Consider the following 88900-nt stretch of genomic DNA (forward strand, 5'->3'; position numbering starts at 1 on the left):
CAGCTCTGGTATTTCCGCGCGCAAGATGCCTTCGTGGTGCGTGACAAGGTGACGGCGCCGGCGGCCCACGTCTTCGAGTGGAACCTGCACGCGCCAGTGCCGATCACCGTCAATGCCGCCACGGGCGAGGCGCAGGTCGTCAACGTCGACCAGTCCGTTTGCGTGCGGCCGATTCCGAACAATTCCGGCCAGACCTATGCGGCGGTGACCGGGCCGGCCCCGCAGCCGGGGACGACGGAATATCATGGCGTATACAAAAAGACGAGTTCCCAGTTGTCGGCCGAGTTCCTGATGTTGCTCGACGTGGGTTGCAAGCATCCGACCGTGACGGTGGTCAATACGGCCTCGGGCCGCAGCCTGACCGTGGGGGGAGTGACCATCAGCCTGCCGCAGTAAGCGCCCCGCGCACCAGTACGTCAGCCGGATTTGGTTGACGGATGTACAATAAAGGAAGCGACCGTGGTCGCTTCCTTTTTTTTTCGCTAGCGAGGCATGCATTGAATTCTTCTTCCCCGTTGCGGCTGCTGCAGTTTGTTCCGGAGCCGTTACCCACCTTTCGCGCCGATGTGGCCGTGTTGTTCGGTAAATATTTGCCGCGGCTGGGCGTGGCGTGCCACCTGGTGGGGCCATCCAATGGCAAGGACGCGGCGTCGGCCGCGGACGGCCAGGTCACCCGTTCTCCCTATCACGGCAGCCGCCTGCGGCGCGAACTGGCCTATCTGGCCCTGTGCGTGCGCCTGCTGTGGCGGGCCGACAAACATAACTGCGACGTGATCCAGGTGCGCGACATGGCCGCCATCGGCTTGCTGGCGATGTTGTGGGCCCGCCTGAAAGGCATCCCTTTCGTCTATTGGATGTCGTTCCTGATGTGCGACGGGCGCATCGGGAATGCCCGCGCCCAGCTCCAGAATGGTGGCGGCGTGCGCGCCTATCTGGTGTTGTGGAAGGGGCTGGCCGAGCGCTGGCTGCTGAACCGGGTGGTATTGCCGGGCGCCAGCCATGTGTTCGTGCAAAGCGCGGCCATGCTGGAGTTGATGGCCGCGCAGGGTATCGCGCGCGACAAGCTGAGTGCTGTGCCCATGGGCGTCGATACCGAGGTGCTTGGTCCGCACGGTGTCGTGGCCCGGCGCCTGCCTGGCTGGGATGGTCTCCCCGTGATCGCCTACCTGGGCACGCTGGACCGGCCCCGTTGCCCGCATGTGTTGATCGATGCGCTGCTGCGCGTCCAACGCCTCCATCCTGCTGCCCGCCTGTTGCTGATCGGCGACGCCAGCAACCGGGGCGATCTCGATGCGCTGCTGGCCTATGCGGCTGCGGCCGGCGTTGGTGCGTCGGTGCATGTGACCGGTTGGATGGCCGCGCGCGAAGCGTGGCCGCTGCTGGCCGGCGCCGACCTGGCCGTATCCTATGTACCGCGCGGCGCTTTGCTCGATATCAGTTCACCCACCAAGATCCTGGAATACTTGGCGCTGGCCTTGCCTTGCGTGGGCAATGACAATCCGGATCAGATGGCGGTGCTGGATGCCAGTCAGGCGGGTTGGTTGACGGCCAGCGCGGTGCCGGACTTGGCCGACGGCATGTTGCGCATTCTGGCCGACGGCGCGGCCGCCCGCGCCCGTGCCGCGCTGGGGCCGGCCTACATCGAGCAACACCGCAGTTACCGGGTGATCGCGCAGCAGGTGGCCAGCCGATATAGCCAGCTGGTGCGCGGCACGGTACCGGCTGTGCCGGCCGAGCGCGCATCGTGAAGGGGCGGCCATGATACAGCTGTTTCGCTTGTATGCGTACTTGCACCGGCTGGGCGTGCCGGTCTTGCCACGCTGCCTGTATGTACTCAACCGTATTCTGTTTGCCGTGGTGCTGCCGCCTTCGGTGCGGGTCGGGGCGCGTGTCACGTTCGCCTATCAGGGCTTGGGCGTCGTGGTGCATGAGCGCGCCGTGCTGGGCTCGGACATCTATGTGGGGGCGCAAGTGGTGATCGGCGGGCGCGGCGGCCGGCATGAGGTGCCCGTCATTCATGATGGCGCGTTCCTGGGGGTGGGAGCGAAAATCCTGGGCCCGGTCACCATCGGCGCCGGCGCCAAGGTGGCCGCCGGCGCCGTGGTGCTGAACGACGTGGCGCCTGGCGTGACGGTGGCGGGGGTGCCGGCCCGGCCCGTCCCGGCCAGGGCGGTGGACGCCGCGCCCCGGGAAATGGAATAAATGATTACAAAATGCTATCGTGTGGCCGCCACTACTTGATAGAATGATAGCGTTGCGGGCCGGTGCGCGCCCGGCGACGGCCACGCGCACCGGCGCGTGGCCCGTAAATTGAGAGTATATGAAGAAAATCATCATGGTCGGAACGCGTTTCGACACCATGGGCGGGATTTCCGCCGTGGTCAATGTGTACCGCGCGGCAGGTCTGTTCCAGCGTTATCCCATTATCTACCTTGCCACCCATTGCGATGGTGGCGCCTTGGCCAAGCTGGCCATCCTGGCCCGGGCGCTGTTGCGCTATGCGGGCCTGTTGCTGACGGGCCAGGTGGGCCTGGTGCACGTGCACGTGTCGCGCCGCGCCAGTTTCTGGCGCAAGGCGCTGTTTTTCCTGCCGGCCTTCCTGTTCCGGGTGCCGGCCGTGCTGCATTTGCACAGCGGCGCTTTTCACCAGTTTTACGAACAGGACTGCGGCCCGCTGCGGCAACGGCTGGTGCGTTATATTTTCGACCATGCGGCCCACATCGTCGTGCTCTCGCGCAGCTGGCAAGCGTGGGTGGGCGGCATGAGCGCCAACGGGCGTATCAGCGCCATCTACAACCCGGTGCAGTTGCCGCAACAGGCCACCGGCTGGGAGCGCCGCACGGCGGGGCAAACCTTGTGCTTTGGCCGCCTGGGCCATAACAAGGGCACGTACGACTTGTTGCAGGCCGCCCGCGGCCTGGCGGCGCCATGGCGTTTGCGGCTCGGTGGCGACGGCGAAATCGAGCAGGTCCGGGCCCGGGCCAGTGAACTGGGGCTGGCCGAGCATGTCGAGTTGCTGGGATGGGTCAGCGGTCAGGCCAAACAGGATTGCCTGGACAGCGCCACCTTGTATGTCCTGCCATCGTATAACGAAGGGTTGCCGATGAGCGTGCTGGAAGCGATGGCGGCCGGCTTGCCGGTACTGACCACGCCGGTGGGCGGCATCCCGGAAGCGGTGACCGATGGGGTGGAAGGCTTTCTGGTGACGCCGGGGGATGTGGACAGCCTGGCGGAACGCTGGGCCCGCTTGCTGGCCGAGCCTGAACTGGCGCGCCAGATGGGCGCGGCCGCCCGCCGCAAGGTGGAAACCACGTTTTCCACGCAGGCCGTGCTGCCGCAGCTGGAAGCCATTTACCACGCCTGGGGGTTCGCGCAGAAATGACGTCACTGGTCTGGAAATACAACCGCCTGAAACTGATGGGCGTGGCGGAGATCGCATGGCGCGTGCGGCAACTGTTGCAAAAGAAGGCCAGCAAGTTCGGCCTGGGCCTGGTCGCCACCGTGCCGGCGCCGGCCGCGGTCGCGGCGGCCCCATCGTTCCTGCCCGGCGACGTGGTCTGCGCCGACCCGGCCGCCCTGTGCGCGGCAGCTGACGCCATCCTGGCCGGCCGCTGGAACGTGTTCGCGCTGCGCGGCGCGGCGCTGGGCTTTCCGCCGCGCTGGAACCGCGACCCCAAGACGGGCACGGAGGCGCCCATGGGCTTGGGCAAGGCCATCGATTACCGCAGCGAGCGGGTGGTGGGCGACATCAAGTATTTGTGGGAACCGAGCCGGCACCTGGAACTGGTGACGCTGGCCCAGGCGTGGAAAGTGACGGGCGAAGCCCGCTACGCCGAGGGCGCGCGCTTGCTGCTGACCTCATGGTTCGAGCAGTGCCCCTATCCGCAGGGCGTGCATTGGACCAGCGCGCTGGAGCTGGCGGTGCGCCTGCTGAACTGGGCGTTCGCCTGGGAGTTGCTGGGCGGCTTGGCCTCGCCCCTGTTCGAGGGCGAGGCCGGCCAGCGCTTCCTGCGCCAGTGGCAGGACAGCGTGTACCAGCACTGCCACTTCATCGCCGGCTATTTTTCGCGCCACTCGTCGGCCAACAACCACCTGTTCGGTGAATACATGGGGCTGTTCGTGGCCAGCCTGGTGTGGCCGTGCTGGCCCGCCAGCGCGCGCTGGCGCACGCTGGCCCAGCGCGGCCTGGAGCGGGAAGCGCTGCGCCAGAATACGGCCGACGGCGTGAACCGCGAGCAAGCCGTGTATTACCAGCACGAAGTGATGGACATGATGCTGCTGTGCCTGCTGATCGGCCAGGCCCACGGTGTCGCGTTCTCGCCCGCCTACCGCGACCGGCTGGAACGGTTGGCCGAATTTATCGCCGCCTTGCAGGACGTGGGCGGCAATATGCCCATGACGGGCGACGCCGACGACGCGCAAATGGTGCGCCTGGCGCATGAGGCCGGCTGGTCGCCGTACCGTTCGCTGCTGGCCAGTTGCGCCGTGCTGTACGGGCGCGCCGACTTCAAGCGCAAGGCCGGCCACTTCGACGACAAGAACGCCTGGCTGTTCGGCGCGCAAGGGCGGCGGCGCTGGGATGCGCTGGCCGTGGCCGGCCCCGAGCAACCGGTGCGGGCTTTCCCCGAAGGCGGCTACTACCTGCTGGGCACGGATTTCGGCACGCCGCGCGAAGTGCGCCTGGTGGCCGATTGCGCGCCGCTCGGCTACCTGTCGATCGCGGCCCACGGTCATGCGGACGCGCTGGCGTTTACCCTGTCGCTGGGGGGCGAGGAGTTGCTGATCGACCCCGGCACCTACGCCTATCACACCCAGCAATTGTGGCGTGATTATTTCCGCAGTACGGCCGCCCACAACACGGTGGCCGTGGATGGCCAGGACCAGTCCGAGATCGGCGGCAATTTCATGTGGCTGCGCAAGGCGCAAGCCCGCTTGCTGCGCCATGCGCCCGATGGGGCCGTGCAAGTGTTCGCCGGCGAACATGACGGCTATACCCGGCTGGCTGACCCCGTGCGCCACCGGCGCGAGGTCGCGTACGATACGACGCGTCACCGTATTGTTATTAAAGATATATTACAATGCCGACGTGAGCACCAAGTGGCCTTGCACTGGCACTTCGCCGAACGCTGCCAGGTGAGCGCCGACGGCCCGGCGCTGCTGGCGCAGGGCGCGCGTCATGGCCTGGCGATGCGCTGCGCGTTCGGCGCCGGCGTGCGCCTGTTGCGCGCCAGCGAGGCGCCGCCGGCCGGCTGGATTTCCCGCACGTTCGACAGCAAGACCCCGATTACCACCGCCGTGTGGCAAGGCGCCATTCATGGCACGACAGAAATTATGACCGAGATTGACTTGCGCTTGGCGCCGGCATCGACCACTTATTGAGGAGTATATTTTGAAAATCAGCATTTTTGGCCTGGGGTATGTGGGCGCGGTATCGGCCGGTTGCCTGGCCACGGACGGTCATGAGGTGATCGGCGTCGATCCCAACCGTACCAAGGTGGACTTGATCAACCAGGGCGTCACGCCCATCATCGAAAAGGACATCGGCGACATGATCGCCGCCACCGTCAAGGCCGGCCGGCTGCGCGCCACGGTCGATGTGCGCGACGCCGTGCTGGGCAGCGACATGTCCTTGATCTGCGTCGGCACACCGTCCCAGCTCAACGGCAACCTGGACTTGAGCCACGTGCGCAAGGTGTGCGAGCAGATCGGCGCCGCCATCAAGGACAAGGCCGGCTTCCACGTGGTGGTGGCGCGCAGCACCATGCTGCCCGGTTCCATGAGCAGCGTGGTGATCCCCACCCTGGAGGCGGCTTCGGGCAAGAAAGCCGGGCTCGACTTCGGCGTCTGCAACAACCCGGAATTCCTGCGCGAAGGCACGGCCGTCTACGATTACTACCACCCGCCCAAGACCGTGATCGGCGAGAGCGACGCCAAGGCCGGCGCCATGCTGGTGCAGCTGTACGAGAAGATGGACGCGCCGCTAGTGCGCACCACGGTGGAAACGGCGGAAATGGTCAAGTACACGGACAACACCTGGCATGCCGTCAAGGTGGCGTTCGCCAACGAGATCGGCAACATCTGCAAGGCGGTCGGCATCGACGGCCATCAGGTGATGGAGATCTTCTGCCAGGACACCAAGCTCAACCTGTCGTCGTATTACATGAAGCCCGGCTTTGCCTTCGGCGGCTCCTGCCTGCCCAAGGACGTGCGCGCGCTGACCTACAAGGCGCGCAGCCTGGACCTGGAACTGCCGCTGCTCAATGCCATCCTGCCATCGAACCAGAAACAAGTCGACAAGGGCTTGAAGATGATCATGGACAAGGGCGCGCGCAAGGTCGGCATCCTCGGTTTCTCGTTCAAGGCCGGCACCGACGATTTGCGCGAATCGCCGCTGGTGGATGTGATCGAGCACTTGCTGGGCAAGGGCTACGAGCTCAAGCTGTACGACAAGAACGTCAACCTGGCCGCGCTGACGGGCGCCAACCAGGACTACATCCTGAACCACATCCCGCACATTTCCAAGCTGATGGTCAATTCCATGGAGGAAGTGCTGGCCTTCGCCGAGACCATCGTGATCGGCAACGGCGCGGCCGAGTTCAAGACCGTGCCGGGCCAGCTCAAGGCCGGCCAGAGCATCGTCGACCTGGTACGTATCAGCAAGGAACAAAGCGGGGGGCAGTACGATGGCATCTGCTGGTAAAGGTAAGCGCAGGGTCCTGATCCTGGTCGAGAACCTGCCGTCGCCGTTCGACCGGCGCGTGTGGCAGGAGGCGACCACCTTGCACGCGCACGGCTACGAAGTGTCCATCATCTGCCCCACGGGCAAGGGCTATGAAGCGCGCTACGAGCAGATCGACGGCATCCACATCCACCGCTACCGGCTGCCGCTGGAGGCGGAGGGCGCCAAGGGCTACCTGGTGGAATACTCGCTAGCGCTGTTCCACACCTTCCGCCTGGCGTGGAAGGTGCAGTTCGCGCGCGGCTTCGACGTGATCCACGCCTGCAATCCGCCCGACCTGCTGTTCCTGATCGGCGGCTTCTTCAAGCTGTTGATGGGCAAGAAGTTCCTGTTCGACCACCACGACATCAACCCGGAGCTGTACGAGGCCAAGTTCGGCCGGCGCGACTTCTTCTACAAGCTGATGGTGCTGTTCGAGCGCTGGTCGTTCAAGACGGCCGACGTGTCGATCGCCACCAACGCGTCGTACAAGAAGATCGCCATCGAACGCGGCGGCATGGACCCGGACAAGTGCTACGTGGTGCGCAGCGGTCCCAAGCTGGACCGCTTGAAAGTGCTGCCGCCGGTGCCTGAACTCAAGCGTGGCAGGGCCTACCTGGTGGGCTACGTGGGCGTGATGGGGGCGCAGGAAGGCATAGACCTGTTGCTGCAATCGGCCCAATACCTGATCCGGACCCTGGGCCGCACCGACGTGCAGTTCGGCCTGGTGGGGGGCGGCACCTCGCTGGAGCAGATGCAACAGATGGCGGCCGCGATGGGCATCGCCGACTATGTGACCTTCACGGGCCGCGTGCCCGACCAGCAACTGCTGGAGATGCTCAACACGGCCGACGTGTGCGTCAACCCGGACGTGGCCAACGACATGAACGACAAGTCGACCATGAACAAGATCATGGAATACATGGCGCTGGGCAAGCCGATCGTCCAGTTCGACCTGGTCGAAGGCAAGGTGTCGGCCCAGGAAGCGTCGCTGTACGCGCGCAAGAACGACCCGGTCGACATGGCGCACAAGATCGTCGAGCTGCTGGACGATCCGGCCCGCCGCGAGCGCATGGGCGCCTATGGCCGCAACCGCGTGATCAATGAACTGGAATGGGAATATGAGGCGCCCAAGCTGCTGGCCGCCTACGAACGCCTGTACTCGGCCAACGCGCCGCGGCCGGACGCCGTGCCGCCTTTCCAACGAAAAGAGAGCAAATGAAGATACTTGTCACCGGCGGCATGGGCTATATCGGCTCCCATACCGTCGTCGAACTGCTGGCCACCGGCCACGAGGTGGTGGTGCTCGACAACCTGTCGAACGCCAAGGCGTCCGTCTATGACCGCGTGTGCGCCATCGCCGGCCGGCCCTTCACCTTCGTCGAAACGGACGTGCGCGACCGGGCCGGCGTGGAGGCCGTGTTCGCGGCCCACGCCATCGACGCCGTGATCCACTTCGCCGGCCTGAAGGCGGTGGGCGAATCGGTCGAGCAGCCGCTGCGCTACTACGACAACAACCTGTCGGGCAGCATCGTGCTGTTCGAGACGATGGCCAAGTTCGGCGTCAAGCGGCTGGTGTTCAGCTCCTCGGCCACCGTGTATGGCGATCCGGCCTCGGTGCCCATCTACGAACACTTCCCGCTGTCGGCCACCAATCCGTATGGCCGCAGCAAGCTGATCGTGGAAGACATGCTGCGCGACCTGTACCGCGCAGATCACAGCTGGCAGATCGCGCTGCTGCGCTACTTCAACCCGGTGGGAGCCCATGAGAGCGGCCTGATCGGCGAGGAACCGAACGGCATCCCCAACAACCTGCTGCCCTACATCGCCCAGGTGGCCGATGGCCGGCGCGCGTTCCTGTCCGTCTACGGCGGCGACTACCCGACCCCGGACGGCACCGGCATGCGCGACTACATCCACGTGGTCGACCTGGCGCTGGGCCATTTGAAGACGCTCGATAAACTGGCGGCCGGTCCCGGCATCGTCACCTACAACCTGGGCACGGGCCGCGGCAACAGCGTGCTGGAGATGGTGCGCGCGTTCGAGCAGGCCAGTGGCCGGCCCGTGCCGTACCAGATCGTGGCCCGCCGCGCCGGCGACATCGCGTCCTGTTACGCGGACGCCGGACTGGCCGAGCGCGAACTGGGCTGGAAGGCCGAGCGCGGTATCGCCCAGATGTGCGTGGACGCATGGCGCTGGCAGTCCAGCCCCAAATAACAAGAGAGACAGCATGAAAGCGATGATATTGGCGGCAGGTAAAGGTACGCGGGTCCGTCCGCTGACCTATGACTTGCCCAAGCCCATGATCCCCATCCTGGGCAAGCCCGTGATGGCCTACCTGATCGAGCACTTGCACCGCTATGGCGTGACGGAGATCATGGTCAACGTCAGCTATCTGCACGAGAAGATCGAGGAGTATTTCGGCGAAGGCCACCAGTTCGACGTGCAGATCGGTTATTCCTTTGAAGGCTACACCAACGACGAGGGCGAGGTGGTGCCCGAGCCGCTCGGTTCGGCCGGCGGCATGAAGAAAATCCAGGAGTTCGGCGGCTTCTTCGACGACACCACCATCGTGCTGTGCGGCGACGCGCTGATCGACCTGGACTTGAAGTCGGCCCTGTTCGAGCACCGCCGCAAGGGTGCGCTGGCCACCGTGATCACCACCGAGGTGCCGTGGGACAAGGTGGAAAGCTATGGCGTGGTGGTCACCGACGCGGCGGGCCGCATCACCCAGTTCCAGGAAAAGCCGCGCCAGCATGAGGCACTGTCGAACCGGGTCAGCACCGGCATCTATATCTTCGAACCGGAAGTGATCGACCTGATCCCTTCCGACCGGCCGTTCGATATCGGCTCAGACCTGTTCCCGCTGCTGGCCGAACGGGGCTTGCCGTTCTATGCCCAGACGCGCCGCTTCAACTGGATCGACATCGGCAGCGTGCGCGACTATTGGGAAGTGTGCCAGAGCGTGTTGATGGGGGAGGTGGCCAACCTGCACATGCCCGGCATCCAGATCAACGACGGCCTGTGGGTCGGCCAGAACACCAGCATCGACTGGCAGGACACGCGCATTGAGGGGCCGGTCTACATCGGCTCGGGCACCCGCATCGAGGCCGGCGTGACCATCGTCGGCCCCACCTGGATCGGCCACGGCAGCCATGTGTGCCGTGGCGCCAACGTGGTGCGCAGTGTGTTGTTCGAATATACTCGTGTGTTAGAAAATGTTTCTTTGAACGAAATGATCGTGTTCAAGGACTATAGTGTCAACCGTGCCGGGGAGATGAAACACGCCTCTGATTACGATTCCGAGGCCTGGGCCAATGCGCGCGACCGGCGCCGTGGGCGGCGTCCGGAACCGAACACTGAATTAATGGAAAAGAGAAATAGAGCATGAAGATTTATCCAGTCATCCTGTCCGGCGGTTCGGGCACCCGTTTGTGGCCGCTGTCGCGCGCCGTGCTGCCCAAGCAGTTGCTGCCGCTGGTGACCGAGCACACCATGTTGCAGGAGACGGCGCTGCGCCTGGCCGGCCGGCCGCAGCTGATGCAGCCGCTGATCGTGTGCGGCAATGAGCACCGCTTCCTGGTGGCCGAACAGATGCGCGAGATCGGCATGGCGCCGCTGGGCATCCTGCTGGAACCGGTGGGCCGCAACACGGCGCCGGCCGTGGCCGCCGCCGCCCACTACCTGCAGGCGATCGATCCGGAGGCCGTGATGCTGGTGCTGCCGGCCGACCACGTGATCGCCGACGTGGACGCGTTCTACGCGGCCATCGAACAGGCGTGCGTGCCGGTGGCCGAGGGTGCGCTGGCCACCTTCGGCATCGTGCCGACGGCGCCGGAAACGGGCTATGGCTACATCCAGAGCGGCGCCGCGGCAGGCGCCCCCCAATGCTACAAGGTCGACCGTTTCGTCGAAAAGCCCAACCTGGAAACGGCCCAGGGCTTTGTGGCGGCCGGTAATTATTACTGGAACAGCGGCATGTTCCTGTTCCGCGCCACCAGCTATCTCGATGAGCTGCGCCAGTTCGCGCCGGCCATCGCCGACGCCTGCGCGGCGGCCGTGGCCCAGGGTTACCGCGACCTCGATTTCTGCCGCCTGGACGAAGCGGCGTTCACGGCCTGCCCGTCGGACTCGATCGACTACGCCGTGATGGAACACACCCGCCACGCCGTGGTGGTGCCGGCCGCGATCGGCTGGAGCGACGTCGGTTCCTGGTCGGCCCTGTGGGAAGTGCAGCAGGGCGACGAGAATGGCAACGTGGTGCGCGGCGACGTCTACCTGGACGACGTGTCCGGTTCGCTGGTGCGGGCCGAGAGCCGCATCGTGGCCGTGGTCGGGGTCAAGGACCTGGTGGTGGTGGAGACGGCCGACGCCGTGCTGGTGACACACAAGGACCAGGTGCAGCGCGTCAAGCAGATCGTCGACCATTTGAAGGCCGAGGGCCGCACCGAGCACCTGCACCACACCAAGGTGTACCGTCCGTGGGGGTGCTACGAGGGCATCGACATGGGCGAGCGCTTCCAGGTCAAGCGCATCACCGTCAATCCGGGCGGCAAGCTGTCGCTGCAGATGCACCACCACCGCGCCGAGCACTGGGTGGTGGTCAGCGGCACGGCCCGCGTCACCTGCGGCGACAAGGTCAGCCTGCTGACGGAAAACGAATCGACCTACATCCCGATCGGCATGAACCACCGGCTGGAAAATCCCGGCAAGGTGCCGCTGCACCTGATCGAAGTGCAGTCGGGCAGCTATCTGGGCGAGGATGACATCGTGCGTTTCGAGGACGTCTACCAGCGCGCCTGAGGCCGCTGGACGGGAACGGGGAAGGCGCTATAATCCGGACGGCGGCATGTGCCGCCGCCCACTTATTCCAAAGGCTCCGTTCTTGCGCGCGTTCCTGACTCTTTGCGGCAGCCTGTGCTGCCTGCCCGCCTTGGCCGGGCCGCCGCCGGCCACGGGCCTGCAATCGTCGCAACTGGCCGTGGTCATCAACGACGATGAACCGAACAGCGTGGCCATCGGCGAATACTACCGCCAGGCGCGCAACATCCCGGCCTGCAATGTGGTGCACGTCAACATTCCCGGCAAACCCCGCAAGCTCACGGCCGACCAGTTCCGCCACCTGCGCAATGTGATCGAGTTGCAGCTGCCGCCCGGCATCCAGGCCGTGCTGATGGTGTGGACGGCGCCGTATGCCGTCGAATGCAATGCCATCACGGCCGCCTTTACGCTCGGTTTCGATGCCGGCCTGTGCGAGAAACCGTGTGAAGCGAGCAAGCCCAGTCCCTATTTCAACGCCGCCTCCAGCCGGCCGTATCCCGATTTTGGCTTGCGGCTGTCGATGCTGATGCCCACCGAGTCGGTGGAGGAGGCCAAGGCCCTGATCATGCGCGGCAAGGCCAGCGGGTTTCGCGTGCAGCCGGCCACGGCCTATTACCTGGCCACCAGCGAGACGGCGCGCAACAGCCGGTCCGTGTACTTTCCCCGCTCCATGGTACTGCCCCAGCAGCAGTTGACCATCCGCACGCTGCGCGCCGACAGCATCGCCGACGTCAAGGACATCATGGTGTACCAGACCGGCAAGGCCAAGGTGGAACAGCTGGAGACGCTGCAATTCCTGCCGGGCGCGCTGGCCGACCACCTGACCTCGTTCGGTGGCGACTTGTTGGGCGAGAGCCAGATGAGCAGCTTGCGCTGGCTGGAGGCGGGCGCCACGGCCAGCTACGGTTCCGTATCCGAGCCTTGCAACTACTGGCAGAAATTCCCCCATCCCACCGTGCTGCTCAAGCATTACCTGGGCGGCGCCACGGCCATCGAAGCCTATTGGCGCAGCGTGGCCTGGCCGGCCCAGGGCCTGTTCATCGGCGAGCCGCTGGCCGCGCCGTACCGCCCGCATTAGGCCACTGACCCCGCCCATTCTTCAGGCCGGTCGGGCCAGGCGGATGTCATCAAGTTGTCATGCCCTGTCATTAATATGTAATTAGCAAGATTGCATATTCAACAGACAGGAAAGACCATGACTTTTTACGTTCCCTCTCACGCCGCGCGCACGGTGGCCACGCTGGGCCGCCGCACCGTGCTGGCCGCGCTGCTGGCCAGCCTGGGCTTGCCGGCGCTCGCTGCCGACGTCGTCATCAGCCAGGTTTATGGCGGCGGCGGCAATTCCGGCGCCACCTACAAAAACGATTTCATCGAGCTGTTCAACCGCGGCGCCAGCCCCGTCAGCCTGAACGGCTGGAGCGTGCAGTACGCCAGCGCCGCCAGCGCGGCCGGCGCAGCCTGGCAAGTGACGCCGCTGCCCAATGTGACGCTGCAACCGGGCCAGTACCTGCTGGTGCAGGAAGCCATGGGCGCCGGCGGCACCACGGCCCTGCCCACGCCGCAGGCCACCGGCACCATCGCCATGAGCGGCACGGCCGGCAAGGTGGCGCTGGCGGCCAGCACCACCGCCTTCAACGTCAGCAATCCCACCGGCGGCGCACTGCGCGACCTGCTTGGCTACGGCAACACGGCCAACGGCTACGAGGGCGCACCCGGCCCCGGCCTGTCCAATACCACGGCCGCCGTGCGCGGTGACTATGGCTGCGCCGACACGGACAGCAACGCGGCCGACTTCAGCACGGCCGCGCCCGCGCCGCGCAACAGCGCCTCGGACCTGCGCGTGTGCGGCGCGCCCGTGGTGCTGCCCATCGTGGCCACCTGTCCGGCCACGCTGGCGCTGGCGGCCGGCAGCGGCGGTGGCGCCATGCTGTCGGCCACGGACGTCGATGGCGTGGTCAACCGCGCCACCATCACATCGGCGGCCGTGCCCGGCATCAGCCTGCTTAACTTCAGCGCCGCCGGCGCGGCGGGCGAGAACGCCAGCGTCAGCCTGAACGTGGGCGGCGCCGTGCCGGTGGGCAGTTACCCGGTGGCCATCAGCTTCGGCAACGACCAGGGCCAGAGCGTCAGCTGCGCCGTCACCGTGAACGTGACGCCACTGGCCGGCATCACCCACAGCATTCCCCAGATCCAGGGCCCGGGCGCCACCAGCCCTTACGCCGGCACCGTGCAAACGACGGAAGGCGTGCTCACGCTCAAAGTGGGGACCGGCTTCTTCATGCAGGACGCGGCGGGCGACGGCGACCCCACCACGTCGGACGGTATCTTCGTCTACACGGGCAGCACCAGCAACAGCGCCCAGCCGGGCGACCAGGTGCGGGTGACGGGCACGGTCTACGAATATACGCCCACCGGCGCCAGCCATTCCGTGACGGAGCTCAAGGACGTGACGGCCGTCGTCACCCAAAGCGGCGGCCACAGCGTCATGCCCACCAATATCGACCTGCCCAACGTCAATCTGGGCCAGGTGGAAGGCATGCTGGTGCGCTTCGTCCGCCCGCTGACCGTGTCGCAATCGGAGTTCCTCGGCACCCGCGGCGAATTGAGCCTGTCATCGGGCCGGCTGGAAGTGCCCACCAACCGCTACCCGCCGCGCACGCCCGAGGCGCTGGCGCTGGCGGCAGCCAACACGCAAAACCTGATCGTGCTCGACGACGGCCTGTTCGTCACCCCACCCACCATTCCCTACCTGGGCCAGGATGGCACCGTCCGCGCCGGCGACACGGTGGCCGACCTGACGGGCGTGATCGACTTTGGCGCCAAGGGCGGTGGCGGGGCGGCCTACAAGCTGCAGCCGACCGTGGCGCCGCAATTTTCGCGCGACAATCCACGTACCACGGCGCCCGCCATCGCGGCCGGCAACGTGCGGGTGGCCAGCGCCAACGTGCTCAATTTCTTCACCACCTTCACCAACGGCGGTAACGTGGAAGGGGCCAGCAACCAGGGCTGTTCGCTGGGGGGCAGCGTGTCCAGGGCCAACTGCCGTGGCGCCGACAACATGACGGAATTCGTGCGCCAGCGCGACAAGATCGTGGGTGAGCTGAAAGCCATCGACGCCGACGTCTACGGCCTGATGGAAATCCAGAACAACGGCGAGACCACGGTCAGCTACCTGGTCAACGCGCTCAACGCGGCCATCGGCGTGCCCACCTACGCGGTGGTGCCCAGGCCGGCCGATACGGGCACGGATGCGATCCGGGTGGCCATGATCTACAAGCCGGCCAAGCTGGCGCTGGTGGGCGGCGCGCTGTCCGATGGCGACAGCATCAACAACCGGCCGCCGATGGCGCAGACCTTCCGCGCCGCCAACGGCGAGAAGTTCTCGCTGGTGGTCAACCACCTCAAGTCCAAGGGCGGCTGCCCCACCGGCACCGGCCCCGACACGGACCGTGGCGACAGCCAGGGTTGCTGGAACGCCACCCGCATCCAGCAGGCCAACCGTCTGCTGGGCAGCTTCGTGCCGCAAGTGGTGGCCGCCGCCGGTGATCCGGACGTGCTGTTGATCGGCGACTTCAATGCGCACGGTTTCGAAGATCCCATCAACGTCATCACGGCCAGCGGCTACGTGAACCAGCTGGAACGCTATGTGCGCCCGAACGGCATGCCGTACTCGTTCATCTTCGACAGCCAGAGCGGCTACCTGGACCACGCACTGGCCAGCGCAACAATGAGCGGCCAGGTGGCCGGCGCCGCGGAATGGCACATCAACGCCGACGAGCCGAGCGTGATCGACTACAACCTGGACGGCAAGCAGCAAGACCTGTACACGGCCCAGCCTTACCGCGCCTCCGACCATGATCCGGTCGTGATCAGCCTGAATCTGCAACCGGCCTACGTGGACGTGAGCGCCAGCGTGCGCGCCGTGGGCAGCGGCCTGGTGTACAACCGCGCCACCGGCAAGTACGGCAGCACGTTCACCGTCACCAACACGGGGGCGGCGGCGCTGAACGGCCCGATCCAGGTCGCATTCGACGGCTTGCCGGCCGGCGTGACCCTGGTCAACGCCACCGGCAGCCACAACGGCGCGCCTTACATCACGGTCGACGCCGCGTCGCTGGCGGCCGGCGCCAGCGTGTCGTTCCCGCTCAGCTTCAGCAAGACGGGCAGCGCCAATATCGGCTACACGGCCAAAGTCTACAGCGGCACTTTTTAAGGAATACCCATGAAATCGTCTTACGTCTTCCCGGCGCTGCGGCGCTGCGCGCTGGCCCTGGCCCTGACGGCCGCCGCCGGCCTGGCCTCGGCCCAATCCATGCATGTGGTGCTCGATACCAGCGGCTGGGGCAGCAGCAGCGGCTGGCTGGACCTGCAATTCAATCCGGCCAGCGTACCGGCCGTGGCGGCCAGTGCGCTGGTCGACCACCTGAGCGGCTTTGACGGCACCAGCGCGCCGCAGCTGAACGGCGACGTGCAGGCGCAGGCGGGCGGCTTCCGGTTCGCCAACAGCACGGACTGGAACGACCTGTTCCACGCGGTCCATCTGGGCGGCAAGCTCAGTTTCGACGTCAGCTTCAACGGCTTGCCCGACCCGTCGCCGGCCGCCATCCCATCGCTGTTCTCGGTCTCGCTGTATGGCGCCGACGGCGTCAGCCAGCTCGGCCATCCGGACGCCGACGGCAGCCTGCTGTCGCTGAGCTGGAACCCGGCCGCCGGCGGCGCCGGCCAGGTCGGTGTGTCGGTGGTCGATGCCGGCGTGGCCAGCGTCAGCCCGGTGCCGGAACCGTCGGCCTGGCTGATGCTGGGCGCCGGCCTGGCGCTGCTGGGCGTGGCCAAGCGCCGCCGCGCCTGACGCGGCTGGACCCGCGCCGCCCCCACGCGCGGCGCGACGCCGACACATGCGATGCCGCCGGCGTCCATGTGTCTTTTTCTTTGGCGGCGGGCAGGGCGTGTGGCGGCACGCGGCCGCTGGATTTATCGCGCCAGTGCCATGCAAGGCCGCCGGGTTGCCAGCCGATGTGGTCAACCGTATAATTAAAATGATCAATTTTTTAATATTTTCTCATGGCCTTGATCGAGTCGAATGACTGTGAGGGAAAAACGACAATGTTGAGAAATGTCAAACAAACGACGGCGGCTGAGGTAAGCTGCCGGTGCCCGCTTGCAGGGCGCTATTAAAAGATTGTCGTAACCTTAAGCCGCGTGGTAGCCTCTGGACTCTGGGCAGGCGCGGGTTGTCGAATTGAGGAGTCGTGTTGATGGATGTGGCAAAGAATCAGGCGGTCACCGGATCGCGCAAGGCCGGCGGCTTCACCTTGCTGGAACTGCTGGTGGTGATCGTCATCATCGGCTTGCTGGCCGCTTACGTGGGACCGAAATATTTCGCCCAGTTGGGCAAGTCGGAAGTGACCATCGCCAAGGCCCAGATCGAAGCGTTTGAAAAGTCGCTCGACACCTACCGGCTCGACGTGGGCCGTTATCCCACCACGGATGAAGGCCTGGCCGCGCTGCTGACGGCGCCCGCCACCGCCGGCGCCAAATGGAACGGTCCCTACCTGAAAAAGGGCGTGCCGGCCGACCCATGGGGCCACCCTTATCAATACCGCGCACCCGGCACCAAGGGCGAATTCGAGATCGTCTCGCTGGGTCGCGATGGCCAGCCGGGCGGCTCGGGCGAAGACGCCGACATCAGCTCGCAATAAACCCGCCCGCACCCGCCGTTCGCCGCCATGCAGTTCGACGTCCGCACCTTGTCGGCCGATATGGTCATCGCCCATCTGCTGATCGATGGCCGCGATGAAGCCGACGCGCGCCGCCAGGTGGAGGCGCGCGGCCTGTTCGTGAGCGCCATCGCGCCCGTGCGGGGCACGCTGCGCACCCGGCGCGGCAAGGGCTTATCCCTGGTACTGTTCAGCCAGGAGTTGCTGGCCCTGCTGACGGCGGGGCTGGGCATCGTCGAAGCGCTGGAAGCGCTGCTGGAAAAGGAAGCCAGCCCCGCCACGCGCGGCGTGCTGGAACGCTTGCTGGCCGGGTTGCGTGAAGGCCAGCGCTTTTCCGCCGTGCTGGCCGACCAGCCGGAACTGTTTCCACCCCTGTACGTGGGCATCGTCAAGGCGGCCGAAGGCACCTCCGACCTGCCGCGCGCCTTGTCCCGTTTTATCGACTACCAGCAGCGCATCGACCTGGTGCGCGGCAAGCTGGTGTCGGCCGCCATTTATCCCTGCATTTTGCTGCTGGTGGGCGGCGGCGTGAGCCTGTTCCTGATCGGTTATGTGGTGCCCCGTTTCGCCGAGGTGTACCAGGGCGCCGGCCGCAACCTGCCGTGGCTGTCGCAGCAGATGCTCAACTGGGGCCAGTTCGCGGGCCAGCACACGGCGCTGCTGCTGGGCGGGATCGCCGCCGTGCTGGCCGGCGTGGGGCTGCTGCTGCGGCGCCTGGCCGGCAGCGGCGGCATGGCCAGCCTGCTGGCGCGTGTGCCCGGCATCGGCGAGCGGGTCCGCATCTACGAGTTGTCGCGCCTGTACCTGACCTTGGGCATGCTGAGCGAAGGCGGCATCACCATCGTGCATGCGATCGAGACGGTGCAGGGCATGGTGTCGCCGTCCGTGCGCGCCGGGCTGCAAGGCGCGCGGGCCGACATCGAGGCCGGCTTGCCGCTGTCGACCGCGTTCGAGCGCAACGCGCTGACCACGCCGATTTCGCTGCGCATGCTGCGGGTGGGTGAACGCACCGGCGACATGGGCCCCATGCTGACCCAGTCGGCCGCTTTCTACGACGGCGAAATCAGCCGCTGGATCGACCGCTTCACGCGTACTTTCGAACCGCTGCTGATGGCCGCCATCGGCCTGGTGGTGGGTGCCATCGTGGTGCTGCTGTATATGCCGATCTTCGATCTGGCGGGGGATATGTCGTGAGCGCGCTGCACTTGCCGGCCATCGACGCGGCCATGCTCACGCGCGCCCGCGCGCTGGCGCTGCAATCGAAACGCACCCTGGTCGAGGAACTGGAAGCCCTGTCCGGCATGGAACCGCGCCTGGTGGTGCAGGCGCTGGCCCAGCCCTTCGGCCTGGAGGTGCTGGAGACGGCCGACATGCTGGCCCAGCAGCCGGCGTTCGATTTGCTGCCGCTGTCGCAGGCGCTGGCGCGCCGCTGCGCGCTGCTGCGCGGGGCCGATGGCGCGCTCACGGGCGTGATTGACGATCCGTTCGATCTCGACCTGCAAACCTGGCTGGGCACGCAGGCACGCGCCACGCCCCACGCGCCGCTGGCCGTGCGGCTGGCGCTGCGGGCCGACATCTCGGCCTATTTGTCCAAGCAGGAGGAATCGGCGCGCGCCACCGACTCGCTGCTGCCGGGCGCCAGCGAAGGCCGGCGCGACGGCAAGACGGCGGCTGTGCTGTCGTTCGCCTCCGTGTCGGAAGCGGCCAGTCCCGCTGTGCGGCTGGTCAATTCCACCTTGTACGATGCGCTCAAGGCGGGCGCCTCCGACATCCACCTGGAGAGCACGGCCGGCGGGTTGGCCGTCAAGTACCGGGTCGATGGCGTGCTCGATCACGCCACTTCCGTCAACGGCATCGAGGTGGCCGAGCAGATCATCTCGCGCCTGAAAGTGCTGGCCGAACTCGATATCGCGGAACGCCGCGTGCCGCAGGACGGCAGCTTCCGGGTCGAGGCGGGCGGGCGCGAGATCGATCTGCGCGTCTCCATCATGCCCAGCATACACGGCGAGGACGCCGTGATCCGTATCCTCGACAAGCGTGCCATGATCGAAGCCTACGGCGCGCTGACGCTGGAGGCGCTCGGCTTCGACGCGCCTTCGCTGGCCACGCTGCGGGTGCTGGCACAGGAAGCCTACGGCATGCTGCTGGTGACGGGACCCACCGGTTCCGGCAAGACCACCACGCTGTATGCGGCGCTGACGGAAATCCACAACGGGCGCGAGAAGATCATCACCATCGAAGACCCGGTCGAATACCAGTTGCCCGGCATCCTGCAGATCCCCGTCAACGAGAAAAAGGGCCTGACCTTCGCCAAGGGCTTGCGCTCGATCTTGCGGCACGACCCGGACAAGATCATGGTGGGTGAGATCCGCGACCGCGAGACGGCCGAAATCGCCGTGCAGTCGGCGCTCACGGGCCACCTGGTGCTGACCACGGTGCACGCTAATAACGTGTTCGACGTGTTCGGCCGCTTCACCCACATGGGCATCGATCCCTACGCCTTCGTGTCGGCACTGAACGGCATCTGGGCCCAGCGCCTGGTGCGCATCAACTGCCCCCATTGCGCCGCGCCGTACACGCCGGACGAGCAGGAACTGGCCAGCGTGGGCCTGGGCCGGGCCGATGCGCAGGACTACCTGTTCATGCAGGGCAAAGGCTGTGGCGATTGCCGCGGCACCGGCTACAAGGGGCGCCGCTCGATCGCTGAAATCCTGACCTTGAACGACGAGATCCGCGAACTGATCGTCGACAAGCGCCCGATCCGCCAGATCAAGCAGGCGGCCCACGCCAACGGCACGCGCAGCCTGCGCCAGGCGGCGCTGGAACTGGTGCGGCGCGGCGGCACCACGCTGGCCGAAATCAAACGGGTGACCCTGCATGCGTAGATTACCGGGACAAGCGTTGCGCATCGGCGTATCCGCCAGCGCCGTCAGCCTGCTGCGCACCAGCCGCTGGCGCGCGGCCGGCCCGGCGCTGACCGTGCTGGCCGAACACGCGTTCTCGCCGGCCGGCGAGCATCCGTTCGACGCCATCGGCAACGCGCTGCGCGCGCTGCTGGGTGAACAGGGGCTGGCAGGCTGGCCGGTCAGCATCGTGCTGGACGACGAATTGACACGCCTGTGGCAAGTCACGCCGCCCGCCGGCGCGGCGCGCCTGGCCGACATCGAAGCGGCGGCCGGGCTGCGCTTTCACACGCTGTACGGCGAGCCGCCGGCTGCCTGGCATATCGCGGCCGATTGGGATGCCAGCCATGCCTTCTTCGCCGCGGCCGTGCCGCGCACGCTGTTGCAGGTGCTGGAGCAGGTGGCGCGGGAACACAAGCTGGCTATCGTTGAAGTCCTCCCTCACTTCATCGCCGCCTGGAACCGCTGGCGGCGCGCGCTCACGCCCGGTGCCTGGTTCGGTGTGATGCACGACGGCCTGCTGACGGTGGCGGCAGTGGAGGGCAAGCGTCTGCGCGCCGTACGCGCGCTGCCGGTGCCGTCCGGCGCCGACCATTACTGGCTGACCCAGGCCTTGACGCGCGAAGCGCTGCTGCATCATGTGGAACCGCCGTCGCGGCTGCAATTGTGCGGCCCGGCGCCAGCCTTGTGGACTGGTCCGGTGAGCAATCCGGCCCATATCCCTTGCGCCGCGCTCGACCTGGCGCAGCGCGCCGGCGAGGCGGCGTGGAGCAGCGCGGCCATGCTGGCCCGTCGCGGGAGCATGGTATGAAACCGTTGCGCATCGATTTCGCACCGCGCGGCTGGCGCCGTACCTTGCACCACCTGCATCCGGCCGTGCTGGCGGCGGGTGTGGCGGGGGCGCTGCTGTGTGCCAGCGCGGCGTTGGGCGGCTGGCATGTGGTGGAATTGCGCCGTGCGCGCGAGCAAGCCTTGCGCCAGCTGGAACAACGTCAGGCGGCGCAGCGCGCCGTGCCGGTGGCGGTGGCCGCCGCGACGATCCCTGAAGCGCAGGCCACGTTCGTCAATGGCGCCGTGATGCAGCTCAATTTGCCGTGGCGCGATTTGCAGGATGCGGTGGCTGGCGCCACGCCGCCCACGGTGGCGCTGCTGGCGCTGGAGCCCGATCCGCGCAAACGGGTGCTCAAGCTCACGGCTGAAACCAAAAGCAGCGACGACATGATCGCCTATGTGGAACAGCTCAAGGAGCAGGAATTGTTCAGCGGAGTACTGCTGACCCGTCACGAGATCAACGAGCAGGACAGCAACCATCCGTTGCGCTTCCAGCTCGAAGCCCATTGGGTGGCGCGGTGAACGGCGTGCAGTTGTCGGCCTTCGCGTTGCGCGCGCGCCTGGCGCTGGCGCGCGTGGGTGCACCCGCCTGCGTGGCGGTGCTGCTGTGCGCGGCCGGTGCGGCCGGGTGGGCCTGGCTGTTGTCGCAGCGGGCCGCGCAGGTGGCGCTGAGCGCGCAACCGTTATCCACCTCCACGCCGGAGACGCTGGTGAGCGCGCCGCCGCCACCCACGGCCGACCAGAACCTGGCCGCGTTCTATGACGTGCTGGGTGAGCAGCGTTACGCGGAACAGCAGGTCAAGCTGCTGTTCCGCCTGGCCGCCAAGGCCAACCTCACGCTCAGCCAGGGCGAATACAAATCCGCCTACGATAAGGCCAGCCGCGTGTCCACCTACCAGATCGTGCTGCCTGTGAAGGGCCCGTACGCGGCCGTCTGGCAGTTCACCTTGCAGGCACTGCGCGCCATGCCGTTCGCGGCGCTCGATGAAGTGAGCTTCCGGCGCGACGCTATCACCGATCCGGCCGTCGAGGCGCGCATCCGCCTCACGCTGTATTTGAAGGATGCGCAAACGGTGGTGCAGCCATGAAGCCGTATCAGATCGCGATGGCGCTGGCGCTGGTGGGCGCGGCTGGCCTGGCCCTGTTCGGGGACAAGACGCCGACGTCTGGCGTGGCCGAGGCGGTGGTGCGTCCGCGCGCCGCCGGCAAGCCAGCGCCCGCGCCTGCATCCGCCCGTGCGCGTGCGCAGCGGGCCGAGTCCAATGCCAGCGCCAGCGCGGCCGCCGGCAGCGGTCCCGCCATCCTGCCGCTGGTGCCGCGCGCGGCGCTGGTGGGCGAGGAGGGCGAGGGCGCGTTCGGCGCCGGCAAGGGCGTGTTCCTGGGCCAGAACTGGACCCCGCCCGCGCCACCGCCGCCGCCACCACCGCCGCCGCCGCCGCCATCGGCGCCACCCTTACCGTTCACTTACATCGGCAAGGCCGCCGCCGACGGCGCGTGGGAAGTCTATTTGAGCCGCGCCGACAAGGTGTACGTGGTGCGCGCCAAAACCGTAATCGACGGCATGTACCGGGTGGACGCCATCGCGCCGCCGCTGATGTCCGTCACCTATCTGCCCATGAATCTGGTTCAACAGCTCAATATTGGAGTGCTCGACTGATGCCTAGTCACCCACAGAAGCGCGCCGGCCGGCGCGTGCTGACGCATTTGGCCCGTGGCCTGGCGCTGCCCGCGCTGGCGCTGGTGCTGGGCGGATGCGCCGCGCAACTGGCTTACCGCGACGGCCGCGACCTGGTCGAACACGACCAGGTGGAAGCGGGACTGCGCAAGTTCCAGGACGCCATCGCGGCCGAACCGGGCAACGCCAAATACCAGGCGGCCTACCTGCAGGCACGCGACCGCGCCATCGTGCGTTATCTGGAACAGGCCGAGCGGGCGCTGGCCGCCGGCCAGTATCCGGTGGCCGAGCAGGGCTTCCAGCGGGTGCTGGCGCTGGACGTGTCGAATGAACGGGGCCGCGCCGGACTGCGCGCCCTGGACGCGGCGCAGCGCCAGGACAAGCTGCTGGCCAGCGCGCGCGAACACGCGGTCAAGGGCGAAAACGAGTTGGCCAGCCAGCAGTTGAACGCCATCCTGACGGAATCGCCCAACCATGAGCAGGCGCGCCAGCTGCTGCGCGAGGTGCAGGCCAAGGTCGCGCCGCCGGTGGCGGAGAGCGGCCTGGCCAAGGCCTTCCGCCAGCCCATTTCGATCGAATTCCGCGACGCGCCCCTGAAGCAGGTGTTCGAAGTGATCGCGCGCCGCTCGGGCCTGAACTTCGTGTTCGACAAGGACGTCAAGACGGACCAGCGGGCCTCCATCTTCCTCAAGAACAGCACGGTGGAATCGGCCATCTACTTCCTGTTGATGACCAACCAGCTGGAACGCCAGGTCATGGACGGCAACACGATTTTGATTTATCCGAACGTGGCGGCCAAGCTGAAGGAATACCAGGAGATGGTGGTCAAGACCTTCTACCTGGCCAATGCCGAAGCCAAGCTGGTGGCCAACACGCTCAAGACCATTCTCAAGTCGCGCGACGTGGTGGTGGACGAAAAGCTCAACCTGCTGATCGTGCGCGACACGCCCGAGGCGATCCGCCTGGCTGAACGGCTGGTGGCCCTGCAGGACACGCCGGAAGCGGAAGTGATGCTGGAAGTGGCGATCCTGGAGATCAAGCGCACCCGCCTGATGGAACTGGGTGTGGCGTGGCCGGCCGGTGTGAGTCTGACGCCGCTGTCGACGTCGGGCGGTACCGGCCTGACCATCCGCGACCTGAATAACCTGAACCAGCGCACGATAGGCATCGCCGGTGTGGGCGGCTCGTTCAACGCCACCATCAACGCCAGCAAGACGGATGGCGACGCCAACCTGCTGGCCAATCCCCGTATCCGCGTGCGCAACAAGGAAAAGGCCAAGATCGTCATCGGCGACAAGGTGCCCGTCATTACCACCACCATTTCGCCCGGTGCCGGCGGCTTCGCCACGGAGTCGGTCAGCTATGTGGACGTGGGCCTGACGCTGAACGCGGAACCGACCATCTACCTCAACAACGAAGTGGGCATCCGGGTGCAGCTGGAAGTGAGTAACCTGGTCAACCAGATCCAGACCAAGTCCGGCACCACGGCTTACCAGATCGGCACCCGCCAGGCCTCCACCATGCTGCAGCTGAAGGATGGCGAGAACCAGGTGCTGGCGGGCTTGATCAACAGCGAGGAACGCAGCACGGGCAGCCATGTGCCAGGCATTGGCGACTTGCCGCTGCTGGGCCGCCTGTTCGGCAGCAACCGCGATGACAACCAGAAGACCGAGATCGTGCTGTCGATCACACCGCATTTAATTCGCAATGTGCAGCGGCCGGAGGCGCAGCAGTCCGAATTCTCGGCCGGCACGGAAGCCAACTTCCGCCGCCGTCCCGACCTGGCGGCGCGCCCGGCGGCCCAGCTGCCGCCCGTGCCGGGTGCCCGCCCGGCCTTGCCCGCGCCGCAGCCCGATGCGGCGCCCGTGTCGCCACCGCCGTCGCAGGTGCAGCCTGGCCCGTTGCCGCCGTCGGCCGTGCAGCCGGTGCCAGTGGCCGTTCCCGTCGCCGTGCCCACGCCGGAGACGGCGCCACCGGCCGAACCGGCGCCCGCGCAGGGACAGTGATGGCATTCATGCAGCGCATGCGCGCCGGCGGCTTCACGCTGATCGAGCTGCTCGTCACGCTGGCCATTCTTGGCCTGCTGGGCACCCTCGTGATCCCGGCCGCGCAGGTGACGATACAGCGCCGCCAGGAGCAGGACTTGCGTTACGCGCTGCATGAGATCCGCGAGGCCATCGACGCCTACAAGCAGGCCTACGACGATGGCCGTATCGCCAAGACGCTGGCCTCGAATGGCTACCCGAAGACGCTGGAGGTGCTGGTGGACGGTGTGCCCGACCTGCGCAATCCCAAGCGCAGCAAGATATTCTTCCTGCGCCGCGTGCCGCGCGACCCGTTCAATCCCGACACCGCCGGCAGCGAAGCGGCCTCCTGGGGCAAGCGCAGTTACGCCAGCGAGGCCGAGGACCCGAAGGAGGGCGAGGATGTGTATGACGTCTACAGTACCAGTGAGCGGGTGGGCCTGAACGGCACCCCGTACCGCAAATGGTGAGCCCCGTGAAACGGCCGCGCGGCGCGGGCTTTACCTTGATCGAACTGCTGGTGGTACTGGGCATCGTTGCGTTGATGTTGACGCTGGCCGTGCCGCGCTACTTCCCCAGCATCGACAAGTCCAAGGAGATCGTCCTGGCCGATAACCTGCGCAACCTGCGCGGCGTGATCGACCAGTATTACTGCGACACGGGCCGCTATCCGGATACGCTGGAACAGCTGGTGGAGAAAAAGTATTTGCGCGAGATGCCCGTGGACCCCATCACCGACAGCAGCAGCACCTGGATCGTGCTGCCGCCGGAAGATGGCAGCAAGGGCGGGGTCTACACCATCAAGAGCGGAGCGCCCGGCAATGACCGCAGCGGCAAGCCATACAGCGACTGGTAGGACGGCGGCCGCCCAGGGCGGCTTCACCTACCTGAGCGTGATCGTGCTGGTGGCCATCATCGGCCTGGTGACGGCCACCACGCTCAAGGTGGGCAGCGTGCTGCAGCGCAGCCGGGCCGAGCGGGAATTACTCAACGTCGGCGCCACCTTCAGTGACGCCCTGCAAAGCTATGCCAGCGCCACCCCGAGCGGCCAGCCTACGCAACCGGGCTCGCTCAAGGACTTGCTGAAGGACCCGCGCTTTCCCGGCACCCGCCGGCACCTGCGCAAGATTTTTGTCGATCCCATCACGGGCAAGGCCGAATGGGGCCTGGTGCGGCTGGGTGAAGGGGAGGGCAAGGAGGGCGTTGGCAAAGGCGATGGCAAGGGCGGCATCGTGGCCGTATACAGCCTGTCGGATGCACCGCCGGTTAAGGTCGGCAACTTTCCCATCCGGTTCCAGGCGTTCGAGGGCCGGGCGCACATCTCGGACTGGAAATTCACGCTGACGGGCAAGCCCGCCACGGCCGCTCCTGTGGCGCCGATACAACCATCGATTCCACTCAAGCATGACGCAACGCCGGTTGATGGCCAGCCCACCGCGCCGGCGCCGGCCGCCGAGCCTGCCGCGCAGCCAGCCGCAGTGCCGGCGCCCGTTGCGCACGCGGACAACGACGCCATCACCACGCCCGCCGAACCGGCCGCCGCGCCGGTGGGCGCGGCGCCACCAGCGGCTGCGCAGCAATAATATTCACGCGGCGGGCCCGCAAATATCACCTATTGTCACGAAAGTAGTGTGCTACAGAAATGCATTTCTCATCATGTAAAAACGTTGATAAAAAACAATTCAAAATGGAATATTTACAATGCGAATTAATGCAAATATGCTACTATTGTGACCAGTAGTACTTCATTAACTTATTGGTTGGCGCAAGCGCAACCAAGTTCATTTTTAGGGATTTTCCTCATGAAATTGAAATATATCGTTGCCGGCCTGCTGGCCGCAGCCTCGTTCTCCGCTTTCGCTGGCGATCAGACGTTGAATATCGTTGCTGACGGCAAAACGCACGTCTTTACCGCTGACATTGGCGACGGCATCCTGTCCGGTGGCCACGACCTGATCACCCTGGGCAACCTGGGTGCTGGCACCTACAAGATCGGCTTGACCGTGTCGGGCCAGAACCTGAGCTTCAACGATGTAACGTCCAACTTGAACGGTCAGCATGGCCATGCCATCGAATTCGATGGTCTGGAGTTCTTCGGTGTGAAATACAATGGCGTAGGCCCATTTGTGCTCGACCTGGCTGGTACGGCTTACAGTGGCGCCGGCTACAGCGGCACCTACAACGTGTCGGCCGTACCTGAGCCAGAAACCTATGGCATGCTGCTGGGCGGCCTGGCACTGATGGGCGTTGTGGCCCGTCGCAAAGCCAAGAAATCGGCTTAATTCGCTGCCAGCGAAATAAAAAAACCCGCTGCGGCGGGTTTTTTTACCTCTGGACTCCGGCGTTGCCTCAGCGGGCCATGCGCTTGAAGTCGCGCAGCCGGAAGCCCATGGCCAGCAGGGCGCCGAAATAGACGGCGCCGCTGACGGCGATGACGAGCAACAAGGCGCCGGCGCGCAGCAGCGCGTGCTGCTGCATGCCCAGCCAGTCCACCAGGCTGGCGCTGTACCAGGCGGCCGCGCCCATGGCGGCGCAGGCCAGCACCACCCGCACGAAGAACCAGCCCCAGCCCGGCAGCGGATGGTAGATGCCGCGCTTGCGCAAGCCCGTGTACAGGAAAGCGGCGTTGACGCAGGCGCCCAGGCCGATCGACAGGGCCAGGCCGGCCACGGCGATGTAGGGTACGAACAGCATATTCATCAACTGGGTCGCCACCAGCACCCCTACCGCGATCTTGACGGGGGTGCGGATGTCCTGGCGCGCATAAAACGCGGGCGCCAGCGTCTTGACCAGGATGATGCCCAGCAGGCCGACGCTGTAGGCGATCAGGGGCCGGGCCGACATGGCGGCCGCGTGGTCGGAGAACTTACCGTAGTGGAACAGCGTCGTGATCAGCGGCTCGGCCAGCGTGGCCATGCCCACGGCCGACGGCAGGGCCAGCAGGAAGGTCAGGCGCAAGCCCCAGTCCAGCAGGTTGGAGTATTCCTCGGTGTCGCCATCGGCGTTGGCTTTGGACAGGCTGGGCAGCAGGATGGTGCCCAGCGCCACGCCCAGCATGGCGGTGGGGAATTCCATCAGCCGGTCCGCGTACGATAGCCAGGAAATACTGCCCTCGGCCAGTCGCGAGGCGATGCTGGTGTTGATCATCAGGCTGATCTGGGCGGCCGAGACGGCGAACACGGCCGGTCCCATCTTTTTCAGCACGCGGCGCACGCCGGGGTCGCTCAGACCGGCCGCCGGGTTCAGCGACAAGCGCGGTAGCATGCCGATGCGCATCAGGGCCGGAACCTGCATGCCCACCTGCAGCACGCCGCCCACGAACACGGCGATGGCCATGGCGTAGATGGGCTGGGCCAGGTGCGATTGCAGGAACAGCGAGGCGGCGATGAACGACAGGTTCAGCAGCACCGGCGTGAAGGCCGGGATCTTGAATTCGCGCCAGGTGTTGAGGATGCCCCCGGCCAGCGCCACGAACGACATGAAGCTAATATAAGGGAACATCAAGCGCGTCATCCACACGGCCGCGTCGAACGCGTCCGGGTCGGCGTGCAGGCCGGTGGCGATCAGGTACACGAACACGGGCGCGCCGACGATGCCGGCCACGCTCACCAGCAGGGTGGCCCACACCAGCGTGTTGGCTACATGGTCGGCCAGCGTCTTGCTCGCCTCCTGGCCGTGCTGGCTCTTGTATTCCGACAGGATGGGGACGAACGCTTGCGAGAACGCGCCTTCGGCGAACAGGCGCCGCAGCAGGTTGGGTATGCGGAACGCGACGATGAAGGCGTCGGTGTAGGCGCCGGCGCCAAAGGCGCGCGCGAACAGGGTTTCGCGCAACAGGCCCGTCACGCGGGAAAGCAGGGTCATGCTGGAGATGCCAGCGAGGGTTTTGAGCAAGTTCATGGGGCGAGATTATAACGGTTGCAATAGTGCTCACGCGCACGTGGCGCTGGAATAGTTGGCCCCGCCGCCCCTGGCTGGCTCAAGAGGCCTTGCAATAATCTGAATTTTTGAATTGCTCCGGTTGAAAAACATCGCTATAATCGAAGGCTGTACAGAATTCTGTTACGCAGACACTAATGTTTGGCAGGCAGTAGTTTGACTCACATGGTTCGGCAGCTGCACTGAACGCACCTGTTTGGCAAACAATAATGTTTGCAAACGCACTTTGACCCTGATTTAGGAAATTCCATGGCAAATACCGCACAAGCGCGCAAACGCGCTCGTCAAGCAGTTAAGCAAAACGCACACAACTCGTCCCAGCGTTCGACCCTGCGCACCGCGATCAAAGCGGTACGTAAAGCGATCCAGGGTGGCGACAAAGCGGCCGCGGCCGCTATCTTCCAGGCATCCGTGTCGACCATCGACAGCATCGCCGACAAGAAGATCATCCACAAAAACAAGGCCGCTCGCCACAAGAGCCGTCTGGCAGCTGCCCTGAAGGCACTGTCCGCTTAATTTCCTGCTGATCGCGGCCACGGCTGCGACAGGGAGTACAGCAAGAGCCCGCCTGACCTCTGGTCAGCGCGGGTTTTGTCGTTTGCGCTTCCCGGTTTCCGCTTCCGTGCCGCGCGCCGCAGTGCGCCATCTTGTTCCGCGCGCCGGCGACGGACGTAAAAAAAGGCAGGACGCGCCTGCCTTTTTGATGGAGCCGGAAAGATTACTTGGCGGCTGGTGCCGAAGCTTCAGCGGAAGCGGAGGCCGAAGCAGCTTTCTTGGCTTTATGGGCTTTCTTGGCTTTCTTCGCAGGAGCAGCGGCTTCGGCCGAAGCGGAAGCGGAAGCAGCGGAAGCCATAGGAGCGGAAGCCGATGCGGATGCCGACGCTGGAGCAGCGGCGAAAGCGGAAGCGGCGAACAGGGATGCAACCAGAGCAGCGATGATTTTAGACATGTCAGTTCCTTTGGCGGTTGAAGAAATCAAGGATTCAAGTGAATCTGCTCTCCTTAACGTGGGCGGGAAATTGTCCGTTGACATGATTTCTCGAAAAAATCCCCATTTTCTGAAAATATTTTTGCTGCGCCGCAACATGGTGCCACTGCTTATTTTCCCAGTTCGGCCGGCGTCACGGCCCGCCATTCACCGGGCATGAGCGGATGGCTGGCCAGCGAAATGGCGCCGATGGCGCTGCGCACCAGCCGCAGCGTGGGCAGGCCGACGGCCGCCGTCATGCGCCGCACCTGGCGATTCTTTCCTTCCTGCAGCGTGATGGCCAGCCAGCTGGTGGGCTGGTCGGCCCGCTGGCGGATCGGCGGGTTGCGCGGCCACAGCCATTCCGGCTCGGCGATGCGCACCGCCTTGCACGGTTGGGTGGTGAAGTCACCCAGGTCGATCGGCGCCTGCAGCCGGGCCAGGCTGTCGGCGTCGGGCACGCCATCCACCTGCACCAGGTAAGTCTTCGGTTGCTTATGGGCGGGGTGGGCGATGTCGTGCTGCAGCTTGCCGTCGTCGGTCAGCAGCAGCAAGCCCTCGCTGTCGGCGTCAAGCCGGCCGGCCGGGTAGATGTTGGGGATCTGCAGGTAGTCAGCCAGGGTGGGGCGGCCTTCCTGCGGCGAGAACTGGCACAGCACCTGGAACGGCTTGTTGAATAGTATTAAAGACATAGTTATATGGAGATCGATTGTGGTGTAGGCTTAAACGCCGGTGACGAAAAAGCCATAGCGCCTGGCAAAATACTGGTGCATAATGTGAAACGCGTGTCTTATGTCTTATAGAAGACTTGAGTTAAGACTCAGCCTAAACGTGGTAAATAGGTAACAAATTCAGATTGCAGATCATGCCCTGGAAGCGCAACGACGTTGCCGCTTGCCGAGCGTCCACTTCGGAGAACACGATGTATCAACATATCAAAGTCCCAGCCGACGGCAAGAAAATCACCGTCAACGCCGATTTTTCCCTGAATGTACCAGATAACCCTATCCTTCCCTACATCGAAGGCGATGGCACCGGCGTCGATATCAGCCCGGTGATGATCAAAGTGATCGACGCGGCCGTGGCCAAGGCTTACGGCGGCAAGCGCAAGATCAGCTGGATGGAGATCTATGCCGGCGAGAAGTCGACCACCGTGTACGGCCCCGACGTGTGGCTGCCGGAAGAGACGCTGCAAGTACTGAAGGATTACGTGGTCTCCATCAAGGGCCCGCTGACCACCCCGGTCGGTGGCGGCATCCGCTCGCTCAACGTGGCCCTGCGCCAGCAGCTGGACCTGTATGTCTGCCTGCGCCCGGTGCGCTACTTCACGGGCGTGCCATCGCCGGTGAAAGAGCCGGAGAAGACCGACATGGTGATCTTCCGCGAGAACTCGGAAGACATCTACGCCGGTATCGAATGGGCCGAAGGTTCGGACAACGCCAAGAAACTGATCGACTTCCTGGTCAAGGAAATGGGCGTGACCAAGATCCGCTTCCCGGAAACCTCGGGCATCGGCATCAAGCCCGTGTCGCGCCAGGGTACCCAGCGCTTGGTGCGCAAGGCGATCCAGTACGCGATCGACAATGACAAGCCATCCGTGACCATCGTTCACAAAGGCAACATCATGAAATACACGGAAGGCGGCTTCCGTGACTGGGCCTACGAACTGGCCCAGAAGGAATTCGGCGCCGAGCTGATCGATGGCGGCCCATGGTGCAAGTTCAAGAATCCGAAGACCGGTCGCGAGATCACGGTCAAGGATTCGATCGCTGATGCATTCCTGCAACAGATCCTGCTGCGTCCCGCTGAATACAGTGTGATCGCCACCCTGAACCTGAACGGCGACTACATCTCGGACGCGCTGGCGGCCCAGGTGGGCGGCATCGGCATCGCGCCGGGCGCCAACCTGTCGGACTCCGTGGCCATGTTCGAAGCCACCCACGGCACCGCGCCGAAATACGCTGGCAAGGATTACGTGAACCCCGGTTCGCTGATCCTGTCGGCCGAAATGATGCTGCGCCACATGGGCTGGACCGAGGCGGCCGACCTGGTGATCGACTCGATGCAGAAATCGATCGCCTCCAAGCGCGTTACCTACGACTTCGCACGCCTGATGGAAGGTGCGACCCAGGTGTCGTGCTCGGGCTTCGGCGACGTGATGATCGCCAATATGTAAGCGGCGGCGCGGCCTGTGCCGTGCTACTAAAAAGCCCCGTTCTCGCGAGAGGGCGGGGCTTTTTGCCGGGTGCTCAACGCATGATGGCGTGACGCCGGCGCAACAGCCGGGCCCGCCTTCGGGACGAAAAAAAACCCCGCAGGGCGGGGTTTTCGACTTCCGTAGTGGGCGCTTACGCCGACTGGATGTTGGAAGCTTGCTTGCCTTTAGGGCCTTGCGTGACTTCGAACTGAACTTTTTGACCTTCTTTGAGGGTCTTGAAACCGTTCATGTTGATCGCGGAGAAGTGAGCGAACAAATCCTCACCGCCGTCATCTGGAGTGATGAAGCCAAAACCTTTGGAATCATTGAACCACTTAACAGTACCTGTTGCCATAAAAAGAACTTTCAAATAAAAACTGATCACACGAGCCATAAAGGCAAGAAGCTTCTTGCCCCCTCCTCACGCCTCACTTCTTATCAACATGTACATTTCTGCACACAGTCGATAACGCATTGTTAGCGCGTGGATTTTTAAAGTCAAGCGCTTTCGAGGGTGTTTTGCTATTTTTAAGACAATTGGCACAAAAACAACTCTTGAATTTCCCGTCCCGGGCGCCATCTGCGCGGGGATGAGAAAACGCGTAAGATGGACAACAAATGGCAAGGCGCTGAGAAATGCGCATTGCAACAATCCCGAAAGCATTAGAATATAAGCGTATGGCAACCAAGCATGACACTGAAACCCTGCTGGAGCGGCAAACGCTGAAGCCGCCACCTCTCTACCAGGTGGCGCTGCTGAATGATGACTACACGCCGATGGAATTCGTCGTCGCCATCATCCAGGAGTATTTCAACAAGGACAGAGAAACGGCCACGCAGATCATGCTCAGCGTGCACCAGCACGGCAAGGGCGTGTGTGGCGTGTTTTCCAAGGACATAGCCTGTACCAAAGTGGAGTTCGTTTTAACGCATGCGCGCAAGGCAGGCCACCCCCTGCAGTGTGTGATGGAGGAAGTATGATCGCGCAGGAATTAGAAGTAAGTTTGCACATGGCGTTTGTCGAAGCCCGACAGGCACGGCACGAATTCATCACCGTCGAGCATTTGCTGCTGGCGCTGCTGGACAACCCGTCGGCGGCTGAAGTGTTGCGCGCCTGCGCCGTCAACATCGAGGACTTGCGCAAGACGTTGACCAACTTTATCGGCGACAACACGCCCACCGTGCCCGGCACGGGTGAGGTGGACACCCAGCCCACGCTCGGTTTCCAGCGCGTGATCCAGCGCGCCATCATGCACGTGCAGTCCGCTTCCAACGGCAAGAAGGAAGTGACGGGCGCCAACGTGCTGGTGGCCATTTTCGGTGAGAAGGACTCGCATGCCGTGTACTACCTGCACCAGCAGGGCGTGACGCGGCTGGACGTGGTCAACTTCATTTCGCACGGCGTGCGCAAGGACCAGGCTTCCGAGAGCGCCAAGGCGTCCGAAGGCGTGGAAGAAGGCGCCCCGTCCGATGGCCAGCAGAAGGAAAGCCCGCTCGACCAGTTCACCCAGAACCTCAACAAGGCCGCCGCCGAAGGCAAGATCGATCCGCTGATCGGCCGCGAGGACGAAGTCGACCGCGTGATCCAGGTGCTGTGCCGCCGCCGCAAGAACAACCCGCTGCTGGTGGGCGAGGCTGGCGTGGGCAAGACCGCCATCGCCGAAGGCCTGGCTTACCGCATCACCCAGAACGACGTGCCGGAAATCCTGCAGCACGCCGTCGTCTATTCGCTCGACATGGGCGCGCTGCTGGCCGGCACCAAGTACCGGGGCGACTTCGAGCAGCGCCTCAAGGCCGTGCTCAAGCAGCTCAAGGACAACCCGAACGGCATCCTGTTCATCGATGAGATCCACACCATCATCGGCGCCGGTTCCGCCTCGGGCGGCACGCTGGACGCGTCCAACCTGCTGAAACCGGCGTTGGCCAACGGCCAGCTCAAGTGCATCGGCGCCACCACCTACACGGAATTCCGCGGCGTGTTCGAGAAGGACCATGCACTCAGCCGCCGCTTCCAGAAAGTGGACGTCAACGAGCCCACCGTCGAGCAGACCGTGCAGATCCTGCGCGGCCTCAAGTCGCGCTTCGAGGAACACCACGGCGTCAAGTATTCGTCGTCGGCGCTGTCCACGGCCGCTGAACTGGCGGCCCGCTTCATCAACGACCGCCACTTGCCCGACAAGGCCATCGACGTGATCGACGAGGCCGGTGCGGCCCAGCGCATCCTGCCCAAGTCGAAGCAGAAGAAAACCATCGGCAAGACGGAGATCGAGGACATCATCGCCAAGATCGCCCGTATCCCGCCGCAAACCGTCAACCAGGACGACCGCAGCAAGCTGCAGACCATCGACCGCGACTTGCGCAACGTCGTGTTCGGGCAGGATCCCGCCATCGAAGCGCTGGCCTCGGCCATCAAGATGGCGCGCGCCGGCCTGGGCAAGACCGACAAGCCGATCGGCTCCTTCCTGTTCTCCGGTCCCACCGGCGTGGGCAAGACGGAAGTGGCCAAGCAGCTGGCCTTCATCCTCGGTATCGAGCTGATCCGCTTCGACATGTCCGAGTACATGGAGCGCCATGCCGTGAGCCGTCTGATCGGCGCGCCGCCCGGCTACGTGGGCTTCGACCAGGGTGGTTTGCTGACGGAAGCGATCACCAAGAAGCCGCATGCCGTGCTGCTGCTGGACGAGATCGAGAAGGCCCATCCGGACATCTTCAACATCCTGCTGCAGGTGATGGACCATGGCACGCTGACCGACAACAACGGACGCAAGGCCGACTTCCGCAACGTGATCATCATCATGACCACCAACGCGGGCGCCGAGAGCTTGCAGAAGGCGTCGATCGGCTTCACCACCACCAAGCAGGCCGGCGACGAGATGGCCGACATCAAGCGTATGTTCACGCCTGAGTTCCGCAACCGGATCGACGCCACCATCAGCTTCCGCGCGCTGGACGAGGAAATCATCCTGCGCGTGGTCGACAAGTTCCTGATGCAGCTGGAAGAACAGCTGCATGAGAAGAAAGTGGAAGCCATCTTCACCGAGAAGCTGCGCAAGTTCCTCGCCAAGAAAGGCTTCGACCCGCTGATGGGCGCGCGCCCCATGTCGCGCCTGATCCAGGACATGATCCGCAAGGCGCTGGCCGACGAGCTGCTGTTCGGCCGCCTGGTGACCGGTGGCCGGGTGACGGTGGATCTGGACGAGAAGGATCAGGTCAAGCTGGAGTTCCCGGAATCGGACGCCGCGCCGACGCCGCCACCGGAGACGGTGGAAGTGGAATAAGCCGCTTGCCGGCAGACCCAAGAACCCGCATGCGTGCGGGTTTTTTTTCGGCCCGACCGGGCAGTCTGCGCTGCGCTTACCAGTCGGACAGCTGACGGAACTGCGTCGCGCGCCGGCGCGATACCTCCACCGTCAGTTGGCCGGGCAGCAGCAATTCGAGCCCGCCGTTGGCATTGGATGTGATCCGTTGTACGAAATTCAGGTTGACGATGTGCTTGCGGCTGGTGCGAAAGAACTGTTGCGGCGCCAGGCTCAGTCTGTCCTCCAGTCGGTTCAGCGAGTGCGCCACCAGCGCTTGTTCGTTGTGGAAGAACACGCGGCTATAGTTGCCTTCCGATTCACACAGCCGGATCTGGTCGAGTTCGACAAACCAGCAACGCTCGCCATCCTTGATGAACATCTTCCGTGCGGCGGCGCTGGCGCCGGTCTGGCGCAAGCCCAGTCGCCCCAGCGCAGCGGCCAGTCGTGTGGCCTGGATCGGCTTTTGCAGATAATCGAGCGCATTCACTTCGAATGCTTGCATGGCGTATTGATCGTAGGCGGTGGTGAAAATCACGTGTGGCGCGCAATCGAGCGCGGCCAACACGTCAAAGCCGTTGCCACCGGGCATTTGCACGTCGAGGAACACCAGCTCCGGCTGCAGTGCAACGATCTGCTGCACAGCGTCGGCCGCGTTGACGGCCTCGCCGATGATCTCGATGTCGGCGTGTGCGGCCAGCAAACGGCGCAGTTCGGCGCGCGCCAGGCGTTCATCGTCCACCAGCAGCGCGCGCATCAGGCGGCCACCGGCAAGGACAGCGTGGCACGCACCCAGCCATCGCGCTCGCTCAGGTCCAGGTCTGCATTCGGGCCCAGCGCCAATTGCAGGCGCTGGCGTGTGTTGCGCAGGCCCACCTGCGTGGAGTTGGTGAACGGCACGATGGCGCCTTGGTTGGCGATTTCGATCAACACGGTGTCGGCGTGGCGGTGACCCGTGATGTGGATATCGCTGCCGTCCGCACGCGCTTCGACGCCGTATTTGACGGCGTTCTCCACCAGCGTCTGCACGGCCATGGGCGGTACCGGCACCTGTTCCAGGCCACGGGCGAGCGTGACGTTGACGCGCATGCGTTGCTCGAAGCGGATCTTTTCGATCGCCAGATAGTTTTCCACGGCAGCCATTTCGCTGGCCAACGCCACCGTGCTGCTCTGGCCGGCCTGCAATGTGTACCGCATCAGGCTGGTCAGCTGGTCTATCATATCGGCGGCGGCCGGCGGATCTGCAAACACCAGCGCACGCACGCTGTTCATGCTGTTGAAAAAGAAATGCGGGTTGACCTGAGCTTGCAGCGCGCGCAGTTCCGCATCCTTGGCCAATATCTGCAGGCGCAGCGTCGCCTCTTCGAAGCGGTGAGCGCGCCGCAAGGCCAGCACGGTGGCATAGATGATGTTCCAGCCCAGATGCATGCCCCACCAGAACATCAGCGCCTGCGGCAGCCACCCTAAGCTGTTGCCATGCAATGGGCCGAACGGCTGGATCAGGGCGAATCCCAGCGTTTGCACACCGACGTTGAGCACGCCCAAAAGCAGCACGGCGATGCCGACGGCACGCCAGTTTGCCATGCCGTCGTGCAAATAGCGGTGCTTGAGCAGGCGGTGCCACAGGTCCGACAACAGTAATCCAGAACCGGCGCCCCACCAGCAAATCGCCAGGAAGGCGGCGTTGATCTTCCCGTCGATCGCGTAGGCCAGGAAGAACAGCGGGACGCAGCACCAGCCGGCCAGCTGCGCGGGCCAGTACCAGCGGATGCGCGCGAACAGGGGGATTGTCGTTTGCTTCATCTTACTCTTTTAGAAATTCGTCGATGCGAGCATACATCCAATCGGGATCATCGACCATGATGAAATGCCGTGCCGTGTCCGCCATGGCCAATTGCACACCGGGCAGGGCGCTGTACTGCTGGCGGTACATCTGTTCGATGGCCGCGCGCGGCGCATATTGCTGGTAAGCGATCCACGTGCCCAGTACCAGCGTGGGCGACTGGATGCGCGCGATGGCTTGCCGCAGGTCGTCCTGCAGCAAGTCGGCCATCGCGTTGGCGACTGTGACGCGGTCGGAGTTTTGCCCCCATGCGGCCACGCGCGCGATATCGGCCGGACGGCTGATCATGGTCGCCAGCGCCGCGCGCTGGTTGGCGGCGTAGCTGGCCGCATCCTGCGCCAACATGCGGTCGCGGACGTTCCCTGCGACCTCCTTCAGTTGCACTGGTGTGGCGCTGGGCAACTGGGTGGCGCCCAGCGCTGGCAGCGCATCGACGATGATCAGCTTGCCCACCTGTCGCGGATGGTCGCTGGCCAGCTTGAGCGCCAGGTAGCCGCCCAGGCTGTGGCCGATGATGACGGGCTGCGCGAGGTGGTTGTTGGCGATGTAGTCGCTCAGCTGTTGCTCCACGTTTGGCAGCAGCGGCGCATTGATGGCCGGTACGCCGGCAAAGCCAGCCAGTGTGAGCACATGGCATTGGCGCTGGCCACAATAGCGCGCCACCGTGTCATCCCATACCGCCCCGGCGCTGGCCAGCCCCGGGATCAGAATGACAGGCTGGCCGTGGCCGCTCACGCTGACCTCGAACGCGGGAGGAGAGGCCGCCTGCACCTGCGCATATGGCAGCAGCAAGCCTGCGGCAATGGCGAACAGGCGGATCAGAATTGGTTTCATGTGTGCTCCAGGAAGTGTTGGTACGGGCATGGTAGGTGGCCCGGATCGGCATCGCCAGCGCTGCGGGATAAGCGGTCGGTATGGGAGATGAACGGTTCGGTGACCGGGTTGCCGGTCCACGAAGTCAACGGTCGGATGCCGTCAGTGGCCCGGCAGTCGGGAGCGATGCGCCGGAGCTTCACCGCGCTGCTTGCGGGCCCGCAGCGGGAGGGCGAACCACAGGCCCAGCAACAGGGCCAGCGTGCCCGCCGTGCCCGCCGCGCTTGCCGCATACGACGGCGTGACCAGATACAGCACCACGGCCATGTCCAGCGCCAATCCACCCGCCAGCGGCGCCAGCGCGGCGCAGATGAACCCGGACGATAGTCTGACGGTCTGTTCCGATACCTGGTGCGATTCAACAATGCGGTGATATGCGGCCGGCGCCATGGCGAGTGCGATCGCCAGCACCACCAGTGCCAGGGCTAATAAATGGCAGACCTGCATCGGCCGGGGCAGGTCCATAAAGCGCTGGTTGAACACGGCGATGGTCTGGAACCCGAACAGCGCCTGTATGCCGGGCAGCACCATGCGCGCCTCCTCGATCACATTGCGCATCTGCTCTTTCAGCGAATTGGGTTCGTGCTGGTTTTCCATCGCGCCCGCCGGTGCCGGTCTGGCTTGATTGTAGCGTTTGCGCGGAACGGCGCGCGTCCGTTTCCGGTGATGAAAAGGCGCGTCAGCCGGCGCCGCCTTCGGCCCGCAGCTTGCGCCACAGCGTGGTGCGGCTGATGCCCAGGTAGTCGGCGGCGGCGTCGCGGCGGCCGCCGAAACGGGCCAGTACGGCCGTCACGGATTCGGCCGGGATGGCGGGCGCGGGGATGGGGGCGGGCAGGGCGGTCCGCTGCGCTGTCGGCAGGCCCTGCTGCGTTGACGGCGGCAGCGACGGCGGCAGCATCACGCCATCCAACATGCCACCGCTGACCGCGCGCGGCGCCAGTTCCGGCGCCACGCTCAGCACGAAGCTGGGCGTGAGCGCCTGCAATGGTTCGGCCGCCAGGAACAGGGCCAATCGTTCCGTCAGGTTACGCAGTTCGCGCACGTTGCCGGGCCAGTCGTACTGGCGCAGCAGCGGGGCGCAGGCCATGATCTCGGCGTGCAGGTTGGGATGGGGGCGTGCGCTCAGCGCCGCCAGCGCGTTCTTGAGCGACCATTCGGCCAGCCCGATCACGTCGTCTTCGCGCGCCCGCAGCGGCGGCAGCGACAGCCGCAGCACGGCCAGCCGGTAGAACAGGTCGGCCCGGAAGCGCCCCTCACGCACGCGTTGTTCGAGGTCGCAGTGGGTGGCGCTGATGATGCGCACGTTGACGGCGATGGGCCGGGTGCCGCCCACCCGCACCACTTCCCGTTCCTCGAGCACCCGCAGCAGCCGTGTTTGCAGCGTCAGCGGCATCTCGCCGATTTCGTCGAGGAACAGGGTGCCGCGGTTGGCCGCTTCGAACAGGCCCGCGTGGCCGCCGCGGCGCGCACCCGTGAACGCGCCTTCCTCGTGGCCGAACAGTTCCGATTCCAGCAGCGATTCGGCGATGGCGCCGCAGTTGACGGCCACGAACGGCCGGTTCTGGCCCAGGATGCGCGGGCTCTCGCGGTGGATGGCTTGCGCCACCAGTTCCTTGCCGCAGCCCGTCTCGCCCTGGATCAGCACCGTGGCCGGCGACTTCGCGTACAGCACCACGGACTGGCGCAGCCCTTCCATGGCGGCCGAGTCACCGCGCAGATCGTTCAGGCCATGCTTGGCGCGCAGCGTGTCGGCCACCACCACGCGCCGGCTGCGGTTCACTTCCAGCTGGGTCAGGCGCGCCATTTCCAGCGCGTCGTCGAACGCTTGGCGGATCGAGGCGGCCGAGTAGACGAATACGCCCGTCAATCCCGCTTCCTCGGCCAGGTCGGTGATCAGGCCCGCGCCGACGATGGCCTGGATGCCGGCCGCCTTCAGTTCGTTGATCTGGGCCCGCGCATCCTCCTCGGTCACGTAGGTGCGCTGCGCGATCTCGAAGCCGAAGGTGGCGGCGAATTCGGCCAGTTCCGGCAGCCGTTCCTGGTAGGTGATCACGCCGATGCGCTCGGACACCCGGCGCGCCCGCGCCAGTGCCTGCATCACGTCGAAGCCGCTGGCCTTGGCGATCACCACCGGCACCGACAGCCGGCCCTTCAGATAGGCGGCGTTGGAGCCGGCCGCGATCACGGCGTCGCAGCGCTCGGTCGCCATCCGTTCGCGGATGTGGCGGGCCGCTTCGTCGAAGCCCAGGTTGATCGGTTCGATGGTGGCCAGGTCGTCGTATTCGAGCGTGATATCGCGGAACAGGTCGAACAAACGTGACACCGACACGGTCCAGATCACGGGCTTGTCGATGTTGTCCAGGGGCAGGGGAGTGGAATGGCGCATGCCGCTATTGTACGCCAAACGCGTTTCAGCGTTTCACGGTGAAACGTTTTTGAAACATATTAGCAACGGCCTTGCAACGTGAATTACTTGCGTACTCAAGTATATCCGCGACCATCCACGTGCCAAGTAATTGATTTTGCTGGGTTTGTCCGCCAGCGCGCCTAGGCGATGCCCGTTGGCACGTCCCTTGCAATACCTGTTCGCAACGCGCCACGGCGCAACCAACCGCAAGCACAACGCACACGCACACGAAAGGTCAGACATGAGCCAATATTCCGCCGGCGCCGCATTCCGCAAAGCCGTACAAGAAGAATCCCCGCTGCAGGTGGTGGGCGCCATCAACGCCAACCACGCCCTGCTGGCCAAGCGCGCCGGCTTCAAGGCCATTTACCTGTCCGGTGGCGGTGTGGCTGCCGGTTCGCTGGGCCTGCCCGACCTGGGCATCTCCAGCCTGGACGACGTGCTGACCGACGTGCGCCGCATCACCGACGTGTGCGACCTGCCGCTGCTGGTGGACGTGGACACCGGCTTCGGTTCCTCCGCCTTCAACGTGGCCCGCACCGTCAAGTCCATGATCAAGTTCGGCGCCGCCGCCATCCACATCGAAGACCAGGTTGGCGCCAAGCGTTGCGGCCACCGTCCGAACAAGGAGATCGTCACCAAGCAGGAAATGGTGGACCGCATCAAGGCCGCCGTGGATGCCCGCACCGACGAGAACTTCGTCATCATGGCCCGCACCGACGCGCTGGCCGTGGAAGGCCTGGAATCGGCCCTGGACCGCGCCATCGCCTGCGTGGAAGCGGGTGCCGACATGATCTTCCCGGAAGCGATCACCGACCTGCCGATGTATTCCCAGTTCGCCAAGGCCGTCAAGGTGCCGGTGCTGGCCAACATCACTGAATTCGGCTCGACCCCGCTGTACACGGTGGACGAGCTGCGCGGCGCCGACGTGGGCCTGGTGCTGTATCCGCTGTCGGCCTTCCGCGCCATGAACAAGGCGGCCGAAAACGTCTATGGCGCGATCCGCCGCGACGGCACCCAGAAAAACGTGGTCGACACCATGCAGACCCGCATGGAACTGTATGAGCGCATCAACTACCACAGCTTCGAGCAAAAGCTCGACGCGCTGTTCGCCGCATCGAAGAAATAAGCACCACCTTACACCGCAATCGCACAACCTAATAACGCATCAGGAGATTTGAAATGACCGTTGAACAAGCCGCCGGCTTCAAGCCAAAAAAATCCGTCGCCCTGTCGGGTGTGACCGCCGGTAATACCGCGCTGTGCTCCGTCGGCAAGACCGGCAACGACCTGCACTACCGCGGTTACGACATCCTGGACGTGGCCAACACCTGCCAATTCGAAGAAATCGCTTACCTGCTGGTGCACGGCAAGCTGCCAACGGCCGCTGAACTGAAAGGCTACAAGGGCAAACTGAAATCGCTGCGCGGCCTGCCGCAATCGCTCAAGTCGGCGCTGGAAGCGCTGCCCGCGTCGGCCCACCCGATGGACGTGATGCGCACTGGCGTGTCCGTGCTGGGCTGCACCCTGCCGGAGAAGGACGACCACAACGTGCCAGGCGCGCGCGACATCGCCGACCGTCTGATGGCGTCGTTCGGTTCCATGCTGCTGTACTGGTACCACTTCAGCCACAACGGCAAGCGCATCGACGTGGAAACGGACGATGATTCCATCGGCGGCCACTTCCTGCACCTGCTGCATGGCGAGAAGCCATCCGAGTCGTGGGTCAAGGCCATGCACACCTCGCTGATCCTGTACGCGGAACATGAGTTCAACGCCTCCACCTTCACCGGCCGCGTGATCGCCGGCACGGGTTCGGACATCTACTCGGCCATCACCGGCGCCATCGGCGCGCTGCGCGGTCCCAAGCACGGCGGCGCCAATGAATTCGCGTTCGAGATCCAGAAGCGCTACGAGAACGCCGACGAAGCGGAAGCGGATATCCGCAACCGCGTGGCCAACAAGGAAGTGGTGATCGGCTTCGGCCACCCTGTGTACACCATCTCCGACCCACGCAACGTGGTGATCAAGGAAGTGGCGCACAACCTGTCCAAGGAAGCCGGTTCGACCAAGATGTTCGATATCGCCGAACGCCTGGAATCGGTGATGTGGGAAGTGAAGAAGATGTTCCCCAACCTGGACTGGTTCTCGGCCGTGTCTTACCATATGATGGGTGTGCCGACCGCCATGTTCACGCCGCTGTTCGTCATCTCGCGCACCTCCGGCTGGGCCGCGCACATCATCGAGCAGCGCATCGACAACAAGATCATTCGCCCAAGCGCCAACTACGTCGGCCCGGACGACCTGCACTTCGTGCCTATCTCCGACCGTAAGTAATCCAAGGACAAGGAGTACAAGCTTCCATGAATACTCAATTCCGCAAGAACCTGCCGGGCACCAAGCTTGATTACTTCGACGCGCGCGCCGCTGTCGATGCGATCCAGCCTGGCGCCTACGACAAGCTGCCGTACACCTCGCGGGTACTGGCCGAAAACCTGGTGCGCCGCTGTGATCCGGCCACGCTCAATGCCTCGCTGTCGCAACTGATCGAGCGCAAGCGCGAGCTGGACTTCCCCTGGTTCCCGGCGCGCGTGGTGTGCCACGACATCCTGGGCCAGACCGCGCTGGTCGACCTGGCTGGCCTGCGCGACGCTATCGCCCTGCAAGGCGGCGATCCTGCCAAGGTCAACCCGGTGGTGCCGACCCAGCTGGTGGTGGACCACTCGCTGGCCGTTGAATGCGGCGGTTTCGATCCCGACGCGTTCAACAAAAACCGCGCCATCGAAGACCGTCGTAACGAAGACCGCTTCGACTTCATCAACTGGACCAAGAAGGCGTTCAAGAACGTCGACGTGATCCCGCCTGGTAACGGCATCCTGCACCAGATCAACCTGGAACGCATGTCGCCCGTGGTGCAGGTGAGCGACGGCGTCGCCTATCCGGACACGCTGGTCGGCACTGACTCGCACACCCCGATGGTGGACGCGCTGGGCGTGATCGCCGTCGGCGTGGGCGGCCTGGAAGCGGAAAGCGTGATGCTGGGCCGCGCCTCGTGGATGCGCCTGCCCGACATCATCGGCGTGGAGCTGAGCGGCAAGCCGCAACCGGGCATCACCGCCACCGACACGGTGCTGGCGCTGACCGAATTCCTGCGCAAGGAAAAAGTGGTGTCGTCCTACCTGGAATTCTACGGCGAAGGCGCGACCGCGCTGACGCTGGGCGACCGCGCCACCATCGCCAACATGGCGCCGGAATTCGGCGCCACGGCGGCCATGTTCTACATCGACGAACAGACCATCAAGTACCTCAAGCTGACCGGCCGCGACGATGAACTGGTCAAGCTGGTGGAGCAGTATGCGAAGCAGACCGGCCTGTGGGGCGACACCCTGAAGGCGGCCGAATACGAGCGCGTGCTCAAGTTCGACCTGTCGACCGTGGTGCGCAACATCGCCGGCCCGTCCAATCCGCACAAGCGCGTGCCGACCTCCGAGCTGGCCGCGCGCGGCATCAGCGGCAAGGTGGAGAACGAGCCTGGCCTGATGCCCGACGGCGCCGTCATCATCGCCGCCATCACCAGCTGCACCAACACCAATAACCCGCGCAACATGATCGCCGCCGGCCTGCTGGCCCGCAACGCCAACGCGCGCGGCCTGACCCGCAAGCCATGGGTGAAAAGCTCGCTGGCGCCCGGCTCCAAGGCGGTGACGCTGTACCTGGAAGAAGCGCACCTGATGGACGAGCTGGAAAAGCTGGGCTTCGGTGTGGTCGCTTACGCCTGCACCACCTGCAACGGCATGTCCGGCGCGCTGGACCCGGTGATCCAGAAGGAAGTGGTGGAGCGCGACCTGTACGCCACCGCCGTCCTGTCGGGCAACCGCAACTTCGACGGCCGCATCCACCCGTACGCCAAGCAAGCGTTCCTGGCCTCGCCGCCGTTGGTGGTCGCTTACGCCATCGCCGGCACCATCCGCTTCGACATCGAGAAGGATGTGCTGGGCCATGACGCCGACGGCAAGCCCGTCACGCTCAAGGACATCTGGCCATCGGACGAGGAGATCGACGCGCTGGTCGAGTCCAGCGTCAAGCCGGCCCTGTTCAACAAGGTGTACATCCCCATGTTCGCCAAGCAGGCCGACGACGGCATCAAGGTCAGCGCACTGTACGACTGGCGTCCGCAGACCACCTACATCCGCCGTCCGCCGTACTGGGAAGGCGCGCTGGCAGGCGAGCGTACGTTGAAGGGCATGCTTCCGCTGGCGGTGTTGGGCGATAACATCACCACCGACCACCTGTCGCCGTCGAACGCCATCATGCTCGACAGCGCGGCCGGCGAATACCTGGCGAAAATGGGCTTGCCGGAGGAGGATTTCAACTCCTACGCCACCCACCGTGGCGACCACCTGACGGCGCAGCGCGCCACCTTCGCCAACCCGACGCTGAAGAACGAAATGGTGCTGGAAGACGGCAAGGTCAAAGCCGGCTCGCTGGCCCGCATCGAACCGGAAGGCAAAGTGACGCGCATGTGGGAAGCCATTGAAACCTACATGGAACGCAAGCAGCCGCTGATCGTGATCGCCGGCGCCGACTACGGCCAGGGTTCCTCGCGTGACTGGGCCGCCAAGGGTGTGCGCCTGGCAGGCGTGGAAGCGATCGTGGCCGAAGGCTTCGAGCGTATCCACCGCACCAACCTGGTGGGCATGGGCGTGCTGCCGCTGGAATTCCAGCCCGGCGTGAACCGCAACACGCTCCACATCGACGGCACCGAAAGCTACGACGTGATCGGCGAGCGCACCCCGCGCGCCACGCTGACGCTGGTGATCAACCGCCGCGACGGTTCCAAGGTCGAAGTACCCGTGATCTGCCGTCTCGATACGGCCGAGGAGGTGTCGATCTACGAGGCGGGCGGCGTGCTGCAACGCTTCGCGCAGGACTTCCTGGAATCGTCCAAGGCCGCGTAATGCGCGACCAGGGCTGATCGTTCGGCACGGCAGGCGGTACGGCGACGTACCGCCTGTCTTTTTTAGGAATACATCATCATGACCCACGTACCACAGATCAAAGTCCCCGCCACCTACATCCGTGGCGGCACCAGCAAGGGCGTGTTCTTCCGCCTGCAAGACCTGCCCGCCGCGGCGCAAGTGCCGGGCGCCGCGCGCGACGCGCTGCTGCTGCGCGTGATCGGCAGCCCCGACCCCTACGGCAAGCAGATCGACGGCATGGGCGGCGCCACCTCCAGCACCAGCAAGACCGTGATCCTGGCCAAGAGCAGCAAGCCCGATCACGACGTCGACTACCTGTTCGGCCAGGTTTCGATCGACAAGGCCTTCGTGGACTGGAGCGGCAACTGCGGCAACCTGTCGGCGGCGGTGGGCGCGTTCGCCATCAGCGGCGGCCTGGTGGACGCCAGCCGTATCCCGCAGGACGGCATGGCCACCGTGCGCGTGTGGCAGGCCAACATCGGCAAGACCATCATCGCCCACGTTCCCATCACGGGCGGCGCGGTGCAGGAGACGGGCGACTTCGAGCTCGATGGCGTGACCTTCCCGGCGGCCGAAGTGCAGCTCGAATTCATGGACCCGGCGGCCGACGAGGAGGGCGGCGGCGGTTCCATGTTCCCGACCGGGAACCTGGTGGACGACCTGGAAGTACCCGGCGTGGGCACGCTCAAGGCCACCATGATCAACGCCGGCATCCCCACCATTTTCGTCAACGCGGAAGCGATCGGCTACACGGGTATGGAGCTGCAGGACGCCATCAACGGCGACGCCAAGGCGCTGGCCATGTTCGAAACCATCCGCGCCCACGGCGCGCTGCGCATGGGCCTGATCCAGAACCTGGACGAAGCGGCCAAGCGCCAGCACACGCCCAAGGTGGCCTTCGTGGCCGCGCCCAAGGATTACGTGTCCTCCAGCGGCAAGCAGGTGGCGGCCGGTGACGTGGACCTGCTGGTGCGCGCCCTGTCGATGGGTAAGCTGCACCATGCCATGATGGGCACGGCGGCTGTGGCGATCGGCACAGCGGCCGCCATTCCGGGCACGCTGGTGAACCTGGCGGCTGGCGGTGGCGCCCGCAACGCGGTGCGCTTCGGCCACCCGTCGGGCACCTTGCGCGTGGGCGCGGAAGCGAGCCAGGTGAACGGTGAGTGGAGCGTGACCAAGGCCATCATGAGCCGCAGCGCGCGGGTGCTGATGGAAGGCTGGGTGCGGGTGCCGGGCGACAGCTTCTGACGTCCATTTTTACGTTTGCCGCACCGCACCATGGCGCCGCTTTTGCGGCGCTTTTTTTTCGTCCGTCGCCATCGTCGCCGGCGCTGTTCTTTTTGCGTGTCATTTTGCTCATTTGGCCGTCAGGCGTAAGCGAACGGTAAGGGAGCGGGTCTAATCTGGACTCAGCCTGAATAAAAGGCATGACAATAATGAAGGAGACTGCGATGCACGACGATTTAGTACAAAAGATAAAAGCGGACCCCAGCTACCACAAGCTGGTATCGGCCCGTTCCCGCTATGGCTGGACGCTGACCTGGATGATGATGGCCGTGTACTACGGCTTCATCCTGTTGATCGCCTTCGACAAGGAGTTGCTGGCCACCCGCATCGGTAATGGTGTGATGACCTGGGGTATGCCCATGGGTCTGTTCGTGATCGTGTTCACGGTCCTGATCACCGGTATCTACGTGCGCCGCGCCAACGGCGAGTTCGACGAACATACGGCGGCTATCCGCGCACGGGTACAACCATGATGAACCTGAAACGCATGCTGGCCGCGCTGGCCATGCTGGGCGTGGCCGGGGCCGCGCTGGCCGCCGGCGCCGACCTGGGCCAGGCTGAGAAGCAGCCTACCAACTGGACCGCCATTTTGATGTTCGGCGCGTTCGTCATCTTCACGCTGTTCATCACCAAGTGGGCGGCCGCCAAGACCAAGTCGGCGGCCGATTTCTACACGGCCGGCGGCGGCATCACCGGCTTCCAGAACGGCCTGGCCATCGCGGGCGACTACATGTCGGCCGCTTCCTTCCTCGGCATTTCCGCCGCCGTGTTCCTGAACGGTTACGATGGCCTGATCTACGCCATCGGCTTCCTGGTCGGCTGGCCCGTCATCACCTTCCTGATGGCCGAGCGCCTGCGTAACCTGGGCCGCTTCACCTTCGCCGACGTGGCGGCTTACCGCTTCCAGCAAAAGCCGATCCGCATCTTCTCCGCCTCCGGCACGCTGGTGGTGGTGGCGTTCTACCTGATCGCGCAGATGGTGGGCGCGGGCCAGCTGATCAAACTGCTGTTCGGCCTGGAATACTGGATCGCCGTGGTATTGGTCGGTACGCTGATGATGGTCTATGTGCTGTTCGGCGGTATGACGGCCACCACCTGGGTGCAGATCATCAAGGCCGTGATGCTGCTGGCCGGTGCTTCCTTCATGGCTTTCGTGGTGCTGGGGCAGTTCAATTTCAGCCCCGAGGCGCTGTTCGCCAAGGCCGTTGAAGTGCACAGCAAAAAGGACGCCATCATGGGCCCGGGCACCTTCATCAAGGACCCTGTGTCGGCCATCTCGTTCGGTATGGCGCTGATGTTCGGTACCGCCGGCCTGCCGCACATCCTGATGCGCTTCTTCACCGTGCCTAGCGCGAAGGAAGCACGCAAGTCCGTGTTCTGGGCCACCACCTGGATCGCTTACTTCTACATCCTGACCTTCATCATCGGCTTTGGCGCCATCGTGCTGGTGTCGACCAATCCCGAGTTCAAGGATGCCGCCGGCAAACTGCTGGGCGGGAACAACATGGCCGCTATCCACCTGGCCAAGGCAGTTGGCGGTAACGTGTTCCTCGGCTTTATCTCGGCCGTGGCCTTCGCCACCATCCTGGCCGTGGTGGCCGGTCTGACCCTGTCGGGTGCTTCGGCCGTGTCGCACGACCTGTACGCCACCGTGATCAAGAAGGGCCAGGTCACCAGCTGGGAAGAACTGCGCGTCTCGCGTGCCACCACCATCGTGCTGGGCATTGTCGCCGTCGCGCTGGGCATCCTGTTCGAGAAGCAGAACATCGCCTTCATGGTGTCGCTGGCCTTCGCCATCGCCGCTTCGGCCAACTTCCCGGTGCTGTTCATGTCCGTGCTGTGGAAGGATTGCACCACCCGCGGCGCCACCATCGGCGGCTTCATGGGCCTGATCACGGCCGTCGTGCTGACGGTGCTGTCGAAATCGGTGTGGGTCGATGTGCTGGGTAACAAGGACGCCTGGTTCCCTTACGCCTCGCCCGCCATCTTCTCGATGACGGCCGGCTTCGTGGGCATCTGGCTGTTCTCCATCCTCGACAAGAGCCCACGCGCCCGCATCGACCGCGCCGGCTACGAAGCGCAGGAAATGCGTTCCGAGACGGGTATCGGCGCCGCCGCCGCCTCCGCGCACTAAGCAGCCGCTCCAAAAAAAGGACGGAAAATCCGGGACGGACCCCAATTTTCGCATCGCGAAAATTGGGGTCCGTCCCGGATTTTCCGTCCTTTGTTTTTCTTGGGGGCAGCCGCTTACAGCAGGTCGACGGCCTGCCTGTCCCGCATTGAGCGCGCCATGGCCAGCCCGACGCGGGTCGCCTCGGTGGCGTCGTGCAGCTTGAGCGACAGCTTGCCCTGGCCCAGCGCCGCAGCCACGAATTCCTGGGCTTCCAGCAGGAAGGCGTCGCTGAAGCGGCTGTAGAAGTCCGGCGTGCATTCGTGGCTGATGCCGTTGTGGTCGGCCATTTCCACCCGGTTCAGCTGCGCGCCGCCGCCGATGGTGAGGCGGCCCTTGGTGCCGAATACCTCGGTCAGCGTTTCGTGGCCGTGCGCCATGGTACGCGAGGCCATGAAGCTGGCCATGCTGCCGTCGGCGAATTCCAGCGTGGCCAGGCCGTTGTCGACGTCACCGAATTCGCGCAGGCCGTGGTGGATCACTGTGGTGCCGGTGGCCGTCACGCGCGCCGGTGCGGGTGAGTCCAGCAGCCAGCGCGCCAGGTCGATGTCATGCACGCTGCAATCGAGGAAGATGCCGCCGCTGCTGGCGGCGAAACGCACGAAGAAGCCGCCCGGATCGTTCAGGTCCATGGTCTGCGAGCGTACCAGGTAGGGTTTGCCGATCATGCCGGCGCGGATCTTGTAGGCGGCATCGCGGTAGCTGGCGTCGAAGCGGCGCACGAAACCTATCATCACCTGCAGGTGCGGGTGGCGGGCCGCCTCGGCCTCCACCTTGAGGCAGTCCTCCAGGTCCAGCGACAGCGGCTTTTCGCAGAACACGTGCTTGCCCGCCTGGAGCGCGGCGATGATCTGCTGCGCGTGCAGGGAGGTGGGCGTGACGAGGAACACGGCGTCCAGGCCGGGATGGGCCAGCAGTGCCGCGTACTCGGCATAGCAGTGGGCCACGCCCAGTGTCTTGCGGGCCCATTCCAGTTCCTGTTCGACGGGGCTGCAGGCGGCCACCAGCTGCGCATTGGGCACCCGGTGGGCCAGGTTCTCGGCGTGACGCTGGCCCAGCCGGCCCAGTCCGGCGATGCCTATCCTGAGTTTTTCCATGACCACCTCCTAGAGGTTGACGACGCACTTTTCGCGCCAGGAGGTGGTGGCCGCTTCGGCCAGTTCCAGCGCTTTCAGGCCATCGTCGACGGTGGTGCGCAGTGGCGTGCCGTTGATCATGGCGTCGAAGAAGTGGGCGATTTCGTCGGCATAGGCGGCGCGGTAGCGCTCCAGGAAGAAGTGCTCCGGCTTGTCCTGGCTGACGTTGAGGGCCGTGTATGCCGTCACTTCCGTCGGCTTGTGGTTGCCCGCCTGGAGCATGCCGGCGCTGCCCAGGATCTCGAAGCGCTGATCGTAGCCGTAGGCGGCGCGCCGGCTGGCGTTGATCTGGCACAGCCGTCCGCCGCGGGTGCGGATGGTGACGACGGCGCTGTCCAGATCGCCCGCTTCGCCGATGGCCGGATCGGTCAGGCAGCTGCCGGTGGCGTACACGCTGGCCGCTTCGTCGTCCAGTATCCAGCGGCAGATGTCGAAGTCGTGGATCAGCATGTCCTTGAAGATGCCGCCCGAAACCTTGATGTAGCTGACGGGGGGAGCGCCCGGATCGCGGCTGGTCACGTTCAGCACCTCGGGCACGCCGATCTCGCCCGCCTGCAGGCGCGCCTTGACGGCGGCGAAGGTGGGATCGTAGCGGCGCTGGAAGCCGATCATGCACAGCACGCCGGCCTGGCGGACGGCGTCGGCCGCCGCGCGCGCCCGCGCCAGCGTCAGGTCGACCGGCTTTTCGCAGAAGATGGCCTTGCCGGCCGCCGCCGCGCGCACGATCAGGTCGGCGTGCGTGTCCGTGCTGGAGGCGATCAGCACCGCCCCAATGGCGGGATCGGCCAGCGCCGCCTCCACGCTGGTGACGCTGGCGCCATGCTGCTGCGCCAGGGCCTGGGCCGAATCGGCGTGCACGTCCACCACATACTTCAAGCGCACGCCGGACTGGCGCGCCAGGTTTGCTGCGTGAATCTTGCCGATGCGACCGGCGCCGAACAGTGCTGCCTCAATCATCATATCCTCCAGGGTCTTGGGTTTCTTCTATGTCCAACTCGAGTTTGTAGGCCAGTGCGATGAACAGCGCCTGGCACAGGCACAGGGTGCTGGTGAGCGAGCGGAACGCGAACGCGCTGCCTTCGGTCACGGTGAGCAGGGCGTCGGCCACGCGCGCCAGCGGCGCCAGCTTGCTGTCGGTGATCACCAGCAGCTTGGCGCGCTGGTGATGGGCCACGCGGGCGCAATACTGGGTTTCCTGTCCGTAGGGCGCGAAGCTGATGGCGATCACCACGTCGCGTTCGCGCACGCTGCGGATCTGCTGGCGGTACATGCCGCCCAGGCCATTGACCAGGTGCACGCGCTTGTTGGTGTTCTGCAGCGCGTAGGCGATGTAGGACGCCACCGGAAAAGCGCGCCGCACTCCCACCACGTAAATGTTGTCGGCCTTCTGCAGCAAGGTCACGGCGGCCTCCAGCTGGGCGTCGTCCAGGCCTTCGGACAGTTCGCCCAGGCCGGTGCGGCTGGCGTCGATGAATTCGCGGGTCAGCTGGCCGATATCGAGCTGGTCGTCGCGCGAGGCGATCAGCTTGCGGATGCGCTGCTGGTAATTGGGCGCCGCGTTGGCCTGCTCCGTGTAGGATTGGCGAAACACGTCCTGCATCTCGCTAAATCCGGTAAAACCGAAGCGCTGGGCAAAGCGCACGATAGCCGAGGGCTGCACGTCGCAGGCTGCGGCGATGTCGCTGATTTTCTCCAGCATCAGGCTGGCCTTGTGCTGCTCTATGTATTTGGCGATCACTTTCAACTGGCGCGACAGCGACTCATATTCGTCCGCTATCTGCTCCATCAGATTTTCCACCGAGGCTGGTTCGGCCATGTTGTGCTCCTTGTTCCGATGTGAGGAATTATAGAAGTCTTTCCAGAAATTGAAAACAAATTTCTATTTTAAAAAAATTTGAAAAAGAAATTGCAAATGCGTTGACGATGTTCTAAGCTTGACATCAATGCGAGCCACAACGCATTGAAAGCAGCGACCTAAGGTAGTCCGAAAATCAGTCTGATAAAACGATAACGGAGACGACATCATGCAAGGTTTTAAACGCAGGACGGTAGTGCAATGTGCAGCAGCGCTGGCGCTGGTGCTGGCGGCGGGCGCCAGCCAGGCGGCCGGCGAGAAATTCGTGCTGGTCAGCCACGCGCCCGACTCGGACTCGTGGTGGAACACCATCAAGAACGCGGTCAAGGATGCCGGTGACGATTTCAACGTGACGGTCGACTACCGCAATCCGCCGAACGGCGACCTGGCCGACATGGCACGCCTGATCGAACAGGCGGCGGCCCGTAACTACGACGGCGTGGTGGCCAGCATCGCCGACTACAGCGTGCTGCAAAAGCCGCTCAAGCTGGTGGTGGCGAAGAAGATCCCTCTCATCACGATCAACTCGGGCACCTTGCAGCAAAGCGAACAACTGGGCGCCCTGATGCATGTGGGCCAGCCGGAATACGAGGCCGGGCAGGGCGCCGGCGCCAAGGCCAAGGCGGCCGGCATCAAGTCCTTCGTGTGCGTGAACCACTACGCCACCAATCCTTCCTCATTTGAACGCTGCCGCGGCTTCGCCGACGCGCTGGGCGTCGATTACAAGGCCGCCACGCTCGACACCAACGGCATCGACCCGGGCGTCATCGAGAGCAAGGTCAGCGCCTACCTGCGCACCAACCCCGGCACCCAGGCCGTGCTGGCGCTGGGCCCCGATTCGGCCGTGCCGGCCATGCGGGCGGTCGAGAAAATGGGCCTGAAGGGCAAGCTCTGGTTCGCCACCTTCGATCTGTCGGAGGATATCTCCAAGGGCATCAAGGATGGCAGCATCAAGTTCGCCATCGACCAGCAGCCCTACCTGCAAGGCTATCTGCCAGTGGCCGTGATGGCCATCATGAAGCAGGACAAGCTCACCGACATGGCCAAGGTCAAGGCCAAGCTGATGGCCAATCCCAAGTTCCAGGCGCGGCTGGCCGATTATGGGCTGTCGCCTTCCTACGGCGTGCGCCACATCGGCTCCGGGCCGGGCTTTGTGACCCGCGACAATATCGCCAAGGTTGAAAAATACGCTGGCCAGTACCGCTAAATTCACCGCCGGCGGCGCGGGCTGAAGTGGTGGCCGTCGCGCGCCGGCGGAGTCAAAAAGGAAGAAGTCATGAGTGCGGTTAAATCAAGCGCGGGGCCGGTGCTGTTCGCCGGCGTATCCGCGGCAGTTCCCCCCAGTTCCCCGCCGGCCCCTCCCGGGCCGGCCGCAGGCGCCGACGAGCGCGTGCAGCAGGTCGGCGTGATCGGACGCCTGTTCAGCCGTCCCGAGTTCGCCTCCATCTCCGGCGCCGTGCTGGTGTTCGCCTTCTTCGGCCTGACGGCCGGCGGCTCCGGCATGTTCAACCTTGATGGCGTGATCAACTGGTCGCAGGTGGCCGCCTATCTGGGCGTGATCGCCATCGGCGCCTGCCTGCTGATGATCGCCGGCGAGTTCGACCTGTCGATCGGCTCCATGATCGGCTTCGCCGGCATGATGATCGCCATCCCGTCCGTCTATTTCCACTGGCCGCTATGGGTGGCCATCTGCTTCGCCTTCGCCGGTTCCATGGCGCTGGGCTGGCTCAATGGCTACCTGGTGATCAAGACCCGGCTGCCGTCGTTCATCGTCACGCTGGCCTTCCTGTTCATCCTGCGCGGGTTGACGCTGGCGCTGTCGATCATGTTTGCCAACCGGACCATCGTCAGCGGCGTGGGCGAGCTGGCTGCGCACGACTGGCTGGCCGGCTTGCTGTTCCAGGGCGACGTGGGCGTGGGCCTGTTCCGCTGGATGGCCAGGGCCGGCTGGATCGCCGTGCTCGATGGCGGCGAGCCGCTGGTCAAGGGCATTCCCAAGGTGATCGTGTGGTGGGCGGTGCTGGCGCTGGGCGGCGGTTTCGTGCTGTCCCGCACCCGTTACGGCAACTGGATCTTCGCCGTCGGCGGCGACGCCAACGCGGCCAAGAACGTGGGCGTGCCGGTTCGGCTGGTGAAAACGTCACTGTTCGTGTTCACCGCGTTCTGCGCCTGCCTGTTCGCCGTGCTGCAAGTGTGCGATGTGGGTTCGGCGGCGGCCGACCGCGGCATGCAGAAGGAGTTCGAGGCCATCATCGCGGCCGTCATCGGCGGTTCGCTGCTGACGGGCGGCTACGGCTCGGTGGTGGGAGCCTGCTTCGGCGCGCTGATCTTCGGCGTGGTCCAGATCGGCATCACCTATACCAACATCAATTCGGACTGGTTCCGCGTATTCCTCGGCGTGATGCTGCTGATCGCGGTGCTGTTCAACCGCTACGTGCGTAGCCGCGTGACGGAAGCGAGGTAAGTCATGAGTGAATATATTCTTGCGTTGGAAAACGTCAGCAAACGATTCGGCTCGGTGATCGCGCTGCAGAACGTGACCATGCGCCTCAAACAGGGCGAAGTGCATTGCCTGCTGGGCGATAACGGGGCCGGCAAGTCGACCCTGATCAAGACCCTGGCCGGGGTGCACCAGCCCACCGATGGCCAGTACCTGGTCGATGGCAAGGCGGTCAACTTCCAGTCGCCGCGCGAGGCGCTGGACGCCGGCGTGGCCACCGTCTACCAGGACCTGGCGCTGGTGCCGCTGCTGTCGGTGGCGCGCAATTTCTTCATGGGACGCGAACCGATGAAGAAGCTGTTCGGCGTGCTGCCCGTGATGGACATGGCTTACGCGGCCCAGACGGCCCGCGCCAAGCTGGCCGAGATGGGCATCATGGTGCGCGATCCGCACCAGGCCATCGGCACCATGTCCGGCGGCGAGAAGCAGTGCCTGGCCATCGCCCGCGCCATCCATTTCGGGGCGCGGGTGCTGATTCTGGACGAGCCGACGGCAGCGCTGGGCGTGAAGCAGTCGTTCAATGTGCTCAAGCTGATCCACAAGGCGCGCGAGCGGGGCATCTCGGTGATCTTCATCACCCACAACGTGCACCATGCCTATCCGATCGGCGACTCCTTCACCTTGCTCAACCGGGGCAAGTCGCTGGGCACTTACACCAAGCAGACCGTGAGCAAGGATGAACTGCTGGACATGATGGCCGGCGGCGCCGAAATGCAGACCCTGATGAGCGAACTCGATGGCGTGACCATCTAGATGAAAGGCGCAACCATGAACAACCCCACCCAATTCGCGGCCAACCGCGCGCTCGACCTGATCTGCCTGGGCCGCCTGGCCGTGGACCTGTACGCCCAGCAGATCGGCGCCCGGCTGGAGGACGTGACCAGCTTCGCCAAATACCTGGGCGGGTCCTCGGCCAACATCGCCTTCGGCAGCGCGCGCCTGGGCTTGCGCGCGTCCATGCTGTCGCGCGTCGGCGACGACCATATGGGACGCTTCCTGACCGAGACCCTCAGCCGGGAAGGCTGCGACATCAGCCACGTTTCCGTCGATCCCGAGCGCCTGACCGCGCTGGTCACGCTGGGCCTGAAGGATCGTGACACGTTCCCGCTGATCTTCTACCGGGAAAACTGCGCCGACATGGCGATCCGTCCCGAAGATGTGGACGAGGCCTACATCGGCTCGTCCCGCGCGCTGCTGATCACCGGCACCCACTTCTCGACGGCGGCCATGCACCATGTCAGCAGCCTGGCGCTGGCCCACGCCCGCCGTCACAACGTGCGCACCGTGCTCGATATCGATTACCGCCCCGTGCTGTGGGGGCTGTCGGCGCGCGCCGACGGCGCCACCCGTTTCGTGCCGGACGGCGGCGTGACGGCCCACCTGCAAGCCATCTTGCCCCAGTTCGACCTGGTGGTGGGCACCGAGGAGGAATTCATGATCGCCGGCGGCGGCGCCGACATCGTCGCCTCGCTGGCGGCGGTACGGCGCGTCACGCCGGCCACGCTGGTGGTCAAGCGCGGTCCGCTGGGCTGCGCCGTGATCGCCGGCGCCATCCCGGCCACGCTGGACGAAGCGTTCAATTTCCAGGGCGTGCAGGTGGAAGTGATGAACGTGCTGGGCGCCGGCGACGCCTTCCTGGCCGGCTTCCTCAAGGAATGGCTGCGCGGCGCCGATTACGCGGCTTGCTGCCGCAGCGCCAACGCCTGCGGTGCGCTGGTGGTGGCGCGCCATGCCTGCGCGCCGGCCATGCCCACGCCCGCTGAACTGGACTACTTCCTGGCCAACGCGGCCCAATTGCGCCGCCCCGGCCGCGACGCCACGCTGAACCGCCTGCACCGGGTGACGGCACAGCGCACCCGGTGGGACGAGTTGTGCGTATTCGCCTTCGACCACCGCAACCAGTTCTTCGAGCTGGCCAAGCAAGTGGGCGCGGACGAGCAACGCATCCCCGCGTTGAAAGGATTGCTGCTGCGGGCCGTGCACGAGACGGAGCAAGCGCTGGGTCTGGGGGGGCGGGTCGGCGTGCTGATCGATGACCGCTACGGCGAGGACGCGCTCAACGCGGCCACGGGACGCGGCTGGTGGATCGGCCGGCCGGTCGAGCTGCCCGGTTCCAACCCGCTGGTGTTCGACTGGGGCCGCTCGATAGGCTCGCACCTGGTCAGCTGGCCCCGCGAGCATGTGATCAAGTGCCTGGTCCAGCTGCACCCGGACGATCAGGTGGAAAACCGGCTGGAGCAGGAAGCCCAGGTCAAGGCGCTGTATGACGCGGCCCAGGTCAGCGGCCACGAACTGCTGCTGGAGGTGATTCCGCCCAAATCCATGGCCTGCGCGCCGGACACGGTATACCGCGCCGTCAAGCGCCTGTACAACATCGGCGTCTACCCCGAGTGGTGGAAACTGGAGCACATGGAACCGGAGCAGTGGCGCGCCATCGACGCACTGCTGCGGGAACGCGATCCCTGGTGCCGTGGTGTCGTGCTGCTGGGCTTGCATGCCTCGATGGCGGAACTGGCCGCCAGTTTTGAAGCGTCGCGCGCCAGCGCCACCTGCCGCGGCTTCATGGTCGGCCGCACCATCTTCCACACGCCCTGCGGGCGCTGGCTGGCCGGCGAGATCGACGACGGCCAACTGGTCGCCGAGATCCGCGCCAACTTCGAGTCCTTGATCCGCATCTGGCGCCAGACCCGTCCGGCCGCGCTGGGAGAGGCGGCATGAGCGCGCTGCCTGACCGCACCGGCCGCACCGGCCGCACCGTGCGCCTGACCATGGCCCAGGCGCTGGTGCGCTACCTGGCGGCCTTGCGGGTGGCGACGGAGACGGGCGCGGAACCGTTGTTCGGCGGCGCCTTCGCCATTTTCGGCCATGGCAATGTGGCCGGGCTGGGCGAGGCCCTGTACCAGCAGCGCGAGAGTTTCCCCACTTATCGCGCCCATAACGAACAGGGCATGGCCCATGCCGCTATCGCCTACGCCAAGGCTCATATGCGGCGCCGCATGATGGCGGTGACCACCTCGATCGGCCCGGGCGCCACCAATTTGCTGACGGCGGCCGCGCTGGCCCATGTGAACCGGTTGCCCGTGCTGCTGCTGCCGGGCGACGTGTTCGTGTCCCGTGCGCCGGACCCGGTATTGCAGCAGGTGGAGGATTTCACGGACGGCAGCGTGTCGGCCAACGACGCCTTCAAGCCGCTGTCGCGTTATTTCGACCGCATCGTCTATCCGGAGCAGCTGTTGACGGCGCTGCCGCGCGCGGTGGCCGTGCTGACGGACGCCGCCCAGTGCGGCCCCGTCACGCTGGCCCTGCCGCAGGACGTGCAGACCATGGCCTACGATTATCCGGACGAGTTCTTCCAGCCGCCGCTGGTGCGTTTCCGCAGCGTCCAGCCGCAGGACGAGGAACTGGCCGAAGCGGCGGCCTTGCTGGCCGGTGCACGCCAGCCCCTGATCGTGGCCGGCGGCGGAGTGCTGTACGGCCAGGCCGGCGCCGCCTTGCGTGCGTTCGCCGAACGCCACGGCGTGCCGGTGGCCGAGACGCAGGCCGGCAAAGGCGCGCTGCCCTGGGACCATCCCTTGCAACTGGGGGCGATCGGCGTCACCGGCGCACCAGCCGCCAACCTGCTGGCGGGACAGGCCGACCTGGTGCTGGCCGTCGGCACCCGGCTGCAGGACTTCACCACCGGTTCGCACACGCTGTTCGCCCAGGCACAACTGCTTAGCCTGAACGTGAACGCCTTCGACGGATTGAAACGGCGCGGCCTGGGCTTGCTGTCGGACGCCAAACTGGGATTGGAGCGCCTGTCGGACCGGCTGGGCGACTGGCGCGCGGCCGAGGCCTGGACCGCGCGGGCCCAATCACAGGCGCGCGAGTGGCGCGCCACCGTCGACGCCATCACGGCGCGGCGCGAGGTGGCGCTGCCTTACGACGGCGAGGTGATCGGCGCCGTGCAGCGCTCGGCGCCCGATTCGGCCGGGCGCGACATCGTGGTGTGTGCGGCCGGTACCTTGCCGGCGGAACTGCACAAGCTGTGGCGCACGTCCAGTCCCGGCGGCTACCACATGGAATACGGTTATTCCTGTATGGGTTACGAGATCGCGGGCGGCCTGGGCGTGAAGATGGCCCGGCCGGACGCGGAGGTGGTGGTGATGGTGGGCGACGGCAGCTATCTGATGATGAATTCGGAACTGGCCACCTCCGTCATGCTGGGCAGGAAGCTGATCGTGGTGGTGCTCGACAACCGCGGCTACGGCTGCATCAACCGCCTGCAGCAGGCGGTGGGTGGGGCGCCGTTCAACAACCTGTTCGACGATTGCCTGCAGGACGGTCCCGGCATGCCGAGCATCGACTTCGCCATGCACGCGCGCTCGCTGGGCGCCATGGCGGAAAACGTCAAGACCATACCGGAACTGGAAGCGGCGCTGGCGCGTGCGCGCGCGGCCGACCGCAGCTACCTGGTGTGCATAGCCACCGACCCGTCGCGTACCACCAGCGAAGGTGGTTGCTGGTGGGAGGTGGCGGTGCCGGAAGTGTCGGAGCGCGAACAGGTCAGACAGGCGCGCCAGGCGTATGAACAGGACAAGCAAGCACAAAGGAACAATCAATGAACCACACTGCCAACAAACCATTTCGCGTCAAGATAGGCATCAACCCGATTTCGTGGATGAACGACGACCTGCCGTCGCTGGGCGGCGAAACGCCACTGGAGACAGCGCTCAGCGAGGGCGCCGAGATCGGCTATCGCGGCTTCGAGCTTGGCAACAAGTTCCCCAAGGAGCCGGCCGCGCTGGGCGCGGTGCTGGGCAAGTACGGCCTGGAGTGCGTATCGGGCTGGTATTCGGGCCAACTGGCCGACCCCGGCCGCACGGTGGAACAGGAGATCGAGGCGGTGGGGCCGCATCTGCGTCTGCTGGCTGAGAACGGCGCCACCGTGATGGTGTACGGTGAAGTGGCCGACGCCATCCAGGGCCGCCCCCAGCCGCTGTATCAACGGCCGCGTTTCACCAGCATGGCGCGCTGGCAGGCCTACGCCGACAAGATGACCGCCTTCGCCCGCCACACGCTGGCCCATGGCGTGCGCCTGTCTTATCACCATCACATGGGCGCCTACGTCGAATCGCCGGCCGACGTCGACATCCTGATGGCGCTGACGGGCCCGGAGCTGGGCCTGCTGTTCGATAGCGGCCACATGACCTTCGGCGGTGGCGACGCGGTGGCCGTGCTGGAAAAGCACATCAAGCGCGTCTCGCACGTGCACTGCAAGGACGTGCGCCCGGCCGTGACCAGGATGGCCCGCAACGGCAACTGGAGTTTCCTGCAGGCGGTGCTGAACGGCGCGTTCAGTGTGCCCGGCGACGGCTGCATCGATTTCGCCGGCGTGCTGCGGCTGCTGTACCAGAACGATTACCAGGGGTGGCTGGTGGTGGAGGCCGAGCAGGACCCGGCCGTGGCGCCCAGCTACCAGTACGCCGAGATGGGCTACCGCCACCTGGAGCGACTGGTGCGCGAGACGGAACTGGCGGGACGGGAGGCGGCATGAACCTGCTGGTGAAGGGCAAGCGCAGCGGCCAGGAGATCGTGCGGGTGACGCCGGAATCGGCCGGCTGGAAGCATGTGGGCTTTTCCGCCCATCGCCTTGAATGTGGCGAACAGCTGGAGTTCCACAGCGGCGAACGCGAATACTGCGTCGTCGTCCTGTGCGGGGTGGTGACGATGGCAGTCGGCGGCCAGGTATGGCGGGACGTGGGCCGGCGTGCCAGCGTGTTCGACGACATGGCGCCCTATGCCCTGTATGTGCCGGGCGGGCAGGGCGTGAACATCGTCGCGAGCGTGGACGCGGAGCTGGCCCTGTGCAGCGCCCCGGCCCGCACGGAACGGCCGGCGCGGCTGATCGAACCGGCCAGCATGCAGCGCTCGGTGCGCGGCAGTGGCGCCAACACCCGCTACGTATGCGACATTCTGCCGCAGTCCGAGGAGGCTGATGGCCTGCTGGTGGTGGAGGTGCGCACGCCGGGTGGTCATTCGTCCAGCTATCCGCCCCACAAGCACGACTGCGACGACCTGCCCGGCGAAAGCGCGCTGGAGGAAACCTATTACCATCGCCTCAATCCGTCCCAGGGCTTCGCGTTCCAGCGCGTGTACACGGACGACCGCACGCTGGACCAGTCCATGGCGGTCGAAAACCATGACGTGGTGATGGTGCCGCGCGGTTATCACCCGGTGGTGGTGCCCTACGGGTACGAGTCTTACTACCTGAACGTGATGGCGGGGGAGCGGCGGGTCTGGCAGTTCAAGAACGACCCCCAGCACGAATGGATGCTGAAGCCACCCTGATTCACCACCGCTGATATTCCCAATAACACTGACCGGCAATGCCGGCGCCCGGACGCGCTCCCCGCGCGCCCGTGGGCCCGTTGTTGCCCTGCGCGCCCCGCGGCCGGCCGCTATGGCCGCCGCTGGCAAACCATACACACGGAAGGAATCGCCATGAACACGCAAACCCTACACATCGGCCACTACATCGCCGGACGCCGGCAGGCCTCCGAATCGGGCCGGACCAGCCCCGTCTTCAATCCCGCCACGGGCACCGTCAGCGCGCAGGTGGCGTTGGCCGACCGGCGCGAACTGGATGCGGCCGTGGCGGCCGCGCAGGCCGCGTTCCCGGCCTGGTCGGCCACCTCGCCGCTGCGCCGGGCGCGCGTCATGTTCAAGTTCAAGGAGTTGATGGAGCAGCACGCCGGCCAGCTGGCCGCCCTGATCACGGCCGAACACGGCAAGGTTTTGACGGATGCTCGGGGCGAGGTCACGCGCGGCATCGAGGTGGTGGAATTCGCCTGCGGCATTCCGCAAATGCTCAAGGGCGAATATACCGAGCAGGTGGGCGGCGGCATCGACGCCTGGACCATGCGCCAGGCGCTAGGCGTGTGCGTGGGCATCACGCCGTTCAATTTCCCGGCCATGGTGCCGCTGTGGATGTTCCCGATGGCTATCGCCTGCGGCAACACCTTCGTGCTCAAGCCGTCCGAGCGCGATCCTTCGGCGAGCCTGCTGATGGCGCGCCTGCTGACCGAGGCCGGCCTGCCCGACGGCGTGTTCAACGTGCTGCAGGGCGACAAGGACGCGGTGGAGGGACTGCTGGACCATCCCGATGTGCAGGCCGTCAGCTTTGTCGGTTCGACCCCGATCGCGCAAGCCATCTATAGCCGTGGCTGCGCCGCCGGCAAACGGGTGCAGGCGCTGGGCGGCGCCAAGAACCATATGGTGGTGATGCCGGATGCCGACCTGGCGCAAACGGTGGACGCCCTGATGGGGGCGGCCTACGGTTCGGCCGGTGAGCGTTGCATGGCGATCTCCGTGGTGGTGGCGGTGGGCGATGTGGGCGACCGCCTCGTCGAGGCACTGTGTCCGCGCATCCGTGCGCTCAAGGTCACGCATGGCATGGACCTGGCGGCCGAGATGGGACCGGTGGTGACCCAGGCCCACAAGGACAAGATCGTCGGCTACATCGAGCGTGGCGTGGCGGCCGGTGCCAGCCTGGCGGTCGATGGCCGCGATCTGGTGGTGCCCGGCCACGAGCAGGGCTTCTTCCTGGGCGGCAGTCTGTTCGACCATGTGACGCCGCAAATGGACATTTATCGCGAAGAGATATTCGGCCCGGTGCTATGCATTGTCCGTGTCCCCGATTTCGCGGCCGCGCTGGCGCTGGTCAACGGCCATGAATACGGCAACGGCACCGCCATCTACACCCGCGACGGCGGCACCGCGCGTGAGTACACGCAGCGTGTGCAGGTGGGCATGGTGGGCGTGAATGTGCCCATTCCGGTGCCCATGGCATTCCACAGTTTCGGCGGCTGGAAGCGCAGCCTGTTCGGCGACCACCATGCGCACGGTCCGGAATCGGTACGGTTCTACACCAAACAGAAGGCGGTGACCCAGCGCTGGCCGGCGGCCACCGCGGCCGGCGCGGAGTTCGCCATGCCGACCATGAAGTAGCCAGTGGTGGGCATCACCACATCATTTTAATAACAACGAGGAGACGTAACAGATGGATCAGCGGATATTAAAAGCATTGCCCCTGGCGCTCACCCTGGCGCTGGCCGCCAGCGCGGCGCGCGCCGATGCCGGCCACGACGAGGAAGGCTTCCACGGCTACCTGCGTGCGGGCGCGGGCAGCAGTTCCAGCCACGGCCCGCAGAACTGCTACAGCCTGGGTGGCAATACCATGAAGTACCGCCTCGGCAACGAGTGCGACGCCTACTTCGAAGGCGGCTACACCCAGGAATTCGCCAAGACCCCGGACGGCGTGAGCTTCGTCGGCACGCTGTGGGCCAATGAGTGGAACGCCGGTTCCGAGTTCGGCGACGCCAAACTGGGCCTGGCCAAGGCCTATGTCGAAGCGAAGGGCATCGATGTGCTGAACGGCGGCGTGGCCTGGATCGGTAAGCGCTACTACTACCGTCCGGACATCCACATGCTGGACCTGCAGTACATCAACCTGAACGGCACCGGTGGCGGTATCGACGGCGTCAAGGCCGGTCCCGGAAAATTCAGCTACGCCATCTTCAAGGACAACGACAGCATCACCATCAATCCCGCCACGGGCCTGGTGACCGACAACAAATCGGCCCTGCGCCAGAACCTGATCTACGAAGGCCTGCCCGTCAACCCGGGCGGCACGCTCGATATCGCCACCTCCATCATCACGGCGCAGGGCAAGGACAAGCACAATGGCTGGCAACTGACCGTGCTGCACAAGCAGGACAAGGTGCTGGGCGGCGGTAACACCTTCGGCATCCAGTACGGCGTGGGCCCAGGCACGGGCATCGGCGTCGGTAACGACCGCATCGGCGCCTCCGGCAGCACCACGCTGGGCAGCGATGTGACCCGCACCCGCGTCTTCAACGACCTGGTGATGCAGCCGACCCCTGAATTCAGCATGGAATTCGTGGCCCTGACCCAGCGCGACAAGTCGGACGCGGGCGGCTCCAGCAACTGGACCACGTTGGGCGCCCGCCCCGTGTATGCCCTGTCCGAGCACTTCAAGCTGCAGATGGAGGTGGGCGCGCACCGCGTCACCCAGCCCAACGGCGGCGACGCGCTGCGTTTGACGACCGTCACCTTCGCCCCCACCATCACGGCCGGCAAGGGCTACTGGTCGCGGCCTGAGTTGCGCGCCTTCGTCACCTACGGCAAATGGAACGACCCGGCGCGGGCCGCGCTCAATGCCAGCAACAACGCCGGCCCCGCATTCGGCGCCGGCACCAGCGGCACATCGGCGGGCGTGCAGGTGGAAGCCTGGTTCTAAGGAGGGAAGGGGCCGCGAGCGGCCCCGGATGACGCACCCCGCAGCCCCGGCCCGCAAGGTCCGGGGCTGTTTTTATTGCAACGCCCGATGCGCAGGGGGCGGGAATAGAGGGGACTATCGGATTGCTCAGTGGAAAACGTGAGCAATGTGGTTTATGATCTGGCGATGACGCTGCCGTCGCGAGGGCAGCGTTTTTTACATGGGGCTCCACGTGCTTCTGAACCGCGTTCCGACCAACCCTGACTTCGTTGCCGATGCCTTGCAGCTGATTGGCGTGCCCGCTTGCGCCTGCGACGCGGCGGGCCTGGTGCTGGCGGCGAACGGGGAGTTGCTGGCCTTGTTGGGGCGCGACCCCACCGGCGCGCCGGTGGCCGAGCTGTTCGCGCGCCACGTGCGGGCCGACAGCGCGAGCCGGCTGGACGCCGTCCTGGGCGCGGCGGGTGGGCGCCAGTGGGACAGTTGCCTGAGCTGCGCGGACGGCCAGTACATCGCCGTGCAGGCCTGGGCCAAGCCGCTGCCGCCTGGCACTGGCGGCGCCACCATCGTGTTCCAGGACGTGAGCGCCGTGCAGCGCGACCACAAGGCCTTGCGCAAGACGTTGCTGGAACAGCAAGCCATCCTCGATAACGCGGCCGTCGGCATCCTGTTCAGCAAGGCCAGCGTGATCCAGGAATGTAATATCCGCTGCGCCGACATGCTGGGCTACGCGCGCCACGAACTCGAAGGCGCCGGCACCGTGGTGGTCCACGCGTCCGAGCAGGCCCACGTCTGGCTGGGGAAAGAGGCCGGGCCACCGCTGCGGCGCGGCGAATCCTATATGACGGAGATGCAGTTGCGCCGCAAGGACGGCACGCTGTTCTGGACCCGCTTGTTCGGCCGCGCCGTCGATCCTTACAACACTGACGACGGCACGGTCTGGATCGTCGAGGACATCGAAGAACGCCGCCGCGACGAGGAAAAGCTGCGCCGCACGCTGCTGGAGATGCAGGCCATCATGGATAATGCGCCGCTCGCCATCGGCTTCCAGCGCGACGACCGGGTGCTGCGCTACAACCAGCGCTTTGCTGAGTTCTTCGGCTTCGAGGGCGACAGCGGCATGGGCCGTCTGACGTCCGAGCTGTATCCCTCGCCCGAGGCGTTCGAGGCCGTCGCCAGGAAGGTGCGGCCGCTGCTGGCGCGCGGCAAGCCATTCCAGACCGAGATGGAGATGCGGCGCCAGGACGGCACCACGTTCTGGGCCCACGCCTTCGGCTATGTGATCAATCCGGGCCGCACCCAGCAGGATTCGATCTGGATCTTCGACGACCGCAGCGCCCAGAAGAAGGCCGAGGAGGATACCAAGCAGCTGCTGCTGGAACAGAAAGCGATCCTGGACAACGCCTCGGTCGGTATCCTGTTCTCCAAAGCGCAGCATATGCTCAGTTGTAATCCACGCCTGGCCGAGATGTTCGGCTATCAGCGCGAGGAGATGACGGGGCTGCACGCGTCGATCCTGTTCCCGTCGCCGGAGGCGTACGCGCGATTCGGGCTGGAGGCCAGCCCGCTGCTGGGCTGCGGCCTGCCCTTCGAACGTGACGAATTCCAGTTCAAGCGCAAGGACGGCACGCTGTTCTGGTGCCGGGTGCGGGCCAAGGCGGTGGACGCGGAACACAGCGACGGCGGCACCATCTGGATCATCGAGGACGTGAGCGAGAGCCGGGCGACCAAGATGGAGGTCGAGGCCATCATGACCAACGCCTCGATGGCCATCCTGTTTACCAAGAACCGCGTCATCACGCGCTACAACCGCGGCTTTGGCGAGATGTTCGGCTACCACGCCGACGAGGCGCTGGGCTTGCCGGGGCGTGCGCTCTACCCGTCGCAGCAGGCCTACGATGCACTGGGCGCGGCCGCCTCGCCGCTGCTGTCGGTGGGCAAGCCGTTCCAGATCGAAGTGGAAATGCAGCGCCAGGATGGCAGCCTGCTGTGGGCGCAACTGATCGGTTACGTGGTCAATCCGGCCGACCCCACCCAGGGCACGATCTGGATCATCGAGGACCGCAGCGAGCAGCGCCAGGCCGAGGAATCGCTGCGCAACGCGCTGCTGGAGAATCAGGCCATCCTCGACAGCGCGGTGCTGGGCATCTCGGTGGTTGAACATGGCTACAACCTGCGCTGCAACAGCAAGATGGAGGAGCTGTTCGGCTACCCGCCGGGCGGCATGAACGGCCTGTCCGTGCAAGCCTTCTACGCCGACAAGGCGGCCTGGCAGCGGGCGCGGGCCGAGACGGCCGACGACTTCCTGGCCGGGCGCGTCAACATGTCCGAATACCAGCTGGTGCGCCAGGACGGCAGCACGTTCTGGGCCCGTTTGTCAGGCAGGCCGTTTGACTTGAGCCAGCCGCGCGGGCGTTCCGTGTGGCTGGTGGACGACATCACGGCGCGGCGCGAGGCGGCCGAAGCGGTCAGCCGCGCGCGCGACGAACTGGAAGTGCGGGTGCTGGAACGCACGGCCGAACTGGCCGGCGCCAATGCGCTGCTGCAGGGCGAGATCGTGGAGCGGCGCCAGGCCGAGGCGCGCGTGCACCACATGGCGTACCACGACAGCCTGACGGGCTTGCCCAACCGCGCCCTGCTGGCGGACCGGCTGGACCGGGCCATGCTGGCGGCCCAGCGCTCCGATCGCAAGCTGGCCGTCATGTTCATCGACCTCGACCGCTTCAAGACCATCAACGATTCGCTGGGCCACCTGACGGGCGACCAGTTGCTCAAGGAAGTGGCCGGCCGGCTGTGCCGCGCCGTGCGCGCCAGCGATACCGTGGCCCGGCTGGGCGGCGACGAGTTCGTGGTGCTGGTGCCCGGTATCCGCAACGTGGACGAGGCGGTGCAGGTGGCCGAGAAGATCATCGAGGCGCTGTCGGAGGCGTTCCCGCTGGAGGGACGCAACCTGCACATCACACCTTCGATCGGGATCTGCGTCTATCCCGACGATGGAGGCGACGTGGAAACCTTGATGCGCCACGCCGATGCGGCCATGTACCACGCCAAGGCCAGCGGCAGGAACAATTACCAGTTCTTCACCCAGACCATGAATCTGGCGGCGGCCCGCCACTTTGAGCTGGAAAACAGCTTGCGCGGCGCGCTGGCGCAGGATCAGTTCGAGCTGCACTACCAGCCCATCATGGACATCGGCACGCGCCGCCTGCACGCGATGGAAGTGCTGCTGCGCTGGCGCCGCCAGGACGGCGAGCTGGTGATGCCGGACCACTTCATCCCCATCATCGAGGAAAACGGCCTGATCGTGCCGATCGGCGAATGGGTGATCCGCACGGCGTGCCGGCAAAGCATGGAATGGCGGCGCCAGGGGCTGCTGCCGGTGCCGCTGGCCATCAACCTGTCGGCACGCCAGTTCATGCACCGCGGCTTGATCGACTCGATTCGCGCCATCCTGGACGAGACGGGCATCGCGCCGGACCTGCTGGAATTCGAGATCACGGAAACGGCGCTGATGGAGCATGGCGAGCAGACGCTCGACATCCTGGGCCAGATCAACGCCATGGGCATCCGCCTGTCGATCGACGACTTCGGCACCGGCTATTCCAGCCTCGCTTACCTGAAGCGCTTCCCCGTCAAGAAGATCAAGATCGACCGCGCCTTCATCAAGGACCTGGAGCAGAGCGCCGAGGATGGCGCCATCGTGGACGCCATCATCGCGCTGTCGGGCAGCTTGCAACTGTCGGTGGTGGCCGAAGGGGTGGAGACGGAAGGGCAGTACGCGCTGTTGCAGCGCAGCGGCTGCCAGTACGCGCAAGGTTATCTGTTCTCGCAGCCGGTGCCGCATACGACGGCCCAGCTGTTGTTGCCACGCGCCTGAACGCGTGGTCACCCATCAATCGATGGTGGCGATCACGGGCGCGTGGTCGGACGGCTGTTCCCACTTGCGCGGTTCGCGGTCGATCACGCAGGCGCTGCAGCGCGCGGCCAGCGCCGGCGACAGCAGGATGTGGTCGATGCGCAGTCCCTTGTTGAGGCGGAAGCCCAGCTGGCGGTAGTCCCACCAGCTGAACGACTTGTCGGCCTGCTCGAACAGCCGGAACGCATCCTTGAGTCCCAGTTCGTTCAGGCGCAGCAGCGCGGCCCGCTCGGGGTCCGACACCAGCACCTGGCCGGCCCAGGCCACGGGGTCGTGCACGTCGCGGTCTTCGGGCGCGATGTTGTAGTCGCCCAGCACGGCCAGTTGCGGGTGTTGCTGCGCTTCCTCGTGCAGCCAGTCGCGGAAGGCGGCCAGCCAGCCCAGCTTGTAGCCGTATTTTTCCGAGTCCACGCTCTGGCCGTTGGGCACGTAGGCACATACGACGCGCACGCCATCGATGGTGGCGGCCAGGATGCGCTGCTGGGCATCTTCGTAGCGGGGATTGTTCTTGACCACGTCCGTGATCGGCAGGCGCGACAGGATGGCCACGCCGTTGTAGGTTTTCTGGCCCGTGTACACCACCTGGTAGCCGGCCGCCTCGATGGCGGCAGCGGGGAACTTGTCGTCCGTCAGCTTGGTTTCCTGCACACACAGCACGTCGACCGGATTGGCCTCCAGCCATTTGAGCACGTGGGGCAGGCGCACATTGAGCGAGTTCACATTCCAGGTGGCTAGTTTCATGATATGGGGGTTCCTTGCGAATTCAGTGGGGGCGTGCGCCCGGCGTGCGCGCATCTTACCGCAACCACGGGCGCCGCGTGATGTGAGCGCTGATCGCCGTGGGAGGGATGCCGCCGCACCCTCGGGTGTGGCATGAAACGGACAGGTATGCGATGATAATAATCAATATATTGTCCAACTGTCGTGTTTTACAAAAAAACATCGAAAACCTTTGTGTCTTGACCGCATGAGGTTCTAGAATGTTGCAAAATCGAGCAAATGGAAAAATAATTGCCGATTATGCTTCACTGTTATCAAAATAGTACTAGAATCAGTTAACAGTGCGGCCAAAGAGCAATATACTTACACTTTATAGCGCTTAAAACTTTTGTTTCCATGTGGCAATCAAAATAGTTGCAAAATAGCGTACACTAGATGTTGTTGTGCGTTAATAGATGGTACTATTTGGAAATATTTGTCGTTTAACAGTCAACGATGCGCGAAGCATTTGTAAAGGAAGAAAATGCGTACTGCATTTGAAGCATGGGCGCAGCGCGATGGCCACATAGTCCGCCGGCGCGAAGACAAGCCAGAAGAGTATCTGGTATTCGAAACCCAACGTCGCTGGGTCATCTGGCAGGCGGCGCTCGAACACGGCAAGACGCCGGGCGGGCGCAAGACGGCTGCCCAAAAGGCGGCCGCAGCGGAGAAGGCGGCGGTTAGCGCTCGCTCCGCCGTGCAGCGGGCACCGTCCATCAATCCGGACGAGGCTACCGTGCGCACCCAGGTACTCAACGAGGTGCTTGACGCGTTCTCCACCATCGGGGGCGAGCGCGGCATGGAGGACATCCTCAAGGTGATCCAGGGCCTGAAGCAGAAACAGCAGCAGAAAGAAGTGGCCGAGGAACGGGTGGCCGTCAAGAAGCACGACTGACGGCCATGCGCTTTCGCCATTACAAAGGGGGCGTCTACGAGCTGGTGAGCGAGGCGACCCTGGAAGCGGACCTGACGCCCATGATCGTGTATCGCGCGGCCGACGGTTCCGTGTGGGTGCGGCCCAAGGACGTGTTCTTTCAGCTGATCGAAGTGGACGGCGTCATGGTGCAGCGCTTTGCGCCCATTAACTGAGCGCATGGGTAAGCGTATGCGCCGCTTCGGCCCGCTCCTGTCCCTGCCGCTGGCACTGGCCCTGCTGGGCGGGGGCGCCGCCGTCCGGGCCGAGAATGTCGGCTCGGTCGATACCGCGTTCCAGCTCCTGGGGCCGGATCACAAGGTGGTCGTGGAAGTATTCGACGATCCCCTGGTGGGCGGCGTCAGCTGCTATCTGTCGCGCGCCAAGACGGGCGGCTTCAAGGGCGCCATCGGCCTGGCCGAGGACAAGGCGGAAGCCTCCGTCGCCTGCCGCCAGGTGGGCGAGATTCATTTCAACGGTGAGCTGCCCAAGCAGGAAGAAGTGTTTTCCGAGCGGGCCTCCCTGCTGTTCAAGCATGTGCGCGTGGTGCGCATGGTGGACGCCCGGCGCAACGCCCTGGTCTACCTCGTCTATTCCGATCGCCTGATCGATGGCAGCCCGAAAAACAGCGTGACGGCGGTGCCTGTTCCTGCCAATATGCCTGTGCCCCTGCGGCGTAAATAATTCCCTGTCGCGGACCGCTGTCCGCACTGTTCGAGGTTTACCACGAGGCTTATCATGTTTCGACTCGCCGCCTGCGCATGCCTGGCCCTGCTGGCCGGTTGCGCCACCTTGACTGAATCGCCCCAGCAGGACGTGCTGGTGCAAACCATCCTGGACCACCATGCATTGTCCGGCGTGGGCTGTGTGCTCTACAACGACGTGGGCAAGTGGTTCGTCACCACGCCGGCGCGCGTCACCATCCGCAAGAGCGCGGGCGCGCTGCGCATCGATTGCCGCAAGGATGGCGGCGACTGGGCGTATGAGAAAGTGGAGTCGAAGGTCAACGCGACCTTATGGGGTAACGTGGTGCTGACGGCCGGTGCCGGCTATTTCGTCGACCGTAACACGGGCGCGGGATTCGAGTACCCATCCACGCTGACGGTCACCATGCACAAGGGCGATGCGGGGGAGGGGGCGCCGCCGCCGCCGGCTGGCGTGACGGTGTTCTGACGCGGTGCGCATGCGGTGCCAATAAAAATGGCGAACCGGCCGCGCCGGTTCGCCATCGAGACTACGCGCTACCGTGTCAGGCGCGGTTGATCAGGAAGTTGCTCAGCAGGGGAACCGGACGGCCGGTGGCGCCCTTGGCGCCGCCCGACTTCCAGGCCGTGCCGGCGATATCGAGGTGGGCCCAGGTGTACTTGCGGGTGAAGTTCTCCAGGAACGCGGCCGCCGTGCACGAGGCGCCGCCCGGAGTGCCGATGTTGGCCAGGTCGGCGAAGTTGGACTTCAGCTGTTCGTTGTACAGCTCACCGATCGGCAAACGCCATGCCGTGTCGCTGGCGGCCTTGCCGGCGGCCAGCAGTTCGGCGGCCAGCTTTTCGTGGGCTTCATCTTCGCGCGTGAACAGGCCGCTGTTGTGGTGGCCCAGGGCCACGATGCAGGCGCCCGTCAGGGTGGCGATGTCGATCACGGCGGCCGGGTTGAAGCGCTCGGCGTAGGTCAGCGCATCGCACAGCACCAGGCGGCCTTCGGCGTCGGTGTTGAGGATCTCGATGGTCAGGCCGTTCATGGAGGTGACGATGTCGCCCGGCTTGGTGGCGCGGCCCGACGGCATGTTCTCGCAGGCGGCGATCACGCCGATCACGTTCAACTTCAAATTCATTTCGCCGATGGCGCGGAAGGTGCCCAGCACCGAGGCGGCGCCGCCCATGTCGTACTTCATCTCGTCCATGCCGGGCCCGGCCTTGAGCGAAATGCCGCCCGTGTCGAAGGTGATGCCTTTACCGACCAGCACCACCGGCGCATCCTTGGCCTTGCCGCCCATGTGCTTGATGACGATGAATTTCGGCGGCTGCTCGCTGCCGTTGGTGACCGACAGGAAGCTGTTCATCTTCAGCGATTCGAGCTGCTTGCGGTCCAGGATCTCGACCTCGAACTTGTAGTCCTTGCCCAGCTTCTTGGCCGTGTTGGCCAGATAGGTGGGGGTGCAGACGTTGGCCGACAGGTTGCCCAGTTCCTTGGTCAGGTCCATGCCGTTGGCGATGGCGATCGCCTGTGCCAGCGCCAGCTTGGTGCCGGCGGTGTTGGGCACGGCCAGCACGATCTTCTTCACGCCCGTGGGCGCCGGGTCTTTCTTGCTCTTCTGGCCGTCGGTACGGAACATGCCTTCGTGTGCCGATTGCACCACGTTGCGGATGGCCCAGTTCACATCGCGCTCTTTCACTTCCGTCATCGGTAATGCGATAATGGCGTCGCTCGCGCCCAGCGCGGCGAAAGCCTTGAGCGCGGCGCCCACGGCGCTGGCGAAGTTCTTCTCGCTGGCCGATTCGTCGCTACCCAGGCCCACCAGCAGCACGCGCTCGGCCGCCGCACCCTTCACGCCGCGCAGCAGCAGCGTGCTGCCGGCCTTGCCGGTGATGTCGCCGGACTTCAGGGCGGCAGTGATTTCACCAGCGCTGTCGAGCGCCTTGGCGGCGGCCGACAGTTTCTTGTTTTCGAAAACCGCAACGGCGACGCAGCCGGTCTTGGCCGACGCGATGGTGTTTTTTGTGTCGAATGCTTTTATGCTAAAGTCCATTGGATTCTCCGTATCGTGTGCTTGTCATGCGCGCCTTGTGAGCCGCGGCATCGTACTTAACCTAAGGATGCGTGGTTTCGCATCCTTAACTACCGAATTATAAAGCTTCACATGATCTTTCAACGTGCCCTTCAACGCGAGATGGCCAGTGCGGCCGGGGCGACCTTCACCGTGTTGTTCAGTATTTCCGTCACCTGGACCCTGATTACCATCCTCGGCAAGGCCGCCGGCGGCAAGGTCGCGTCGAGCGATGTGCTGGCCCTGATCCTGTTCGCGGCCCTGAATTATCTGCCCACCATCCTGATTCTCACCAGCTTTATTTCGGTGCTGATGGTGGTCACGCGCAGCTACCGCGATTCCGAAATGGTAGTGTGGTTCGCCTCGGGCCTGAGCCTGACCCGGTGGATACGCCCGGTGCTCAACTTCGGCCTGCCGATGGTGCTGCTGACGGCCGCGCTCAGTTTTGTCGCCACGCCGTGGGCCAAGCAGAAAAGCTCGGAGTACATCGAACGGTTCGAAAAGCGCGAGGACTTGCAGAAGGTCTCGCCCGGCCAGTTCCGCGAATCGGCGTCCACCAACCGCATCTTCTTCGTGGAAGGGGCGGACGGCAAGTCGCCAGTGGTGCAGAACGTGTTCGTCAACACGGTGGACGAACATGGCACGGCCGTCATCGTGGCGCGTGAAGGCGTGATCACGACGGGCCAGAACGGGGAGCGCTATCTGGTGCTGAAGAACGGCCGGCGCTACCAGGGCGTGCCGGGCCAGTCGGACTTCCAGACCATGGAGTTCGAGCGCTACAGCATGCGGGTGGCCAACCATGCGCAGGACCTGGAGTCCGACCATAGTGCCGACGCGCTCACCACCATGGCCCTGCTCAAGCTGACCAGCAACGAGGCGCGCGCCGAACTGCTGTGGCGCATCGCTTCGCCGATGACCTGTCTGGTGCTGATCCTGCTGGCCATTCCGCTCGGTTTCGTCAATCCGCGCGCCGGCAGTTCGGCCAACCTGATCATCGCGCTGCTGGTGTTCTTCAGCTACAGCAACCTGGTCAAGCTGGTCGAGGCCAGCGTCAAGCAGGGCCGCATCGGCTTCGCGTTGTCGTGGTGGCCGCTGCACGTGGCCGCCGCGCTGGCCGTGCTGGGCCTGTTCGCGTGGCGCTTGAACCTGAACCACCGCTACCATCCGCTGGCGTTGCTGGCGTCCTTCAAGCGCGCCGGCGCCCGCAAGGAAGGGGCGGCCAAATGAAGATACTGCAGCGTTATTTCGCCGTCTCCATCCTGCAGGCGGTGGCCTTCGTGCTGGTGGCCTTCCTGGCCCTGCAAGCGTTCATGGACTTGACGGGGGAACTGCCTTCGATCGGCAAGAACGGCTACGCCATCCAGCACGCCTTCCTGTACGTGCTGATCCTGTTGCCGGGCCATGTGTACGAGGTGATGCCGCTGGCGGCGCTGATCGGCACCATCTACACCATGGCGCAATTCGCTTCCACTTCCGAATTCACCATCATGCGCGCCTCCAGCATGTCGACCGGCATGGTGGCCTGGATGCTGGCCAAGATCGGTGTGGTGCTGGTGATTATCACCTTCATCTTCGGTGAGTTGATCGCGCCCCGTACGGCGCCCATCGCCGACAAGATCAAGCTGGCCGCGCGCGGCGCCGCCGTGTCGGCCGAATTCCGCTCCGGCATGTGGACCAAGGATATCGTCAAGAGCGAAGGCATGGCGGGCGCGGTGACCGGTTCGCGCTTCTTCAACGTGCGCGAGGTGCGCCCCGATGGCCAATTGGCCGACGTCAAGCTGTACGAATTCGACACCAACTTCCGTCTGCGCTCGCTCACGCTGGCCAAGAGCGGCACCTACCAGGGCAACAACACCTGGCGCCTGGCGGACGTGACGGAGAACCTGTTTACCAATTCCGAGCTGCTCAAGCCGGGCAGCGAGGCCAATGTGGGGAACCATTTCGCGCAAGCGTCCAGCGCCGTCACCACGCGCCACAGCGCCACGCTGGACCTGGTGTCGGAAATCACGCCCAAGATCCTGTCCGTGTCCGGCGCCGATCCGGAGCGCATGTCGGCCAACGAGCTGGCCGTGTACACCCGCCACCTGCAGGAGAACAAGCAGGAGACGGAGCGTTTCAAGATCGCGTTCTGGAAAAAGCTGTTCGACCCGCTGGCCATTTTCGTGCTGATGGCGCTGGCGCTGCCGTTCGCCTACCTGCATACGCGCGCGGGCGGCGTGAGCCTGAAGATCTTCGTCGGCATCATGATCGGCGTGAGCTTCCTGCTGATTAACACGCTGTTCTCGCATCTGGGCCTGCTCAGCACCTGGCCCGCCATTGTGACGGCGATCGCCCCGAGCGCCTTGTTCCTGCTGCTGGCGCTGGGCGCCTTGTGGTGGGTGGAGAGACATTGATGGCCAAGCGTGCCCTGATCCTGTTCGCCCACGGCGCCCGCGCCGCCTCCTGGGCCGCCCCATTCGAACGCCTGCGCGACATGGCGCAGGCGCGCATGCCCGACGTGTGCGTGTCGCTGGCGTTCCTGGAATTGATGACGCCACAGTTGCCGGAGCTGGTGGCCGAGCTGGTGCGCAGCGGCATCACGCAGGTCACGGTGGTGCCGGTGTTCCTGGGGCAGGGCGGCCACGTGCTGCGCGATCTGCCCCTGATGGTGGAGCAGTTGCGCACCGCCCATCCCCAGGCCACCATCAGCGTGGCCGAAGCGGCTGGCGAAAACGCGGCCGTGCTGAACGCCATTTGCGATTACTGCATAGGCACGCTGGGCGCGCCCTGAGCGACGCTTATTCGAACTTACTTTGCAGCGCGCCGTTTCAGCGTGATTTCGAACAGCTTGGGCCACTGCTTGCCCGTCACGAACAGGCGGCCGCTGGCCGGGTCGTAGGCGATGCCGTTGAGGACATCGTCGGGCCCCATCTGCTTGCGCTCGGCCCGCAACAGGCCGCTCAGGTCGATCCAGCCCACCACGTTGCCGCTGGCCGGATCGATGCGGGCGATCACGTCCGTCTGCCAGATGTTGGCGTAGATCTCGCCGTTGACCCATTCCAGCTCGTTGATCTGATCCACCGGCACGCCGTTCACGGTGACGGCGATGCGCCGTACTTCGCGCTGCGTGGCCGGGTCGAGCAGGCGCAGCTCATTGCTGCCGTCGCTCATGATCAATTGCTTGCCGTCCTGGGTCAGGCCCCAGCCTTCGCCGGGATACGAGAACGTGCGTTTGAGTTTGAAGCTGGCCAGGTCGAACACATAGCCGGTCTGCGACTGCCACGTGATGCCGAACAGTTCATTGCCCCACACCGTCATGCCTTCGCCGAACACGTCGGCCGGCAGGTTGGCTTGCTGCAGCACGCGGCCCGTCTCCAGGTTCACTTTGCGGATCGAGGAGCGGCCATGCATGCCGGTGCTCTCGTACAGGAAACCGTCGCGGTACAGCAGCCCTTGCGTGAAGGCTTGCGGGTCATGCGGATAGGTGTGGACGACGGTGATGTCGTAGACGGGAATGGTATCGGCCAGCGCCGGTGCGCCCACGGGGCCGAGCATCAGGGCCGCGCACAGCAGCCACTTGGATATTGCCGGTTTCAGACCGGTTTCACGCACCATACGCACTGCCGCCTCCCAGGCTGAATCAAAGCGACCATTATAAGGGCAGACAGGGGCAGGCTGGCGCGCCGGTGTGTCCGGCTGCGCCGCGGTGGGAGATCAGGCGCGGTGCTGCAAGGCGTCGATGGCGGCGGCGATATCGTCGGTGATATCGGCCGGCTGGTGGCTGCGCACTTTCATGGCGTCGCCCAGCATGACGAGCACGGGGCCGTGGGCCGGACCCAGGCCGTGGGCCAGCGAGTCGAGCGTCAGGCGGCGGATGCGCTGGTCGGGGCGGCTGCAGTTTTCGATCACCACCACCGGGGTATCGGGCCGGCGGCCCTGGGCCAGCATGCGCGCGGCGGTGGCCGTCGCTTCGCGGCCGCCCATGTACTGCACCAGGGTGTCGGTGTCGGGAATGGCGTGATGATCGCTGTGTTCGGGCGCCGTGCTGGAAGTGAAGAAGGCCACGCTGCGCGCCACGCCGCGCTTGGTGAGCGGCTGTTTGGTGGCGGCGGCGGCGGCCAGCGCGGTGGTGATGCCGGGCACCACCTCCACGTCGATGCCGGCTTCCTCCAGCGCGCGCAATTCCTCGTCGGCGCGGCCGAACAGCATCGGATCGCCGCCCTTGAGGCGCACCACCAGCGGCACCTTGCCGGCGTAATCGACCAGTTGCTTGTTGATGAATTGCTGGGCCGTGGACAACTGGCCGTAGCGTTTGCCAACCAGGATTTTTTCAGCTTGAGGACACAGCGCCAGCATCTCGTCCGTCACCAGGGCATCGTGCAGCACCACGTCGGCCTGCGCCAGCAGGCGCGCGCCGCGCAGTGTGATGAGGTCCTGGGCGCCGGGACCGGCGCCGATCAGGTAGACTTTTCCGAGAGCTGGCATGGCGGTATCTCCTTATGCGCCTTAAGCCGCGCCGTCCAAACGGATCATGCCGGCCGCCACGGTCTGGTGGCTCACTTCATCGATCAGGATGAAAGCGCCGGTGGCGCGGATGTCGGCGTAGGCGTCGGCCGCCAGCGGCTGCTGCACGTTCAGCGCAATGCGGGCGATGTCGTTCAGCTTCAGGCCGTCGGCGCTGTGGCGCTGCTGGGTGTTGATGTCCAATACCGAGTCGATTGCCGTCACCTTGGCGCCGGTCTGGCGGGTGCCGTGCTTGATCCAGTATTTGCGGCGTGGATCCAGCGGTTCATCCGACATCCAGCACACGTCCGCGTTGAGCGTCTTGAGCAGGGTGGCTGGCTGCTCGGCGCCGGCCAGCAGGTCGCCGCGCGAGATGTCCAGATATTCGTTCAGCAGCAGCGTGACGGACTGGCCTACCACGGCCGACTGATGCGAACCTTCCAGCGTGACGATGTCCTTCACGGTGGCGCTTTGGCCGGATGGCTGCACCACCAGCTTGTCGCCCACGCTGACCTTGCCCGCCTCGATGCGGCCCATGTAGCCGCGGAAGTCGTTCGCTTCGTGGCCGTTGTGGCGCGCCACCAGCTGCACCGGGAAACGGAACGGCGCGTTGTGCGATTCGTCGTACACGGACAGCGATTCGAGCAGCTCGATCAGGGTAGGACCCTGGTACCAGGCCAGCTTGTCGCTCTTGTCCACCACGTTGTCGCCGGTCAGGGCCGACAGCGGGATAGGCGTGATGTCCTTCAGGCCCAGCGTGGCGGCGAATTCGCCGTACGCCTTGACGATGCGGTCGTAGATCGCCTGGTCGTAGTTCACCAGGTCCATCTTGTTGACGGCCACCACCACGTGCTCGATCTGCAGCAGGTGGGCGATGGTGGAGTGGCGCTTGGTCTGGATCAAGAGGTCCACGCCGCCGTCCTCGCGCAGCTTGACCTTGGAGACGTCGATCAGGATGATGACCGCGTCGGCCGTGGAGGCGCCCGTCACCATGTTGCGGGTGTACTGCTCGTGGCCCGGCGTGTCGGCGATGATGAACTTGCGCTTGGGCGTGGCGAAGTAGCGGTAGGCCACGTCGATGGTGATGCCTTGCTCGCGTTCCGCTTCCAGGCCGTCCGTCAGCAGCGACAGGTCGACCGTGTCGCCGACGGTGCGCTTGTGCTTGGAGCGCGACATGGCGTCCAGCTGGTCGGCGAAGATGCCCTTGCTGTCGAACAGCAGGCGGCCGATCAGGGTGCTCTTGCCGTCGTCGACGGAACCGGCGGTGATGAAGCGCAGCAGGCCGCGTTCGTTCAATTTGTCAGTGTTTGCGTTCATCAGAAGTATCCTGCTTTTTTACGTTTTTCCATCGAGGCTTCGGAAGTCTGGTCGTCCATCCGGGTGGCGCCGCGTTCGGTGATCTGGGTGATGGCCGTTTCGGCGATGATCGCCTCCACCGTCGCCGCGTCCGACGACACGGGGCAGGTGCACGAGATGTCCCCCACGGTGCGGAAGCGCACCACCTGGGTTTCGACGGTCTCGCCATCGCGCGGCGGGGTCAGGTCGGTCAGCGGCACCAGCAGGCCGTTGCGGGGGATGACCTGGCGTTCGTGGGCGAAGTAGATCGGCGGCAGTTCCAGCTTTTCACGGGCGATGTACTGCCACACGTCCAGTTCGGTCCAGTTCGAGATCGGGAACACGCGCATGTTCTCGCCGGGGTGGACGCGGGTGTTATACAGGTCCCACAGTTCCGGGCGCTGCGATTTCGGATCCCAGGCGCCGAATTCGTCGCGGAACGAGAAGATGCGTTCCTTGGCGCGGGCTTTTTCCTCGTCGCGGCGGGCGCCGCCGATGCAGGCGTCGAACTTGTGTTCAGCGATGGTTTCGAGCAGCGTGACGGCTTGCGCGGCGTTGCGCGAATCGGTGGCCGGGTTACGCAGCCGCACCGTGCCGCGCTTGATGGAATCCTCCACCGAGCCGACGATCAGGCGTTCGCCCAGTTCAGCCACGCGCTTGTCGCGGAAGGTGATCACTTCCGGGAAGTTGTGGCCGGTGTCCACGTGCACCAGCGGGAACGGGAATTTACCGGGGCGGAAGGCCTTTTCGGCCAGGCGCAGCAGCACCACCGAGTCTTTGCCGCCCGAGAACAGCAGGGCAGGGTTGGCGCATTCGGCCGCCACTTCACGCATGATGTGGATCGCTTCCGATTCCAAAGCGTCGAGGTGGCGCGCATTGACGTCGCCGAGGCCGCGCGCGGCGGAGTTATCAACTAGAGCATTCATTGGACTGTGCCTATCTTCTTGATTCTGAATCTGTCTGTCAGTGTGGCTTATGCGGCCACGGATTTGATGCGTACCAGCTTGCCGTCCACCAGGTGCAGGCCGCACTCTTTCGAGTCCGGATTCTCCCACCACCAGCGGCCAGCGCGCACATCCTCGCCCGGCTCGATGGCGCGGGTGCAGGGCGCGCAGCCGATCGAGGGATAGCCCTGGTCGTGCAGCGCATTGTAAGGCACGTTGTTGGCGCGGATGTAATCCCATACATCCTGCTCCGACCAGTCGGCCAGCGGGTTGAACTTGATCATGCCATGGGCCGCATCGTCTTCCTGCACGTGCAGTTCGGCGCGGGTGGCCGACTGCGCGCGGCGCTGTCCCGTCACCCAGGCCTTGTTGCCGGCCAGCGCGCGGCCCAGCGGTTCGACCTTGCGGATGCGGCAGCATTCGCGCCGCATCTCGACGCTGTCATAGAAAGCGTTCAGGCCGTTCTGCGCCACGTAGGCTTCCACCGCTTCCGGTTGCGGGCGGTACAGCGCGATCTCGTAGCCGTAGGTGTCCTTGACCTTATCGAGCATGGCCAGGGTTTCAGGATGCAAGCGCCCCGTCTCCAGCGAGAAGATCCCGATCGGCAGTTTGGCCTTTAAAATCAGGTCGGTCAAGACCATGTCCTCGGCCGCCAGGCTGGAGGCGAAAACGGCCGGCGTGAATTCGGCGCCGATGCGCGCCAGCGTGGCGTTGGTGGCGGCAACGAGGGAAGTCAGATCGCTCATGGGTTCTCCTGTCAGATGCCGAAACCGACGTCGGTGCCGGCATTGGCCGCGCCCACATCGCGCGCATGGCGGCGGAACAGCGGCAGTTTCTGGTCCACCGAGGCCTGGTAGGTTTCCGAGAAATCGGTCAAGCCTTTCAGCGCGTCGTGGATGTTGCGGTCGGGGCGGGTGGCGAAGGCGTCAAAGCCCACGCGCTGCATGGAGAACAGCTGGTCGCGCAGCACGTCGCCGATGGCGCGCAATTCACCCTGGTAGCCCAGGCGGGTGCGCAGGTTGAAGGCGATCGAGTAGCCGCGGCCGTCGGTGAACTTGGGGAAGTCCACTGCCACCAGGGCAAAACGGCCCAGGTCTTCGCGCAGCGCCTCGGGGCGCTCGTCGCTGGCGATCCAGACGCCGATCTCGCCGGCGGCGGCGCGCGCGGCCAAGGTGTCGCGCTGGGCCAGCCAGACGGCTTGCGGCACGATCACTTTGCCGGCCGGGACGGCCACGGCCGCAGCTTCGGGCGCCGTTTCACCTTCGGCCGCTTCGGTGCGCAGCACGAACCAGTCGTCTTCGACCACGGTGCGCTGCTTGATGATCAGGTTTTTTACAGCTTCAGGCATATTCGTCTTCTCCAATCAGTCGGCCGGCGTCGGCAATCGGCGTGGCGTACACATGTTCCTTGAACGGGGTCACGCCGATGCGCGCCACCGTGTCGGCGAAGTGTTCGTCTTCAAAGCGCTCGCGCAGGTAGACTTGCAACAGGCGGTCGATCACTTCCGGCATTTGCAGCGCCGAGAACGATGGGCCGATGATCTTGCCGATGGCCGCGTTGTTGCCTTGCGCGCCGCCGATCGAGACCTGATACCACTCGCTGCCATCCTTGTCCACACCGAGCACGCCGATGCTGCCCACGTGGTGGTGGCCGCAGGCGTTGATGCAGCCCGAGATATTGAGTTCGATCTCGCCGATGTCGTGCTGGTAGTCGATGCTGTCGAAGCGCTCGGCGATGGCGGCGGCGATCGGGATCGACTTGGCGTTGGCCAGCGAGCAGAAGTCGCCGCCGGGGCAGCAGATCATGTCGGTCAGCAGGCCGATGTTGGGGGTGGCCAGTGCGTGCGCCTTGGCTTCCTGCCATACCTTGAACAACAGGCTTTGCTCGACGTCGGCCAGGATGATGTTCTGCTCGTGCGTGACGCGCAGTTCACCGAAGCTGTAGCGGTCGGCCATCTCGGCCATGTAGTCCATCTGCTCGGCGGTGGCGTCGCCCGGCGGCACGCCGGTCTTCTTCAGCGACAGCACCACGGAAGCGTAGCCCGGCACCTTGTGCGGCTTGACATTGCGCTTGAGCCAGTTGGCGAAGGCCTTGTTGTCCGCGTGTTCGGCCTGGACGTCGATGTTGGCCAGGGTCTTGTAGGCGGGCGGCTGGAAGTAGGCCATCACGCGCGCCATTTCCTCGTCGCTCAGGGTTTCCGGACCATCCTTCAGGTCTTGCCATTCCGCTTCCACCTGGCGCGCGAATTCCTCCACGCCCAGCGCCTTCAGCAGGATCTTGATGCGGGCCTTGTACTTGTTGTCGCGGCGGCCGTACTGGTTGTAGACGCGCATCACGGCTTCCGTGTAGGTCAGCAGGTGGCGCCATGGCAGGAATTCGCGGATCACGCTGCCGATGATGGGGGTGCGGCCCAGGCCACCGCCGGCCATGAATTTGAAGCCGATCTCGCCTTCGGCGTTGCGCACCACGGTCAGGCCGATGTCGTGCACGGCGATGGCGGCGCGGTCTTGCTCGGCGCCGTTGATGGCGACCTTGAATTTGCGCGGCAGGGCGATGAATTCAGGGTGGAAGGTGCTCCACTGGCGCAGCACTTCCGCATAAGGACGGGGATCGATGATCTCGTCGGCAGCCACCCCGGCGAATGGGTCGGAGGTGGTGTTGCGGATGCAGTTGCCGGACGTCTGGATGGCGTGCATCTGCACCGAGGCCAGCTCGGTCAGGATGTCGGGCGTCTGTTCCAGCTCGACCCAGTTGAACTGGATGTTCTGGCGGGTGGTGAAGTGGCCATAGCCGCGGTCGTACTTGCGGGCGATGTGGGCGAACATGCGCATCTGCTTCGAGGCGAGCAGGCCGTACGGCACGGCGATGCGCAGCATGTAAGCGTGACGCTGCATGTACAGGCCGTTTTGCAGGCGCAATGGCAGGAATTCGGCTTCGGTCAGCTCATCGGCCAGACGGCGCCGTACCTGGTCGCGGTACTGGGCGATGCGTTCGCGCACGATGAGGTGGTCGTATTGATCGTATTGGTACATATTCTTCCCAAAAAATTGCTTGCTGGAGTGCCGGCACGTTCAGTGTAGTAGGAAACGCCGCATTTTCGAGCCGGTCACACCATTAAAACAGTGTCACTCTTGCAACGAAGCCGTACAGTCATCCCCAAACTAGCTGCAATAGTAATAAACTTCGTCTTTATTCCATACGACTTAGTCTTTATTTGCTTATATACGTATTCGGTATAAGCTAGGGCGCAAACCACTTTTTGCCGCGATTCCGGGGATTCGACCGCTAATGAACTTACACCAACTGCGCTTTGTGCGCGAAGCCGTCCGCCAAAACTATAACCTGACTGACGCCGCCAAAGCTTTATTCACATCGCAGCCGGGGGTATCCAAGGCCATTATCGAGCTGGAGGAGGAGCTGGGCGTGGATATTTTCACGCGGCACGGCAAGCGCATCCGCGGGCTGACGGAGCCGGGCCGGCTGGTGCTGGAGTCGGTCGAGCTGATCATGCAGGAGATAGACAGCCTCAAACGCATCGGCAAGGAATACGCGGCACAGGACAGCGGCAGCTTCACCATCGCCACCACCCACACCCAGGCCCGCTATACCTTGCCCAAGGTGGTGCAGGCGTTCATGCAGAAATTCCCCAAGGTGAGATTGTCTTTATTGCAAGGCAATCCCCAGCAGATCGCCGACATGGTGCAGCGCGACCAGGCCGACCTGGCCATCGCCACCGAATCGATCGCCTCCATCAATGGCCTGATCACGCTGCCGTGCTACCAGTGGGAACATGTGGTGGTAGTGCCGCCCGACCATCCGCTGCTCAAGTCCAAGTCCATCACGCTGGAGGAAATTGCCGCTTTCCCCATCATCACTTACGATAGCGCCTTCGCCGGACGCAGCAAGATCGACCATGCGTTCACCTTGCGCGGCCTCAAGTTGGACGTGCTGCTGGAAGCCATCGACGCCGACGTGATCAAGACTTATGTCGAACTGGGCATGGGGATTGGTATCATAGCGGGGATGGCGTTCGACGCCGAACGCGACAAGAACCTGCGCGCCATCTCGGCGGGCCACCTGTTTGGCATGAATGTGTCGCGCGTGGCCGTCAAGCAGGGCGCTTATTTGCGCAGCTACATCTACACCTTTATCGAGTTGCTGGCTCCGACGCTCAACCGCAAGTTGATCGAGCAGGCCATGAGCGGCGAAAAAGATACTTACGAACTGTAAGGCACTGCATCTGCATTACCTGAATTCATAGAAAAGAGTTTTTACATGATTACCAATCAGCTGGCCCAATACTACGCCGTCAACGCTGACAATTACGACCAGGTCTACGCCAACGAGGCCCGCTTCGACGATCTCGACGATCTGCAGGAAATGATCGCCGAGCTGCTGGAAGGGCACACGGTACTGGAACTGGCCTGCGGCACCGGCTACTGGACCGAGCTGATCGCGGACGTGGCCGCGTCGGTGCACGCCACTGACGTGGTGCCGGAAATGCTGGCGCTGGCGCGCACCCGCGAGCTGGACGACGAGATCGTCACCTTTGGCGAGCTGGACGCGCTGAACCTGCCCGACAGCGTGGGCCAGTACACGGCCGTGTTCGCCGCCGGCTGGTGGTGTCACGTGCGCCGCGAAGACCAGGAAAAATACCTCAAACAACTGCGTGCCAAGTTCGGCAAGGATGTGCTGCTGGTGCTGCTCGACAGCAGCTATGTCGATGGCGACAGCATGGTCATCGCCCGTACCGATGCGGAAGGCAACACCTACCAGATCCTCACGGCCGACGATGGCCAGCGCTATGAAGTGATGATGAACTATCCCAAGGACAGCGCGCTGCGCAAGCGCCTGGCGCCGCACGGTCGGGAAATCCGGGTGGAGCGGCTGGAATATTACTACCTGCTGAGCTGCCGCCTGAAATAAGCGCCCGCCTCAGCGCCCACTACGCTTTACCCCGGCAAACAAGCCGCTGACGCGATGCGCAGCGGCTTTTTTGTTGCCTGAGTAATAAGCGACGTGGATTTGCAACAAAATTGATGATGTCACATTGTTGAAGTATTTGGCAGGCAAGATTCGCCCCGTAGATTCCTTACGCCCCACTCTTTCAACTTCAATAGAGAACATCAAGTGAAAAAACTTACTCTGGCAGCAATGATCATCGCCGGCTTCGCGGCTAACGTGCAGGCCCAATCGAACGTCACCATCTACGGCCTGGTCGATGCCGGCCTGGTCAGCGAGCGTGGCGGCGCCGCCGGCAGCGTGACCAAGGTGACCAGTGGTATCGGCAGCCAGTCGCGTCTGGGCTTCAAGGGCACCGAAGACCTGGGCAGCGGCCTGTCGGCCATCTTCCAGCTGGAAACCGGCGTCAAGATCGACGACGGCCAACTGGACAGCGCCAACACCATCTTCAACCGCCAGGCTTACGTCGGCCTGAAGTCGAAAGATGCCGGTACCCTGACCCTGGGCCGCCAGTACACCATGCTGTACAACGCCATGAGCCAGGTGGCCGATCCGTTTGGCGCCGGCTACGCTGGCAGCATCAAGAACCTGTTCGCCGCCAAGGGCGCCAACACCCGCACCAGCAACGCCATCGTCTACGCCACCCCGAACTTCGACGGCTTCTCGGTGGAAGGCCTGTACGCGCTGGGCGAACAAGCCGGCAGCAACTCGGCTGGCCGCCAGTTCGGCCTGGGCTTTAACTACGCCAACGGCCCGCTGAATGCACGTCTGGTGTACAACAACAAGAACACCGACACGGTGGGCAAGCCGACCATGGACACGTCGCGCAACACCCTGTTCGCGGCCAACTACGACTTCCAGGTCGTGAAAGCCTTCTTCGCCTACGGCGCCGACAAGGGCCTGTTCAGCGCCGAGCTGCCATCGGCCAACGCCTTCGCCTACAAGACCGCGCCCGTGGCCAGTATCGACAGCAACGACCTGCTGATCGGCGCGCAAGTGCCGGTGACGGCCAATGACGTGATCATGGCTTCCTACATGCGCAAGAACGACAAGACCGTCCTGAACCAGGATGCGGACCAGTGGGCCATCGGCTACTCGCACCTGCTGTCCAAGCGTACCAACGCCTACGTTGCCTACGCCAAGATCAAGAACAAGAACGGCGCCGGCTACACCGTTGGCAACAACAACGAAGCCGGTTCGGGCGACAAGGCCTTCAACATCGGCATCCGTCACTCGTTCTAAGTTGTTTTGCTGAAGGTGGGCGGGCCGGCATGGCTCGCCCGCCTTCGATACATCGCGCGCCGCCCGGCTCCTGCCCGGCGGCGCGTTGTGTTTTCAGGCGCCGGCCGGCAGTGGCATGCTGATGTCGATATGGGTGCCGCCGTTGCTGGTGATGGCAATGTCGCCATGGATGGCCCAGACCCGTTCGCGCATGCCGATCAGGCCGAACGAGGAAGCCTTGTCCATATCCTGTTCGGCGATGCCTCGGCCATCGTCCTGGATGGTGATGCACAGCGTGTTGTGGCGCCGGTGCAGCTCCAGTGTGACGTTGCGTGCCTGGGCGTGGCGCGCGATATTGGTCAACGCTTCCTGCACGATGCGGAAGATGGCCGTGCTGTAGCTATCGTCCAGCACCAGTTCCTCCTCGCTGGCGTCGAGCGTGCAGGCGATGCCGTGGCGCGCCGCGAATTCCTGGCGCATGCTGTCGAGGGCGAAAAACAGGCCGCCTTCGTCCAGCGCGCGCGGCCGCAGGTTGCTGGCGATGCGGCGCAGCGAGGTGATGGCCGACAGCAGCACTTCGTCCATGCTGGCCAGCAGCTTGCTGGCCGCCTCGTTGGCGGCCGGCTGCTGCTGCAGCAGGGTCAGGTCCATGCGCAGCGTGGCCAGCAACTGGCCCAGGTCGTCGTGCAGTTCGCGCGCGATGTGGGTGCGTTCCTCCTCGCGGATGGTTTGCAGCGCGGCCGACAGCTCGCGCAGCTGGGTGTAGGACTGTTCCAGCTTTTGCTGCACCTGTTTGCGTTCGGTCACGTCGCGCAGGATGATGGTGTGGATCTGGCGTCCATCCTCGGTCAGGCTGGAGATCGAGCCTTCCAGCGGAAAGTACTGGCCGCTCGCCTTGAGGCCGGTGACGACGTAGTCGCTGGCGCGCCGGCCCTTCATGCGCAGCCGGATGCCGGTGGCGCCGAAATACTGGAGTTGCGGGCCGTCGGGCAGGGCGCGTTGCTCGCGCGGAATGAATTGTTGCAACGATGCGCCTTCCATCGCCTGCACGGTGGTGGCGAACATGGCGGCGGCCGAGGGATTGGCCTGCACGATGGTCTGGTTGTCGTCAGTGGAAATGATGGCGTCGCTGGCGTGCTGGATGATGCTGCGGCTGCGGTTGCGGGCTTCGGCCGCCAGCCGGCGCGGTTGGCGCAGCGGGGCGGCCAACCGGCGCGCCAGCCGTGCGGCCAGCAGCAGGAAGGCCGCCAGCGCGGACAGGGCCAGGGGCCAGGGCGATTTTCCGGACAGGTTCATGGCACGCATCCTTGCCGCCGCGGAGGGAGGCCTTGCGTGTCACACTAATACAGGGCGCGGCGGCGGTGTTGAGCTGACGCAGATGTGCGCCGGCCATGACGTCCGCTTGCTGACATCGGCTTGCTTACATCTGCTTGAACAGGTGCAGGAAGCTGCGGCTCACTTCCAGCTTGTCCGGTTTGCCCTTGATCATGACCAGGTGGCGGCCGCGGATGTCGCGCGTGACGCCTTCGATGGCGTTCACGTTCACCAGCGTGGCGCGGTGGATCTGCCAGAACAGCGCTGGGTCCAGTTCCTCGGCCAGGTCGCGCACGGGTTTGCGGATCAACGCTTCGTAGCGCTCGGTCTGCACGCAGGTGTATTTCTCGTCGGAGCGGAAGAACAGGATTTCCTCCACCGGGATCATGCGCAAGTCCTGGCCGATGCTGGCCTGTATCCATTGCAGATAGGTGGGCTTGGGCGCCGTGATCTTTTCCGCCAGTTGCGACAGCATGGCGGTGACGCTGGCGTTCATGTCCGCTTCCGGCTTGGCCAGGCGCGTCTTCAGGCGGTCCACCGTGATTTGCAGGCGCTCGGGCTCGGGCGGTTTGAGCACATAGTCGACGGCGCCGCGCTCGAACGCTTCCACGGCGTAGGCGTCGTAGGCCGTCACGAATACAATATGGCTTTTGTTGCCGATCGCGGTGGCCGCTTCCATGCCGGTCTTGCCGGGCATGCGGATGTCGAGGAAGGTGAAGTCGGGTTTGAGCTGGTCGACCAGTTCGATGGCCTCCTCACCGTTCTTGGCTTCGCCGATAATCTCCAGCTCCGGCCACACCTGGTTCAGGCGCATGCGCAGCTGGTCGCGCATCAAACGTTCGTCGTCGGCAAGGATTGCGGTTGGCATGATGGTAAAGTTGTAAAATTAAGGTGTTAATTATTCAACGAAACGATGTAATTATCAATCGTCGGCTTCTTTTGCGTCGCTTATTTGGCCAGCTGGTAGGGCACTTCAATGGTGGCGATCACGCCGGTGGGACTGTTGGCCGCGATCAGCAGTTGCGCCTGGTCGCCATGTAGCAGTTTCAGCCGTTCGCGGATGGTCATCAGTCCCAGGCCTGTGCCGTCGCTGGGCACGGCGCCAAAGCCGAGGCCATCATCGGTGACGATCACGCGCAGTTTATTGTGCGCCACTTCCGCCCGTACTTTCAGTGTCCCACCTTCGGGCTTGGCTTCCAGGCCGTGCTTGATGGCATTTTCCACCATCGATTGCAGCATCATGGGTGGGAAGGCGGCCGTGCGCAAACCGTCCGGAATGTCGAAGTCCACCGTCAGGCGCTCCTCCATCCGCATTTTCAGCAGGTTCAGGTAGGCCAGTACCATGTCCGCCTCGCGGCCCAGGTTGGTGATCAGGGTGTTGTCGCGCATTTGCGGCAGCACGGCGCGCAAGTATTTGATCAGGCTACGCTGCATGGCCGAGGCGCGCGGCGGGTTGGTTTCAATCAGGTGTTCGACCGAGGCCAGGGTATTGAACAGGAAGTGCGGCTCGACCTGGGCTTGCATCATCTGCATCTTCGCTTCGCTGAGCTGGCGCTGCATGGATTCGCGCTCGGCGGCCGCGTTGGCTGTCATGGTCTGCGCTTCAGCCCGTTTTTTGCCGCCCATCAGGGCCTTGGTGCCAAACAGCGCCAGGACCAGCAGCGAGACGAAACTCTTGAACCAGGTGGAGGCCTGGCGGTGGTAGCGGGTCACTTTCTGCTCGGCCGCGTCGTCCACCGCCTCTTCGATCGCGTTGGATAATTCCTCGCCGATCTGGGGCGGCAGGTCGATGTGGACTTCTTCGCCGGGCTGGCCGGGCAGGGCAGGTGTGGCGGGCGCGGCCGGTTTGGCGCGCTTGGCCGGTTTGGCGGGCAACTCGGGTGGCGCTGGCGGTTCAGCCGGTTCCGCCGCTTGCGGTGGTTCGGCGGGTTCCGGCGGAACGGGCGCATCGTGGTCGCCCGAGGTGCTCTTGTCCGAGCCGGATGCCGATGCGCTGGCGCTGGCCCCATCCTTGCGCAATTTGCCACGCGGATTGAAGTGAATGCCACTGTCATCGATCAGGATATTGGTCTCGCCGTTCTTGCGGTTGGGGCGCTTGGGGGTGTTGACGACCACTTCCTCGTCCGGGCTGGAGGAGAACAGTTCCTCCTGGAGGATGGAACCGGCGATCAGCATCAACGCTGCGAACATCAGGAACTTCCACCATGACAACTGGGTTACCCAGGTCGCGGTCGCATCGAAGCTGCGGTGCAGCCAGGCAGCGACGCTTTTCAGGATTTCTTGAATTTTCGGCAAGGGCAGCATGTAAGACTTTCAGAAAGCAGGTGGTCAAGCATGGAGCAAGTGTAGCGAAAGCCTATCTTCTGATGCTATGCAATTGCGACAGCCTGCAGGAAATGGGGAGTGAAACGAAGCCGTGGGGGACTTTCCGCAGGGAAGGCGAAAAAGGCCTTGCCAAGTTGGCGGCAGCTTTGCTATAGTTCGCCTCCCCGCTGAAACGCACGCAAATTAACGCTGTAGCGAAGTAAGTCGAGGCGCTGATAAAACAGTGTAGTAGTTGACGAAATAAGCGAAGTGCTTCATACTCTTCTTTCTCTGCAGATGACAAACAAAACGCTTTGTCGAATAACGCAGAGGATAGTACCGAATAAGTTCTTTAAAAATTCACAGTCGATAAGTGTGGACGTTTGATGGAAGTGCACACGAAGCCAGTCTTCGTGATACTTAAAATATCAAATGTTCACAAGAAGTAATGAAATAGGATACTCGCAAGAGTAGCCTGTCAGTATTTTGAGTGAGCGAATTCGGACCAATGGGACGAATTCGGCGGCAGAAATGTCGTCGACAAACAAACAGAGATTAAACTGAAGAGTTTGAT

Annotated in this window: 79 protein-coding genes (1 of these 79 only partly in view); 55 read left to right on the top strand and 24 right to left on the bottom strand. The window is 64.6% G+C overall.

What is annotated here, in order from left to right:
• The 25 genes from H3H39_RS23865 to H3H39_RS23985 form a co-directional block, all read left to right on the top strand.
• A protein-coding gene (locus H3H39_RS23865) for a DUF4962 domain-containing protein (protein ID WP_182156879.1) crosses the window boundary here: on the top strand, positions 1–396 show its end. The gene continues 1860 nt to the left of window position 1, outside the view; 396 of the gene's 2256 nt are visible here — the last part of the coding sequence; its start codon lies off the left edge, out of view; it ends in the stop codon at positions 394–396.
• A gap of 101 nt (positions 397–497) precedes the next feature.
• Positions 498–1748, top strand: coding sequence for a glycosyltransferase (locus tag H3H39_RS23870; protein ID WP_182156880.1), 1251 nt, complete (start codon positions 498–500; stop codon positions 1746–1748).
• A gap of 10 nt (positions 1749–1758) precedes the next feature.
• Positions 1759–2202: a serine O-acetyltransferase gene (locus tag H3H39_RS23875; RefSeq protein WP_182156881.1), complete on the top strand. Its 444-nt coding sequence runs from the start codon at positions 1759–1761 to the stop codon at positions 2200–2202.
• 133 nt (positions 2203–2335) lie between these two features.
• Positions 2336–3382: a glycosyltransferase family 4 protein gene (locus H3H39_RS23880; RefSeq protein WP_182156882.1), complete on the top strand. Its 1047-nt coding sequence runs from the start codon at positions 2336–2338 to the stop codon at positions 3380–3382.
• On the top strand, positions 3379–5379 hold the full coding sequence (locus tag H3H39_RS23885) for a heparinase II/III family protein (protein ID WP_182156883.1): 2001 nt from the start codon (positions 3379–3381) through the stop codon (positions 5377–5379). Before H3H39_RS23880 ends, H3H39_RS23885 begins: the two co-directional genes overlap by 4 nt.
• Before the next feature lie 10 nt (positions 5380–5389).
• A complete protein-coding gene (locus H3H39_RS23890) occupies positions 5390–6700 on the top strand; it encodes a nucleotide sugar dehydrogenase (RefSeq protein WP_182156884.1) in 1311 nt (436 codons plus the stop codon).
• Complete coding sequence (locus tag H3H39_RS23895) at positions 6684–7940, top strand: glycosyltransferase family 4 protein (protein WP_182156885.1); 1257 nt, start codon at positions 6684–6686, stop codon at positions 7938–7940. Before H3H39_RS23890 ends, H3H39_RS23895 begins: the two co-directional genes overlap by 17 nt.
• Positions 7937–8935 (top strand): UDP-glucose 4-epimerase GalE, encoded by a 999-nt coding sequence (gene galE, locus H3H39_RS23900; RefSeq protein WP_182156886.1) that lies wholly within the window; start codon positions 7937–7939, stop codon positions 8933–8935. Before H3H39_RS23895 ends, galE begins: the two co-directional genes overlap by 4 nt.
• A gap of 13 nt (positions 8936–8948) precedes the next feature.
• A complete protein-coding gene (locus tag H3H39_RS23905) occupies positions 8949–10109 on the top strand; it encodes a nucleotidyltransferase family protein (protein ID WP_182156887.1) in 1161 nt (386 codons plus the stop codon).
• A complete protein-coding gene (locus H3H39_RS23910; RefSeq protein WP_182156888.1) occupies positions 10106–11521 on the top strand; it encodes a mannose-1-phosphate guanylyltransferase/mannose-6-phosphate isomerase in 1416 nt (471 codons plus the stop codon). Before H3H39_RS23905 ends, H3H39_RS23910 begins: the two co-directional genes overlap by 4 nt.
• Before the next feature lie 82 nt (positions 11522–11603).
• The gene (locus H3H39_RS23915; protein ID WP_311196977.1) at positions 11604–12617 is read left to right on the top strand and encodes a TIGR03790 family protein; all 1014 of its coding nucleotides are present in this window, start codon (positions 11604–11606) and stop codon (positions 12615–12617) included.
• A 117-nt stretch (positions 12618–12734) separates the two neighbouring features.
• Complete coding sequence (locus tag H3H39_RS23920) at positions 12735–15752, top strand: ExeM/NucH family extracellular endonuclease (RefSeq protein WP_182156890.1); 3018 nt, start codon at positions 12735–12737, stop codon at positions 15750–15752.
• Positions 15753–15761: 9 nt separating this feature from the next.
• Positions 15762–16388, top strand: a complete 627-nt coding sequence (locus tag H3H39_RS23925) for an NF038129 family PEP-CTERM protein (RefSeq protein ID WP_182156891.1) — start codon at positions 15762–15764, stop codon at positions 16386–16388.
• Between the two features lie 406 nt (positions 16389–16794).
• Positions 16795–17238: a type II secretion system major pseudopilin GspG gene (gspG, locus tag H3H39_RS23930; protein ID WP_182156892.1), complete on the top strand. Its 444-nt coding sequence runs from the start codon at positions 16795–16797 to the stop codon at positions 17236–17238.
• Between the two features lie 27 nt (positions 17239–17265).
• Positions 17266–18450 (top strand): type II secretion system F family protein, encoded by a 1185-nt coding sequence (locus tag H3H39_RS23935; RefSeq protein WP_182156893.1) that lies wholly within the window; start codon positions 17266–17268, stop codon positions 18448–18450.
• A gap of 32 nt (positions 18451–18482) precedes the next feature.
• Complete coding sequence (locus H3H39_RS23940; protein ID WP_182156967.1) at positions 18483–20141, top strand: GspE/PulE family protein; 1659 nt, start codon at positions 18483–18485, stop codon at positions 20139–20141.
• Positions 20134–20970, top strand: coding sequence for a hypothetical protein (locus H3H39_RS23945; RefSeq protein ID WP_182156894.1), 837 nt, complete (start codon positions 20134–20136; stop codon positions 20968–20970). The genes H3H39_RS23940 and H3H39_RS23945 overlap by 8 nt, the downstream gene beginning before the upstream one ends.
• Positions 20967–21512, top strand: coding sequence for a hypothetical protein (locus H3H39_RS23950; protein WP_182156895.1), 546 nt, complete (start codon positions 20967–20969; stop codon positions 21510–21512). Before H3H39_RS23945 ends, H3H39_RS23950 begins: the two co-directional genes overlap by 4 nt.
• Positions 21513–21517: 5 nt before the next feature.
• The gene (locus tag H3H39_RS23955; RefSeq protein WP_311196978.1) at positions 21518–22078 is read left to right on the top strand and encodes a hypothetical protein; all 561 of its coding nucleotides are present in this window, start codon (positions 21518–21520) and stop codon (positions 22076–22078) included.
• Complete coding sequence (locus H3H39_RS23960; RefSeq protein WP_182156897.1) at positions 22075–22647, top strand: hypothetical protein; 573 nt, start codon at positions 22075–22077, stop codon at positions 22645–22647. The genes H3H39_RS23955 and H3H39_RS23960 overlap by 4 nt, the downstream gene beginning before the upstream one ends.
• A complete protein-coding gene (locus tag H3H39_RS23965) occupies positions 22647–24671 on the top strand; it encodes a secretin GspD/PilQ domain-containing protein (RefSeq protein ID WP_182156898.1) in 2025 nt (674 codons plus the stop codon). The genes H3H39_RS23960 and H3H39_RS23965 overlap by 1 nt, the downstream gene beginning before the upstream one ends.
• An 8-nt stretch (positions 24672–24679) precedes the next feature.
• A complete protein-coding gene (locus H3H39_RS23970) occupies positions 24680–25159 on the top strand; it encodes a type II secretion system protein (RefSeq protein ID WP_375540455.1) in 480 nt (159 codons plus the stop codon).
• The gene (locus tag H3H39_RS23975; RefSeq protein WP_182156899.1) at positions 25153–25545 is read left to right on the top strand and encodes a type II secretion system protein; all 393 of its coding nucleotides are present in this window, start codon (positions 25153–25155) and stop codon (positions 25543–25545) included. Before H3H39_RS23970 ends, H3H39_RS23975 begins: the two co-directional genes overlap by 7 nt.
• Positions 25511–26272 (top strand): type II secretion system protein, encoded by a 762-nt coding sequence (locus H3H39_RS23980; protein ID WP_182156900.1) that lies wholly within the window; start codon positions 25511–25513, stop codon positions 26270–26272. The genes H3H39_RS23975 and H3H39_RS23980 overlap by 35 nt, the downstream gene beginning before the upstream one ends.
• 219 nt (positions 26273–26491) lie before the next feature.
• Positions 26492–26971 carry an FxDxF family PEP-CTERM protein gene (locus tag H3H39_RS23985; protein WP_182156901.1) on the top strand — a complete coding sequence of 160 codons (480 nt, stop codon included), beginning with the start codon at positions 26492–26494 and terminating at the stop codon, positions 26969–26971.
• Between the two features lie 67 nt (positions 26972–27038).
• On the opposite strand, the gene murJ is transcribed toward H3H39_RS23985, so the two are convergent.
• Entirely contained in the window at positions 27039–28589 is a 1551-nt protein-coding gene (gene murJ, locus H3H39_RS23990; RefSeq protein ID WP_182156902.1) for a murein biosynthesis integral membrane protein MurJ, read from the bottom strand.
• A 288-nt stretch (positions 28590–28877) separates the two neighbouring features.
• Between murJ and rpsT the strand changes: the two genes are divergently transcribed.
• Entirely contained in the window at positions 28878–29144 is a 267-nt protein-coding gene (gene rpsT, locus H3H39_RS23995) for a 30S ribosomal protein S20 (protein ID WP_182156903.1), read from the top strand.
• A gap of 202 nt (positions 29145–29346) precedes the next feature.
• Here the strand turns inward: rpsT and H3H39_RS24000 are convergent, their stop codons facing one another.
• Positions 29347–29715, bottom strand: a complete 369-nt coding sequence (locus H3H39_RS24000) for a hypothetical protein (protein WP_182156904.1) — start codon at positions 29713–29715, stop codon at positions 29347–29349.
• Positions 29716–29726: 11 nt separating this feature from the next.
• Complete coding sequence (locus H3H39_RS24005) at positions 29727–30287, bottom strand: pseudouridine synthase (protein WP_182156905.1); 561 nt, start codon at positions 30285–30287, stop codon at positions 29727–29729.
• A 230-nt stretch (positions 30288–30517) separates the two neighbouring features.
• On the opposite strand from H3H39_RS24005, the gene icd reads away from it, so the two are divergent.
• Entirely contained in the window at positions 30518–31771 is a 1254-nt protein-coding gene (gene icd, locus H3H39_RS24010) for an NADP-dependent isocitrate dehydrogenase (RefSeq protein WP_182156906.1), read from the top strand.
• Positions 31772–31943: 172 nt separating this feature from the next.
• Here the strand turns inward: icd and cspE are convergent, their stop codons facing one another.
• Positions 31944–32147 (bottom strand): transcription antiterminator/RNA stability regulator CspE, encoded by a 204-nt coding sequence (cspE, locus tag H3H39_RS24015; RefSeq protein WP_008446468.1) that lies wholly within the window; start codon positions 32145–32147, stop codon positions 31944–31946.
• Positions 32148–32470: 323 nt separating this feature from the next.
• On the opposite strand from cspE, the gene clpS reads away from it, so the two are divergent.
• Positions 32471–32773, top strand: a complete 303-nt coding sequence (gene clpS, locus H3H39_RS24020; protein ID WP_182156907.1) for an ATP-dependent Clp protease adapter ClpS — start codon at positions 32471–32473, stop codon at positions 32771–32773.
• Positions 32770–35070 carry an ATP-dependent Clp protease ATP-binding subunit ClpA gene (gene clpA / locus H3H39_RS24025; RefSeq protein ID WP_182156908.1) on the top strand — a complete coding sequence of 767 codons (2301 nt, stop codon included), beginning with the start codon at positions 32770–32772 and terminating at the stop codon, positions 35068–35070. Before clpS ends, clpA begins: the two co-directional genes overlap by 4 nt.
• Positions 35071–35146: 76 nt before the next feature.
• On the opposite strand, the gene H3H39_RS24030 is transcribed toward clpA, so the two are convergent.
• The 5 genes from H3H39_RS24030 to prpR form a co-directional block, all read right to left on the bottom strand.
• Complete coding sequence (locus tag H3H39_RS24030; protein WP_182156909.1) at positions 35147–35845, bottom strand: LytR/AlgR family response regulator transcription factor; 699 nt, start codon at positions 35843–35845, stop codon at positions 35147–35149.
• Positions 35845–36891 (bottom strand): sensor histidine kinase, encoded by a 1047-nt coding sequence (locus tag H3H39_RS24035; protein ID WP_182156910.1) that lies wholly within the window; start codon positions 36889–36891, stop codon positions 35845–35847. Before H3H39_RS24035 ends, H3H39_RS24030 begins: the two co-directional genes overlap by 1 nt.
• Before the next feature lies 1 nt (position 36892).
• Positions 36893–37765: an alpha/beta fold hydrolase gene (locus H3H39_RS24040; RefSeq protein WP_182156911.1), complete on the bottom strand. Its 873-nt coding sequence runs from the start codon at positions 37763–37765 to the stop codon at positions 36893–36895.
• Between the two features lie 141 nt (positions 37766–37906).
• Positions 37907–38401 carry a DUF6328 family protein gene (locus H3H39_RS24045; RefSeq protein ID WP_229218230.1) on the bottom strand — a complete coding sequence of 165 codons (495 nt, stop codon included), beginning with the start codon at positions 38399–38401 and terminating at the stop codon, positions 37907–37909.
• An 82-nt stretch (positions 38402–38483) separates the two neighbouring features.
• The gene (gene prpR / locus H3H39_RS24050; RefSeq protein ID WP_182156912.1) at positions 38484–40190 is read right to left on the bottom strand and encodes a propionate catabolism operon regulatory protein PrpR; all 1707 of its coding nucleotides are present in this window, start codon (positions 40188–40190) and stop codon (positions 38484–38486) included.
• Positions 40191–40452: 262 nt separating this feature from the next.
• Here prpR and prpB point away from each other — a divergent pair, with 262 nt between their 5' ends.
• From prpB to H3H39_RS24080, 6 genes are all read left to right on the top strand, one after another.
• A complete protein-coding gene (prpB, locus tag H3H39_RS24055; RefSeq protein ID WP_182156913.1) occupies positions 40453–41340 on the top strand; it encodes a methylisocitrate lyase in 888 nt (295 codons plus the stop codon).
• Between the two features lie 53 nt (positions 41341–41393).
• On the top strand, positions 41394–42548 hold the full coding sequence (gene prpC / locus H3H39_RS24060) for a bifunctional 2-methylcitrate synthase/citrate synthase (protein WP_182156914.1): 1155 nt from the start codon (positions 41394–41396) through the stop codon (positions 42546–42548).
• 26 nt (positions 42549–42574) lie between these two features.
• On the top strand, positions 42575–45169 hold the full coding sequence (acnD, locus tag H3H39_RS24065; RefSeq protein WP_182156915.1) for a Fe/S-dependent 2-methylisocitrate dehydratase AcnD: 2595 nt from the start codon (positions 42575–42577) through the stop codon (positions 45167–45169).
• 78 nt (positions 45170–45247) lie between these two features.
• Positions 45248–46438 (top strand): 2-methylaconitate cis-trans isomerase PrpF, encoded by a 1191-nt coding sequence (gene prpF / locus H3H39_RS24070; protein ID WP_182156916.1) that lies wholly within the window; start codon positions 45248–45250, stop codon positions 46436–46438.
• Between the two features lie 203 nt (positions 46439–46641).
• The gene (locus H3H39_RS24075) at positions 46642–46950 is read left to right on the top strand and encodes a DUF485 domain-containing protein (RefSeq protein WP_182156917.1); all 309 of its coding nucleotides are present in this window, start codon (positions 46642–46644) and stop codon (positions 46948–46950) included.
• Complete coding sequence (locus H3H39_RS24080) at positions 46950–48611, top strand: cation acetate symporter (protein WP_375540456.1); 1662 nt, start codon at positions 46950–46952, stop codon at positions 48609–48611. Before H3H39_RS24075 ends, H3H39_RS24080 begins: the two co-directional genes overlap by 1 nt.
• A gap of 113 nt (positions 48612–48724) precedes the next feature.
• Here H3H39_RS24080 and H3H39_RS24085 read toward each other — a convergent pair whose 3' ends face one another.
• Genes H3H39_RS24085 through H3H39_RS24095 form a run of 3 tightly spaced genes read right to left on the bottom strand, consistent with a single transcriptional unit; the run spans position 48725 to position 51599 of the window.
• A complete protein-coding gene (locus tag H3H39_RS24085) occupies positions 48725–49744 on the bottom strand; it encodes a Gfo/Idh/MocA family oxidoreductase (RefSeq protein ID WP_182156919.1) in 1020 nt (339 codons plus the stop codon).
• 9 nt (positions 49745–49753) lie between these two features.
• Positions 49754–50740 (bottom strand): inositol 2-dehydrogenase, encoded by a 987-nt coding sequence (gene iolG, locus H3H39_RS24090; protein ID WP_182156920.1) that lies wholly within the window; start codon positions 50738–50740, stop codon positions 49754–49756.
• Positions 50733–51599, bottom strand: coding sequence for a MurR/RpiR family transcriptional regulator (locus tag H3H39_RS24095; RefSeq protein ID WP_182156921.1), 867 nt, complete (start codon positions 51597–51599; stop codon positions 50733–50735). Before H3H39_RS24095 ends, iolG begins: the two co-directional genes overlap by 8 nt.
• A 208-nt stretch (positions 51600–51807) precedes the next feature.
• On the opposite strand from H3H39_RS24095, the gene H3H39_RS24100 reads away from it, so the two are divergent.
• The 10 genes from H3H39_RS24100 (at position 51808) to H3H39_RS24145 (ending at position 67292) form a co-directional block, all read left to right on the top strand.
• Positions 51808–52845 (top strand): sugar ABC transporter substrate-binding protein, encoded by a 1038-nt coding sequence (locus H3H39_RS24100; RefSeq protein WP_182156922.1) that lies wholly within the window; start codon positions 51808–51810, stop codon positions 52843–52845.
• A gap of 69 nt (positions 52846–52914) precedes the next feature.
• Positions 52915–54102 (top strand): ABC transporter permease, encoded by a 1188-nt coding sequence (locus H3H39_RS24105; protein ID WP_182156923.1) that lies wholly within the window; start codon positions 52915–52917, stop codon positions 54100–54102.
• Positions 54103–54105: 3 nt separating this feature from the next.
• Positions 54106–54891: an ATP-binding cassette domain-containing protein gene (locus tag H3H39_RS24110; RefSeq protein WP_182156924.1), complete on the top strand. Its 786-nt coding sequence runs from the start codon at positions 54106–54108 to the stop codon at positions 54889–54891.
• A 15-nt stretch (positions 54892–54906) separates the two neighbouring features.
• Entirely contained in the window at positions 54907–56856 is a 1950-nt protein-coding gene (locus H3H39_RS24115; RefSeq protein ID WP_182156925.1) for a bifunctional 5-dehydro-2-deoxygluconokinase/5-dehydro-2-deoxyphosphogluconate aldolase, read from the top strand.
• Entirely contained in the window at positions 56853–58742 is a 1890-nt protein-coding gene (iolD, locus tag H3H39_RS24120; protein WP_182156926.1) for a 3D-(3,5/4)-trihydroxycyclohexane-1,2-dione acylhydrolase (decyclizing), read from the top strand. The genes H3H39_RS24115 and iolD overlap by 4 nt, the downstream gene beginning before the upstream one ends.
• Complete coding sequence (gene iolE / locus H3H39_RS24125) at positions 58739–59674, top strand: myo-inosose-2 dehydratase (RefSeq protein ID WP_182156927.1); 936 nt, start codon at positions 58739–58741, stop codon at positions 59672–59674. The genes iolD and iolE overlap by 4 nt, the downstream gene beginning before the upstream one ends.
• Positions 59671–60468 (top strand): 5-deoxy-glucuronate isomerase, encoded by a 798-nt coding sequence (gene iolB / locus H3H39_RS24130; protein WP_182156928.1) that lies wholly within the window; start codon positions 59671–59673, stop codon positions 60466–60468. The genes iolE and iolB overlap by 4 nt, the downstream gene beginning before the upstream one ends.
• Positions 60469–60621: 153 nt before the next feature.
• Entirely contained in the window at positions 60622–62127 is a 1506-nt protein-coding gene (locus H3H39_RS24135) for a CoA-acylating methylmalonate-semialdehyde dehydrogenase (RefSeq protein ID WP_182156929.1), read from the top strand.
• A 52-nt stretch (positions 62128–62179) separates the two neighbouring features.
• Positions 62180–63439, top strand: coding sequence for a maltoporin (locus H3H39_RS24140; protein WP_182156930.1), 1260 nt, complete (start codon positions 62180–62182; stop codon positions 63437–63439).
• 211 nt (positions 63440–63650) lie between these two features.
• Complete coding sequence (locus H3H39_RS24145) at positions 63651–67292, top strand: sensor domain-containing protein (RefSeq protein ID WP_311196980.1); 3642 nt, start codon at positions 63651–63653, stop codon at positions 67290–67292.
• A gap of 15 nt (positions 67293–67307) precedes the next feature.
• Here H3H39_RS24145 and xth read toward each other — a convergent pair whose 3' ends face one another.
• Positions 67308–68072, bottom strand: coding sequence for an exodeoxyribonuclease III (gene xth / locus H3H39_RS24150; RefSeq protein WP_182156932.1), 765 nt, complete (start codon positions 68070–68072; stop codon positions 67308–67310).
• Between the two features lie 502 nt (positions 68073–68574).
• Between xth and H3H39_RS24155 the strand changes: the two genes are divergently transcribed.
• The 4 genes from H3H39_RS24155 to H3H39_RS24170 are packed head-to-tail and all read left to right on the top strand — an operon-like array spanning position 68575 to position 70176.
• Complete coding sequence (locus H3H39_RS24155) at positions 68575–68985, top strand: phiTE_015 family protein (RefSeq protein ID WP_182156933.1); 411 nt, start codon at positions 68575–68577, stop codon at positions 68983–68985.
• Between the two features lie 5 nt (positions 68986–68990).
• Positions 68991–69179 (top strand): DUF1653 domain-containing protein, encoded by a 189-nt coding sequence (locus tag H3H39_RS24160; RefSeq protein WP_182156934.1) that lies wholly within the window; start codon positions 68991–68993, stop codon positions 69177–69179.
• A 4-nt stretch (positions 69180–69183) separates the two neighbouring features.
• Positions 69184–69687 (top strand): CreA family protein, encoded by a 504-nt coding sequence (locus H3H39_RS24165; protein WP_229218232.1) that lies wholly within the window; start codon positions 69184–69186, stop codon positions 69685–69687.
• A gap of 54 nt (positions 69688–69741) precedes the next feature.
• Positions 69742–70176: a hypothetical protein gene (locus H3H39_RS24170; RefSeq protein ID WP_182156935.1), complete on the top strand. Its 435-nt coding sequence runs from the start codon at positions 69742–69744 to the stop codon at positions 70174–70176.
• Positions 70177–70252: 76 nt separating this feature from the next.
• Here H3H39_RS24170 and H3H39_RS24175 read toward each other — a convergent pair whose 3' ends face one another.
• Positions 70253–71746: a leucyl aminopeptidase gene (locus tag H3H39_RS24175; protein ID WP_182156936.1), complete on the bottom strand. Its 1494-nt coding sequence runs from the start codon at positions 71744–71746 to the stop codon at positions 70253–70255.
• Between the two features lie 111 nt (positions 71747–71857).
• On the opposite strand from H3H39_RS24175, the gene lptF reads away from it, so the two are divergent.
• The 3 genes from lptF to H3H39_RS24190 are packed head-to-tail and all read left to right on the top strand — an operon-like array spanning position 71858 to position 74534.
• Entirely contained in the window at positions 71858–72991 is a 1134-nt protein-coding gene (lptF, locus tag H3H39_RS24180) for an LPS export ABC transporter permease LptF (protein WP_182156937.1), read from the top strand.
• Complete coding sequence (lptG, locus tag H3H39_RS24185; protein ID WP_182156938.1) at positions 72988–74157, top strand: LPS export ABC transporter permease LptG; 1170 nt, start codon at positions 72988–72990, stop codon at positions 74155–74157. The genes lptF and lptG overlap by 4 nt, the downstream gene beginning before the upstream one ends.
• Positions 74157–74534, top strand: a complete 378-nt coding sequence (locus H3H39_RS24190) for a sirohydrochlorin chelatase (protein ID WP_182156939.1) — start codon at positions 74157–74159, stop codon at positions 74532–74534. The genes lptG and H3H39_RS24190 overlap by 1 nt, the downstream gene beginning before the upstream one ends.
• Positions 74535–74551: 17 nt before the next feature.
• Here H3H39_RS24190 and H3H39_RS24195 read toward each other — a convergent pair whose 3' ends face one another.
• From H3H39_RS24195 to H3H39_RS24225, 7 genes are all read right to left on the bottom strand, one after another.
• Complete coding sequence (locus H3H39_RS24195; protein ID WP_220461662.1) at positions 74552–75358, bottom strand: glutaminyl-peptide cyclotransferase; 807 nt, start codon at positions 75356–75358, stop codon at positions 74552–74554.
• A 99-nt stretch (positions 75359–75457) separates the two neighbouring features.
• Complete coding sequence (cobA, locus tag H3H39_RS24200) at positions 75458–76228, bottom strand: uroporphyrinogen-III C-methyltransferase (RefSeq protein ID WP_182156940.1); 771 nt, start codon at positions 76226–76228, stop codon at positions 75458–75460.
• 21 nt (positions 76229–76249) lie between these two features.
• Positions 76250–77563 carry a sulfate adenylyltransferase subunit 1 gene (locus H3H39_RS24205; protein WP_182156941.1) on the bottom strand — a complete coding sequence of 438 codons (1314 nt, stop codon included), beginning with the start codon at positions 77561–77563 and terminating at the stop codon, positions 76250–76252.
• Positions 77563–78507, bottom strand: a complete 945-nt coding sequence (cysD, locus tag H3H39_RS24210; protein WP_182156942.1) for a sulfate adenylyltransferase subunit CysD — start codon at positions 78505–78507, stop codon at positions 77563–77565. The genes H3H39_RS24205 and cysD overlap by 1 nt, the downstream gene beginning before the upstream one ends.
• Positions 78508–78554: 47 nt before the next feature.
• On the bottom strand, positions 78555–79271 hold the full coding sequence (locus H3H39_RS24215) for a phosphoadenylyl-sulfate reductase (RefSeq protein WP_182156943.1): 717 nt from the start codon (positions 79269–79271) through the stop codon (positions 78555–78557).
• Positions 79272–79282: 11 nt separating this feature from the next.
• Entirely contained in the window at positions 79283–79873 is a 591-nt protein-coding gene (locus tag H3H39_RS24220; RefSeq protein WP_182156944.1) for a DUF934 domain-containing protein, read from the bottom strand.
• Positions 79866–81557 carry a nitrite/sulfite reductase gene (locus tag H3H39_RS24225; protein ID WP_182156945.1) on the bottom strand — a complete coding sequence of 564 codons (1692 nt, stop codon included), beginning with the start codon at positions 81555–81557 and terminating at the stop codon, positions 79866–79868. The genes H3H39_RS24220 and H3H39_RS24225 overlap by 8 nt, the downstream gene beginning before the upstream one ends.
• Positions 81558–81813: 256 nt before the next feature.
• On the opposite strand from H3H39_RS24225, the gene H3H39_RS24230 reads away from it, so the two are divergent.
• From H3H39_RS24230 to H3H39_RS24240, 3 genes are all read left to right on the top strand, one after another.
• Positions 81814–82755 carry a CysB family HTH-type transcriptional regulator gene (locus tag H3H39_RS24230; RefSeq protein WP_182156946.1) on the top strand — a complete coding sequence of 314 codons (942 nt, stop codon included), beginning with the start codon at positions 81814–81816 and terminating at the stop codon, positions 82753–82755.
• A gap of 45 nt (positions 82756–82800) precedes the next feature.
• A complete protein-coding gene (locus tag H3H39_RS24235) occupies positions 82801–83451 on the top strand; it encodes a class I SAM-dependent methyltransferase (RefSeq protein WP_182156947.1) in 651 nt (216 codons plus the stop codon).
• A gap of 204 nt (positions 83452–83655) precedes the next feature.
• The gene (locus H3H39_RS24240) at positions 83656–84729 is read left to right on the top strand and encodes a porin (protein WP_511263762.1); all 1074 of its coding nucleotides are present in this window, start codon (positions 83656–83658) and stop codon (positions 84727–84729) included.
• Between the two features lie 93 nt (positions 84730–84822).
• Here H3H39_RS24240 and H3H39_RS24245 read toward each other — a convergent pair whose 3' ends face one another.
• From H3H39_RS24245 to H3H39_RS24255, 3 genes are all read right to left on the bottom strand, one after another.
• Entirely contained in the window at positions 84823–86004 is a 1182-nt protein-coding gene (locus H3H39_RS24245; protein ID WP_182156948.1) for a sensor histidine kinase, read from the bottom strand.
• Between the two features lie 124 nt (positions 86005–86128).
• On the bottom strand, positions 86129–86890 hold the full coding sequence (locus H3H39_RS24250) for a LytR/AlgR family response regulator transcription factor (protein WP_182156949.1): 762 nt from the start codon (positions 86888–86890) through the stop codon (positions 86129–86131).
• Between the two features lie 80 nt (positions 86891–86970).
• On the bottom strand, positions 86971–88326 hold the full coding sequence (locus H3H39_RS24255; RefSeq protein ID WP_182156950.1) for a sensor histidine kinase: 1356 nt from the start codon (positions 88324–88326) through the stop codon (positions 86971–86973).
• Positions 88327–88900 lie beyond the last annotated feature (574 nt).

The sequence above is a fragment of the Rugamonas apoptosis genome (assembly GCF_014042355.1).
GTDB classification, from domain to species: Bacteria; Pseudomonadota; Gammaproteobacteria; order Burkholderiales; family Burkholderiaceae_D; genus Rugamonas; species Rugamonas apoptosis.

Coding starts and splice junctions, on each gene's coding strand:
- iolG (WP_182156920.1), bottom strand. CDS start 50,740: ATGATTGAGGCAGCACTGTTCGGCGCCGGTCGCATCGGCAAGATTCAC.
- H3H39_RS23965 (WP_182156898.1), top strand. CDS start 22,647: ATGCCTAGTCACCCACAGAAGCGCGCCGGCCGGCGCGTGCTGACGCAT.
- H3H39_RS24140 (WP_182156930.1), top strand. CDS start 62,180: ATGGATCAGCGGATATTAAAAGCATTGCCCCTGGCGCTCACCCTGGCG.
- H3H39_RS23940 (WP_182156967.1), top strand. CDS start 18,483: ATGCTCACGCGCGCCCGCGCGCTGGCGCTGCAATCGAAACGCACCCTG.
- H3H39_RS24045 (WP_229218230.1), bottom strand. CDS start 38,401: ATGGAAAACCAGCACGAACCCAATTCGCTGAAAGAGCAGATGCGCAAT.
- H3H39_RS23920 (WP_182156890.1), top strand. CDS start 12,735: ATGACTTTTTACGTTCCCTCTCACGCCGCGCGCACGGTGGCCACGCTG.
- iolD (WP_182156926.1), top strand. CDS start 56,853: ATGAGCGCGCTGCCTGACCGCACCGGCCGCACCGGCCGCACCGTGCGC.
- H3H39_RS24100 (WP_182156922.1), top strand. CDS start 51,808: ATGCAAGGTTTTAAACGCAGGACGGTAGTGCAATGTGCAGCAGCGCTG.
- rpsT (WP_182156903.1), top strand. CDS start 28,878: ATGGCAAATACCGCACAAGCGCGCAAACGCGCTCGTCAAGCAGTTAAG.
- H3H39_RS24005 (WP_182156905.1), bottom strand. CDS start 30,287: ATGTCTTTAATACTATTCAACAAGCCGTTCCAGGTGCTGTGCCAGTTC.
- lptG (WP_182156938.1), top strand. CDS start 72,988: ATGAAGATACTGCAGCGTTATTTCGCCGTCTCCATCCTGCAGGCGGTG.
- prpR (WP_182156912.1), bottom strand. CDS start 40,190: ATGCGCCATTCCACTCCCCTGCCCCTGGACAACATCGACAAGCCCGTG.
- H3H39_RS23970 (WP_375540455.1), top strand. CDS start 24,680: ATGCAGCGCATGCGCGCCGGCGGCTTCACGCTGATCGAGCTGCTCGTC.
- acnD (WP_182156915.1), top strand. CDS start 42,575: ATGAATACTCAATTCCGCAAGAACCTGCCGGGCACCAAGCTTGATTAC.
- H3H39_RS23985 (WP_182156901.1), top strand. CDS start 26,492: ATGAAATTGAAATATATCGTTGCCGGCCTGCTGGCCGCAGCCTCGTTC.
- H3H39_RS24085 (WP_182156919.1), bottom strand. CDS start 49,744: ATGGAAAAACTCAGGATAGGCATCGCCGGACTGGGCCGGCTGGGCCAG.
- galE (WP_182156886.1), top strand. CDS start 7,937: ATGAAGATACTTGTCACCGGCGGCATGGGCTATATCGGCTCCCATACC.
- H3H39_RS24040 (WP_182156911.1), bottom strand. CDS start 37,765: ATGAAACCAATTCTGATCCGCCTGTTCGCCATTGCCGCAGGCTTGCTG.
- H3H39_RS23975 (WP_182156899.1), top strand. CDS start 25,153: ATGGTGAGCCCCGTGAAACGGCCGCGCGGCGCGGGCTTTACCTTGATC.
- clpS (WP_182156907.1), top strand. CDS start 32,471: ATGGCAACCAAGCATGACACTGAAACCCTGCTGGAGCGGCAAACGCTG.
- H3H39_RS23960 (WP_182156897.1), top strand. CDS start 22,075: ATGAAGCCGTATCAGATCGCGATGGCGCTGGCGCTGGTGGGCGCGGCT.
- lptF (WP_182156937.1), top strand. CDS start 71,858: ATGATCTTTCAACGTGCCCTTCAACGCGAGATGGCCAGTGCGGCCGGG.
- iolB (WP_182156928.1), top strand. CDS start 59,671: ATGAACCTGCTGGTGAAGGGCAAGCGCAGCGGCCAGGAGATCGTGCGG.
- cysD (WP_182156942.1), bottom strand. CDS start 78,507: ATGAATGCTCTAGTTGATAACTCCGCCGCGCGCGGCCTCGGCGACGTC.
- H3H39_RS24195 (WP_220461662.1), bottom strand. CDS start 75,358: ATGGTGCGTGAAACCGGTCTGAAACCGGCAATATCCAAGTGGCTGCTG.
- H3H39_RS24215 (WP_182156943.1), bottom strand. CDS start 79,271: ATGAGCGATCTGACTTCCCTCGTTGCCGCCACCAACGCCACGCTGGCG.
- H3H39_RS23885 (WP_182156883.1), top strand. CDS start 3,379: ATGACGTCACTGGTCTGGAAATACAACCGCCTGAAACTGATGGGCGTG.
- H3H39_RS23935 (WP_182156893.1), top strand. CDS start 17,266: ATGCAGTTCGACGTCCGCACCTTGTCGGCCGATATGGTCATCGCCCAT.
- H3H39_RS23910 (WP_182156888.1), top strand. CDS start 10,106: ATGAAGATTTATCCAGTCATCCTGTCCGGCGGTTCGGGCACCCGTTTG.
- H3H39_RS24030 (WP_182156909.1), bottom strand. CDS start 35,845: ATGCGCGCGCTGCTGGTGGACGATGAACGCCTGGCGCGCGCCGAACTG.
- H3H39_RS24205 (WP_182156941.1), bottom strand. CDS start 77,563: ATGAACGCAAACACTGACAAATTGAACGAACGCGGCCTGCTGCGCTTC.
- clpA (WP_182156908.1), top strand. CDS start 32,770: ATGATCGCGCAGGAATTAGAAGTAAGTTTGCACATGGCGTTTGTCGAA.
- H3H39_RS23950 (WP_182156895.1), top strand. CDS start 20,967: ATGAAACCGTTGCGCATCGATTTCGCACCGCGCGGCTGGCGCCGTACC.
- H3H39_RS23880 (WP_182156882.1), top strand. CDS start 2,336: ATGGTCGGAACGCGTTTCGACACCATGGGCGGGATTTCCGCCGTGGTC.
- H3H39_RS24220 (WP_182156944.1), bottom strand. CDS start 79,873: ATGCCTGAAGCTGTAAAAAACCTGATCATCAAGCAGCGCACCGTGGTC.
- H3H39_RS24115 (WP_182156925.1), top strand. CDS start 54,907: ATGAACAACCCCACCCAATTCGCGGCCAACCGCGCGCTCGACCTGATC.
- cspE (WP_008446468.1), bottom strand. CDS start 32,147: ATGGCAACAGGTACTGTTAAGTGGTTCAATGATTCCAAAGGTTTTGGC.
- H3H39_RS24075 (WP_182156917.1), top strand. CDS start 46,642: ATGCACGACGATTTAGTACAAAAGATAAAAGCGGACCCCAGCTACCAC.
- H3H39_RS24170 (WP_182156935.1), top strand. CDS start 69,742: ATGTTTCGACTCGCCGCCTGCGCATGCCTGGCCCTGCTGGCCGGTTGC.
- H3H39_RS24230 (WP_182156946.1), top strand. CDS start 81,814: ATGAACTTACACCAACTGCGCTTTGTGCGCGAAGCCGTCCGCCAAAAC.
- H3H39_RS24175 (WP_182156936.1), bottom strand. CDS start 71,746: ATGGACTTTAGCATAAAAGCATTCGACACAAAAAACACCATCGCGTCG.
- prpC (WP_182156914.1), top strand. CDS start 41,394: ATGACCGTTGAACAAGCCGCCGGCTTCAAGCCAAAAAAATCCGTCGCC.
- H3H39_RS23875 (WP_182156881.1), top strand. CDS start 1,759: ATGATACAGCTGTTTCGCTTGTATGCGTACTTGCACCGGCTGGGCGTG.
- H3H39_RS24235 (WP_182156947.1), top strand. CDS start 82,801: ATGATTACCAATCAGCTGGCCCAATACTACGCCGTCAACGCTGACAAT.
- H3H39_RS24155 (WP_182156933.1), top strand. CDS start 68,575: ATGCGTACTGCATTTGAAGCATGGGCGCAGCGCGATGGCCACATAGTC.
- H3H39_RS24000 (WP_182156904.1), bottom strand. CDS start 29,715: ATGTTGCGGCGCAGCAAAAATATTTTCAGAAAATGGGGATTTTTTCGA.
- icd (WP_182156906.1), top strand. CDS start 30,518: ATGTATCAACATATCAAAGTCCCAGCCGACGGCAAGAAAATCACCGTC.
- H3H39_RS24110 (WP_182156924.1), top strand. CDS start 54,106: ATGAGTGAATATATTCTTGCGTTGGAAAACGTCAGCAAACGATTCGGC.
- H3H39_RS24135 (WP_182156929.1), top strand. CDS start 60,622: ATGAACACGCAAACCCTACACATCGGCCACTACATCGCCGGACGCCGG.
- H3H39_RS23895 (WP_182156885.1), top strand. CDS start 6,684: ATGGCATCTGCTGGTAAAGGTAAGCGCAGGGTCCTGATCCTGGTCGAG.
- H3H39_RS23945 (WP_182156894.1), top strand. CDS start 20,134: ATGCGTAGATTACCGGGACAAGCGTTGCGCATCGGCGTATCCGCCAGC.
- H3H39_RS24250 (WP_182156949.1), bottom strand. CDS start 86,890: ATGCCAACCGCAATCCTTGCCGACGACGAACGTTTGATGCGCGACCAG.
- xth (WP_182156932.1), bottom strand. CDS start 68,072: ATGAAACTAGCCACCTGGAATGTGAACTCGCTCAATGTGCGCCTGCCC.
- H3H39_RS23980 (WP_182156900.1), top strand. CDS start 25,511: ATGACCGCAGCGGCAAGCCATACAGCGACTGGTAGGACGGCGGCCGCC.
- H3H39_RS24095 (WP_182156921.1), bottom strand. CDS start 51,599: ATGGCCGAACCAGCCTCGGTGGAAAATCTGATGGAGCAGATAGCGGAC.
- H3H39_RS24080 (WP_375540456.1), top strand. CDS start 46,950: ATGAACCTGAAACGCATGCTGGCCGCGCTGGCCATGCTGGGCGTGGCC.
- prpF (WP_182156916.1), top strand. CDS start 45,248: ATGACCCACGTACCACAGATCAAAGTCCCCGCCACCTACATCCGTGGC.
- cobA (WP_182156940.1), bottom strand. CDS start 76,228: ATGCCAGCTCTCGGAAAAGTCTACCTGATCGGCGCCGGTCCCGGCGCC.
- prpB (WP_182156913.1), top strand. CDS start 40,453: ATGAGCCAATATTCCGCCGGCGCCGCATTCCGCAAAGCCGTACAAGAA.
- murJ (WP_182156902.1), bottom strand. CDS start 28,589: ATGAACTTGCTCAAAACCCTCGCTGGCATCTCCAGCATGACCCTGCTT.
- H3H39_RS24190 (WP_182156939.1), top strand. CDS start 74,157: ATGGCCAAGCGTGCCCTGATCCTGTTCGCCCACGGCGCCCGCGCCGCC.
- H3H39_RS24255 (WP_182156950.1), bottom strand. CDS start 88,326: ATGCTGCCCTTGCCGAAAATTCAAGAAATCCTGAAAAGCGTCGCTGCC.
- H3H39_RS24225 (WP_182156945.1), bottom strand. CDS start 81,557: ATGTACCAATACGATCAATACGACCACCTCATCGTGCGCGAACGCATC.
- H3H39_RS24165 (WP_229218232.1), top strand. CDS start 69,184: ATGGGTAAGCGTATGCGCCGCTTCGGCCCGCTCCTGTCCCTGCCGCTG.
- iolE (WP_182156927.1), top strand. CDS start 58,739: ATGAACCACACTGCCAACAAACCATTTCGCGTCAAGATAGGCATCAAC.
- H3H39_RS23905 (WP_182156887.1), top strand. CDS start 8,949: ATGAAAGCGATGATATTGGCGGCAGGTAAAGGTACGCGGGTCCGTCCG.
- gspG (WP_182156892.1), top strand. CDS start 16,795: ATGGATGTGGCAAAGAATCAGGCGGTCACCGGATCGCGCAAGGCCGGC.
- H3H39_RS24160 (WP_182156934.1), top strand. CDS start 68,991: ATGCGCTTTCGCCATTACAAAGGGGGCGTCTACGAGCTGGTGAGCGAG.
- H3H39_RS24245 (WP_182156948.1), bottom strand. CDS start 86,004: ATGAACCTGTCCGGAAAATCGCCCTGGCCCCTGGCCCTGTCCGCGCTG.
- H3H39_RS24035 (WP_182156910.1), bottom strand. CDS start 36,891: ATGAAGCAAACGACAATCCCCCTGTTCGCGCGCATCCGCTGGTACTGG.
- H3H39_RS24105 (WP_182156923.1), top strand. CDS start 52,915: ATGAGTGCGGTTAAATCAAGCGCGGGGCCGGTGCTGTTCGCCGGCGTA.
- H3H39_RS23925 (WP_182156891.1), top strand. CDS start 15,762: ATGAAATCGTCTTACGTCTTCCCGGCGCTGCGGCGCTGCGCGCTGGCC.